This window comes from Saccharothrix sp. (genome assembly GCF_031180885.1).
Classification (GTDB): domain Bacteria; phylum Actinomycetota; class Actinomycetes; order Mycobacteriales; family Pseudonocardiaceae; genus Actinosynnema.
In genome coordinates this window covers 43,228-158,570 of sequence record NZ_JAPSLK010000007.1, presented here as the reverse complement: position 1 = coordinate 158,570, position 115,343 = coordinate 43,228, and the positions used below count along the sequence as shown (strand labels likewise).

The following is a 115,343-nucleotide window of genomic DNA, read 5'->3' as shown; positions in this document are numbered from 1 at the left end:
CGCTGAAGATCTTTCGGCTTTGCGGCTTTCGGCTTTTCGGTCGGGCGTCGGGGTTCCCGACGCGTCCACAACCCATCGTGAGGTTCCAGATGTCGCGAGCGCACTCAGTCCCCCAGCGCCGGAAACGCGTCATGGTCGTCGGTTTGGTCGGCGCGGGCGCGTTGAGCACCGCGATGGCCGTAGCGGCCCTTGCGGCCGGCTCAGGCGACTCCGCGCCGGCCCAGGCGATCCTGTGCCCCAGTCCGGTGAGCGCGGTCCAGGCCCTGACCATCCCCGACTCCGCCCGCGCCGAGGTCGACCGCGAGCTGGCCAACCTCGACAAGCAGATCGCCGAGGCCAACGAGCGGCTGAAGAACTCGGTGGGCCAGGGCGGCCCGAACTTCGTCCAGAACGCGATCCTCGGACCGTTGAAGAGCAAGCGGGTCGCGGCACTGGACCGCATCGCAATCGCCATCGGCCGCAAGGGCGTCGCACCGCAGGGCCTGGACCGGTTCGCGACCTGCTCGCTCGGGCAGCCCGGCGATCAAGCCCCCGGTCCGGCCCCCATCACCAGCGCCCCCGCCACGAGTGCCGCGGCCGGGCAGCCGCAAGGGCCGCAGCCGGTCGGGCGGATCGCCTGCCCGGACCCGGTGATCCCGGTCGCCGTCCCGGCGGCGGCGCGCGCCGAGGTCGACCGGGAACTGTCCAACTTGGACAAGCAGATCGCCGAGGCCAACGAGCGGCTGAAGAACTCGGTGGGCCAGGGCGGCCCGAACTTCGTCCAGAACGCGATCCTCGGACCGCTCAAGAGCAAGCGCGAGGCGGCGCTGAACCGGATCGAGACGGCCATCGGCCGGGTCGCGGCCAAACCGGAGGGACTGGAGCGGTTCGCCACCTGCTCGGTCAACTGACCGGACCGCCGGAAGCGGGAGCCCGGCACGGGGCGTTCTCCTGGTCCGACCACACCCGATCTGGTGTGATCAGCCCATGCGCGCGAGCTTCCGAGAGCGCCCGCCGTGGCTGGTGCGGATCGACCACGCGGGCGAGCCGGTCGGCGCCGGCGTGCTGGTCGCCCCCACCTGGTGCTGACCTGCACCCACGTGCTGCCCGCGGGCGACGTCCGGGTCACGGTGGTGCACCTCGGTGCCACCACCACGGCCGCGGTGGAGCTGTCCGTGCCGGTCGTCGAGGACGGGAGTGGTGACCTGACCGTGCTCCGGCTCGCCGAACCGGTCCCGCGGGCGGTCGTCGCGCCGCCGCGGTCGCCGATCGCGTTGAGCGACCACGACTTCGTCGTCCACGGCTTCACGCGCGGTTTCCTGGCCGAGGCGCGCGGCAGGCTCGGCGGCCGGGTCGGGCCGGGCTGGGTGCAGATGGACGACGTCCGCGGCTTCGGGCACGTCGTGGACCGCGGCTTCTCCGGCGCGCCGGTGTGGGACGACACCATCGGCGCCGTGGTCGGCATCGTCGTCGCGGCGCAGAAGTCGGCGCGCGCCGGCTACCTCATCCCGGTCGCCGAGATCGTCGGGATGTGGCCCGCCGCGAAGGAGTTCACCGGTTGGCGCCTCGACCTGGACGAGGCCGCGGGCACCGCGGCGCTGAGCATCGCGACCCTGCTGCACCGACTGGCCGCGGGCCCCGGCCGCCGCGTCGTCGTCGGCACCCCGGTCGGGGCGCGCGGGTCGGCGACCAACGTGCCGCTCAACCGGCTCGGCAACCTGAGTCTTTCCCGAGGACCATGCGGTTCATCCCGCGCCAGGACGGGCGTCTGCTGCTGGTCAGCGTGTCGACCGGCTTGCGTCTGAGCTACTCGTGCTGGTCACCCCACGCACGGGCGTAGCGGTTGGCGTCGGGCCGCTGCGGGTCGCGGCTGCGGTAAACGACATACGGCCGCACGAAGTAGCCGACAGGCGCGCTGAACACGTGCACCAGCCGGGTATAAGGCCAAATCCCCAACAACACCAACACGACCACGTTGTGCACCTGGAAGCTCAACGGCACGTCCGCCATCAACTCCGGCCGCGCCGAGAACAGGAACAACCCCCGGAACCACTCCGACACCGTCGACCGGTAGTCGTACCCACCACCGATCAGGTTCTCGCCCACGGTGTTGACCATCCCCGTGACGATCGCGGCCCCGAGCAACGCGTACATGACCTTGTCCCCGCGCGTGGTCGCCTTGCGCACCGCGGGCACCGTGAAACGGCGGTACAGCAGGATCGCCAAGCCGGCCACGGTCGCCGTGCCCGCCAAAGTCCCCGCCGACACGGAAACGAAGTGGTACATGCCCTCGGTGATCCCGAAGAACTCCGTCCAGCTCTTCGGCACCATCAACCCCAGGACATGCCCGCCGATCACGGCCAACAGTCCGAAGTGGAACAGCGGACTGCCCAGGCGCAGCAACCTGCTCTCGTGCATCTGCGAGGACCGGGTGGTCCAGCCGAACTGGTCGTGCCGGTACCGCCACACGTGCCCGACCAGGAACGAGGTCAGCGCGATGTACGGCAGCGCCAGCCACAGCAACGTGCTCATCGTCGTCCTCCCGATTCCGCGTGCAGCGCGGGGTCCATCGCGAACGGCTCCAGGCCCACGTCCTCCTCGGGCGGCCCCTCCGCGGCCAGTGCGGCGACCTTGCGCCGGTCGGCGGAGTTCAGCGCGGGCAGCGTGGCGCACACCGCGTCCAGCACGGCCAGGTACGGCGACCCGCTGTCGGCCAACGACAACCTGATCAGCTCCAGCACCGGGCGGTGCTCCACCAGCAGCCGCCGCCCACCCTGAAAGTCCACGGTCGCGGCGAACTCCAGCACGACCGCCAGGTGGTCGGGCAGTTCGTGCTCGCCCAACTCGACCCCGGCCACGCGGTACGCGTGCTTGAACCGCAGCAACGCCATGCCGCGCTTCCTGGTGTCGCCGTAGGCGTAGTACGACAGGTGCAGGCAGTTGCGCCGGCGCATGTCGAACGTCTCCACGTAGTGCTGCGTGAGCGTGCCACCACCAACCGAAAGGGCATGGTCGATGAAGGACACGAGAGCAGGAGACGGGAGGGACGCCGCCGCCGTGCGGAGATCGGGCAGCATCGCCATCACCGCCTCGGTCGGGTAGTCGATCAGGAGCGCGGCGATCCGCCACACCAGCCGGGTGTCCCGCTCGGACGAGTCGGCGACCGAGTTCCGCGCGGCCTTCACCCGATCGCCTCGGGCTCGTGCGCGGCGCCCTTAACCGCGGCGCCCTTGACCGCGGCGCCGTTGCCGTCGGTCGGGAACATGCCCTCGGTGCTGACCCCGTCCCAGTCCAGCAGGTTGATCCGCCGGCTCTTGTCGGCCGGGGCCGCGCCGTTGGTGTCGACGAGCTGGAACTTCTCGGCCATCACGTCGAACGCGGTCATGCCGGGACCGCCGTCGCCGTCCAGGCTGCACCCGGTGGCAATGGCCTCCAGCCGGTGCGCGTCAGAGGTCGCCCCGCCGGGGATCACGTACCGGTCCTCGTACTTCGCGATGGCCAGCAGCCGGTACATCGACTCGATCTCGCCGGGTGCCAAGCGAACCGACGCGGCGATCGAGTCGTCCACGTCCTCGCCGAGGTTGACCTTGCGCATGTGCGCGCGCATCGCGGCCAGCCGCTGCAACGAGGCCCGGACCGGTCCCACGTCACCGGCGGTGAACAGCTCCGCCAGGTACTCCACCGGGATGCGCAACGCGTCGATGGCGCCGAACAGGTTGCCCACCGCCTCGCCGTCGTGGCCGGTCTGGCTCAGCACGTCGACCACGGGCGACAGCGGCGGCACGTACCAGACCATGGGCATCGTGCGGTACTCCGGGTGCAGCGGCAGCGCGAGCTGGTAGTCCACGATCAGCCGGTACACCGGCGAGTTCTGCGCGGCCTCGATCCACTCGCCGGAGATGCCCGCCCGCTCGGCCTCGGCGACCACGCGCGGGTCGTGCGGGTTGAGGAACACGCCCAGCTGCGCGGGGTAGAGGTCCTTCTCGTCACGGACCGACGCGGCCTCGCCGACCTTGTCCGCGTCGTAGAGCAGCACGCCGATGTAGCGCAGCCGGCCGACGCACGTCTCCGAGCACACCGTGGGGATGCCCACCTCGACCCGCGGGTAGCAGAACGTGCACTTCTCCGCCTTGCCCGTCTTGTGGTTGAAGTAGATCTTCTTGTACGGGCAGCCCGTCACGCACTGCCGCCAGCCGCGGCACTTGTCCTGGTCCACCAGCACGATGCCGTCCTCGGCGCGTTTGTAGATCGCGCCCGAGGGGCAGGACGCCGCGCACGACGGGTTCAGGCAGTGCTCGCAGATGCGCGGCAGGTAGAACATGAAGGTCTGCTCGAACTCCAGCTTGACCTGCTCGGAGAGCTTGCCCAGCAACGGGTCCTTGCCGATCTGCTCCGGACCGCCGCCCAGGTCGTCGTCCCAGTTGGCGCCCCACGTGACCTTGGTGTCCTCGCCGGTGATCGACGACTTCGGCTTGGCGGTGGGGGTGGTGTCCGAGGGCGGTGCGGACAGCAGGTTCTGGTAGTCGTAGGTCCACGGCTCGTAGTAGTCGGCGACCGCGGGCAGGTCCGGGTTGGCGAAGATGTTCAGCAGCCGCCGCAACCGCGAGCCGCTGCGCAGGGTCAGCTTGCCGCGCTTGGTCAGCGCCCAGCCGCCCTTCCACTTCTCCTGGTCCTGGTACTGGCGCGGGTAGCCCTGGCCGGGTCGGGTCTCGACGTTGTTGAACCACGCGTACTCCACGCCGCCGCGGTTGGTCCACGCCTGCTTGCAGGTGACGCTGCACGTGTGGCAGCCGATGCACTTGTCCAGGTTCATCACCATGGCGAGCTGGGCCATCACGCGCATCAGTACTGCACCTCCTGGCTACGGCGGCGGATGGTCGTGACCTCGTCCCGCTGGTTGCCCGTGGGACCGTGGTAGTTGAGCGCGAAGGACTGCTGGGCGTAGCCGCCGATCAGGTGCGACGGCTTGATCATCAACCGGGTCAGCGCGTTGTGGATGCCGCCGCGCTTGCCGGTCGCCTCGGTGCGCGGCACGCCGACGGCCTTGTCCTGCGCGTGGTACATGAACACCGTGCCCTCGGGCATCCGGTGCGAGACGATCGCGCGGGCCACCACGATCCCGTTGCGGTTGACCGCCTCGATCCAGTCGTTGTCCTGCACCCCGATCTTCGCGGCGTCCCGGTCGGACATCCAGATCGCCTGACCGCCTCGCGACAGCGTGAGCATGTGCAGGTTGTCCTGGTACGCCGAGTGGATCGACCACTTCGAGTGCGGGGTCAGGTACCGCACGGTCACCCCGCCCTCCAACGCGCCCACGGCGGGCTCGTTGAACAACGCGGTCATGTCCAGCGGTGGTCGGAACACCGGAAGCTGCTCGCCCAGCTCGAACATCCAGTCGTGGTCGAGGAAGAAGTGCTGGCGGCCGGTGAGCGTGTGCCACGGCTTGAGCCGCTCGGTGTTGATGGTGAACGGGGAGTACCGCCGGCCGCCGGTCTCGCTGCCCGACCACTCCGGCGAGGTGATCACCGGCACCGGCCGGGCCTGCGTGTCGGGGAACGTGATCCGCTTGCCCTCGCTCTCCGCGGCCAGGTCGGCCAGCCGGGTGCCGGTGCGCCGTTCCAGGGCGCGGAACCCCTCGGTGGCCAGGCGGCCGTTGGTCGTGCCGGACAGCGCCAGGATCGCCTCGGCGGCGTGGGTGTCCTTGGCCAGCGACGGGCGGCCGGCCGCGACACCGGACGCGATGGTCCCGTTGGCGCCCTTGAGGTATTCCACTTCCTCGTCCGGGTGCACGGTGACGCCCTTGGTGGTCAGGCCCACCTTCTCCACCAGCGGCCCGAGCGCGGCCATCTTGTCGCCGATCGCCGGGTAGTCGCGTTCCACGACGACCAGGCGCGGCATGGTCTTGCCGGGGATCGGCTCGCACTCGCCGTTCTTCCAGTCCAGCACCCGCCCGCCCGGCTGGGCGGTGGCGTCCACGGTGTCGTGTGTGAGCGCGACCGCGACGATGTCCTTGCGCTTGCCCAAGTGCTTCTCGGCCAGCCACGAGAACCCGCGGGCGATGCGGTGGAACGCCTCGAAGTCCGTCTTGGTCTCCCACGGCGGCGAGATCGCGGGCGAGAAGGCGTGCACGTACGGGTGCATGTCGGTGGAGGACAGGTCGTGCTTCTCGTACCAGGTCGCCGCGGGCAGGACGACGTCGGAGAACAGCGTGGTCGACGTCATCCGGAAGTCCAGCGACAGCAACAGGTCCAGCTTGCCGACCGGCGCCTCCTCGCGCCACGTCACCTCCTGCGGGCGGACCCCGTCCGCGTCGCGGGCGCGCAGGTTGGTGTCGGTGCCCAGCAGGTGCTTGAGGAAGTACTCGTTGCCCTTGGCCGACGAGCCGAGCAGGTTGGCCCGCCACACGGTGAGCACGCGCGGGAAGTTCTCCGGGGCGTCCGGGTCCTCGCAGGCGAACCGCAGGTGCCCGGACTTCAGGCCGTCCACCACGTGGTCCGCGGCGGGTTTGCCCAGCCGCTCCGCCTCGTCGACCAGGTCCAGCGGGTTGCGGTTGAACGTCGGGTAGCTCGGCATCCAGCCCAGCCGCGACGCCAGCGCGATGTTGTCGGCCGCGGTGCGCCCGGCGAAGCGCCCGGTGGCCAGCGGCGAGGACATCACCTCGGCGGTGAACGGGTCGTAGCGCCACTGGTCGGTGGCCAGGTACCAGAAGATCGTGCCCTGCATCTGCCGGGGCGGGCGCTGCCAGTCCAGGCCGAACGCCAGCGTGGACCACCCGGTGATCGGGCGGCACTTCTCCTGGCCCACGTAGTGCGCCCAGCCGCCGCCGTTGACGCCCTGGCAGCCGGTGAGCATGGTGAGCGCCAGGAACGAGCGGTAGATCTGGTCGGAGTGGAACCAGTGGTTGGTGCCCGCGCCCATGAGGATCATGGACCGGCCCTTGGAGCGCTCGGCGTTGTCGGCGAACTCCCGGCCGATCTTCTCCGCCGCGCCGGCGGGCACCCCGGTGATCGCCTCCTGCCACGCGGGCGTGTAGGGCTGGGAGGCGTCGTCGTAGCCGGTGGGCCACTCGCCGGGCAGGTCGCCGCGGCGCACGCCGTACTGGGCCAGCAGCAGGTCGAACACCGTGGTCACCCGCCGGCCGGCGATGACCCGCGTCGGCACGCCCCGGCGCAGCACGCCCGCTTCGGCGGTGTCGAACCGGGGCAGCGCGACGGTGACCGGGTCGTCGCCGCCCACCGACAGCAGCGGGTCGACGTCGCCGAGGTCGAGGTTCCAGGAGCCCTGCCCGGAGTCGGTGAACCGGTGCCCGAGCGACCCCGGCGGCACCACCGGCGTGCCGTCCGCGTCGAGCAGGACCGTCTTGGACTCCGCGCCCTCGCCGGTGTCGCCGAGGTCCGCGGCGGTGAGGAACTTGCCCGGCACGAAGCCGACCTCGGTCTCGGTCAGGGTGACCAGGAAGGGAAGGTCGGTGTAGCGCTTGACGTAGTCGGTGAAGTACGGGGTGGTCTTCTCGACGAAGAACTCCCGCAGGATCACGTGCCCCATCGCCATCGCCAGCGCCGCGTCGGTGCCCGGGCGGGCGGGCAGCCACTCGTCGGCGAACTTGGTGTTGTCGGCGTAGTCCGGGGACACCACGACGACCTTCTGGCCCCGGTAACGCGCCTCCGTCATGTAGTGCGCGTCGGGGGTGCGGGTGACCGGGACGTTGGAGCCCCACATGATCAGGTAGCCGGCGTCGAACCAGTCCGCGGACTCGGGCACGTCGGTCTGGTCGCCGAACACCTGCGGGCTGGCCACCGGGAGGTCGGCGTACCAGTCGTAGAAGCTCAGCATCGACCCGCCGATCAGCGACACGAACCGCGCCCCGGCCGCGTGGCTGACCATCGACATCGCCGGGATGGGGGAGAAGCCCGCGACCCGGTCCGGCCCGTAGCGCTTGATCGTGTGCACGTGGGAGGCGGCGACCATCTCCGCCGCCTCCCACCACTCGGCGCGCACGAAGCCGCCCATGCCGCGCGCGGCCTTGTACCGGCGGGACTTCTCCGGGTCCTCGACGACGTCGGCCCACGCGAGCACCGGGTCCTTCAGCCGTTCCTTGGCCTCCCGGTAGTACTCCAGCAGGACACCGCGCACGTACGGGTAGCGCACCCGAGCGGGGGAGTAGGTGTACCAGGAGAACGACGCGCCACGCGGGCAGCCCCGGGGCTCGTACTCCGGCTTGTCCGGCCCGATCGACGGGTAGTCGGTCTGCTGCGACTCCCAGGTGATCACGCCGTCCTTGACGTAGACCTTCCAGGAGCACGAACCGGTGCAGTTCACGCCGTGGGTGGACCGCACCACCTTGTCGTAGGCCCACCGGTCCCGGTAGAACACGTCGGCGCCGCGTCCCCCGATCTGGTGCAGCGTGCGCCCGTCCGCGGAGGTCTCGCCGCGCTGGAAGTGCCTGGCGAGGCGCAGCAGCGAGTCGCCGACCCCGGAATCGGCGTCGGAATCGCGCGCCGTGCCGTCCGGACGAACGCCGCTCGCGGGGGATTTCGACACGGCGATCACCTCCGAGAGAATAGTGAATCGCTCAATCGACAGCCGTCGTCAATGACCCTGCGGGCTCACCCTAGGGCGGTGTGGTGGCCGTTACAAGAATCGACCCGAATTCGCACTTTATCGCGCCGAACCCCGTGCGTGGACCGTAACCCCACGTTTACAGCCCCCCCATTGCGCCCGCCCGCCCCTTGATCGACCCACCTCGCTCCACCTGGTACAACGCCCGCCGTCACGCCACAGCCTCTGGGGCCGGCTGGACGGGTTCACATCCATCTTTAACATCCGGGTCACATCACGGGGTTCGTGTTACCGACGGGTCGGCACGGCCACCGGGTATTTCCGCCCGTCGAATTCTTCGGCGGCGAGCGACCAGTCGTAATCCCGGGGAGAGGTCCACAGCGCGGGAGTGCCGAACGCGCCGTCGTGATCGACCCGAACCGCGAGCACCGGATGGCTGTCGGCCAGGCGCATCGGGACCAGCAGCATCCCGTCCGCGGAGAGCTGGTCCAGCCACGCCGGCGACACCCGGTCGACGGGGAAGGTGACGACCACCCGGTCGAACGGCGCCTGACTGGGGACACCGGCGTCGACGTCGCCGCACGCCACCGTCACGTCGGTCCGCCCCAGCCGCCGCATCGCCTGCTGGACGTCGTGCACCACGTCCAGTCGGGGGTCCAGCGAGAACACGCGGGTCCCGGTGATGGTCGCGATGAGCGCGGCCGTGTACCCGTTGCCCGACCCGATCTCCAGCACCCGGTGCCCGGGCAGGAGTTCCAACGCCTCCACCATCCGCGCCACCACACTGGGCCGCGCCGCCGAGCACAGGTCCGCGACCCCCGCCCCCGGCCGCCGGACGGGCAGTGGAACGTCCTGGTAGACAACGTCCAACACCGCGTCGGAGGCCCCACCCGGCAGGACGTCGACGCGCTCACCCGGCGCCGGGTAGAAGTGCGTCACGCACAGGTCCCGCCTGACCGACCGGAAGGCCCGCTCGACGACGTCCGTCCGGATCGCGCCGAGCCCCCGCAACGCCCTCGCGTACCCGGCCAAGCGCTCCGCCATCTCCACGACAGCCTCCTCCACCCCCGGCGCAGGCGCGCCCCGATGCGCGCGAAGTCGCCGGTACCGCACGGACTTCCCAGCTTGCCCTGTCCCGCAAGGGGAACACCGCGTCCCGAGGAAGGCACGAACTCCTCCGATCGCCGCAGCCGGCCGCGGTTCGACCAGGTAGCGCCTGGTGATCGAAGTCCTCAATGGAATCATCGGGCCCATGCGGGTGCTGCTGGTTGAGGACGACGAGCCCATCGCCGAATCGCTGATGCGCGGGCTGGGGCGGTACGGGTTCGACGTCGAGTGGGTGCGCACGGGGGCCGAGGCGCTGGCGGTCGAGGTCGCGGACGTGGTGCTGGTCGACCTGGGGCTGCCCGACATGGACGGGCTCGACGTGTGCCGCGACCTGCGCGCGCGGTCGGACGTGCCGATCATCGTGATCAGCGCGCGGGCCGACGAGGTCGACCGGGTCGTCGGGCTGGAGATCGGCGCGGACGACTACGTGACCAAGCCGTTCGGCGTGCGGGAGGTCATCGCGCGGATGCGGGCGGTGCTGCGGCGGGTCCGGCCGGCGGTGGCGCAGCCGGAGCCGGTCCGGTCGGACCGGCTGGCCCTGGACCGGCGGGCGCGGCGGGTGTTCGTGGACGGCGTCGAGATCTCCCTGACGCCCAAGGAGTACGACCTGCTCGCCTTCCTCGCCGAGGCGCCCGGCGCGGCGTTCACCCGCGAGCAGATCATGGAGGCGGTGTGGGACGCGAACTGGTTCGGGCCCACCAAGACGCTGGACGTGCACGTCGGCGCGCTGCGCCGCAAGCTCGGTGACGCCGCCGCGGTGGAGACCGTGCGCGGGGTCGGGTTCCGGTTGGTGCTGTCGTGATCCGGCAGCTCGTCGCGAGCTACGTGCTGCTGGTGGCCGTGGCCCTCGCCGCGTTCACGGTGCCGGTCGCCTTCACCCTGACCGGCCAGGTCTACGGCGACGCCGAGAGCGCCGCCCGCCGCGAGGCGCACACCGCCGCGCTGCTGCTGGCCACCGACGACGCCCCGTCGCGGCAGGCGCTGGCCCGGCTCGCCGAGGCGTACCAGGAGGAGACGCCGGGCCGGCTGGACGTGCTGTCGGCGGGGCGCACCGCGGTCGCGCCGCTGCCGCCGCCCGCCGACCCGGACGACCCGGCGTTCGCCGAAGCCCTGGCCGGGCGGGAGTTCCTGCGCTGGGACCACGTGTCCGCCCTCGGCGCGGACGGGCTGGTGCTGGCGGTGCCCGCCGAGTCGGCGGACGGCCGGGTGGTCGGCGCGGTGCGGATCGCCTACCCGTCGGCGCCGATCACGCAGCGGCTGTGGCAGATCTGGGGTTTCCGGGCCGGGCTGGCGGTCGCGGTGCTGGTGGTGGCGGCGCTGCTGGGCGTGTGGCTGGCGCGGCGGCTGACGCGTCCGCTGCGGGAGCTGAACCGCATGGCGAGCCGGTTGCGCGACGGCGACCTGACCGCGCGGGCGGAGGAGACCGGGCCGCCGGAGACCCGCACCCTGGCGGGCACGCTCAACACGGCGACGGAGACGATCGGCACCCTGCTCGGCTCGCAGCGCGCGTTCATCGGCGACGCGTCGCACCAGTTGCGCACGCCGCTGACCGCGTTGCGGCTGTCGCTGGACAACGTCGCCGACAGCGTGGACGACCCGTACGTGCGCGAGGACGTCGACCACGCCACCGCCGAGGTGGTGCGGATGAGCAGGCTGGTCAACGGGCTGCTGACGCTGGCGCGGGCCGAGTCGGCGGTGGCGGCGGCCGAGCCGGTGAAGGTGGCCGACGTGGTGTCGGACCGGTTCGGCGCGTGGCGGGCCGCCGCCGACGAGCGGGGCGTGGCGCTGCGGCACGAGGCGGCGGACCCGTCGTTGCGGGTGCTGGCCGGTCCGGGGCACCTGGAGCAGGTGCTGGACAACGTGCTGTCCAACGCGGTGGAGGTGTCGCCGGACGACGGCGTGATCGTCGTGCGGACGTTCCGCGAGGGGGACAAGGGGGTGGTCGAGGTGGTCGACCAGGGGCCGGGGATGTCGCCGGCGGACCAGTCGCGCGCGTTCGACCGGTTCTGGCGCGGTCCCGGGCTGACCGGCCGGTCCGGGACCGGGCTGGGGCTGGCGATCGTGAAGCAGCTGGTGTCGGACGACGGCGGGTCCGTGGGCCTGGACACGGCCGAGACCGGCGGGCTGCTGGTGCGCGTGGTGCTGCGGGCGTGCCCGTAGCCCCCGGATCGGGGCCACGGGCACGGCCGGGTCAGTTCTTCTCGGGCATCGCGGACGAGTGGTGGTGCTTGATCAGCCACTTGCCGTTGGTCCGCTCGTAGACGAACGTGTAGCGGGCGTCGACCGGGCCCGAGGCCGTGGTGAACCGGTAGGTGCCGGCGTCCAGGGCGGTGTCCGGGCCCAGGACCGAGACGCGCGAGTCGAGGATCTGCCCCTGCGGCTTGCCCTTGAGGAAGTGCTCGAAGTAGTCGGCGATCTCCGCGTGGCCGGCGCGCACCTTGTTCGACACGGTCGGCAGCAGGACCGCGTCGGTCGTGTAGCGGTCGGCGACCTTGGCCGGGTCGAGCGTCGCGAGGGCCCGGTTCCACTCGTCGAACAGCGCCTGCACCTCCTGGGTGGTGGGCCGGGCCGCCTGCGCGCCGCCCGCCGCCGTGCTGCTGCCGGTCGCCGCCGTGCCGCCGCCCGCCGCGGCGGTCCCGCTGCCGCACCCCGCGAGCGCGGCCACCGCGATGACCGCGCCGGCCGCCGCCGTGACCCGGACACGCAACCTGTTGCTCATCGTCAAACTCCTTGGTCCTGTTCGGGTGACACCCTCCACTTTGGAGGTACGTCAGCCAGGAACAGGCCAGGAAAGTGACAGCAGAGAGTAAGGAGTTGTCCAAGATCGCCGGGGCCGGCTGTTGCGGTCCGACACACCGCCGCCCTTGTGCGACCCGCGCCGGAATCCGGATGCCGCCCTGGTGCGGCCCGCGCCGGAATCCGGGTGCCGTCGTGGTGTGACCCACACCGGAACCCGGGTGCCGTCGTGGTGTGACCGACGCCGGAATCCGGGTGTCTCCGACTCCGGGCTCGGCTACCGTGGTGGACGTGATGCAGCAACTGCTGTTCCTCTGAGGGACGACGCCTCCACCGGTGCCGCGGACCGCGGTGCCGGACTCGTCCTTTCCGCGCATCACCTCTTGTCGGAGGCATTCCCCTCATGTCGTCCCAACCTCGGCTCGCCCCCGCGCGGGCCGCGCACGTGCGCCTGTCCGGCGTCCACGTCTCCTTCGGCGGGCGGCCCGTGCTCGCCGGGGTCGACCTCGTCGCCGCCGCCGGTGACCGGGTCGCCGTCGTCGGCGAGAACGGTCGCGGCAAGACCACCCTGCTCCGGGTGCTCGCCGGCGACCTGCCCGTCGACCGCGGCGAAGCGCACCGCTCGGGCTCGCTCGGCGTCGCCGACCAGCAGATCCCGCTCGGCCCCGACGACACCGTCGGCGCCCTGATCGACCTCGAACTGACCGCCGTGCGCCGTGCGCTGACGCGCCTGGACCGCGCGACCGAGGCGCTCGCCGAAGGCCGTTCCGGCGCGGACGACGCCTACGCCGCCGCACTCGCGGACGCGGAGGCGTTGGACGCGTGGGACGCCGACCGGCGCGTGGAACTCTCGCTGGCCGCGCTCGACGCCGTCGACGACCGCACCCGTCCGCTCGGCACGCTGTCGGTCGGGCAGCGCCACCGCGTGCGGCTGGCCTGCCTGCTCGGCGCCGGGCACCAGGTGCTGCTGCTCGACGAGCCGACCAACCACCTCGACGCGGCGGGCCTCGACCACCTCACCGAACGGCTCCGGGCCCACCCCGGCGTGGTCGTGCTGGTCAGCCACGACCGGGCGCTGCTCGCCGACGTCGCCACCTCGGTGATCGACCTCGACCCGTCCAGCGACGGCAAGCCGCGCGTGTACGGCGGCGGCTACGCCGGCTACGTGGCGGGCCGGCGAGCCGAACGCGCCCGCTGGGAGGCGCTGCACGCCGACCAGGTCGCGCAACGCCGACGACTGGCCGACGACCTGTCCGCGGCCCGGAACCGCCTGCGCGACAACTGGCGTCCCGACAAGGGACACGGCAAGCACACCCGCGCCACCCGTGCCCCCGCGCTCGTCCGGGCCGTGCACCGGCGGCAGGAGGAGCTGGCGGCGCACGTCGTGGACGTCCCGCCGCCCCCGACCCGGTTCGCCATGCCGGACCTGCCCGGGCACGGCGGCGCGACCCTGCTCCGGGCCGACGGCGTCACCGTCGCCGGGCGGCGGGCGCGCCCGGTCGACGTGGCCCTTGACCCCGGGGACCGCCTCGTGGTCACCGGACCCAACGGCGCGGGCAAGTCGACCCTGCTCGCGGTGCTGGCGGGCGACCTGGAGCCGAGCGCAGGCAGCGTCACGCGGGCCCGGGCGGCGCGGATCCGGCGGTTGGCCCAGGAGTCCGACCCACCCGGCCGGCGCACCGCGGCCGACCTCTACGACCTGCGCCTCGCCCGGTCGGGGGTGACCGGGCCGGGCCTGCACGAGCTGGGCCTGATCGACCGGCACGACACCCACCGGCCGGTGGCCGAACTGTCGGTGGGCGCACGGAGACGGCTGGACCTGGCCCTGGTCCTGGCCGACCGCCCGCACGTGCTGCTGCTCGACGAGCCGACCAACCACCTTTCGCCAACGCTCGTCGACGAACTGACCGCGGCACTCGCGTCCACGAAGGCGGCGGTCGTGATCGCCACCCACGACCGGCAACTCCTCCGCCACACCCGTTCGTGGCCGCGACTCGCCCTCTGAGCCGGCTGCCCGGGTCCTGCGAGCGCGGGACCCGGGCAGCCGCGGTTCAGGGTTTGCCCATGGCCCTGCCGATGCCGGGCATCCTGGTCGGAGCGGGTGGCGTTCGGTGGCGGGTGTCCGGCGGGGTGGCCGCGTGGTGGTGGTCGGCGAAGTCCTTGAAGCCCGCGAGGTCGGTGCCGGGGGTGGTCAGGTCGCTCGCGGCGAGGGCCTCCTCGTAGATCCCGTGCGGCTCGACGACCACCCGCACGTCCAGCCTCGTGGTGCCGCCGTCGAGCGGGCGGAAGAACGCCGTACCGATCCGCAGCGGCGCCGCCGGTGCCCGCCAGGCGATGAACTCGTGCGGTCGCTGTCCGGTGATCTCGGCACCGGGTTCGGCGACCCATTCCAGCCACAACCCGTAGGCGACGTCCGCCGACGCGGCCACGTCCACGGAACCCTCGAACGTCCTCATCGCCACACCTCCACTGTCCGCCTCCGGGTACCCGGCCGCCCGGCGGCCGATGCGTTGGTCGAAGTTCTTCGGGGACTTCTCGACCGCCGTGCGCGACAACCGGATGGATTCCAAGGTTTCCGGCGCACATTGGCGCGAGCGTTACCGCGCCGAATGTCCAAGTCCGATGAATCCGTTTTTCGCTGCGCCGGTCGGCGGAGTCTTCTACTCCAATGGCGGCTTGGCAGGTGTCGTGCGGCGACCGGAGGATTTCGGTGGGATTTGTCCGGTTCGGCTCGCTTCCGGGAGGCACTCATGAAGCGTTCGCCCCGTGCGGTTGCCGTGCTCGTCATCGCCCTGGTGACGGCGCTCATCCCCGGTGCGGTGGCGCGGGCGGCGACCGGGGATCTGACGTGCACCGGGAACTTCCAGTTCAACTTCGACCCGCCGTTGACCGCCACCAACACCACGGCGACGGCCGACGTGGGCGGTGGGCTTGTGGATTGCGTGTCGCCCAACGGTCGGTACACGCGCCTGAAGTCGGGTGTGCGGACCGGGGTCGGCACGGTGAGCAGGCCGTTGGGCACGGCGCCGTGCGCGCCGGTCATGACGATCCTCGAAGGCGCGGTGTTGACCTGGAACACGGGGGAGAAGAGCAAGTTCCGGATCACCGTCAACACCGACCCGTCCTCCGGGCGCCTGACGATCAGCGCCTACTTCACCAGTGGCCCGCTGGTGGGCGACACCGCGAACGCCTACCCGATCGTGTTGCACACCAACGCGGACTGCGCGGTGAACGGCCTGACCCAACTCACCTCCGACCTGCTCCAGGTGACCTGGGAGTGACCGGTTCACCGCCGGAGCCGGTGGGCCACGAACGACAGGGAGCCGTTGCACACCAAGTAGATCACCGTGACGACGAGGAACGTCTGCACCAGCAGGTGGTTGTAGGCCGACAGCACCTGCGCGCGGTGCAGCAGTTCGGTGAAGGCCACGACGTAGCCGAGGGAGGTGTCCTTCACCAGGCTCACCAACTGGCTCACCAACGACGGCGTCACGTGCCGGACCGCCTGCGGCAGCACCACGAACCGCATGGTCTGCGCCCGGGTCAACCCCAGCGACAGCGCGGCTTCCGGTTGCCCGCTGGGCAGGCTCAGCACGCCGGCGCGGAAGATCTCCGCGAACGCCGCCGAGTTCGCGACCGTCAACGGCAGCACCAGTTTCCACAGCAGCGGCAGGTTCACCCCGACGCCGGGCAGCGCGAACAGCGTCACGTAGATCATCAGCAGCACCGGCACCGTCCGCGCGACCTCGATGTAGCCGGTGGCGAGCCACCGCACCACCCGAACGCGCGAAAGCCGGCCCAACGCGAGGAACACCCCGGCCACCGCGCTCAGCACGGCCACGTGCGCCGCCGCCTCCAGCGTGCCGAGCAGGCCGACGAGCAGGTACTGCCAGATCGGCCACTGCGCGAACGGCGCCCACCGGGCCGCGTCGAGCTGCCCGTGGGCGGCGAACCGCGCGACCGCGAGCCCCAGCAGCCCGGCGAACACCAGCCCGCTGACCACCGACCAGACGAAGATCCGGCGCCGGGCGCGCGGCCCCGGGGTGTCGTGGAGGAGGGTCATCGCAGGATCGCCACCCGCCGCTCGACCCAGCCGGTGCCCAGACCGATCAGCAGCGCCAGACCCATGTACGTCAGCCCCGCGCCCACGAAGATCGGGATCGGTTGGGCGTGCACGAGGTTGGTCTTGTTGGCCGCCGCGGTGAGTTCGACGATGCCCACCGCCGCGAACAACGACGTGTTCATCACCAACGCGATCATGACGTTGCCGAGCGGTTGCACCACGGCCCGCAGCGCCTGCGGCAGGATCACCGAGCCCAGCGCCTGGCGGAAGGTCAGGCCCAACGCGCGGGCCGCCTCCGCTTGCCCCAGCACGACGGTGTTCACGCCGCTGCGCACGGCCTCGGCGACGTACGCGGCCTCGTAGACCACCAGCACGACCACGGCGGTGGCGGGCAACGGCATCAGCACGCCCGCGTCCGGCAACGCGAACACGAACAGCACCAGCAACGCCAGCAGCGGCACGTTCAGGAACAGCTGCACGTACCCGAACGCCACACCCCGCAGCACCGGCACCGGGCTGACCCGCATGGCCGTCACCACGACGCCCAGCACCAGCGCGCCCGCCGCCGACAGCGCCGCCATCCACAGCGTGGTCAGCAGGCCGTGCAGCAGCGGCGCGAGGTTGTCGAGCAGGGCCGCCATCAGGAGCCGGGCACCGACCCGATGGCCGGTGGGGTCGGTGGGTCGGCGTCCACGACCGTGCCCAGCGAGTTGCGCCACGCGGCGGCCCACTGGCCGTTGTCCTGGATCTTCTTGAGCCAGTCGTTGACGAACTGCTTGAAGTCGGTGTCGCCGTGCTTGAGCCCGATGCCGTAGGGCTCGGTGGTGAACGGGTTGCCGACGACGGTCAGTTGCGGGTTGGCCTTGGCGTTGCTCGCCAGCAGGGTGAGGTCCTGGACGTACGCGTCGCCCCGGCCCTGCAGCAGCGCGGTGACGGCTTGCGGGTCGGTGCCGAAGGAGATCACGGCGGCGGTGGGTTGCCGCTTGGGCACTTCGGTGACCGCCGGGGTGTTCGCGCCCACGATGACCTTCTTGCCGGCGAGGTCGTCGATGCCCTTGATCCCCGTGGTGCCGGTCTTGACGGCCACGGCGAGGCCGGACAGGAAGTAGGGGCCGGCGAAGGTGACTTGCTCGGACCGTTCCGGCGTGATCGTGTAGGTGTTGAACACGACGTCCACCGTGCCGTTGGCGAGCAGGGCCTCGCGGGTCTCGGTGGCCGGGGGGACGATCTCGACCTCGGGCTTGCCGAGGATGTACACGGCGAGCAGCTTGGCCAGGTCGGCGTCGAACCCGGTGACCTCGTCGGGATTGGTCGGGTTCTGCTGGGACAGCAGTGGCGCGTCGAGGGCCTCGGCGACGATCAGCTTGCCCCGCTTCTTGATCCGCTCCATCGTCGAGCCGGGCGGGATCGCGGCTGCGTCCGCGATGGGCGCGCCCGTTAAGAGGTCGGGGCTGGTGGCCGCAGGCGGTACGGCGGACCCGCCTCCGCCGCCGCACCCGGCGAGCGCCGTGGCGAGCAGGCCGCTGACTACAAGCACCGTGCGAAGGTTCATGGTCCCTCCCGCTTGCTGCGTCGATCAGCACGGTATGTGCGAAAATCGAAGCAAGTCAAGGTTCGGTCGCAGCAAGTAGGTGCCATGGCAGGTGTCGCTCCCGATTCACCGGGGGCCGTGCTCCAGCTCATCCGGGCCGGTGTGGCGGCGTCGCGGTCGGACGTGGCCAAGAGCATCGGGGTGTCCGCGTCGACCGCCGGGCTGCGCGTCCAGTCGCTGATCGACCACGGCTACCTGCACGAGGTGGGGGCCGGGCAGTCGCAGGGCGGTCGGCGCCCGCGGCGGCTCGCGCTGCGCCCGGACTTCGGCGTGGTGGCCGCGATCGACCTCGGCAGCCGGCACTGCTCGGTGGCGTTGTTCGACATGGGCGGCACGCTGCTGCGCACGCGGTCCCGGCCGTTGCGGATCGCGGACGGCCCGGAGTCGGTGCTGCGGCGGGTTCATGCGGACATCACGCGCGAGTCGGGCCCGACGGACCGGCTGCGGGGCATCACGGTCGGGGTGCCGGGGCCGGTGGACGCGCGGACCGGCCGGGTGGTGTCACCGTCGCGGATGCCGGGTTGGCACAACGCGGACGTGCGGGCCGAGATGGCGCGGATGACCCCGCTTCCCGTGCTCGTGGACAACGACGCCAACCTGATGGCGATCGGCGAGCACACCGTCGACCCGGTCGAGCACTTGGTGTTCGTGAAGGCGGGCACCGGCATCGGGTGCGGCGTGATCGCCTCCGGCCGGCCCCATCGCGGCTCGGTCGGCGCGGCCGGCGACATCAGCCACCTTCCCGTGGTGGGCAAGGAACACGTCCAGTGCTCCTGTGGCCGCAACGGTTGTCTGGACGCGGTGGCGAGCGGCGCGGCCTTGATCCGCGACCTCACCGCCGCCGGTGTGCCGGTCGAGGACCCCGCCGACGTGGTGGCGCTGGCCGGTGACGGGGACCCCACGGTGACCCGCGTGCTGCGCGAGGCGGGCCGGGCGACGGGCGAGGTCCTCGCGACGGTGGTGAACTTCTTCAACCCCGACGCCCTGGTGATCGGCGGCCGGCTCAGCGGCGCGGAGGCGTTCGTGGCCAGCGTGCGCGCCACGGTGTACGAACGGTGCCTGGCGATGGCCACCGAACACCTCCAGGTCCGCGTCACCAGGGCGAAGCACCTGGCGGGCGTGACCGGCGGGGCACACCTCATGCTCGAACACCTGCTCGCTCCCGAACGGGTGAACGAAGCGGTGGAGAAAGGCCTGTGATCCTTCGACCGGTCAAGACGGGACGGAGACCACCCCGAGATCGTCACGCCCCCGCGAAGCGCAATAATCCGGGCATGACTGCTTCGTCATTCAACGCGCACGAACTGATCGCGAAAAGCAATATCGGTGTTCTCGCGACACTCAAGCGGAACGGCTTCCCGCATCTGTCCCCCGTGTATCACTTCTACGACCGGGACGCCGGTGTCATCTTGGTGTCGACGAACGAAGGCTACGCCAAGACCACGAACCTGCGCCGGGACCCGCGCGCGGCGCTGGAGGTCACCAGCGCCGACGGGTGGTCGTGGGCGACCGCCGAGGGCACCGTCACCCTGACCGGCCCGGGGACCGACCCCAACGGGCCCGAGGTCGAGGCGTTAGTCGACTACTACCGCTTCGGCGCGGGCGAGCACCCGGACTGGGACGAGTACCGGGCGGTCATGGTGGCCGAGCGGCGCGTCCTCATCTCGCTCAAGGTCGAGCGCGTCTACGGCGAGAAGCTCAACTGAGCCGGTCGGCGCGGCGACGACCGCGCCGGCCGCGGGGAAGGACCGTGCACGTGGTCCTTTCCCGCGGCCTCGCCCCACCGACATCAAGGGGCACGGCTCAGCCGAGCAGGGCCTTGCCGTCCTCGGCCCGGATGTGGCCGATGAGCGCGCGCAGACCCACCTCGGCGCGGGCGATCTCCTCGTCGGTGATGTGGATGGACGGTTCGAAGCGCAGGGTGCTGGTGGCGCTGGCGGTCGGGAAGACCCGCATGTTGTGCTCGCGCAGCAGGTAGCCCGAGAACATGTACCCGATCAGGCCGCCCCGGGCCTGCTCGGCGAGGATGTCGGACTCCGAGTCGGACAGGTCGTGGAACTCCAGACCGGTCATCAAACCCTTGCCGCGCACGTCCTTGACGACGTCGCCGAACTCCTCGCGCAGCGAGTTCAGCATGGCGAGCAGCTTGTCGCCCCGCTCGGCCGCCTTCCGGTACGCCGCGCCGTCGTCGGCCTCCAGCATGTCCACGGCGCGCGCGGCGATGAGGGTGGAGAAGCTGTCCTTGGCGTAGGTGGAGGTGTGCAGCAGCTCGAAGTCGGTGCGGTAGATCGACGACCGGATCAGCGTGACCGCCGCCTTGGCGATGCCGCCGCCCAGGCTCTTGGCCAGGGTGATGTAGTCGCCGCGCAGCCCCAGGTGCGACGCGGCGAAGAACGCGCCCGAGCGGCCCATGCCGCTCTGCACCTCGTCCACGATGACGCGGATGCCGGCGGCGTCGAGGACTTCGCGCACGCGGGCGAGGGCGTCGGCGTCCAGGATCCGGATGCCCGCCTCGCCCTGGATGGGCTCCAGGACGAACGCGCTGATCACCGGCAGCGGGCGCTCGACCACCCGGATGACGTCGCCGTCCACGGCGAGGTCGAGCAGGGTCCGGCTCTCCGCGGCGATCGCGTCGGCGACGGCGTCGGGCTCCAGCGGCAGGAACCGGCACTGCGCGGCCATCGCGCTGAACGGCGTGCGGTAGCTGACGTTGTGGGTGAGCTGGATGCTGCCCGCGAGCTTGCCGTGGAAGGAACCGTTGGGGGCGAGGTAGACCGGCGGCGTGGCGGCGCGCTCGGTGTTGGCCGCGCGCAGGGCGGCGACGACCTCGTCGAGGGTCGAGCCCGGCAGGGGTGACGCGTCCACCGTGGCGCCGGCCGCCGCCGCTGCGATGGCGGCCTCGATGTGGGCCTCCACCTCGGCGAGCGCCTCGCCGATCTTGAGCACGCGGTCCATCTCGGCGTGCTTGATGGCGACCTCGTTGGCCTCGGCGCCGCTGTTGGCGAAGATCACCTGGTAGTGCTCGTCGGTGCCCAGCTCGCGGCGCACGATGGTGTTCAGCGTCCAGGCGAGGTCGTTCGCGTAGGGGTGCCGGGAGAACTGGGCGTGGATCGGGGTGCCGGCGTCCAGGAGCGATTTCGCGTACTCGACGAGCTCCGGGTTGTTGTGCCCGTGGATGGTCGACCCGTAGCCGCCGACGAGGTCGAGCACCTCGACCTCGGCGCCGTCGGCGTCGCGGTAGAACAGGGAGTCCTTCTTCGACCTGGTGTACTCGACCCCGAGCCCGTTGGCGGCCAGCCAGGCGAACATGTACGGCTCGGCCAGTTCGGGCTTGTCGACCACTGGGTTCATCTTCTTCCCCATTCCACGTCGGGTGCTGGCGGGGCCGACCGTAGCCAACGCCGGGTGAATCACCGTCTACCTCCGGTCTAGCCCCGGTAATGGCGCGCGGCGGGCGGCGATTCGGTGATCCTTCCCGGATTTTTACCGCGCTCAAATCGGAAGAAATCCGGTAACCGGGTGGTCGATCGCGCGGTTTTACCGGTCGGAGACCGCCGGTGGATCAACTGCCGGGGCGTTGTGCCTAGGGTCGAAGTGGTTTCGGTCTGGGAAAACCCATCACGGTTTCCGGCGGCAAGCGAAGGGCAGACACCTCATGTCGAGCAGTCAGCATTTCCACGGCACCCAGCACGAGGACGCGATCGCGGTCATCGGGATGTCCTGCCTGCTGCCCGGCGCGCCGGACGTGGCCGCGTTCTGGGACCTGCTGCGGTCCGGGCGCGAGGCGCTGACCGACATGCCCGCGCACCGCTGGGAACCGATCTCCGCCGACCCGGGCGATCCGGTGCGCCGAGGCGGTTTCCTGGACTCGATAGCCGACTTCGACGCCGCCTTCTTCGGCATCTCGCCGCGCGAGGCGCGGGTGATGGACCCGCAGCAGCGCCTGCTGCTGGAGCTGGCCTGGTCCGCGCTGGAGGACGCCGGGATCGTCGCCGCCGACCTGGAGGGCAGCCCGACCTCGGTCTTCGTCGGCACCGCGCGCGAGGACTACGCGGGCCTGGTCTACCGGCAGGGCTCGGCCGCGATCACCCAGCACACCAACGCGGGCGTGCACCGCGGCGTCATCGCCAACCGCGTCTCCTACGCCCTGGGCCTGCGCGGCGCCAGCCTCACCGTCGACACCAGCCAGTCGTCGTCGCTGGTCGCGGTGCACCTGGCGTGCGAGTCGCTGCGCTCGGGCGACTCCGCGCTGGCGCTGGCCGCGGGCGTGAACCTCAACATCCTCGCCGAGACCGTGCTGGGCGCCGAGCGGTTCGGCGGGCTGTCCCCCGACGGCCGCTGCCACACCTTCGACGCCCGCGCCAACGGCTACGCGCGCGGCGAGGGCGCCGCCGTGGTCGTGCTCAAGCCGCTGCGGGCCGCCCTCGCCGACGGTGACCGGGTGCACGGCGTGCTGCTGGGCAGCGCGGTCAACAACGACGGCGCGACCTCCGGGCTCACGGTGCCCAGCGCGTTCGCGCAGGAGCAGGTGGTGCGGACGGCGCACCGCCGGGCGGGCGTGTCGCCGGACGACGTGCAGTACGTCGAGCTGCACGGGACCGGCACCCCGGTGGGCGACCCGATCGAGGCCGCGGCGCTGGGCGCGTCGATCGGCACGCTCAAGCGGTCCGGCGACCCCCTGGTCGTCGGCTCGGTGAAGACCAACATCGGCCACCTGGAGGCCGCCGCCGGCATCACCGGCCTGGTGAAGACCGTGCTGGCGGTCGCCCACCGCGAACTGCCCGCGAGCCTCAACTTCGAGACGCCGAACCCGGCCATCCCGTTCGACGAGCTGAACCTCTCCGTGGTCACCAGCCGCTCGCCGTGGCCGCACCCGGACCGCCGGCTCGTCGCGGGCGTCAGCTCCTTCGGCATGGGCGGCACCAACTGCCACGTCGTCGTCGCGGAAGCGCCGACCGCGCAGCCCGCGCCGACCGCGCGGCGCGCCGAGCCCACCGGCGCCCGACAGCCCGACGTCACGGCACCGCTGCCGGTGGTCGTCACCGGCCGGAGCCCGGAAGCGCTGCGCGCGCAGGCCGAGCGGCTCTCGGACGCGGTCGAGGCGGGTGACGCCGACATCGCGTCCGTGGGCTGGTCCGCGCTGACCACGCGCACCCGGTTCCCCCACCGCGCCGCCGTCGTCGCCGCGGACCGCGCCGAACTGGTCGCCGGCCTGCGCGCGCTGGCCGCGGGCGCCCCGGCCGCCGGGCTCGTCACCGGCGTCGCGTCGGCGGGCGCGACCGCGGCCGTGTTCACCGGCCAGGGCGCGCAGCGGGTCGGCATGGGCATGGCGCTGCACGCCGAGTTCCCGGTCTACGCGCGGTCTTTCGACCAGGTCGTGGCGCTGCTCGACCCGCTCCTGGACCGGCCCTTGCGCGAGGTGGTCGAGAGCGGGGAAGACCTCGACCAGACCGGGTACACCCAGCCCGCGCTGTTCGCGGTCGAGGTGGCGTTGTTCCGGCTGTTCGAGTCGTGGGGCCTGCGACCGGACTTCGTGCTGGGCCACTCCATCGGCGAGGTCGCCGCCGCGCACGTCGCGGGCGTGCTGTCCCTGCCCGACGCCGTCGCGCTCGTCGCCGCACGGGGACGCCTGATGCAGGCGCTGCCCGAGGGCGGCGCCATGGTGGCCGTCGGCGCGACGGAGGCACAGGTCGCCGAGTACTTGTCCGACACCGTGGCCATCGCCGCCGTCAACGGCCCCGAAGCGGTGGTGCTCTCCGGTGACGAGGACGCCGTGCTCGACGCCGCCGCGCGGCTGAAGGAGGCCGGGCACAAGACCAAGCGGCTCGCGGTGAGCCACGCGTTCCACTCCCACCGCATGGAGCCCATGCTCGACGACTTCCGCGCCGTCGTGTCCGGTCTGGAGTTCCACCCGCCGCGGATCAGGGTGGTCTCCACGGTGACCGGACAGGTCGCCGCCCCCGAACTCCTGGCGTCCCCGGAGTACTGGGTGGAGCAGGTCCGCGCGACCGTCCGCTTCGCCGACGCCGCGCGTGCCGTGGAGGCGGCGGGGGTGCGCACGGTCGTCGAGTTCGGCCCGGACGGCGTGTGCTCGGCCATGGTCGCCGAAAGCGTCGTCGACCGGTCCGCGGTGCGCGCGGAATCGGTGCTGCGCAAGGACAAGCCGGAGCCCCGCACCGCGATGACGGCGGTGGCCCGGCTGGTCGTGTCCGGCGTCGAGCTGGAGTGGAGCCAGGTGTTCGCGGGCACCGGCGCGCGCCGCGTCGACCTGCCGACCTACGCCTTCCAGCGCGAGCGCTTCTGGGTCACCGAAGGCCCGGCCGAGCCCGCACCCGCGCCGCGCGCCACCCCCGCACCCGCGCCGCGCCCGGTCACCACCGGCCGACCCGCCCGCGCCGCCGACCTGGTGAACGCGCACGTCGCCGCCGTCCTCGGCCTGGCACCCGGCAAGGCGGTCGAGGTCGACCTGCCGTTCCGCGAGCTGGGCTTCACCTCGCTGATGACCGTGGAACTCGGTGACGCCCTCGCCGCGGCCACCGGGCTGGACCTGCCGTCGAGCACCCTCTACGACCACCCCACGCCGGCCGCGCTGGCCGCGCACCTCGACGCCCGGCTCGGCGGCGGTGCCGACGACGTCGACGAGGTCGCCGCGGTGGCGGACGACGAGCCCATCGCCATCATCGGGATGGCGTGCCGCTACCCCGGCGGGGTCGCCTCGCCGGAGGACCTGTGGGCGCTGGTCGCGGGCAACGGCGACGCCATCTCCGGGTTCCCCGCCGACCGCGGCTGGCCCGAGGACCTGTTCGACCCCGATCCCGGCGCGTCCGGCCGCAGTTCGGTGCGCGAGGGCGGTTTCCTGCACGACGCGGGCCGCTTCGACGCCGGCTTCTTCGGGATCTCCCCGCGCGAGGCGCAGGCGATGGACCCGCAGCAGCGGCTGCTGCTGGAGACCACGTGGGAGGCGCTGGAACGGGCCGGTCTCGTCCCCCGCGACCTGCGCGGCTCCCGCACCGGTGTCTTCATCGGCGCCACGACGTTCGACTACGGACCGCGGATGCACGACGCGCCGGCGAACGTCGAGGGGCACCTGCTCACCGGCGGCACGGCCAGCGTCATGTCCGGCCGCATCGCCTACCAGCTGGGCCTGCTCGGCCCCGCCCTCACCGTCGACACCGCGTGCTCGTCGTCCCTGGTGGCGCTGCACCTGGCCGTCCAGTCGCTGCGCCGGGGCGAGACGTCGCTGGCGATCGCGGGCGGCGTGGCGGTGATGTCGACGCCGGGCATGTTCCTGGAGTTCTCCCGCCAGCAGGGCCTCGCCCCCGACGCCCGCTGCAAGTCCTTCGCCGCCGCCGCCGACGGCACCGCGTGGGCCGAGGGCGTGGGCCTGCTCGTGGTCGAGCGGCTGTCCGACGCCCGCCGCAACGGGCACCCGGTGCTGGCCGTGGTGCGGGGCTCGGCGGTCAACTCCGACGGCGCGTCCAACGGCCTGACCGCGCCGAGCGGCCTGGCGCAGCGGCGGGTGATCCGCCAGGCCCTCGCCGACGCCGGGCTCACCGGCGCCGACGTCGACGTGGTCGAGGCGCACGGCACCGGCACCAGCCTGGGCGACCCGATCGAGGCGACGGCGCTGCTGTCCACCTACGGCGCCGACCGGGGCGACCGGGAGCCGGTGCTGCTCGGGTCGCTCAAGTCCAACATCGGCCACGCCCAGGCCGCGGCCGGGGTCGGTGGCGTGATCAAGCTGGTGCAGGCGATGCGCCACGGGGTCGTCCCGGCCACCCTGCACGTGGACGAGCCGACGCCGCACGTGGACTGGGCCTCGGGCGCGGTCTCGCTGGTCACCGAGAACCGCGCGTGGCCGGAGACCGGGCGGCCGCGCCGCGCGGCCGTGTCGTCGTTCGGGATCAGCGGCACCAACGCCCACGCCGTCATCGAGGTGGAGCCGCAGCCGGAGCGGTCCGGCGGCGGTGACCCGGCGCGGGCGCCGTGGGTGCTGTCCGCGCCGACCGGCGACGGCCTGCGCGCCCAGGCCGCGCGGCTGCGCGAGTTCGTGCTCGCCCGCGCGGACGCGCACCCGGCCGACATCGGCCTCGCCCTGGCGACCACCCGCACCCCGTTCGCCCACCGCGCGGTGGTGCTCGGCTCGACCGCGCAGGACCGGCTCGACGGGCTGGCCGCGCTCGCGGCCGGCGACGCCTCCCCGACCGTGGTGCGCGGGACGGCGTCGACCGGCAAGACCCTGCTGATGTTCACCGGGCAGGGCGCGCAGCGGGTCGGCATGGGCATGGCGCTGCACGCCGAGTTCCCGGTGTTCGCCGAGGCGTTCGACGAGATCGCCGCGCACCTCGACCCGCACCTGGACCGACCGCTGCGCGAGGTCGTCGAGAGCGGGCAGGACCTCGACCAGACCCGGTACACCCAGCCCGCGCTGTTCGCCGTCGAGGTGGCGCTGCACCGCCTGGCCGCGCACCACGGCGTGACGCCGGACCTGGTGGCCGGGCACTCGATCGGCGAACTGGCCGCCGCGCACGTGGCCGGGGTGCTCTCCGCCGAGGACGCCGCGACGCTGGTCGCCGCCCGCGGCAGGCTGATGCAGGCCGCGCGGTCGGACGGCGCGATGGTCGCGATCGAGGCCGAGCCCGACGCCGTCGCCGCCTCGATCGCCGAGCACGCCGGGCTGGTCGACATCGCCGCCGTGAACGGCCCGCGGGCGGTGGTGATCGCGGGTGACGCGGAGGTCGCGCACCGCGTGGCACAGCAGTGGAAGGACAAGGGCCACCGGGTGCGGGCGCTGCGCGTCAGCCACGCGTTCCACTCGCCGCACATGGACGACATCCTCGACGAGTTCCGCGCGGTCGCCGCAGGGCTGACCTTCCACGCGCCGGTCATCCCGGTCGTCTCCACCGTCACCGGCGCGGTCGTGGCCCCGGAGCGGATCACCACCGCCGACTACTGGGTCGACCAGATCCGCTCGGCGGTCCGGTTCCACGACGCCGTGGTGACCGCGACCGGCCTGGGCGCGACGGTGCTCGTGGAGATCGGCCCGGACGCGGTCCTGACCGCACAGGCGCGGGGGACCGTGGAGGCGGCCGGCGCGACCGCGACCGCCGTGCCGCTGGCCCGCGCGGACCGGCCGGAGGTCGACACCTTCGTGGCCGGCTTGGCGGCCGCGCACGCGGCCGGCGCCGAGGTCGACCTCAGGCCGTTCTTCCCGGACGCCGTCCCCGCCGACCTGCCGACGTACGCCTTCCAGCGCGAGCACTTCTGGCTGACCGCAAGCTCCCGTCCCGACGCGCGCGGCCTCGGCGTCGAACCGGCCGGGCACCCGCTGCTGGGCGGCGTGGTCGACGTGGCCGACGACGGGAGCGCGGTGCTGACCGGCGTGCTGTCGACCAGGACGCACCCGTGGCTGGCCGACCACGTCATCGAAGGCGTGGCGCTCCTGCCCGCCACCGCGTTCCTGGAACTGGCGTTCGCCGCCGGCGAGCACACGGGCGCCGAGCGGGTGGCGGAGCTGACGCTCCAGGCCCCGCTGCCGCTGCCCGCCGGGGAGTCGGTGCGGGTGCAGGTCAGGGTGGCCGCCGCGGACGACTCCGGCGCGCGCCGGTTCACCGTCCACTCCAGGCCGGCCGCCGACGACCCGGCCGCCGCGTGGACCGAGCACGCCGCGGGCCTGCTGGGCCCCGCCGGGGAACGCCCCGCCGCGGCGGTGACCCCGTGGCCGCCGGCGGGCGCGGTGGCCGAGCCGGTCGACGACGCCTACCCGGCGCTGGCCGGGCTCGGCTACGACTACGGCCCGGTGTTCCAGGGGCTGCGGTCGGTGTGGCGGGCGGGTTCGGACGTCCTGGCCGAGATCGCGCTGCCGGACGCCGACCACGACGACCGGTTCGGACTGCACCCCGCGCTGTTCGACGCGGCCCTGCACCCGCTGCTGCCCGACGCGGCACGCGACCGCGACGAGATCCGGCTGCCGTTCGCCTGGGAGGGCGTCACCCTGCACACCAGGGGAGCGACGGCCGCGCGGGTGCGAGTGTCGCCGACCGGGCGGGACGCGGTCCGGCTGGAGCTGACCGACACCACCGGCGCGCCGGTGCTCACCGTCGAGTCGCTGACCCTGCGCGGCGTCCCCCGCGCCGTGATCGGCAAGGCGGGCCAGGGCAGCTCGCTGTTCGCCGTCACCTGGCCCCCGATCGCGACCCCCGGCACCGGGGCGCTGACCCGGGCCGACCTGGCCGCCACCCTGGCCGACACCGAACGCGCCGACGTCGTGGTGGCCACGCTGACCGGCGGCGGCGACTCACCCGCCGACGCGCACGAGGCCACCGCTTCGGCCCTCGCGCTGGTGCGGGAGTGGCTGACCGACCAGCGGTTCGCCGACGCCACCCTGGTCCTGGTCACCAGCGGCGCGGTCGCCGCCCTGCCCGGCGACCGGGTCGACGACCTGGCGCACGCGCCCGTGTGGGGCCTGGTCCGGGTGGCGCAGGCCGAGCACCCCGGTCGCCTGGTGCTGGTCGACACGGACGGCTCGGACGACACCCTGGTCCTCGCGGCCGCCGCGAGCGGGGAACCGCAGGTCGCCATCCGCTCGGGCCGGCTGCACGCCGCCCGCCTGGCCCGGTCCGCGCCCGAGCCGACCGGTCGGGCGATCGACCCCGACGGCACCGTCGTGATCACCGGCGGCACCGGCGGCCTGGGCGCCGTGGTGGCCCGGCACCTGGTCGCCGCGCACGGCGTGCGGCACCTGCTGCTGGTCAGCCGGCGCGGGGCGGACAGCCCCGGCTGCGCCGCGCTGGTCGACGACCTGACGGCGGCGGGCGCGCAGGTCCTGGTCGCCGCGGCCGACGTCGCCGACCGGGACGCGCTCGCCGCCGCCCTGGCGCTGGTCCCCGCCGAGCACCCGTTGACCGCGGCCGTGCACACCGCGGGCGTCCTGGCCGACGCGACCATCACGGCGCTGACCGCCGACCAGGTCGCCACCGTGCTGCGGCCCAAGGTCGACGGCGCGTGGCACCTGCACGCCCTGACCGCCGACGACGACCTCGCCGCGTTCGTGCTGTTCTCGTCGGTCTCCGGCATCCTGGGCACGGCCGGGCAGGCCAACTACGCCGCGGCGAACACCTACCTCGACGCGCTGGCCGCCCACCGCGCCGCCCAAGGACTGGCCGCGACCTCGCTGGCGTGGGGCCTGTGGGGCGCGGAAGCCGAGGGCATGGGCGCGACCCTGTCCGAGGCGGACGTGCGGCGCTGGTCCCGCGCCGGCGTGACCCCGCTGACCCCGGCGCAGGGCCTGGCGATGTTCGACGAGGCGCTCGGCTCGGGCCACCCGCTGCTCGTGCCCGCCGCGCTGGACCTGGCGGCCGGCGGCGAGCGCCCGAGGCTGTGGCACGGCCTGGTCCGGCCCCGGCGGGCCGAACGCCGGGCGGTCCCGGACGGCTGGGCCGCGCGGATCAGCGCGCTGCCCGAGGCCGAGCGCGAGCCCGCCGTGCTGGAGCTGGTGCGCAACACGGCGGCACTCGCGCTGGGCCACACCTCCGGCGCGGCCGTGGAGCCCGCCCGGGCGTTCAAGGACCAGGGCTTCGACTCGCTGACCTCGGTCGAGCTGCGCAACCAGCTCGGCGCCACGACGGGGCTGACACTGCCGTCCACGGTGGTGTTCGACCACCCGAGCCCGCGGGCGCTGGCCGCGTACCTGCTGGGCAGGCTGGGTGGCGAGGCCGCCGCCGGCGCCGCGGTCAAGGCCACCGTCGCCGACGACGAGCCGATCGCGATCATCGGCATGGCCTGCCGCTACCCGGGCGGTGTCCGCTCGCCGGAGGACCTGTGGCGGCTGGTCGCCGAAGGCGGCGACGCCATCAGCGGGTTCCCGACCAACCGGGGCTGGGACCTCGACGGGCTCTACGACCCCGACCCGGAGGCCATCGGCACCTCCTACATCAGGGAGGGCGGCTTCCTGCACGACGCCGACCTGTTCGACCGGGACTTCTTCGGCATCTCCCCGCGCGAGGCCACCGCGACCGACCCGCAGCAGCGGCTGCTGCTGGAGACGGCGTGGCACACCTTCGAGAGCGCCGCGATCGACCCGGCCACCCTGCGCGGCAGCAACACCGGCGTGTTCGTCGGGGCGATGTACGACGACTACGCCGCGCACCTGAAGTCCGTGCCGCCGGAGTTCGAGGGGTTCCTGCTGGTGGGCAACACCTCCAGCGTGATCTCCGGGCGCCTGGCCTACACCTACGGGCTGGAGGGGCCCGCGGTCACCGTCGACACGGCGTGCTCGTCCTCGCTGGTGGCCCTGCACCTGGCCGGGCAGGCCCTGCGGTCGGGCGAGTCGGACCTGGTGCTGGCGGGCGGGGTGACCGTGATGGCCGGCCCCGGCTCGTTCATCGAGTTCAGCAGGCAGCGCGGGCTGTCGCCGTCCGGCCGCTGCAAGTCGTTCTCCGCCGACGCCGACGGCACGGTGTGGAGCGAGGGCGTCGGCCTGCTGCTGCTGGAACGGCTGTCCGACGCCCGGCGCAACGGGCACCGGGTGCTGGCGGTGCTGCGCGGCTCCGCGATCAACCAGGACGGCGCGTCCAACGGGCTCACCGCGCCCAACGGGCCGTCGCAGGAGCGCGTGATCCGGCAGGCGCTGGCGAACGCGGGCCTGAGCCCGGCCGACGTGGACGTCGTCGAGGCGCACGGCACCGGCACCCCGTTGGGCGACCCGATCGAGGCGCAGGCGCTGCTGGCCACCTACGGCGCCGCGCACGACGCCGATCGGCCGCTGTGGCTGGGCTCGCTGAAGTCCAACATCGGCCACTCCCAGGCGGCGGCCGGGGTCGGCGGCGTCATCAAGATGGTCGAGGCGATCCGGCACCGGACGCTGCCCCGCACCCTGCACGCGGAGACGCCGTCGCCGCACGTGGACTGGTCGTCCGGCGGGCTGGCGCTGCTGACCGGGGAACAACCGTGGGACCGGGGGAGCGAGCCCCGGCGGGCCGCGGTGTCGTCGTTCGGCATCAGCGGCACCAACGCGCACGTGATCATCGAGGAGGCGCCCGAGGCCCCGGCCGAGACCGACACCCCCGTCACCGCTGAGCTTCCGGTGGTGCCGTGGCTGCTCTCCGGCAGCTCGGTCGCGGGCCTGCGCGCCCACGCGGCCCGGATCGGCGAGCTGCTGGCCGAGGGCGATGTGGACCGGCTCGACGTCGCCCTGTCCCTGGCCACCACGAGGTCCGCGCTCGCGCACCGCGGCGTGGTCGTGGCCGCCGACCGCGACGAGCTGCTGCGCGGCCTGTCCGAGCTGGCCGCCGACGGCCCCGAAGCCGTGCGCGGCGTGCGCACCGAGGGCCTGACCGCGTTCATGTTCACCGGTGGCGGCGCGCAGCGCGTGGGCATGGCCAAGCAGCTGTGCGAAGCGTTCCCGGTGTTCCGGGACGCCTTCCACGAGGTGGCCGACGAACTGGACAAGGGCCTGCCGCGACCGCTGCGGGAGGTCATCGACACCGGCGAGGACCTGGACCGGATCGACAACCTGCTGGCCGGGCTGTTCGCGGTGGGGGTCGCGCTGTTCCGCCAGCTCGCCGCGTGGGGCGTGCACCCGGACTTCCTCATCGGCCACTCGACCGGCGAGCTGATCGCCGCGCACGTCGCCGGGGTGCTGTCCCTGCCGGACGCGGCCACGCTGGTCACCGCGCGCGGCCAGCTGATGAACGGGCTGCCCGACGGCGGCGCGATGATCGCGATCGAGGCGACCGAGCAGGAGGTCCTGGAGACGCTGCCGGCGTCCGGCCGGGTGGTCATCGGCACCATCAACGGCCCGCGGTCGGTCGTCGTCTCCGGCGACACCGACGCGGCGGAGGCCGTCGCCGCGCTCTGGAAGGAACGCGGGCGCCGGACCAGGCGCCTGGCCGTCAGCGTCGCGTCGCACTCGCCTCGGATGGAGCCGATGCTGGAGGAGTTCCGGGCGGTCGCGGAAGGGCTGACCTTCCACCGGCCGAAGATCAGGGTGGTGTCGACGGTGACCGGCGAGGTCGAGTCCGGCGACCGGTGGACCACCCCGGACTACTGGGTGGACCACGTGCGCCTGCCCGTCCGGTTCGTCGACGGCGTCCGCGAGCTGGAGGCGCAGGGCGTCGCCACGATGCTGGAGCTGGGCCCGGACGGGGTGCTGTCGGCGATGGCCGCGGCCTGCGTGGAGCGCGCGGTGCCGATCCCGGCCATGCGCAACGGCCAGGACGAGCCGCGCACCCTGGTCGGTGCGCTGGGCCTGCTGCACACCAGGGGCGTGCCGGTGGACTGGGCGGCGTTCTTCGCCGGCACCGGGGCGGAGGTCGTCGACCTGCCCCCGTACCCGTTCCAGCGCGAGCGGTACTGGCTGGAGTCGCCGGGCGTGCCGGTGGCGTTCGGCCCGAAGCCGGGTGACCACCCGGTGCTGGGCGGGACGGTGCGGTTGGCCGACACCGACGAGGCGTTGTTCACCGGCCTGGCGTCGCAGGCCGCGCACCCGTGGCTGGCCGAGCACACCGTGTCCGACACCGTGGTGCTGCCCGCGTCGGCGCTGGCCGAGGCGGCCGCCTGGGCCGGCCGCGAGGTCGGCTGCCCGGTCGTGGCCGAGCTGGCGGTGGCGGCCGAGCCGGCCGTGCCGGAGTCGGGTGCCACGTCCGTGCAGGCCCGCGTCGGCGAGGCGGACGAGAGCGGTCGGCGTGCGGTGTCCGTGCACGCCGAGGTCGCCGAGGGCGAGTGGGTCCGGGTGGCCACCGGCGTGCTGACCGCCGAGACCACGACCCCGGCACGACGTGGCGACGGGACCGCGGTCGACCTGCGGCTCGGCGACGGGCACACCCGGGACGCGGCCGGGTTCGGCCTGCACCCGACCCTGCTGCGCGAGGCCCTGGCGCTCGCGGGCGTCACCCGCGGCCACCTGGCCGAGGGGTGGCGCGGGCTGCGGCTGCACGCCACCGGCGTCTCGGCGGTGCGGGCGCTGGTCACGCCGACCGGCGAGAACACCGCGTCGGTGCTGCTGACCGACGCGGACGGCGGCCTGGTCGCCACCGTGGACTCGGTCACCTGGCGCGACCGGACCCCGGCCGACGTGGTCGGCGGCCCCGGCCCCACCCGGTCGCTGCACCGGCTGGAGTGGACGGCGCTGCCGCTGACCCCGGGCACGCCGCCGGCCCGCTGGGCCGCGATCGGCGGCACGCGGACCGACCTGCCGGTGTTCGACGACGTCACCGCCGTCACCGAGGCCGCCGAGGTGCTGCTGCTGAACGCCGACGTCGAGCCCGGCGACGACGCCGCGGCGCGAACCCGCACGGCCACCTCGGGCGTGCTGGCGTCACTGCGCGCGTGGCTGGCCGACCAGCGGTTGGCCGAGACCCGGCTGGTGGTGCTCACCAGGGGCGCCGTGGTCGCCGCCGAGACCGACGTGTGCGACCCGGCCGCCGCCGCGCTGTGGGGTCTGGTCCGCTCGGCGCAACTGGAGAACCCGGGCCGGATCGTCCTGGTCGACACCGACACCGTCGACCTGGCGCTGCTCGCCGCGCTGCTCGACACCGACGAGCCCGCCGCCGCCGTGCGCGGCGGAGAGGTCTTGGCGCCCCGGCTCGGCCGGGTCGGCGACTCCGTCCCGGACGCCGGGCCGGGCGGCTGGCCCACCTCGGGCACGGTCCTGATCACCGGGGGCACCGGGGCGTTGGGCGCGGAGGTCGCCCGCCACCTCGTGACCGCGCACGGCGTGCGGCGCCTGCTGCTGGTGAACCGGTCCGGTGCGGACGCCGAGCGCGCCGAGCCGCTGCGGCGGGAGCTGGCCGAGCACGGCGCGTCGGTGGAGATCGCCGCGTGCGACGTCGCGGACCGCGACGCGGTGGCCGCGCTGCTGGCCGGCGTCCCGGCCGAGCACCCGCTGACCGCCGTGGTGCACGCGGCCGGCGTGCTCGACGGCAACCCGGTGACCGAGCTGGAGCCCGCGCAGCTGGAGCGCGTGCTGCGGGCCAAGGTCGACGGCGCGTGGCACCTGCACGAGCTGACCGAGGGCGTGGCGCTGTCGGCGTTCGTCCTGTTCTCCGCGCTGCCGGGCGTCACCGGTGGTCCGGGGCAGGCCAACTACGCCGCGGCCAACGCGTTCCTGGACGGACTGGCCCGGCACCGGGCGTCCCGCGGCCTGCCCGCGACCGCGCTGGGCTGGGGCCTGTGGGAGGTCGACGGCGGCATCGGCGCCGGCGCGACCGACGCCGCCCTGGCCCGGTTGCGCCGCGACGGGTTCGCCCAGGTCGGCGTGGCCCACGGCCTGGCCGTGCTCGACGCCGCGCTCGGCCTGCCCGACGCCGCGCTGACCGCGACCCCGCTCGACCTGGACGCCGCGCGCGCCGGCGGCGAGGTCAACCCGCTGCTGCGCGGTCTGGTCCCGCCCGCCACGCGGCCCACCGAAGACGACGGCCTGCCCCTGGCGCAACGGCTCGCCGAGCTGCCCGCCGACCAGCACGAGGCGACCGTCCTGCGGCTGGTCGCGGGCCAGGTGGCGGCGGTGCTCGGTCTCCGCGACGCGGACGCCGTCGACCCCGAGCGGCCCTTCCAGGAGCTGGGCTTCGACTCGCTGACCGCGGTCGAGCTGCGCAACCGGCTCGGCGCGGCGGTGGGCGTGAAACTGGCCGCCACGCTGGTGTTCGACTACCCGACCCCGGCCGCCCTGACCGCGTTCCTGCTCCGGGAGATCGCCCCGGAGAGCGCCGCGCCGACCGCGTCACCGGTGCTGGCGGAGCTGGACAAGCTGGAGGACGTCCTGTCCGGCATCGGGGAGGACGACCGGAGCCGGGACACGATCACCGTCCGCCTCCAGACGATCCTCTCCCGCTGGATGGAGACCTGGCACGGCTCCGGGATCACCGCCGGCACGCCGGACGCGGCCATCGAGGAGGCGTCCACCGCGGAGCTGCTGGCGTTCATCGACAACCAACTCGGCCGAGCCGACAGCTGAGCCGTCCCGACGAGAGCCTGGGGGAAACCATGGCGGATGAGAAGACGCTCGCCGACTACCTGAAATGGGTCACGGCGGACCTGCAGAAGGCCCGACAGCGCATCACCGAGCTGGAGTCCGGGCGGCAGGAGCCCGTGGCGGTCGTGGGCATGGCCTGCCGCTACCCCGGCGGGGTCGCCTCGGCCGACGACCTGTGGCAGCTCGTGCTCGACGGCCGGGACGCGATCTCGGAGTTCCCCACCGACCGGGGCTGGGACCTGGACCGGCTGTTCGACGAGGACCCGGAGACGCCCGGCACGACCTACGCCCGCGCGGGCGGGTTCCTCGACGGCGCCACCGAGTTCGACGCGGAGTTCTTCGGGATCTCGCCGCGCGAGGCGGTGTCGATGGACCCGCAGCAGCGGGTGGTGCTGGAGGCCGCGTGGGAGACCTTCGAGGCGGCGGGCATCGACCCGACCCGGCTCAAGGGCGAGAACGTCGGCGTGTTCGTCGGCGCGGGCGAGCAGACCTACCTGGGTCTGCGCGGGCCGGCCGAGCTGGAGGGCTACCTGCTCACCGGCAAGCTCACCAGCGTGGTGTCCGGCCGGGTCGCGTACTCGTTCGGGTTCGAGGGGCCGGCGGTCACCATCGACACCGCGTGCTCGTCGTCGCTGGTCGCGCTGCACATCGCGGCGCAGTCCGTGCGCTCCGGCGAGTCGACGCTGGCGCTGGCGGGCGGCGTGACGATCAACGCGACCCCCGGCGGGTTCGTGGACTTCTCCCGCCAGCGCGGCCTCGCCGCCGACGGCCGGTGCAAGTCCTTCGCCGCGGCGGCCGACGGCACCATCTGGTCCGAGGGCGTCGGCCTGGTCCTGCTGGAGCGGCTGTCCGACGCCCGGCGCAACGGGCACCGGGTGCTGGCGGTGCTGCGCGGCTCCGCGGTCAACCAGGACGGCGCGTCCAACGGGCTCGCCGCGCCCAACGGGCCGTCGCAGGAGCGGGTCATCCGCCGGGCGCTGGCCGAGGCGCGGCTGAACCCGGCCGACGTCGACGCGGTGGAGGCGCACGGCACCGGCACCCGGCTGGGCGACCCGATCGAGGCGCAGGCGCTGCTGGCCACCTACGGCGCCGCGCATGACGCGAGCCGGCCGCTGTGGCTGGGCTCGCTGAAGTCCAACATCGGCCACGCGGTGGCGGCGTCGGGCGTCGGCGGCGTCATCAAGATGGTGCAGGCGATCCGCCACGGGGTGCTGCCCCGGACGTTGCACGTGGACCGGCCCACCCCGCTGGTCGACTGGGACCGCGGCGGCGTCGAGCTGCTCACCGAGCAGCGGCCGTGGCCGGAGACGGGCCGGCCGCGCCGGGCGGGGGTGTCGTCGTTCGGCGTCAGCGGCACCAACGCGCACGTGATCCTGGAGCAGGCGCCGGACGGTGGCGTGGCGACCCCGCCGGAGACGCCGCTGCCGGTGGTGCCGTGGCCGCTGTCGGCGAAGACACCGGGCGCCACCCGGGCGCAGGCGCGGCGGCTGCTGACGTTCGTCGAGCGCAACCCGGGGCTGTCGGCCGAGCGGATCGCGCAGTCGCTGGCCACGACCCGGGCCGAGCTGGACCACCGCGCGGTCGTGGTGGGCGCCGACCGCGAAGGCCTGCTCGCCGGGCTGAGCGCGCTCGCCGCGGACTCCGGCGACGGCCGGGTGGTGGCGGCCGGCCGGGGTGGGCTCGGGTTCCTGTTCACCGGCCAGGGGGCGCAGCGCGCCGGCATGGGATTGGGGCTGCGCGCGGCGTTCCCGGTGTTCGCCGAGGCGTTCGACGCGGTGTGCGCGGCCGTCGACCCGCACCTGGACCGGCCGTTGCGGCAGGTGATCGCCGAGGGCGACCGGCTCGCCGAGACCGGCTACGCCCAGCCGGCGCTGTTCGCGTTCGAGGTGGCGGCCGCGCGGTTGGCGCTGTCGTGGGGTGTGCGGCCGGACGTGCTGGTCGGCCACTCCGTCGGCGAACTCGCCGCCGCGCACGTGGCCGGTGTGCTGTCGCTGGCCGACGCCGCCGCCGTGGTCGCGGCGCGGGGCACCTTGATGCAGCGGCTGCCCGCAGGCGGGGCGATGGTCGCGCTGCGCGCCACCCCGGACGAGGTCCTGCCGCTGCTGGCGGGCCACGAGAACCGCGTCGACATCGCCGCGGTCAACGGGCCGTCGGCCGTGGTGGTCTCCGGCGACGAGGACGTGGTCACCGCCATCGCCGCCACCGTGGCGTCCTGGGGCCGCTCGACCAAGCGGCTCACCGTCAGCCACGCCTTCCACTCGCCCCGGGTGGAGCCGATGCTGGCCGAGTTCGGCGAGGTCGTGCGCGCGGCCACGTTCACCCCGCCGACCATCCCGATCGTCTCCACGGTCACCGGCGAGGTCGCCGACCCGGCCGCGCTGTGCACCCCCGAGTACTGGATCGACCAGGTCCGCCGGCCGGTGCGCTTCCTCGACGCGGTCCGCCGCCTGCCCGACCAGGGCGTCACGGCGACGCTGGAGGTCGGTCCGGGCGCCGTGCTGACCGCGCTGGTCGGCGACGGCCTCGACGGCCGGGCCGCGGTCACGGCGGTCGCGGGCACCCGGACCGGGGACGACGAGCCCGTGGAGTTCGTCGACGCGGTGGGCAGGCTGTGGTCGGCGGGGGTCGCGGTCGACTGGGCCGCCTACCTGGCGCCCTCCGGCGCGGTGGCGGGTCCGCTGCCCGGCTACGCCTTCCAGCGCAAGCGCTTCTGGCTGGAGCCCGCCGCGATGCAGGGCGACCAGCCGGCCGGGCCGGCGTCGGACCACCCGCTGCTCCACGCCCCGGTCGAGGTCGCCGGTCGGGACGAGGTGCTGTTCTCCGGCGTGCTGTCGGCGTCCACCGCGCCGTGGCTGGGCGAGCACCGCCTGTTCGGCCGCCGGGTCGTCCCGTCCTCGGTGCTGCTGGAGATGGCCGTGCGGGCGGGCGACGAGGTCGGCTGCCCCCACGTCGACGAGCTGGTGGTGGGGGAGCAGGTGGTGCTGCCGGAACGGGGCAGGCTGCGCGTGCAGCTCACCGTGGCGGCGCCGGACGACGCGGGCCGGCGGCGCATCAGCGTGCACACCGGCGCGGACGGCGACCGTCCAGTGTGGACAGAGGTTGCCGCCGGGGTGCTCAGCCCCCGCTTGACCACCGCGGCCGACCTGGCCGAGTGGCCGCCGTCCGGCGCCGAGCCGCTGGACGTCGACCTGCTGCTCAAGCACCGCGCCGACGCCGGGTTCGCGCTCGGCCCGACCTTCTCCGGCCTGACGGCCGCGTGGCGGCGCGACGGCGAGCTGTTCGCGGACGTGCGGCTGCCCGCCGACACCAACGCGGACGGGTTCGGCGTGCACCCCGCGTTGCTCGACGCCGCGCTGCACCCCGCCGCGCTGCACACCGGGCACCCCGGCGTCGTCGTGGAGTGGCGTGGCGTGGCCGTGCACGCGGTGGGCGCCACCGCCGCCCGGGTGCGGATCACCCCGGCCGGGGACGGCGCGGTGTCGGTGCTGCTGGCCGACGCGTCGGGCGCACCGCTCGCCCACGCCTCGGGCGTGGTCACCCGGCCCGCGAGCGAGGACGAGGTCGGCGCCGCGCTGGCCCGTCCCGGCGACGCGCTGTTCCGCGTGGCGTGGACCCCGGTCATCCCGGCGGAGCTGCCCGGCCCGGCCGGACTGGCCGTGGTGGAGACCGACGGCAACAGCCTGCCGTGGCCGCTGCGGTTCGCCGGGATCGGCGAGGCGCTGTCCGCCGCCGGGTCGTTCACCGGCCTGGTCGTGCCGATGGTGTCGGCCGCGCGGGACGACGCGGCGGGCACGGTCGCGGACCGGGCGCAGGCCGCCGTCGTGCGGGCGTTGGAACTCGTCCGCGCCTGGAACGACGACGAGCGCTCCGCGAACGTCCCGCTGGTCCTGCTGACCCGGCGCGCGATCGACGCCGACGACACCCCGGTCGACCTGGCCGCGGCCGGCGTCTGGGGCCTGCTGCGCTCCGCCCAGACCGAGATGCCCGGCCGGTTCCGGCTGATCGACATCGACGACGACCCGGCGTCGCTGTCCGCGCTGCCCGCGGCGATCGCCACGGGTGAGGCGCAGCTGGCCGTGCGCGCGGGCTCGGTGGCCGCGCCGAGGCTCGCCCGGCTCGCACCGGGGCGCGCGGCGTCGCCGTGGCGACCGGGCGGCACGGTCCTGATCACCGGCGGCACCGGCGCGCTGGGCGCGTTGTTCGCCCGGCACCTCGTCCGCGCCCACGGCGTGACCGACCTGCTGCTGCTCAGCCGCAGCGGCCCGGACGCGCCGGGCGCGGGCGAGCTGGCCGACGAACTGGCCGCGCTCGGCGCGCGGGTCACGATCACCTCGTGCGACGCCGCCGACCGGGACGCGCTGGCCTCGGTGCTGGCCGCCGTGCCCGCCGCGCACCCGCTCATCGGTGTCGTGCACATGGCCGGTGTGCTGGACGACGGCATGATCGACTCGCTGGACGCCGACCACGTCGCCAGGGTGTTGCGGCCCAAGGTGCACGCCGCGTGGAACCTGCACGAGCTGACCAAGGACGCGGACCTGTCGGCGTTCGTGCTGTTCTCCTCGGTCGCCGGCGTCATCGGCGGTTCCGGCCAGGGCGCCTACGCCGCGGCGAACACGTTCCTCGACGCGTTGGCCGCGCACCGGGCGGGCGCCGGGCTCGCGGCGACCTCGCTGGTGTGGGGCCTGTGGTCGGGGGTGGGCGGCATGGGCGGCACCCTCGGCGACGCCGACCTCAAGCGCATCGCCCGCACCGGGCTGGTGCCGATCACCCCCGACGAGGGCCTCGGCCTGTTCGACGCCGCACTGCGGTCGGGCCGGCCCGCGCCGGTGGTGACGCCGCTGGACCTGCGTGCGCCGGTCGTCCAACCCGCTTCGCTGCCGCTGCTGTTCACCGCCCTGGCCAGGATCAGGTCGAGGCGGGCCACCGGTGGAGCCGGCGAGGTCGAGCCGCTGGGCCGGCGGCTGGCCGGGCAGTCCGAACAGCGGCAGCGGGAGATCGTGGGCGAACTGGTCCGCGCCGAGGTCGCGTCGGTCCTGGGCCACGCCGACGCCTCCGCGATCGGCGCCGACCAGCCCTTCGCCGACCTCGGCTTCGACTCGCTGATCTCGGTGGAACTGCGCAACCGCCTGGCCGCCCACCTCGGCACGCGACTGCCCGCCTCGCTGGTGTTCGAGCACCCGACACCCGCCGCGCTCGCCGAGTTCCTGCGCACCACCGCGGGCGCGGCGACCGGCGGCGACGCCGTCGCGGGCGTGGACTTCACCGCCGAGGTGGCGCTCGACGACGACGTCGTCGCCGCCGACACCGTGGTCACCGCCGCCACCGATCCCGGCGAGGTCCTGCTGACCGGCGCCACCGGGTTCCTCGGGGCGTTCCTGCTGCGCGACATCGTCCGCCGCACCGACGCGGTCGTGCACTGCCTGGTGCGCGGCGCCGACCAGGCCGACGCGGAGCGCAGGCTGCGGGAGAACCTGGAGTGGTACGAGGTCGCGGAGGAGATCGACCCCGCCCGGGTCGTCGTCCACGTCGGCGACCTCACCGCCCACCGGCTGGGCCTGGGCGAGGAGGTGTTCGACGACCTGGCCCGCCGGGTCGACGCCGTCTTCCACGCCGGGGCCACGGTGAGCTGGGTGCGCCCGTACACCGACCTGAAGCGCTCGAACGTGACCGGCACCGTCGAGGTGCTGCGGCTGGCCGCCCGCCACCGCACGGTCCCGGTGCACTACGTGTCGACCACCGGGGTGTTCGCCGCCTCGGCGGACGACGAGCCGGTGGGCGTCACCGCCACCACCGGTCCCGCGCACCTGCTGCGCAACGGTTACCTGCAGAGCAAGTGGGTGGCGGAGGGCGTGCTCGGGATCGCCCGCGCCCGCGGCATCCCGGTGTCGGTCTACCGGGTCGACGTGGTGTGCGGCGACCGCGACAGCGGCGCGTGCCAGACCAAGGACTTCGTGTGGCTCAGCCTCAAGGGCCTGCTCCAGGCGGGCGCGGTCCCGGACCGGCTGACCGGCCGGGTGCACCTGGTCGCGGTCGACTACGTCAGCGGGGCCATCACCGCGCTGGCCGGCCGCGAGTCCACGGTGAACGGCACGTTCCACCTGTTCAACGAGCAGTCCCAGTCGTTCGGCGACCTCGTCGACCACCTGCGGGCGTTCGGGTACGACCTGCCCGAATCCGACTGGGACGCCTGGCGCGCGCGGATCGCCGCCGACCGCGACAACGCGGTCACCCCGCTGTTCGACTCGTTCGAGGAACTCAACTCCCCGGGCGCGCGGCCGACCTACCCGCCCATGGACGTGTCGGACACGGAGAAGGCGCTGGCGGGCAGCGGGATCACGTGCCCGCCGATCGACCGGGCGCTGTTCGGCAGGTACGTGGACTTCTTCGTCCGCAAGGGCTACTTCCCCGCTCCGGGGAAGTGACCGCTGATCCGGCCGGAAAGCGCCGGCCGGATCTCCAATTGGTGTCAACCGGGTAATCGCCGCCGGTCGCCACGCCGTCGCGGCGGCGATTACCCGACTGCGGCGGCGATTACCCGACTGCGGTCGGAATGCGTTCGACCGCCGGTAGCGTCCATCTCGGCGTTGCCCGAACGTCACGCCGAGCACGATCCGACGAACGAGAACCGAGAACGGGAGTGGGCTGACCATGGCCTCCAAAAAAGACCACCTGGCCACCGACATCGACACGCACCAGGAAATGTTCAACGTGGCGTTCAACGCGGGCGACGTGGACGCGGTCAACGCCCTGTACGTCGACGACGCCGTGGGCATGTGGGAACCCGGCAAGCCGGTCCAGGGCCAGGCGCGCCGGGACTACGTCGAGCACTTCATCAAGACCCGCAACGCGACCGTCGAGGCGACCGTGCTCCAGCAGATGGTCAACGGCGACACCGCCATGGTGGTGGTCGAGTGGGAGATGGACACCACCCGGGACGGCAAGCCGGAGAAGCTCAGCGGCCTGGCGGTCGACGTGCTCCAGCGCGGCGAGGACGGCGGCTGGCGCTACGTGATCGACAACGCCTACGCGGGCAACGGCCCTTGGCCGGCGGAGAGCTCTTTCCCGGTGCCGCCGAAGCCCTGACGGGGCGCGGGCGCCGACCACCGCGTGACCGGGTCGGCGCCCCGCTCGGCCGCCCGGCGGGCGCGGAAGCCGAGCGCGTGCCGGTAGTCGGTGGGCGTCACGCCGACCTGCGCGGTGAAGTGCCGGCGCAGGTTGGTCGCGGTGCCCATCCCGCTGGCCTCGCTGATCCGCTCGATCGGCAGGTCGGTGGTCTCCAGCAGGCTCTGCGCGCGGGACAGGCGCTGGTTGAGCAGCCACTTCAACGGGGTGAGCCCGGTGGTCGCCTGGAACTTGCGGAAGAACGTGCGGGGGCTCATGCCGGCCCGCTTGGCCATCGCGTCCACGGTGAGCGGCTGGTCGAGGTTGCCCGAGGCCCAGTCCATCGCCATGGCCAGGGTGTCGTCGTCGTCCTCGGGCACGGACAGGTCGACGAACTGCGCCTGCCCGCCGGGGCGGTGCCCCGCCACGACCATCCGGCGGGCCAGCTGGCCGGCGACGTGGGCGCCCAGGTCGCGGCGCACCAGGTGCAGGCACAGGTCCAGGCCCGCGGTCATGCCCGCGCTGGTGAGGACGTCGCCGTCGTCGACGTAGAGCACCGCGTCCTCGACCTGGACCCGCGGGTAGCGCTTGGCGAGGTCGGCGGTGTGCATCCAGTGCGTGGTGGCCCGGCGGCCGTCGAGCAGGCCCGCCTCGGCGAGGGCGAACGCCCCGCTGCACAACGACACCATGCGCGCGCCCGCCGCGGCCGCGTCGCGCAGCGCCGCCACGAACTCCGGCGCCAGCGGAGCGCGGCCCTGGAGCACGTCGTCCGGGACCGACGGGACTATGACGGTGTCGGCGACCACCAGGTCGTCGAGCCCGTGCTTGCTGCGCAAGGAGAAACCGTGCGGCGTGGGCTCGTCCCGCGATCCCGTGCAGAGCTTCACCTCGTACCAGGGATCGGCCAGATCCGGTTGCGGATCACCGAAGACCGCGTTCGCGATGGCGGTCTCGTACACCTCGCAGACCTGCATGTCGGTTCCGTTGAGCACAGCGATCGCGACGACACCCGGCCCCATGGTCGCGAGTGTACGGCAGGAAACGTTCGAAGAAGGTCACGTTCGCCGCTGGTCCGGTCGCGAGGGCGGTGAAACCGTTGCAGGACGCCGACAACACGCCGCGCCGGGTGAACCGGCGCGGGCTGAACAGGAGTGAATGTGATGTCCAACCCCAATGCCGCCCAGGCGCCGGTCACCGTGATCGGCCTGGGCCTGATGGGTCAGGCATTGGCCGCCGCGTTCCTCGGGAACGGGCACCCGACCACCGTGTGGAACCGGTCGGCGAGCAAGGCCGACGAACTCGTCGCCAAGGGCGCGGTCCTGGCGCCGTCGGTCAAGGACGCCGTCGAGGCGAGCCCGCTGGTCGTCATCTGCGTCTCGGACTACGACGCGGTCCACGACCTGCTGGACCCGGTGGTGGGTTCGTTCGAGGGCCGCACCCTGGTCAACATGACCAGCGCCAGCTCGTCGCAGTCGCGGGGCATGGCGAAGTGGGCGGCGGAGCACAACGTCGGCGCGTACATCGACAGCGCGATCATGGCCATCCCGCCGGGGATCGCCACCGACGAGGCGATCCTGCTGCACTGCGGTCCGAAGTCGGCGTTCGACGAGCACGTGGAGACCCTCAAGGCGGTGGCCCCCGCGGGGACCACGTACCTGGGCGAGGACCACGGTCTCGCCGCGCTGCACGACGTCTCGCTGCTGACCATGATGTGGGGCGTCGAGAACAGCTTCCTGCACGGTGTGGCGCTGCTGGGCACCGCGGGCGTGAAGGCCACCGAGTACCTGCCGCTGGCGAAGGCGCTCGCCGAGATGACGCTGGGCTTCATCGAGGCCTACGCCGCGCAGATCGACGCGGGTGACTGGCCCGCCGAGGACTCCACCATCGACACGCACGTCGACGCGATGGACCACCTGCTCGACGAGAGCCGGGAACTGGGCGTCAACACCGAGTGGCCGGCGCTCATCACGGCGCTGGGCAAGCGCGCGATCGCCGAAGGCCACGGGCCCGCCAGCTACGCCGCGATGGTGGAGGTGTTCCGCAAGCCCTCCGCCTGACCCTTTCCCCGCGGCGCGCCCCAGGGCGTGCCGCGGGGGCGTTGCCCGCACTTGAAGCGGTCGACCCGTACACGCCTCCAGAATGGGGGAAAACGGGTCGACCGCTATTCGGCGTTGGTCGCGTCGTGGACCGCGGTCCTGCTTTCGGCGAAAATTCCCGCAAATGGACCGACCGGTGTAACGGTTCGATCACGGCCGCGTTCGACCCGACGTCGAATGCGCTCTGTGCGCTAACCTGGCCGCAATCACTCGAATGCGGTACGACTTCTGGGGGTTACCGCCACCCGCTGTAGTCACCACAGTGACGGCGTTGCCGATGGGCGCTCGGGTATCACCCTGCGCCCATCGCGAATGGACGTCGGCACACCACCCCGTCAATCGGTGGGGCGGTGGTCGCGTCACGCGCCGTGTCCGTTCGATTACGTCCCACTATCGCACGCGTGGCAGCACTGCGTCCATAGGTGGCGACCAATCATCCGCTGATTCCGCAACAAGTTCCCGAAAGGCGACGAGGTTCAGTGACCAACGACGTGGAATCCACTCGACCCGAGAGTCGGGAGCTGTCACGGCGCAGCCTGCTCAAGGCCGGTGTCGCGCTCACCGGGGCGGCGGTGGCGACCTCGGCGACGACCGCCGTGGCCCGCGCCGACGACACCCAGGACCCGACCTTACGGTCCCACTACGACGTGATCGTCGTGGGCGCCGGCATGGCCGGCGTCACCGCCGCGCGCGAGCTGCGCCTCAAGGGCAAGCGCGTCCTGCTGCTGGAGGCGCGCAACCGGGTCGGCGGCCGCACGTGGACCGACACCTGGAACGGCCACATGATCGAGCGCGGCGGCACCTGGGTCGACCGGTTGCAGCCGCACGTGTGGCGCGAGCTCAACCGCTACAAGCTGCCGATCATGGCCGACGCCGGGCCGACGAGAGCGTTCATGCCCGTCATCGGCGGGTTCGAGGAACTGGACCCGTCCGTGGCCTACGTCCGGCAGAAGGAGCTCTTCACCAAGTTCTTCGACCGGTCGACCGAGGTCTTCCCGGAGCCCTTCAAGCCGCTGGCCAACCGGGAGCTGGCCGCCGAGTTCGACGTGTTCTCGCTGCGCGACCGGCTGGACCAGATGGCCCTGCCGCCCGAGGACGAGATCCTGCTGACCAGTTGGACCTCGCTGTACGGCGGGACGAGCGAGCGCGGCGGGCTGACCCTGATCCAGCAGTGGTGGGCGTTGTCCGGTGGCACGTTCGAGGGCTTCCACGGCGTGAACACCTACCGCCCGCAGCTGGGGACGGTGTCGATCCTGAACGCCATGCTCGCCGAGTCCAAGCCGGTGCTCAAGCTCAACTCGCCGGTCAAGTCGGTGGTCCAGGACGCCTACAAGGTGACCGTGACCACCCGGTCGGGCGCGGCGTTCACCGCGCCCGAGGTGATCGTGGCCACGCCGGTGAACGTGTGGAAGACGATCTCGTTCAGCCCGGCGCTGCCCGCCGCCCACGTGGAGGCGACGACGACCGGCGTGGGCGTGCCGCACGAGAAGAAGCTGTGGATCGACCTGTCCAACCCGACGGACCGGTTCGTGGCCGAGGCCCCGGAGGGCATGGGCTACCCGCTGTGCTTCATGGGCCGGTTCAACGACGGCCAGCCGGTGGTCGCCTTCAGCGTCGACAGCACCTTCGACACCACCGACGGCGCCGCCGTGGAGCGGGCCGTGCAGCGGGTGATCCCCGGGGCGACGATGCGCGACTACGTGGCGACCAACTGGCACGTGGACCCGTTCTCCCTCGGCGCCGGCGCGTACCGCCGGCCCAACCAGCTGGTCAGGTTGCACGAGAAGCTCCAGGCGCCGCACGGCCGGGTCAAGTTCGCGGGCGCCGACATCGCGAACGGGTGGAACGGCTACATCGACGGCGCGATCGAGGACGGCCTGCGGGTCGCGGGCTCGCCGACGCTGTCCGGTCCGGCGGCCGCGGCGGCCAGCGCCGAGGAACGCATCTTCGTGCCGAAGGTGAACCGCGCGTTGTACCGCGGTCTCGGCATCCGGTAACCACGCCGTGTACCGCGGTCTCGGCATCCGGTGACCGCACCGTGCGGGGGCCGTCCGATCTCGGGACGGTCTCCGCACGGTCTACGCGGGACCGCCGGGACAAAATTCCCCATGGGCCGCGATCCTCGAATGTGATTCGGTGTCACCCGGACCACCGCGCACAGGTCGCCGGCGGTCGCGAAACCCGTTTCGACATCGGCGCGCAGCCCGATCGACCGCACTCGCTGATCGCACGCGCACGAATCGTTAATCCACCGGCGACCGATCGCGCGCTTTTTCCGCTACCAGTTCTCAGGGAAGGGAACGAGGCACAGTGACCCACGAAAGGGAATCCGGTCGACCCGAGGAACGGGGTCTGTCGCGGCGCAGCCTGCTCAAGGCCGGTGTCGCGCTCACCGGGGCGGCGGTGGCGACCTCGGCGACGACCGCCGTGGCCGTCGCCGACGAAGCCCAGGACCCGAACCGGCGGAAGTTCGACGTGATCGTCGTGGGCGCCGGCGTCGCCGGTGTCACCGCCACGCGTGAGCTGCGCGCCAAGGGCAAGCGCGTCCTGCTGCTGGAGGCGCGGGACCGGGTCGGCGGCCGGACGTGGACCGACACCTGGCGGGGCCACATGATCGAGCGCGGCGGCACCTGGGTCGACCGGTTGCAGCCGCACGTGTGGCGCGAGCTCAACCGCTACGAGCTGCCGATCATGGCCGACGCCGGGGTGACCAGGGCGTTCATGCCCACGCTCACCGGGTTCGAGGAGTTGGACCCGTCGGTGGCCTACGTCCGGCAGAACGCGCTGTTCACCAGGTTCTTCGAGGACTCGACCAGGATCTACCCCGAGCCCTTCAAGCCGTTCGCCAACCGGGACCTGGTCGCGAAGTTCGACCGGTTCTCGTTGCGGGACCGGCTGGACCAGATGGCCCTGGCCCCGGAGGACGAGATCCTGCTGACCAGCTGGACCTCGCTGTACGGCGGGAGCAGCAAGCGCGGCGCGCTGACCCACATCCAGCAGTGGTGGGCGCTGGCCGGCGGCACGTTCGAGGCGTTCCACGGCGTCAACACCTACCGCCCCGCCCTGGGCACGGTCTCGATCCTGAACGCCATGCTCGCCGAGGCCAAGCCGGTCCTCAAGCTCAACTCACCGGTCAAGTCCGTGGTCCAGAACCCCGGCAAGGTCACCGTCACCACCCGCGCGGGCGAGGTCTACACCGCGCCCGAGGTGATCATGGCGGTGCCGGTGAACGTGTGGAAGACGATCTCGTTCAGCCCGGCGCTGCCCGCCGCCCACCGCGAGGCCACGACGGCCGGGATGGGCGTGACGGAAGAGCGGAAGCTGTGGATCGACCTGGAGCACCCCACGGACCGGTTCGTGGCCGAGTCGCCGGAGGGCAGCGGTCACCCGTTCTGCTACATCGGCCGGTTCAACGACGACCAGCCGGTGGTCGCGTTCACCGTCGACACGAGCTTCGACGCGTACGACCGGGGCGCGGTGGAGCGGGCCATCCGGAAGATCATCCCGGACGCCAGGGTGCGCGACCACATCGTCACCAACTTCGCCACGGACGAGTTCGCCCTGGGCACCGGCGGGTACCGCCAGCCGTACCAGCTGATCAGGTTGCACGAGAAGCTCCAGCAGCCGCACGGCCGGGTCAAGTTCGCGGGCAGCGACATCGCGAACGGGTGGAACGGCTACATCGACGGCGCCATCGAGGACGGCCTGCGGGTCGCGGGCTCGCCGACGCTGTCCGGTCCGGCGGCCCTGGCCGCGAGCGCCGAGGAACGCATCTTCGTGCCGAAGGTGAATCGCGAGGCCTACCGCGGGCTCAGCGTGCGGTGACCGTGCCCGGGTCGGGGCCGCCCGTTCTCGGGGTGGTCTCGGCGCGGTCTATGCGAGGTCTACGGGAATAGCGGTGGCCGGAATTCCGGTCACCGCTTTCCACGTTTCCTCCTCGGCATTCTCACGGTGGCAAGAAATAGGCACGGATAAGGCGCTTCGCGGCTAGGCTCCTGGGCATGAGCGCACCCTCGGACACAACCATGCAACCAGTCGATTCGCTGTTCTCGTGGTTCCGCGAAATGCTCGACACGAAACCGGTCAGCCACGGCGGCGCGCACGGGGTGGAGGTGTTCGGTTACGCCGACATCGCCCGGATCCTCGCCGACACCAAGACGTTCTCCTCGGAGACGGCGCGGAAGTTCAACGAGCCGCACTTCGAGCTCGACCGCTTCGACGAGGGCAACCTGGTCACCACGGACCCGCCCCGGCACCGCAAGCTGCGCACCGTCATCAGCCAGGTGTTCACCCCGCGCGCCGTCGCGAACCTGTCCGAGCGCATCGAGCGGGTCACCGCCACCCTGCTGGACCAGGTCGCCGACCGGGACTCGTTCGACCTGGTGGAGGCGCTGGCGTTCCCGCTGCCGATCACCGTGATCGCCGACGTGCTCGGCCTGCCCATCGAGGACGAGCCGATGTTCCGGGTGTGGGGCGACGCGATCGGCGCGCTCGACGCCGCCACCGTGCCGGCCGACCTGCTGGAGAACGAGGTCGGGCCCGCGCTGCACGAGATGGGCGAGTACTTCCTGCGGCACGTGCGCGACCGCCGGGAGAACCCGCGCGACGACGTGATGAGCAGGCTGGCCAACGCCACCATCGACGGCGAGCCGCTGACCGACGGCGAGATGATCGGGGTCACCGGCCTGACCATGTTCGCCGGGCACGCCACCACGATGTCGTTGATCTGCACCGCGGTCATCCTCCTGGACCGGCACCCAGAGGCGCTGGCCGAGATCCGCGCGGACCGCGAGCTGGTGCCCAACGCGCTGGAGGAGGTGCTGCGGATGTACCCGCCGTTCCCGCGCCTGGTGCGGGTCACGACCACCGAGACCGAGATCGGCGGGCACCGGGTGGCCGCGGACCAGCTCGTGACGCCGTGGATCGGCGCGGCCAACCGGGACGCCGCCAAGTTCCCCGACCCCGACCGCTTCGACATCCACCGCAACACCGGCGGACACCTGGTGTTCGGCCAGGGCATCCACTTCTGCCTCGGCGCGCCGCTCGCGCGGCTGGAGGGCAGGATCGCGCTGAACATGCTGCTCGACCGCTACTCGAAGATCAGCGTCGACCCCGCCGCAGGCGGCGTGGAGTGGGAGAACCCCCACCAGATCATCTGCCCGCGGCGCCTGCCGGTGCGGGTATCTCGGTGATCTCGCAGTACACCACGCGGGCGGCGGACTGATCACAGGCGACGCCGCCCGCGTGCCGTTCCCGCCGCAGGAACGCCGAACCCGACGCCAGCACCCGCCGGACGTGCCGGCGCCGGGCGTCCGAGTCGTCACCCAGGTCGACGAGCAGGCTCTCGGCCGGTCCCTTGATCCCGCTGTCCCTGGTGGAGCGCAGGAACTCCAGCAGCCGGTCGATCGCGGTGTCGGAGATGGGTTCCAGGTTCATCGTCAGCGCGTGCCGCAGCCGCGCACCCCACATCGGGCGGCGCGCGACCAGGTCCGGCCCGGCCGTGACGACGACCAGCACGGGCAGGCCGGTCAGCGACCTCGGCAGGTCCTCCACGAAGTCGACCAGGTCGTCGTCCGCGACGTGCAGGTCCTCCACGACCACGACGACCGGGCCGCACCGGGCGATCTGGCCGAGCAGGAACCGCCACGCGCGCAGCACCTCGGCGACCGGCACCTCCGGGTGGTCCCGGTCCGGGTCGACCAGGCACGCGAGGCAGGCCAGCACCCTGCGCCGCTCGTCCTCCGACTGCACGAGCCGCTCCACCACGCCGACGAGTCCGGCCCGCACCGACTCGGCGGGGCCGTCCGGGTCGATGCCGCAGTACGAGCACAGCAGGTCGTTGAGCACGTCGACGACGGTGTCCGCGACGAACTGCCGCGCCCGGCCGACCAGGAACCGCACCGGCTCGGCGGCCGCGGCGACCCTGCGCTCGAACTCCAGCACGAACCGGGTCTTGCCGACACCCGGGTCGCCGAGCACGGTCACCAGGTGCGGCGCGCCGAGGTGCTTGGTCCGCTGGAGGAGCCCGCGCAGCACCTCCAGGTCGTGCTCGCGGTCCACCACCGGCATGTCCTGCACCGCCAGGTACTCCTGCCGGAGCCCGCCGACCTGCCAGCCGAACGACGACCCGACTTTGGCGTAGCTGATCGCGCGTTCCGTGGCCCGCCTGGTGTTCTCGCACACCCGGATCTCGCCGACCGGGGTCCGCGAGAGCAGTTCGTGGCACTCGTCGATCAGCACGCCGCTCACCGACGGCGCGTTGCCGTTGTCGGAGTCGTAGCGCACCAGCACCTCGCCGGTGGCCACCGCGACGTGGACGTCGATGGGCGGCTCGTCGCAGGAGGCGTCCGGGAAGCCCAGGCGGTCGCGGATGGTCAACGCGGCGAGCACGGCGCGTTCGGCGTCGTCGTCGGCGGTGTCGGGCACGCCGAACAACGCCAGCCAGATCGACCCGATGGAGGCCGCGACGGTGCCGCCCAGCGACTCGACCTCGTGGCGGATCGCGGTCGCCGCCTCCTCCAGCGCCGTGTTGCCCATGCCCTGGCAGCGCACGATGAGCACGCTGACGTCCCGGCGCTCGGAGAAGATGCTGCGCATCGTGCGCACGGGCGGAACCGACACGATCCCGGTCTCCTCGGGCCGGTCCGGTTCCGGCGCGGAGGGCGGCGTGTGCTGCGCCGGCCTCGGCGGTTCGTCGGCCTGGTCGCGGGGCGAACCGGTCATCCGCAGCTCGATCTGCTGCTGCATCCCGGCCGGGATCAGCCCCGGGTCGTGGGAGAGGATCGCCTGCTGCAGCGCGCGCAGCGCGGGACTCGGCTCCAGGCCGACCTTCTCGACCAGGGTGGTGCGCACGGTGTGGTAGGCGTTCAGGGCGTCGGTCTGCCGGCCGCTGCGGTACAGCGCCAGCATCAGCTGCCCGCACAGGCGCTCGCGCAGCGGCTCGGTGGCGACCGTGCGCTGGAGTTCGGCCAGGACCTGCTGGTGGTGCCCCCTGGTGAGCTCGACCTCGAAGTAGTCCTCCAGCGCGTCCAGCCGGGCGTTCTGCACCGGGGTCAGCTCCGGCCAGTGGATGCCGGACTCGACCAGGTCGGCCAGCGCGGGCCCGCGCCACAGCTCCAGCGCCTGCTTCAGCAGGTGCGACGCCGCCGCCAGGTCGCCCTCGGCGAACCTGGCCCGGCCCTGTTCGACCTTGTGGTGGAAGTCCTGCACGTCGGTCTGCCCGGGTCCGACGCGCAGCATGTACCCGGGCGGCTGGCTGAGCAGCACCGCGGACCCGCCGCCGTTGGCCGACAGCGCCCGGCGCAGCCGCCAGACCGAGTTCTGCACGATCTTCCGGGCGGACAGCGGCACCTTGTCCTTGGGCCACAACGAGTCCACCATCTGGCTGCTCGCCACGACGCGGTTGCGGTTGAGCAGCAGGAGCCCGAGGGCGGCCCGTTGCCGGGTGCCGCCGAGGTCGACCAGTTCGTCGCCGTGCACGACCTCTAGAGGTCCCAGGATCTTGAAGTACGTCACGGCTGATCTACGCCACTCTGCCGTTGACCGCCGCCGAGCACGCGGCAGGCGCGAGTGGCACAACGTTCTCGTTCACAATTTCCCCCAGATCGCGGTCATCGCCAAGCAGGACGCTTCGCCGGGCTCCGGCGCCCGTGCCGAAGAGACGCTCGGACACGTGGCCGAGGCGTGCCGGTAACCGGTGGTGTTCCCCGAGATCGATCAAGCCGGTTGCGGACGTAACCCCCCAGTCACCCGCGCGCCGCCGTGTGCCATTGTCGTCACCGAACTGCCCGGTCGACACCCCCGAACGGCCGATCAGGGGCCGGTGGGGCCACGTTTCTGCGGAATACCGCAATCACGCGGCCGGGTGACGTTGGTGGAAGTCGTCGGGAGTGTTGTTCCCCATACTCTTGAATGCTCGATCGACGTATCCATTGCTCATTGGTAAAATCTGCGCGGAAAACGACACGGGTCGAGACCGCGTCGAACCGGACTTCGTACCTCGCGCCTCGTTCGTTCGGCATGAAGCGATGAAGCGCCTACCGGTCCCGGTGCGTTGTCGAAAATCGGTTGACCGGCGGTCGGCGGGCTGAAGATCATGGCCGACGTGCAGCAGTGACCAGTGGCGTCCGGATCGGGTCGACGGCGGGTTCGAGCAACACACCGCCGTCCTCCGCCGTGCCGCTCGAAGCCCGCGCCGCGTGACCGGTGCGGGCCCCACACCCACTGGTCCCGAGGCGACGCACCCCGCCTCCCTGCAGGAGCACTGGAGTCCACCGAAACCATGAGCGAACTCCGCCGCACCGCCCTGCCCGCCGAACGCGCCTGGTCCGGCATCGACCGCGAAGCGCTCTGGGTGGTCGCCGACCTCGGCCTGCCCACCGCCCACACGCCGAGGACGCCCATCCGCGAACGCATCCACGTCCCGCTGGTCGAACGCGATCGGCGGCGGTTGTTCGAGGGCGGCGAGCACGTCCACGGCCCGTCGTCCGGCCGCGGCCGCCACGCCACGCCACGCGGCAAGGCCGAGTGCGAGCCCGGCGGGAGCGGCGGATGGGCGCAGGCACCCGGTATGCGGTGCTCCGCGCCCGCCTGCGGGGCCGAGGCCGCCGTCAGCTGTGAACGCCGGTCACCGGCGCGCCGCACCACGCCGCGCGCCGGTGAAGTGACGTGCGGCGGGGAGTTCAGGCGGCGGTGGTGCAGGCGGGTGCCGCGGCTGGGGCGGCTGCCGCCGTGGTCGCCACGGGCGGGCCGTAGCTCGCCGGGCGGGTGCCGCAGCACGGTGGCGGTGCTCCGCCGGCGCCTCGGCCGGCGCTCCGGCGGGCATTCGCCCGATCGCCACCTCGCCCACGTTGCCGCGCGTCGGCGGCACCACAACCCGATCACAAGCCTGCTGCCCTACAACCATCGGCGAACCGGGAAGCCCGGGCACGCAGGAGTGGGGGAGAGGTATGCGAGGCAGGACACGAGGGGGCGTGGTCGTCGCGGCGGTTGTGGCGATCACGGCGGGGACGATCACGGGTGCGAGCGCGGAGGCCGACACCTACGGCGGGCAGGTGTACCGGGTGGGGAACACCATCCACTTCGTCGCCTACCAGGACTCCGTGAACATCGTGGACGCGCAAAAGGAAGGGGAGATGCTGATCGTGGATCGCAACAACCCGATCGAGTTGGGGATCAACAGCGGTTGCTGGGCGAGCCCGTTCGCCGAGAACGCCGTGACGTGCGGAGACGGGGTCACGGCGGTCCACATCGACCTGGGCGACGAGAACGACGAGCTTTACGTGCGAGAGCCGATGTCGACCGTCCTGGGCGGCCCCGGGGACGATGTGATCAAGATCGGGATGTCGGACGACACGGTGTTCGCGGGACCCGGCTACGACAAGATCCTCACCTGGCAAGAGGGCAGTGGCAGCGACACGATCAAGGGCGACGACGACTACGACACGGTCGAATACCTTTCCGGGTCCGGCACGCCCCCGGGCGACTTCGTCTACAACGACGTCGAGAGCATCACCGGCGACCCGGGCCCGTACACGGTGCTCTGGGTCGTCGAGGCGGCGGCCCACGTCAAGGTCCACGACGCGGAACTCCGGCACACCGCCGCGCCGGACAAGGCGAACTCCGTCCTGGTCTCGCCGCTGCCCGGCGGTGGGCGCCACCTCGTGCGCGACGTGGCGCCGATCATGGCCGGCGTCGGTTGTCGGCACCTCGATCCGTCCGACCTGTCGGTGGTCGCCTGCGACGGGGGCCGGCGCGTCACCCACGTCGGCGAGGGCGGCAACGATCGGCTCACCAACGGCACCGACCTGCCCGCCACGCTGCTCGGCGGTCCGGGGGACGACGTCCTGGAAGGCGGATCGGGCGCAGACGTCCTGGACGGCGGCGCCGGCACGGACACGTGCACGAATGGCGAGCGCGTGACCGCCTGCGAGCAGTGACCGCTCACGAGTGATCGCCGAGGCCCGGATCGCCGGCCGCCCGAAAGGCGGTGGTGCCCGATCCGGGCCTCGTGGTCTGCTGGTCGCGAGATGACCGCGGAGGCCGACATCAGGTTGCTGGGCAACCTGGAGTTGATCGGGCCGGCGGGCCCGGTCGGGCTCGGCGGCCCGCGGCCCCGCACCATGTTCGGCCTGCTCGCCCTGCGGGCGCCCCGCGTGGTGTCGCAGGAGGCGCTGCTCGACGGGGTCTGGGGCGAGGACCCGCCGCCGTCGGGCACGCGGAACCTGCACGCCCACATGGCCTACCTGCGGCGCTCGCTCGCCCGCGCCGACCTGGGCGACCTGATCGTCACCCGCGCCCCCGGCTACGCCCTCGACGTGCGGCCGGAGGCGGTCGACAGCAGGCGGTTCGAGGAACTCGTCCGCCGCGCTCGCGGCGCCGGGACGCCCGGCGAGATCGCAACCCACTTGCGCGAAGGGCTGGCGCTGTGGCGCGGGGACGCGCTGGCCGACTGCCCGGTCCACGAATGGGGACACGCCGAGGTGGCGCGGTTGCGCGAGGTCCGGCTCTCGGCGGTGGAGGAGCTGCTGGCGGCCGAGATCGAGCTCGGCCGCGGCGCGCACGTCGTCGCCGAACTCGAAGGGCTGGTCGCCGACCACCCGCTGCGGGAGCGGTTCTGGGAGCTGTTGATGCTCGCGCTCGCCGAGGGCGGGCGCCGCAGCGACGCGCTGAACACCTATCGCCGGGCCCGGGCCACCCTGGTCGACCAGCTCGGCCTGGAACCGGGCGCCCGGCTGCGCCGGCTGGAGGCCACCGTGCTGGCCGCGGGCGTCGAGGAGGCGCCGCGACCGGCGGAACGCGACTTCCCCGCCCCGGTGACGCCCCTGGTCGGCCGGGCCGAGGAGGTCGCCGAGCTGGCCGCGCTGCTCGAAGACCACCGCCTGGTCACCCTGGTGGGCATGGGCGGGGTCGGCAAGACCAGGCTCGCCCTCGCGGTCTGCGCGAACCGGCCGGAGGCGGTCTTCGTCGACCTCGCGCCGCTGTCCGACCCGCACCGGCTGCCGCAGGTGCTGTGCGACGGGCTCGGCGTCCGCGAGGACCCGGGCGTCGACCCGGTCGACACGGCGGTCCGCCACCTGAGGGCACGACCCGTCACGCTGGTGCTCGACAACTGCGAGCACGTGCTCGACTCCTGCGCGCCGGTGGTCGACCGCCTGCTGCGCTCCTGCCCCCGGTTGCGGGTGCTGGCGACCAGCAGGGAGGCCTTCGGCCTGCTCGGCGAGGCGATCCGGCCGGTGGCGGGCCTGGCGACGCCGCCCATCGAGGCGGCCGGTCTGGACGAGGTGCGCGGGTACGCCGCCGTCCGGCTGTTCCTCGCCCGCGCGGCGCCGCCCGCCGTGCGCGCCCTCACCGACGACGACGCCGCCGCGCTGGCCCGCCTCTGCCGACGGCTGGACGGCCTGCCGCTGGCGCTCGAACTGGCCGCCGCGCGCACGAACGTGCTCTCCATCGCCCAGATCGCCGACCGGGTCCACGACCCCGCGCTGCTGCACACCGCCCAACCCGGCGGGCGGTCCCACCACCAGGCGATGGACGCGACCATCTCCTTCAGCTACGACCTGCTCGACGACGCCGCCAGGACCAGGTTGCGCCGCTTGGGCGTGTTCCACGGCGGGTTCGACCTCGACGCCGCGCAAGCGGTGTGGGAGGAGGACGGGCCGAGCACCCTGGACGCCCTCGCCGGCCTCGCGGCGAAGTCGCTGGTCGTGGTCGACCACCGCCCGGCGGGCGTCCGGTACCGGCTGCTGGAGGTGATCCGGCACTTCGCGGTCGGCGAGCTGGCCGGGCGGCCCGCCGAGGCCGACCGGGTGCGCGACCTGCACGCCCGGTTCCACCTCGCCGCGGCCGAGGACGCGGACGCCGGCCTGCGCGGACCCCGGCAGGTCGAGTCGATGCGCCGGTTCGCGGCGGAGGCCGAGAACCTCTGGGCGGCCAAGGAGTGGTTCGCCGCCCGCGGCGACGACGTGGCGGGGCTGCGCCTGGCCGTCGCCACGGCCAGGTACCACCGGCTCAGCGGCCACTACCGGCGCGGCCGGCGCTGGCTCGACGACGCGCTCGCCGGCACGAGCGACGGCACGCCGGTCCCCCTGGTGACCTCGGCCCGGGTCGCCGCCGCGTTCCTCGCCTACTTCCAGCTGGCCTACGCCGATTCGGCGGCGCACGCGACCAGGGCGCTGGCCGGGTGCCGCGCGCTCGGCGACCGGACGGGCGAGGCGAGGGCGCTGCGGCTGCTCGGTTCCATCGCCCGGGAACGAGGTCACTACGACGAGGCCCGCGCGCACTACGACCAGGCCCTGGTCGCGCGGGCCGACGACCCGGCCGCCGTCGCGGACATCCGCCAGATGGCGGGCTTCACCGCGTGGGCGGCGGGCGAGCTGGACGAGGCCGAGGCGCTGCTGGGCGAGGCGCTGCGCCACTACCGGTTCGCGCGGGACGAAGAAGGCGTCGCGTCCACGCGCATCCAGCTCGCGCTGACCGCCGTCCACAAAGGACACAACGCGCGGGCCCGCAGGCTGGCGGAGCAGGCGCTGAACACCTTCCGGGAACTGGGGTTCCGGGAAGGGCTCGGCTACGCCCACGACGTGCTCGGGCTGGTGGACCTCCGGACGGGCAGCGCGGAGGAGGCCATCGCGCGGCTGCGCGCGGGCCTGGAGATCCACGGCGCGGTCGGCGACCGCTGGCGGCAGGCGAGCGTGGCCGACACCCTGGCCGCCGCCCACCTGGCCACCGGGCAGCCGTCCACCGCGGCGCGGCTCCTCGGCTTCGCCGACTCCCTGCGCGAGCCGCACGGCATCCCCGTCCCGGCGCAGGAACGCGCCGACCGCGAGCAGACCGTCGCCCGCACGCGCTCGACGCTCGGTGAGGACGCGTACCACGTGGCGTACGGCGAAGGCGGCGAGACGCCGTTGACGCTGGACGACGAGCCTCGACCGCTGCGCGCCACCTGACACCCGCGAAGGCGGCCGGGAGGCGACGCGGCGCCGTGGCCGGCCGCCGAGGCCGACCACCGCGCTGTGCTGTCACAGGCGGGCACGGCCGGCGCCTGCGCGGGCACGCCGCGACGGCCGCGCCGGCCGGCCCGGCGACCGCGTGCGCGGGCACGGCCGGCGGCGCAGACCCGGAAAGCCGGTGCGCGGTGGTGTCTTCATCCGAGGGACCTCTCTGTCGTGGACGATCGGGCGATCGTCTTCGGGGAAAGGTCCACGGACGGCGGGTTGCGACCGGCCTGTGCTCCGGTCGTGGTGCGGTTCCCGGGCGCACCCGGGTGAGTGGGATCACTGCCCGGTGGTAGCACCGCGACGACGATTCCCGTCCGAGGGGCGGAAGGGACGGACCCGCTGGCACCGTTCGGTCGCTATCCCGGGCCACCCCGAGGCGTGATGCTGGCTGGATCCGTGTCGGACAACATCATCCGAGGGGATCCCATCCGTGCGAAGACTGTTACACGCCTCCGTGGCGATCGTGAGCGCTCTGTTCCTGGTCCTCCTGCCCCCGACCGCCCAAGCGGCAACCGCGCCGGCCACCGACTCCGGGGTCGGCGTCATGGTCGGAGGTGGCTTGGAGTGCACCGTCTACCCGTACTGGACCTATCCGCCGGTCTACAGCAACTCCTGTAGCTCGCCGCGGCCGTCGTACACCTCCACCATCGAGTTCCGAGTGCAGGCGCCGTCGCCCGGCTACACCTACTCGTGGTCGATGAGCGGTGCGCCGTTGCCGTCGAGTTGCACCACGACGGCGTCCACGTGCAGCGTCACGGTGAACACCACGCGGTCGGACCGCTTCGTCACCGCCGTCGTCCAGGTCTCGGGCGGCGGGCAGACCAGTCGGTTCACGTCCGACGCCTGGGCGTTGGCGGCCTGCCCCGGACCGACCGGCGTCGAGTTCTGCTGATTCACGCCCGCCGGCCGCGGCGACGAACGCCGCCGCGGCTGGCGCGGGACCGGCGGGCTACTCCTCGACGGTGATCGCCAGCGCCGGGCACATCACCGCGGCCTGCCGCACGTCCGCCAGCCGCTCGGCGGGCGGCGCGGCGTCCAGCAGCACCACGATGCCGTCCTCGTCCCGCTGGTCGAAGACGTCGTCCGCGGTCAGCGCGCACTGCCCGGAGCCGACGCACCTGTCCTGGTCGACGATCACCCTCACGACGTCCTCCTCCACGTCCGAGACGAACAAGGCCCCGACGGCCGGTCGACCCGCCGCCGGGGTCCGGGAACCCTCACCACGTCACGGGAAGTTCGGTCACGCCACCGGTGATGGTGGTGCGGACCTCCAGGTCCTCGACCCGCTTGACCAGCCGCAGACCGGGCACGCGGCGGGCGAGGGCGGCGAACACGACGCGCAACTCGGTGCGGGCCAGGCTCGCGCCGATGCAGAAGTGCCCGCCGTGCCCGAAGCCCAGGTGGGTGCGTTCCGGGCGGTCGGGGTTGAACACCTCGGCGTCGCTGTAGACCGACGCGTCGCGGTTGGCGGCGTTGATCGACAGGACCACGGCGTCGCCGCGCTTGATGGTGACACCGGCGACGTCGACGTCGACGTGCGCGTACCGCAGCAGCCCGAGGTCGCCGGGCGCGCCCAACCGCATGATCTCCTCGACGGTGGCGTTGACCCGGCCGTCGGGGTCGGCGGTCAGCGCCTCCCACTGGTCGCGGTGGGTGAGCAGGAACAGCGTGCCCAGGCCGATGCGGTTGACCGTGGTCTCGTGGCCGGCGAACAGCAGCCCGACGCAGAGCTTGACCATCTCCAGGTAGTCGAACGACGCGTCGGCGCTCTGGGCGGCCACCAGGTCGGAGATCACGTCCTCGCCCGGTCGCGCGCGCTTGGCCTCGACGAGCCCGATCATGTACTGGCTGAACTCCCCGAACGCCCGGTGGGCGTCCTCGCCGATGGCGAGGTTGGACATGCGCTCGGACAGCGAGTGGAAGTACTCGCGGTCGCTCTCCGGCGCGCCGAGCAGTCGGCAGATGACCGCGACCGGCAGCGGGAACGCCAACCCGGCGTGCAGGTCGACCACCCCGTCGGGGGAGGCGGCGTGCTCGGCCACCAGCTGGTCGATGTAGCCGTCGACCAGTTCGTGCATGTATCCGGACAGCAGGTTCATCCGCTTGGCGGAGAACGCGGGGGTCAGCAGCCGACGCATGCGGGCGTGGTCGGCTTCCTCGGTCTCGTAGTTGCCGGTGGGCCCGTCCAGGATCGCGGCGGTCGACAGGCGCGCGGCCCGTTCCGGCTCGGGGTGGGACCGGCCGAGCCGCTTGTCGCCGAGCAGGTCGCGGACCTCTTCGTAGCGGGTGACCAGCCAGGCGGGGTCCCCGGTCGGCGTGGTGACCCGCGCGACGGGCGCCTCCCGGCGCAACGTGTCGTACAGCGGCGCGAGGTCGAGGACGTTCGGCCTGGCGAACGGTAATTGCGGGCGCTCCGCGGCAATGCTCATGGCTCTCCTCCCGTGATCCTCAAGCACTCCCGACCGTAGCAGCTTTATTGGCAGTGGCTGCCGGTAAAGTTGGCCGGCCCGGGTGGACGTGTTTGAATCGCCCGGTGGACGACGTCGCGATCGACCGGGAGCAGGCGGTGCGGCCCCGCCGGGGCCGGCCGCCGGTGAGCGACCGGCAGCGGCAGCGGCAGCGCCTCGACATCTCCCGCCACGCGGTCCGCCTGTTCGCCGAGCACGGCGTGGCCGCCACCTCGGGCGAGCAGATCGCCCGCGCCGCCGGCGTCTCCGAACGCACGCTGTGGCGCTACTTCCGCAGCAAGGAGAGCTGCGTGGAACCCTTGCTGGCCAACGCGATCGACGCCTTCCGCGCGGTCCTGCGCGCTTGGCCCGCCGAACTGGAACTGACCGAGCACCTGCGGGCGGCGTACACGCCCGTCCTGGACTCGGCGTCGGACGCGGACCTGGAGGCGGTGCTCGCCGTGGTCCGGATGACCCGTGACGAGCCGGCCCTGCGCGCCGCCTACCTCATGCTCCGCGAACGCTCGGAGGACACCTTCGCCGAAGTGCTCGCCGAACGCTCAGGCGCCGCACCCGACTCCGTCGAGATCCGCGTGCAGGCGGCGGCGATGAGCGCGGTGCTGAAGGTGGCGACCGACCACCTGGCCCACGTCACGGCGGCGGGCATCACCTCGGAAACCCTGCGCCGGCACCGTGAAGACGTCGCCGCGGCGGTCGAACTGGTCATCCGGGGCCTGTCCGACAACACGTGACCCACGCTGAGGACTGCCGGCACGCCTGGGAGATGGCGCAAGACGCCGAAGGGCGGCAACCGGAGCGTCCGGTTCGCCTCCCGCCGCAGCGGGCACTCGGTCGGTTCGCGCAACGGTAACTCGAATGGCGGATGCCGAAGGGGTGTCGTGAACGGACACTGACAGCGGCCTGGGAGCGCTCCCAGAAATCTGGTGATGCGCCCGACCGGACCCCTGTCGTCGATCAACGAGGATTTGGCGGTACACATGCCCCGCTTCACGGAGAACCCCGCCCACCGACCGGAAGCCACGCGCCCGCCCGCGTCACCCCGCGCCCGGGTCTGGCGGGTGTCGGCGGTCTTCGGCGCCTGCCTGTCGCTGCTGACGACCCTGCTGGTGGTGACCTTCGGCGCGGGCAACGCCGCGGCCCACGGCGCCGTCAGCGACCCGCCGTCGCGCCACTACGGCTGCTACCACCGCTGGCCCAACGGCCCGTCGCCGCAGATGGCCAGCGAAGACCCCATGTGCTACCAGGCGTGGCAGGCCGACCCCTCGGCTATGTACAACTGGAACGGCCTGCTGCGCGAAGGCGTCGCCGGCAACCACCAGGCGGCCGTTCCCGACGGGCAGCTGTGCAGCGGCGGCCTGACCTTCAACGGCCGCTACGCCGCGATGGACAAGGTCGGCGCGTGGATCGCACCGAACAAGCCCAGCCGGTTCACGCTCAACCTCAACGACACCTCCTCGCACGGCGCCGACTACATCCGCGTCTACGCCACCAAGCAGGGCTTCGACCCCAAGACGCAGGCCCTGAAGTGGAGCGACCTGGAACTGGTCGGCCAGACCGGCAGGATCCCCACCGGCAACCGGACGCCCGTCGAGATCAACGCGCCCGGCCGCAGCGGCCACCACGTCCTGTTCACCGTGTGGCAGGCCAGCCACCTCGACCAGAGCTACTACGCGTGCAGCGACGTGACCTTCACCGACGGCGGCACCACGACCACCACCACGACCACCACCACGCTGCCCAGCACCACAAGGACCACGACCACCACGACCACCACGACGACCACCACGACCACGACGACCAACCCGTCGGCGGGCTGCTCGGCCGCGTTCCGGGTCGTCTCCCAGTGGAACGGCGGCTTCCAGGCCGAGGTGCGCGTCACCGCGGGCGCCGCGCCGATCAACGGCTGGACGGTGAACTGGACGTTCACCAACGGTGAGCAGATCAACTCCTCGTGGAGCGCGACGCTGACCACCAGCGGGTCCACCGTCACCGCCCGCAACGCCGCCTACAACGGCTCGCTGGGCGCGGGAGCCGGCACGGCCTTCGGCTTCGTCGCCTCGGGGACCGCCGGCACACCCACCCCCACCTGCACCCCGGCCTGATCACCCGCGGGTCCGCCCACCACCGTTCACCGTGGTGGGCGGACCCGGGTCCACTGTGGACACGGTCGCGCGGTCCGCGCGCGAGCGTCAGGCCCTCGGGGAGCGTGGAGCGGGCTCACGGGCGAGGTCGTCGATGGTCCGGGCCTCGTCCAGCGGCAGGTCGAACACCGTCCGGAGCACCTTCAGCCGGTCGATCAGGTCGACGTCCGCGCCGTGGAGGATGCGGGCGACCAGGACCGCGTCGCCGCCGGCCGCCGCGATGCGCCGGTACTCGTCAAGGCCCAGTCCGGCTGGGGGAGACGGGGCCTCAGGGGGCGTGGCCGGCGCAACCGGCTCGGCGGACTCGGAGCCGGATTCGTAGTAGGCGCAGGCGAGTTGAAGTGAGCGGGCGAGGGCTTGGACGCGTTCGAGGGCCGGCGCGTCGGGTGGGATGTCGTGGGCGGTCGCCAGGTCGGCCACCGCCCGGAGCAGGGCGGCGCCGGCGGCGTCGGCGAACGGGGTCACCGGCGTGCGAGGGCGTCGCGGGCCTCGTCGAGTTCCCGTTGGACGGTGTCGAGGTAGGGCTCGTACCCGGGCATGATCCGGGGCATCAGCTCCAGGAACCTCGTCCCCGCGGCCACGAAGCCGTCGAGCAGCCCGGCCCGGGGGCACACGACGGGGTGAACGCCCTGCCCGGACACCAGAACCGTGTCGCCGTCGACGACGAGCCGCACCTCGGCCAGCGAGTCGAAGCAGCGGTAGGTGTGGGAGCCGCCGGCCACGAGGATCGGGACCGATCGCAGGCACAGCCCGGACACGGCGTAGCGCAACGCGTCCTGGATCCGGGCCTGCTGCCCGGTGCCCGGGTCGATGACCACGGCACCGGCTTCGAACCCGAGGTCGCGTCCCGTGGGCTGATCGGGCTGCCCCGCGGCCAGGTCGTCCAGCGGGACGTAGGTCAGGTCGTCGGCGTCCGGGTCCGGCTCGAACCCCAGTTCCAGCGCCACCCGCATCACTGCACCCCCGTGATCAGCGCCCGGAACGCACGCATCTCGTCCAGCACGAAGTTTACGACGCCCGGCCCGCGGACCGGGTGGAACGACACGACGGACAGGTTGCCGCCGACCGAGTCGACCATGACCCGCGCGGTGACCCCGTTCCCGAGGGTGACTTCCAAGAACTGCCCCAGGTTCGACGCGGTCAGCCGTCCCTGCGCCTGCAGCAGCCCGAGCGCCTCGTCCAGGAACGTGGCGACGTCGCCCGCGCTGGTGCCCGGCGGCCACAGCGTGTTGTCGACGTTCATGTTCCCCGCGGTGAAGCGGAAGAACAGGTCGACGTGGCGTTCGAGGTAGTGCGACATCCGGTGCATGACGATCCGGGCGGCGCCGATGGAGAACCGGCCGGTGGCGATGGACGTGGGCACGGGCGCGTTCGGGGCCGCCCCGGGCATGGGGAACGGGAAGCGGTTGAGCGCCTGGGCCAGCCGGCGGAACTCGGCCGGCACCCCGTTCGCCAGGGCGAGCATCCGTTCGATCCGTTCGACCGGAAAACCACGTGCCACGGCCAGGTCCATCAGGTCCGCCAACGCCCCCGCGTTGCCCGCGCCGGCCTGCTCCATGTAGCGCACCAGCCGTGCCAGGTCCGGCACGTGCCCGCGCAGCCGGGCCAGCGCCGCGGTGTCCCGGGCGGCGAGTTCCAGCAGGCGTGCGATGTCGTCGACGGTCGCCGCGCCGGGCTGGGTGAGCAGGTCCATCAGCAGAGCGGGGTCGTCACCGGCGTTGCGCAGCATGGTCTCCAGGCGGACCACGTCGTCCCCGACCGCCCGCCGCAGGGCGCGGAAGTCTTCGGCGCTGCGGCAGCCGTCGACGAGCCGGCGCAGGCGGGCGGCGTCGTCACCGAGGGCGCGGACGTCGCGCAGGAACGCGGGGGCGCCGCCGACGTCGTTGACCAGACCGGCCAGGCGGGCGGCGTCGTCGCCCAGGGCGCGGACGTAGCGGGTGAAGGCGGGGGCGCCGCCCACGTCGTTGACCAGCGCGGCGAGCCGGCCCACGTCGTCCCCGAGCTGACCGAGGTACCGGGCGAAGCGATCCGCGCCGCCGACCGCCCGCATCACCTCCGCGAGCCGGGCCGCGCCGCCGAACGCGGTGGCACACGCTTCCAGCCGGGCGCCGGAGCCCAGGGCGTCGAGAGCCGCCAGCAACGCCCTGGCACTGCCGAAGTTCCCGATCAGCTCCAGCACCCGGGCGGCGGTGCCCAGCTCGTCCAGGAGCCGGACGATGTCCTCGAACCGGCGGACCGAGTTGATGAGCCGCATCGCCAAGCCCGCGTCGCCGACCCGGTCCAGGATCAGCAGGGCCCGTTCGACGCTGCCGAGGACCCGGATCGCCCGGACCGCCTCACCCAGCCCGCCCAGCCGTCGGGCCAGCTGCGCGACCAGCCCGAGCTTCGTGATCGACGTCAGCCCGCGCAGCTCGGCCGCGCTCAGCGCGGCGAGCGCGAACTCGAACAGCGCCCGCCCGACCAGGCGGCCCCGCTCCCGCCACGTCAGGTTCGGCTGGGTGATGGCGAGGTAGACGTAGTAGGCCCCCATCGACAGGCCGACCACCAGCCCGATCACGAGCAGGCCGACGAGCAGCGCCTCCCAGCCGAAGAGCACGACGACGACCACCGCGACGATCACGACGACGGCGATGATCACCCAGCCGACCACGGTGGTGACCAGCGTCCACAGGCCCTTCAGCAGGTCGAGCACGGCCAGCCCGACGCCTTCGAGGACGCCGAGCAGGAAGTCGCCGAGGTTGCTGAAGAACGAGCCGACGGAGCTGAGGAAACCGCCCTCGCTGCTGCTGGTCCTGGCCTCCCGCAGTGCCCCGTCGAGGTCGGCGCCGAACTTGGTCAGCTGGGTGTCCTGCCGGGCCAGGCCGTCGTCGACCTGCCCCGCCATCCGGCCGCGCTCGTCCTCGACCCGGCGCGCCCAGCCCGCGGCGGTGTCCCGCACCGCCGTGGCCGAGGCCGTGTCCGCCTCCCGGCGCGGCGCGCGCATCTGGGCGGTGCCCTCGCCGAGGACCCGGTCCATCTCCCGGCGGGCCGTGTCGACGGACTGCGTCAACCGGCCGCCCAGCTCCTGGCGGACGGTCGCGAGCCCGCTCGTGACCTGGGCCGCGCGGGTCGCGACCTGGGTGTCGGCCTCGGTCGCCGCCTGGTCGACGGACGTCGCGAACTGCTCCGCGGTCGACTGGTGCTCGCCGTCCGCTCGGTCGATCTCCGCGGCGATGTCGGAGACCGCCTGGTTCGTGCTGTCCGGGTCCCCGCCGCCCTCGTGCACCCGTTCGATCGCCCAGTCGAGTTCGGCCAGGTCTCTTCGCGTGGCCTGGTCGAACCGGCCGAGCGTGTCGGTGACCTGCTGGTCGATCGCGGACGCCATCGCGGCCTCGCCGGACCGCAGCTCCCGGACCTTGGCGTCCCGGTCCCGGGCGAGCCGGGTGGTGACCGCCCGCACCGCGTCCTGCAGGCTCGTCACGGCGGCGGTCGCCGCTTCCCGGATCGCCCGGGTCGTCTCGGTGTGGCTGTCGCCGACCGCGTTCGTGGCCCGGACGAAGAAGCCGGTCAACTCCCGGCGCCCGTCCACGGCCTCGCCGGTGATGTGCCCGGCCACGTCGGCGCCCTGCTGCCGCACGCCGGTGGCGACCTCCTGGGCCGAGGTGCGCAGGCGTTGCTGGACCTGGGGGAGCCGGCGACCGCGGACCTCGCGGATGAACTGCGCGGTGCCCTCGTTGCCGGCGGCCGGCCCGGCCCGCTCGTCGACCATCTCGGCCGCCCGGCGGGCCCGTTCCTCGCCCCCGGCCACCGCCCGGGTCGCCTCGCTCGCGGCGGTGTCGCGGACCTGGCCGGCGTTGGTGCGGGCGGAGTCGTCCAGACTCGCGGTGCGCGCGCGGGTGAGCCCGCTCAACTCGTCCCGCTCGGTGCCCGCGTCGGCCGCCGCCTGGGCGAGGTGTTCGGTCTCCGCCGAGCGGACCTGCTGGATGCGGTCGGCGAGTTCCCGGTTGATCTGCTCGATGGTGGCGTCGTACTCGCGTCCGACGTTCTGGGCCTGCGTGGTGAAACTGCGGCCGACCGACTCCCGGTAGGCACGCGCGACCTGCTCGATCCGAGCCCGCCGCCGCGCCGCACCCTCGACCACACCGGCCCGCTTCCGGTGGAGCGTGGCCAGGGCGCCGGCCAGGACACCCGTGGCGTCGCTTTCACCTCCGGCGGCTCCAGGGGCATCCGACTGCGGTCCGGCATCACCGCGCACGGTGCCAGGAGCGCTCGCCAGTTCCCCGCCGGTCTGCTCGGCCGCGGGGACGACGGCCGGCCCGGGTGCAGGACCGTTGGAACCGGTTTCCGCTCCCGCTGTTCTTGTGCCGACCGGCCCGTCGCCGCGCGGCCCGGACTCCGGAGGCGCGGCAACGGCCAGGCTCCTCGTTCCGCCCGGCCCGGTTCCTCCCGCTCGACCGGCCGTCCGATCGCCCGTCGGCGCGTCCTGCTCACGCCCGTCGGGGCGGGGTCCGGCGTCCTGGTCTGTCTGGCGGAGCAGGGTGGCGACCGCCCGGTTGCCGGCCGACCGCTGCAACCGCCGGGTCACGCCGGGCGTGATCACGGCCCGCGGCTGCTCCGGGTTTCCGGTCTGTGGCAAGGTTTCCGGCTGCCGCGCGGGTTCGAGGGGCCTTCGCGCCGGAGACTCGTTCTCCGCCGCCTCGAGGACGTCCGGTCGCTGCTGCTCGGGCACCCCGCCCTCCCGCTGCTTGTGCGCATCGACCGCGCCCGGGCTCTTACCGCACGCTATCCACCAGGGGCAGCGAAGTCACTGGTTTGCCCACATGGGCGCACCTTCGGGCAGGGGACAGGTCGAAACGGCCGAACCGGGGTGCGCCTCGTGCGCCCTGACCCGCGTTCCGGCGCGTGACCGGAGCCGGCCCGCCATGAGCGTGCGCCGGCCGGTCAGTCGATCGTGCTCAGCAGTCGGCTGATCTCGGCCACGGCGTCGCGCGCGCCGTCGCCGTGGGCGCGGACGGTGACGGTGGTGCCGGCGGTCGCGCCCAGGCCCATCACGGCGAGGATGCCGGTCGCGTCGACCGTCCTGCCCTCGTGGGAGATTTCGAGCCCGCACCCCAGTCGGGCCGCTGCCCTGGCCAGCCGGCCCGCGGGGCGCGCGTGCAGGTGCGCGGGAAGCACGACTTCGGTCTCGGCGGTGTGCCGAGAGGTGTCAGAACTTGGTGGCATGGCGGGCCTCCCGGGCCGAGGTGGTGACGGTGGCGAGGTCGGCGCCGCTCGCGGCCGTGACGGCGGCGGCGACGGCGCCCTCGACGAACGGGGCGTCCACGAGCACCACGTCGTCCTGGGCGTGGTCCTCCAGCACCGCGCGGGCGGTGATGACCGAGCTGCCGAGGTCGGGCAGGACGACGACACCGCGGCCGTGGTCGGCGTCCTTCACGGCCGCGGCGATCGCGTCGTAGCTGGTGCCGATCCGGCCGTCGGCGGTGCCCCCGGCGGCGATCACCGAACCCGGCTGGACACCGAGCTGGTCGAGCAGGGCGCGCAGTCCGGAGGCCAGCTCCGCGCTGTGCGACACGAGTACGATCCCGACAGGCTTCATGAACGGGATACTGTCATGCTGAACAACGGTCAGCAATACTGAATCGAGGTCTGTGGTGGTCCAGTCGGTGCAGCGGGCGGTCCAGATCCTGCGGCTGCTGAGCGCGGGAGGGCCGCGGCTGGGACTGGCGGAACTGGCCGAGCGGGTCGGGGTCGCCAAGCCCACGGTGCACGCGCTGTTGCGCACGCTGGAGGCGGAAGGGCTGGTCGCGCAGGACCGGCAGACCGGCAGGTACGTGCTGGGGCCGGGCGTGCTCGCGCTCGGCAACGCGTTCCTGGAGACGCACGAGCTGCGGATGAGGTCGCTGACCTGGGCCGATCTCCTGGCCGCGCGCGTGGGCGAGGCGGTCTGGGTCGCCGTGCTGACCGGTGACCACGTCCTGGTCGTGCACCACGCCTTCCGCCCGGAGGGCGCGGTGCAGATCCTCGAGGTCGGCGCGAGCATCCCGTGGCACACGTGTGCGCTGGGCAAGGCGATCGCGGCGTTCCTGCCGGAGCAGCGGCAGGCGGAACTGCTCGCCGCGCCGCTGCCGCCCCTGACCGGCCAGAGCCTGACCGACCCGGACGCCCTCGACGCCCAGTTGGCGCAGGTCCGAACCACCGGCTACGCGGTCGAGGACCAGGAGTCCACGCTCGGCGACGCGGGGATCGCCGCGCCGGTGTTCGACCGGTCCGGCCTGGCCGGCGCCATCGGCGTGGTCGGACCGGTCGAGCGGCTGCTGGCCGACGGGCGGAGCCGGGACCTGGCCGTCCAGGTGCGGGAAGTGGCCCGCCAGCTGTCCCGTGAACTGGGCGCGGGCCGTGCCGCGGTGGGTCGCGCGCCGGCCTGACGGCGGGCGGACCCCTTGACAGTGACCTGGGCCACGCCTATCTTTCCTCGCGTTCAGCAATAACGACCGCCGTTCAGTATTCTGGACACTGGTTCCCGCCGAGGAGGTGACGCCCGCACTGTCGCGGGCGGTCCCGCATGGCCGACAACCCATCCCCCCAGGCATTGACCGCCGAGGCGCTCGGCACCGCGGCGCTGGTGTTCATCGGCGTCGGATCGGTCCCCGCCACCCTGATCGTGGGTGGCGACGCACCGTTCACCATGGCCCAGTTGGGCATGATCTCCCTGGCCTTCGCGACCGCCGTGGTCGCGATGGTCCACACGATCGGGCACGTCTCCGGCTGCCAGATCAACCCGGCCGTCACGCTCGCGCTGGCCGCGAGCGGGCGGATGCCGTGGCGGCACGTGCCCGGCTACCTCGCCGCGCAACTCGCCGGCGCGACGCTGGGGGCGCTCGCCATCGTCGCCGTGCTCGGTCGCAAGGCCGTCGACGTCGGGCTCGGCATCGCCTCCTACAGCGCCGACGTCGGCGCGGGCCAGGCGTTCACCGCCGAGGCGATCGGCACGTTCCTGCTCGTGCTGGTGGTGCTCGGCGCGATCGACCGGCGCGCGCCGCAGGGCTTCGCGGGCGTGGCCATCGGACTGGCGGTCTTCGCGATCATCATCCCGATCGCCCCGGCCACCGGCGCGTCGATCAACCCGGCCCGCACGTTCGGGCCGATGCTGACCGGGCAGCTGTTCGGCGGGACCGTCCACTGGGGACAGTTGCCGGTGTACCTGGCCGCCGAGATCGCCGGCGGGCTCGTCGCCGCCGCCGTCTACCACCTCATCGCCACCACCCGGCGCGTCGCCGGGCAGCCGGCGCCGGTCCGGGCCGAAGGAGTCCTGTCGTGAAGAAGCTCATCAACTCGCCCGAGTCGGTGCTGACCGACGCGCTGGCCGGCATCGCCGCGGTGCACCCCGAACTGAGGGTCGACCACGACCGGCGGATCATCGTCCGGGCCGACGCGCCGAGAACGGGGAAGGTCGCGCTGGTCTCCGGCGGCGGTTCCGGCCACGAGCCGCTGCACGGCGGGTTCGTCGGGCCGGGCATGCTCGACGCCGCCTGCCCCGGCGAGGTCTTCACCTCCCCGGTGCCCGACCAGGTCCTGGCCGCGGCCAAGGCCGTCGACGGCGGCGCGGGCGTGCTGTTCGTGGTCAAGAACTACACCGGCGACGTGATGAACTTCCGGCTCGCCGCCGAACTGGCCGCCGACGAGGGCATCGCGGTGCGCACCGTGCTGGTCGACGACGACGTCGCCGTGCAGGACTCCACGTGGACGGCGGGCAGGCGCGGCACCGGCGCCACCGTGTTCGTGGAGAAGATCGCCGGCGCGCTCGCCGACCGGGGCGCGGACCTGGACAAGGTCGCCGAGATGGCGGAGAAGGTCAACGCGGCGTCGCGGTCGTTCGCCGTCGCGCTCACCGCCTGCACCACGCCGGCGGCCGGGCGGCCCGGCTTCGACCTGCCCGCGGACGAGATCGAGATCGGCGTGGGCATCCACGGCGAACCCGGCCGCAGCCGCGGCAAGCTCGCGCCGGCCCGGGAACTCGTCGGCCTCGCCATGGACGCGATCCTCACCGACCAGCCGCTGGACGCCGGCGACAAGGTCATCGTGCTGGTCAACGGCCTCGGCGGCACCCCGCTCATCGAACTCTACGTGGCGGCGGCCGAGGTCGCCGCCGTGCTCGCCGCGCGCGGGGTGCGCATCGGCGCGAGCCTGGTCGGCAACTACGTGACCAGCCTCGACATGGCCGGGGTCTCGATCACCGTCTGCCGCGCCGACGACGAGATGCTCGACCTGTGGGCTGCGCCGGTGACGACGCCGGGGCTGCGGTGGGGGAACTGATGACGCACCATTCGCGCACCGGGCACGATGGCGGCATCGCCGTTCGCAACGAGGAGGATCCGGTGGACGTCACCATGGTCAACGCGTGGATCCGGGCGGTCGCCGCGGCGGTCGAGGAGCACCGCGACCAGCTCACCCAGCTCGACGCCGCGATCGGGGACGCCGACCACGGCGCCAACATGTCCCGCGGCTTCACCGCCGTCGTCGCCACGCTCGACGACTTCCAGCCGAAGACCGTCGGCGATGTGCTGGTCAAGACCGGCAGCACGCTGATGTCCACTGTGGGCGGAGCGTCCGGTCCGCTGTACGGCGCGGCGTTCCGCGCCGCGGGCAAGGCGCTGACCGGACCGACGGCCTCCCCGGACCAGCTCGTCGCCGCCCTGCACGCGGCCACGGCCGCGGTGACCCAGCTCGGCGCGGCCACCCCCGGTGACAAGACCATGCTCGACGCCCTCGCGCCGGCGGTGACCGCGCTGGAGGAAACCCTCTTCCACGGCGCCGACCTGGCCGCCGCGACCGAGGCCGCCGCCAAGGCGGCGCAGGACGGGGCGCACTCCACCACCCCGCTGCAAGCCCGCAAGGGTCGCGCGTCCTACCTGGGACCGCGCAGCATCGGTCACCAGGACCCGGGCGCGACCTCCACCGCGTTGATCTTCACCGCGCTGGCCGCCGTGGTGGCAGCCGGATGAGCCGCCGGCGCTTCACCGGACGCGCGGCCAGCCCCGGCACCGCCGTCGGCGTGCTCCGCCGCACCGACCGACCCCTGCCCACCGCACTGCCCTGGAACGTGATCGGCAACCCCGTCACCCGGATCACCGAGGCCTTCCAAGCCGTTGCCGCCGACCTGCTGTCCACATCGGAGCGACTGCGCGCCGAAGACCGCGCCGAGGACGCCGACATCCTGGAGGTCATCAGCTACCTGGCGATGGACACCGAGCTGCGCGCGCTGGCCGTCCAGCACGCCAAGAGCGGCCTGCCGCTCGCGACGGCCGTGCAGCAGGCCGTGGACCACCACGCCTCGGCGCTCGCGGCCCTGTCCGACCCCACCCTCGCCGAACGCGCGGCCGACGTCCGCCAGGTCGGCAAGCGCGTGATCGCCCGGCTGCACGACCACGACCGCGGGCACGACCCCGACGGCCCGGTGGTCCTGGTGGCCCACGAGATCGGCGCGGCCGACCTGCTCGAACCGGCCACCGCGGTCGCCGCGGCGGTCTCGGTCACCGGCGGCTTCAGCTCCCACGCCGCGATCGTGGCGCGCTCACTGGGCATCCCGCTGCTCGTCGGCGTCCACCCCGCGGTGCTGGAGCACGCCGACGGCGCACCCGTCGCGGTCGACGGCGTCCAGGGCAAGATCGTCGTCAACCCCGGTTCGGCCGAGCAGGCCGCCGCGCTCGGGGCGATGCGCGCCGCCCAGCGGCACCGGGAAGCCCTTGCCGCGGAACGACATCTGCCCGCGCAGACCCGTGACGGCCACACGATCACGTTGCGCGCCAACATCGCCACCACCGTCGAGGCCCGCGCCGCGGTCAAGGCCAACGCGGACGGGGTGGGCCTGCTGCGCACCGAACTGCCCTTCCTCGACGCCCGCGAGTGGCCGAGCGAGGCGCAGCACAGCAGCGTCCTGCGGCCCGTGCTGCGCGTGCTGGCCGGGCACCCGGTCACCGTGCGCACGCTCGACTACGCCGACGACAAGCTGCCGCCCTTCCTGTCCGGGGGCCGGACCGGCCGGTTGGGGCGGGGCCTGCCGCTCATGCTGGCCGAGCCCGACGCGTTCGCCCGCCAGTTCCGGGCGATCCTGGCGAGCGCGGGGGAGAGCCACGTCCGCATCATGATCCCGATGGTGGCGACAGCCGGCGAACTGGACGCCTGCCGCGACATGCTCACCCGCGTCGCCCGTGAACTCGGCACCCCGGCGCCCCCGCTGGGGGCGATGATCGAACTGCCCGAGGCCGTCGCCGCGGTCGAGGACATCGCCGCCCGCGCCGACTTCCTGTCCATCGGCAGCAACGACCTCACCGGCCAGGTCCTCGGCCTGGACCGCCGCGACCCCGCGTTGACACCGCAACTCGCCGCGCACCCGGCCGTGCTGCGCGCCATCGCCGACACCATCGCCGCCGCCCACCGCCACCGCCAACGCGTTTCGATCTGCGGCGACGCCGCCGCGCACCCGCTGGTCGTGCCCTTGCTGACCGGCCTCGACTGCGACGTCCTGTCCACCGCGCCGGCCCACCTCGACCAGGTCCGCGCCACCATCCGCCGCCTCGACCACACGACCTGCGCCGAGGTGGCCCGCCACGCCCTCACCCTCTCCACGGCGGAGGAGGTCTGGGACCTCGTCCGCGACCAGTGCGGCCCGCGACTTCCCTGATCCGCCTCGCCCGGCATCGACAGTCCACAATGGAGGGAGCTGCTGCGGCGGCCGGGCCATCGCACCCCGGCCCTGTCGTTGCCCAGTAGCGCAATCCGCCCCGGACGAGCACGCTCCTCTGGCAAAATCCGCGCAACGAGGGCGCAGCGGCGCGCGTTGTCGACGACCGCGGTTGCGTGCGACGAACGGGTCAAGGGGGTAGTGCGCCATGAACGGTCACACACGAAGAATCCGGTCGAGATCGGTGGCAGTCGGCCTGCTCGCGGTCGCGGCTCTGGTCGCGTCGACGCCGGCCGTGGCGGTGGCCGCCGACCGGCCGGCGTACCTCAGCGTCGGCAGGTACCCGGTCGCGGTCGAGGTCAGCCCGAACGGGTTCTTCGCGTACGCCACCAGCGCGGAGGACCGGACGGTCACGGTCATCGACACCGCGAGCAGGACGATCAGCGGCGTCATCAACGTCGGCGCGCGGGCCGGCAACATCGCGTTCACCCCGGACAGTCGCACCGCGTACCTCACCGACGGGGGAGACCTCAACACCGACAAGGGCACGGTGCTGGCGATCGACACCGCGACCAGGGCGGTCACCAGGATCTCGGTGCAGCCGCTGGTCAGCCCGAACGCCGTCGCCGTCACCCCGGACGGGAAGAAGGCCTACGTCACCGGCGCCAACCACCTGTCGGTGATCGACACCGCGACCAACGTCCCCCGCGCGCTCGACATCGGCTACGTCACCTTGACGGACGTGGCGGTCACGCCCGACGGCTCACGCGTCTACCTCACGGACTACCGCACCCGCAGCATCGTGGTGCTCAGCACCGCGACCGACAGCGTGATCGCCACGGTGCAGCTGCCCACCACCCCCAGCCGACTCGCCATCATGCCGGACGGCCGACGTGTGTACGTCACCAGCTACATGGACAACAAGGTGTACATGATCGCCACGGCGGGCAACTACGTCGGAGCCACCATCGACGTGGCCGGGTCGCCCAGGGGTCTCGCCGCCGCGCCGAACGGTCGCCAGGTCCTCGTCACCAGCCACTACGGGCACACCCTGCTGGCGATCGACGTGGCCACCAACACGATCGCCTCCACCGAACCGGTCGGCGTCCACCCGTCGCACGTGGCCTTCACGCCGGACGGCACGGAGTACTACCTGATCCAGGACGCGGGCCAGTACATCTCGGTCCACGACGCGAACGGCGCGCCCGCACCCGGCAGCGACCGCGTGGTGCGCGGCGAGCGCCTGACCGCCGGCCAGTACCGGACGTCGCGGGACGGCAGGTTCCGGCTGGTCATGCAGTCGGACGGCAACCTGGTGCTCTACACCGCGACCGGCGAGGCGCTGTGGCACACCCACACCCACGGCTCCGGCGCCACTTACGCGGTCCTCCAACCCGACGGCAACTTCGTCCTCTACACACCCGCAGGCGTCGCCAAGTGGCACACCAACACGTGGAACACCACGTCCGACCGCCTGGTCGTGCAGAACGACTCCAACGTGGTGCTCTACCAGTCCGACGCCCTCGCCCAGTGGCACCGCTGGAAGTAACCAGGCCGGGGTCGTTGCCACGGGCATTCCGCATTCCTGCGGAAACGCGGGGTCACCGGGCAATACGTCCGGGTCATTCCGGCTCACTCGATGGGTGGGTTTCGCGGACTCGATCCAAGGGAACGTGCTTCCGTCGAATCGGCTGATCCCCCATTTCACGGAAACGGAGCCGACGATGGCAGCCCCCACCACCACGACCTCGAACTCGGCGGCGGCACAGGCGATGAACACCCTCACCGCGCAGTGGTACAACGCCGTGACCGCCGGCTGCGGCCTGGACCCGCAGACCTTCCAGCTGGCGCAAGGGTTCATGCAGCTCGGCACGACGTCCCAAGCGCTGTGGCAGACGTTCGACGCCGTGCCGCCCGTCTCCCTCACCCACTACTGGAACCCCACGCAGTACAACAGCTTCGCCGCGACCTACGGCGGGGTGATCAACAACCTGATCCCCCAGGACTCGGGCCAGTTCCAGAGAACCATGGGCGACTACTACCCCCAGTGGGTGGAGTACCTGCACTCGACACCGCCACCGGTCATCCCCAACCCCGGCGGCATCCTCGAGCTGTTCCACCAGTGGGAGCAGCTGAACATGCCGCCCGGGCAGGGCCAGGCCGCGTACACCGAGTACCAGCAGGTGTCGCAGGGCGTCGTGCCCGTCGCGGTGCAGATGTGGCTGAACGCGGGCGGCGGCACCGGCGGCGTCAAGGCGTACAGCAACACGATCGAGGACCTGAACAACCAGCTCAACAACACGCCGTTGAGCAAGCAGGTCACCATGGACAGCGCCACGGAGTCCAGCGACGTCAACCACACGTGGGCGAGCGGCGAGGTCGGCGGCGCCGTCGACTTCTTCCTCGGCCACTCGGCGGGCGACTGGGACAAGCTCACCACGACGGTGGCGCAGGCGGGCGTCGAGATCCAGGCGAAGTTCAACCACTTCGTCACCTTCGTCACCGGGCCCCTGGCGCAGCCCAGCACCAACCCGCTGCTGTCGAAGTACCAGCCGTGGTACGACAGCGAGGCCATCAGCCTGGCCTACCAGAACGACAACTACTACGTCTGGAACCAGAACCCGCCCACCTGGCAGGGCACCTTCGGGCCCAGCGGCAACCTCCAGTACGTGACCACGGCGCTCGTGGTGGTCAGCGGCGTGACGGTGACCATCGAGTCGGCGGCCACGTTCGACTCCAGCCAGCAGGAGTCGATCAAGTCGTCCGCGGAGGTCGGGTTCTTCCCGTTCTTCGAAGCCGAGTCCTCGGGCGGCTGGCAGCACGACTTCACGTTCAACGACGAGGGGCAGATGAGCGTGACCTCCACGGTGCCCGACGGCGTCGAAGTCGTGCTCGGTGTGATCGTCACACCCTCGTCGGCCCAGTTCGGGTGATCGTCATGCCGATCACCATCGCCCGGGGCGAGAAGATGAGGAACCGGACCGCGCCCAACAAAAGGCAGATCCGCGACATGGACTCCGCGCTGGAGCTGGCCCAGTACGCCGACCTGTGGCGCCAACGGACGACGATCTCCCAGTACGGCGTCGTCCGCATCGACAACCAGGGACCGTGGAGCGCGGGCCCGGGCCAGAACATCCAGGCGCAGATGGGCAACACCAGCATCGCCGGCGTTCTCCTGGCCAACACGCTCGGCAACGCCGTGAACCCGATCGACCAGGCCGCCGTGGTCGCCGCCGTGCGCCAGGCCATGGACCAGTCGGCGCAGGACGGGTACTTCTACGAGGTGACGGGAACCGTGCCCGAAGCCCCGGCCGAACCCGAACCGGGCGTCCCCGACCAGGCCGTCACGGCCGAGACCACCTCGGGATAGCCCCGATTTCGTCGGCGGGTTCGGGCGCGACCGCCGGCCCGAGCCCCGCCGACCGGCCGCCCGATCGTTCCGAGGGCCGCTCGCCGCCGCCGAGCGGGACGTGACCGTGGTGGTCATCGTGGTGTTCCTGCCATGTCCCGCAGGCCGGTGCCGAAGTCGACGAGCGCCCGGGTCGCGTGGCCGTTGCAGGCTCCGCCGTGGTGGATCGCCAGGGTCGCGGGTTCGAGCGCGACGAGCCGGTCGAGGGCGGCGAAGGTGTGGCCGCCGATCGGGATGACGTCCGGGAACGCCCGCATCAGCGACAGAGCGGGTTCCACCACGTCACTGTCGGTGACCGGTGGTCGGTGTCCGAGCTGGGCGAGCAGGTCGCTGGTGAACAGCGTCGCGGTGGTCGTCTCGAACGCCATGACGGCGTCCCAGCAGTGCGGCACGTGCGGCGTGGCGAGCAGGCGCAGCCGGTGCCGGCCGAGGTCCACCGCTCCACCGTCCGGCACGGTGCGGGTCGGCTTGACGGCGAAGTCGTCGGCGTTGAGCGCGGCCCCGAATTCGGTGTGCACCGGCAGCGCGTGGGGCGCGAACTCCAGGAACTCGTTGAGCGCCCCGGTCTCGTCGGCCTCGAAATGGGACCACGAGACCCACCGCAGCCGCTCCGGGTCGAGCACGCGCGCGATGCCGTCGAGGGTTTCCCGGAACATCGCCCTCGGGCCGGTGTGGAACAGCAGCGGCTCGTCGTCGAGGATCAGGAACTGGTTCAGGCTCAGGTCGTCGTCCTCGACGAACGTGGCGATGCGGTAGACACCGTCGGCTATTTCGTCCACCTCGGGCATGACGCCTCCTTCAGCAGTCGTGCGTCACGCTAGGAGCCCCGGACGCCGGAGGTCGATCCCACGACTCTGGGATCCTTGCCGGAAACTGGCCGACCGGGCGGGACGGACCTACCCTCCCCCTGTGCGGGCAGACGTGGCGGACCGCGCGGTCGACGGGCTGGACCGCCTGGCGGGCTCCGGCCTGGCACTCACGTCGTTCTGGCAGGCGGCCACGACGTGGGTCCGGCGTGTCGTGCCGTTCGACTTCTTCCCGTGCTGGTACACGCTGGACACGGTGTCGCTGCTGCTCACCGGGCACTACAACGCGCAACTGCCCGTCGCCGACCACGAGGTTCCGGTCATCACCGACTACCTCGAGGACCGGTACGACCCGGCCACGATCCACCACCTCCCGACCGTGAGCACCACCGAGCAGGCCGCACCGGGCGATCCGCGTCGCTGGTCGACCTACCGGAGCCTGCTCGCCGCCGAGGACGCCGAGCACGAGCTGACCGCCTTGCTGCGGGAGAACTCGACCTGCTGGGGCGCCGTCACCCTGCACCGGGCGACGGCCAACCGGCCGTTCGACGGGGAGGAGGTCGACTTCCTCGCCCGGATCGCACCCCTGCTCGCGCGGGGCACCAGGCGAGCGCTCCGCACCGCCCCGGCCTCCTGTTCGCCCCGCGATGAGGCACCGGGGGTGGTGCTGCTGGACGAACACCTCGACGTGGTGTCGGCGACCGCGGAAGCCGAGCGCTGGATGTCCGGACTGCCCGGCGGTGTCGACGCGTCCACCGGTCGGCTGCCCTGGTCGGTGTTGGCGGTGGCCGCGCGGGCGCGCCGCGCGGCCCACGGGGAGAAGCCGGCGGACACCCGGACCGCGAGTGCCCGCGTACCGTCCCGCTCCCACGGCTGGGTGGCCCTGCACGGCTCCCCGCTGCACGGCTCACCCGAGCTGCGCATCTCGGTGGTCCTGGACTCGGCGTCACCCGGTTCGCGCAGGGAACTCCTGCTCAGGGCGAGCGGCCTGTCCGACCGCGAGCACGAGGTGGCCGGCCTCGTGACCCGCGGCTACTCCACCCGGGAGATCGCGCGGATGCTGTGCCTCTCCCCGTACACCGTCCAGGACCACCTCAAGGCCGTGTTCGCCAAGACCGGCGTCCACAGCCGCCGCGAGCTGATCTCCGCCGGCGCCCTCGCACCCTGACCGGAGCGCCTGGGCGCGTTGGGCTCAGGCGGTGGCCCACTTCGCCGCGCACGCCTTCAGGTCGGCCTTGACCTGCTGGCCGCGCTCGACCACGACCGACGCGGTTTCCAGCACCTTGCCGTTCTTCTCGCAGGTCAACGTCCAGTTCTCGACCAGGCCGCCGGTGGTCGCGGTGTCGGCGTCGAACAGCGACGCGGTCAGCGTCCAGTTCGGCGCGACCGAGGAGGCGTTGACGACCTTGAGCACGTAGGTGCCCTGCGCCGGGTTCTGCAGCAGGACCCGGTCCTTCACGCCGAGGAACGCCGTGGACTTGCCGACCTCGGTGAGCGACCCGTCCGCGTTCTTCAGGTACGCGTACAGGTCCAGGTCGTCCGGGGTCGCCCAGTCCAGCTCGGCTTCGAACAGGTCGGCCGGGCGGTCGACGGTGAATTCCCGCGTGGTCTCCATGAGCGGGAGCGTGCTGCCGGTGAGCACCTCTTGCTTGAGCGGCTCGGAGTTGACCACCTGGTACTGCTTGGACCGCACCACCGGCCGCGTCGAGGGGTTGACGTGCCAGGTGTAGCGGCCGGCCGGGCCGACGACCATGCTGGTGTTCAGCTCGTCCCGGATCGCGCCCGACCACGTGGGCGTGGCGAAGTCCTTGCGCAGCCGCAGCGTCGCGCCCGCGGGGGCCTTGCCGGCGATCACCGAGTGCGTCGCGGTGTCCACCGCGTTCTCCAGGGCGACCAGGTACGCCTCGCGGTTGCCCTTGCCCGCGTGCTGCCCGGCGCCCAGGTACTCGTCGACGACCTTCGGGAACGGCGGGTGGAACTCGTCCGGGCCGATCTCGAAGGTGTAGCCGAAGCCGCCGGTGGCGTTGTAGGACCAGTCCTCGGTGGTGCCCGTGGTGTCGTACAGCTCCCAGCCGTGCTGGTTGCGGTAGCCGTTCTGCGCGGTCATCCGCTCGCCGAGCGCCTTGAGCGCCTCCTCGTCCGGGGCGTCGCCGACCGGCAGCCCGTCGGGGCCGATGGTCGTCGGGTGGACGCCGTTGGGGCGCAGCACCAGGTTGGAGAAGGTGTGGTTGGTGATCAGCGTGGTCACCTGCCGCGTGCTGACCAGCTCGCGGATGTTCTGCGTCTCCGGCTCGCTGAACGGGCCCGCGCCGCGGTAGGTCGGGTCGGCGAAGGTGGCCGACGCCCCGGGACCGCCCCAGAAGCCGCCGTAGTTGCGGTTCGGGTCGACGCCGACGCCGAAGCCGCCGGGGCTGGTGGCGCCCGCGACCGCGCACGTGCCGTCCGGGGTGTCCTGGCCGTCGACGAGGCGGCAGTTCTTGCGCTTGTAGGCGTTGCCCGGCGTGCCCAGGATCGACGCCGTGCCGCCGTCGTCGACCTCGCGCAGGTCGATCAGCGCGCCGTCGGTGCGGGAGCGGTCGAACCCGTCGACGTTGACCACCGGCACCACCAGCACGCGCGCCTTGTCCAGCAGACCGGTGATGCGCGGGTCGCTGCCGTAGTTCTGCACCAGGTCGTAGGCGAACTCGATGGTGTGTTCGCCCGAGGGCCACTCACGGGCGTGGTGCAGACCCATGATGGCGAACACCGGGCGGCCGTCCTCGGCGGACCGGACGTCGCGGCCCAGTTCGACGCCGTGGACGGTGTTGCCGTCGAGGGACTTGTGCGGCAGGGCGAACACCCTGGCGATGTCGGGTTTCATCGCTTCGATCTGGCGCAGGTCGTTGTCGTAGTCGGCGAGCGTGCGGTAGGTGTCGCGGCCGCTGGGCAGCGGCGAGCGCTCCGTGGCGTCGGCGTAGGCCTTGTTCGCGGCGTTGATCTGCGCTTCGCGGGCGACCATGTCGGGGATGCGGACGGTCCAGGTCAGTCCGGCTCGGCGCAGCACGTCGGCGTCGGCGGCGGTGTGCAGGACGACCTCGACGTAGTCGTGGCCCGCGTGCTCGGTCAGGTCCAGGCCCAGCCCGGTGAGCAGGTCCTTGTGGGATCGGGTCGGGGTGTCCACGGTGACCAGCTGGACCGGGAACGCCTCGGTGGTGGTGTCGCCTTGCGCCGGGCTGACGGTGACGGCGAGGGCGGTCGCGGCTGCCGCTGTCAACGTCAGCCTGGTGAACGCGGAGCGGTGGTTCACGGTGGCTCCTCCTGGGCAGGGGTGTGGACGGCTCAACGATCGGTTCGCCGTGCCGTTACGCCCCACCTCCACGCCGCCATTCACGCTAACGGGTGTTACTCGACAGGGCGTATCCATTACTCGGTGTTGGTCGTTACCGGTGCGCACACGACGAACAGGAGGCGGCCTTGAGATCCAGACCGGTAGTGGTGGCGCCATTCGTGCTGGCCGCCCTGGTGGCGTCCGGGGTCCCGGCCACGGCGACCGCCGGCGGTGTCGAGATCAGCACGGTGGGCGGTCAACAGGTCAAGGACGGAGCGGTCGGCGGACCGCTGTCCGGCCGCGTTGAGGTGACCGGCACGGCCTCACCAGGCGGGACGGCACCGCAACCCGACCGGCTCGTCGCCGACGCGGGTGACAGCCCCCTGGCCGGTCCCGGCGAGAAGGCGACCCTGCTCGGCTCCGGCTTCGGCGGCGCGGCGCCGTACACGTTCGCGTGGCGCACGTCGGCGGGCACGCTGGAGGGAGCCGACGCGCCGACCGCGCAGCTCGACACCACGGGCCTGCCCGACGGCGACCACGAGGTGTCGCTCCAGGTCACGGACTCGACCGGCGCCACCGCCACGGACACCGTCAAGGTCGCCGTCCGCACCGCGCGGACCCTGGAGCTGCTCAAGACCACCCAGCAGGACACCACGCCGGGCGCGCTGGGCAGCGACTCGCTGCGCTTCGACGTCGACGTGCCCGTCGACGTGACCGGCCTGAAGGTCGACGTGTCGTGGACCGCGGGCGTGAACGACTACGACCTGCGCGTCCTGGACCCCGACGGCACGCAGCGCGCGAGCAGCGGCGGCGCGGCCCCGGGCACCACCGAGAGCGCCGCGGTGGCGGGCGGGATCGACGCGGGCCGGTGGACCGTGGCCGTCGACAAGTTCTCCACCGTCGCCGACACGGTGACCGTCGTGGTCACCGGCACCCAGCGGCCCGACCCCCGGCCCTCGGTGTCGGCGGGCGGCCCCTACACCTTCCAGCTCGGGCAGCGGCAGCTGCTGCGCGCCACCGTCAGCGGCGGCACCGGCCCGGTGAGCACCGGCTGGGACACCGACTCCGACGGCGTCCTCGACGCGCCGGGCGCCGAGGCCGTGGTCACGCTGCCCGAAGGCCGGCACCTGGTCACGGCGAAGGCCGCCGACGGCGCGGGCCTCGAACGCCGGCAGACGACGTCCGTGCTGGTCGCCGACCCGGCCCGGCTGCCGCAGAACACCACGCCGGTCACCGTCGTCGCGATCAACGACACCGGCATCAACCCGTACCACCTGGAGTTCTCCGCCCAGACCTACCCCGACCCGGACGTCCTGGCGCTGACCGCGAACTTCACCCGCCACCCGGCCGAGTACATCCCCGGCTACCCGGCCGACGCCAAGGCGCTGCCCATCACGCACGGCAAGGGCTACCTGCCCGCCGAGGACAAGCCGCTGTGGGACGGCAACACCACCATCGAGGCCGGCAAGCTGCACTGGATCCCCGGCACCAAGATCGTCGGCGCCGTGGACGCGGGCGGCTCGACCGGCGTGACCTCCGGCGACGACCCGCACCCGATCCTCGACGACAACGGGCACGGCAGCGGTTCGGCGTCGGTGTCGGTGGGCAACCGCTACGGCTACTGCCCGACCTGCCTGCTGGTCGTGGTGGAGGCGCTGGACGAGACCCCCGCCGCGGCGATGCCGTGGGTGGACATCAGCTCCAACAGCTTCGGCTACGTCGGCGGCCTGCCGCTGGGACCGGTCGTCGGGCCCAACGCGGACACCAGGACGGCGGCCGAGCGCGGCCAGACCACGCTGTTCGCCGCGGGCAACGGCGTGGGCAACGCGTTCGACGTGCCGATCAGCACGTACGGCTCCGACCAGACCGGCCCGGACTGGAACATCACCGTCGGCGCGCTGCGCCGCGACAACCAGCGCGCTGTGGTCGGTGACGGCATCCCCGTGCACCTGTCGTCGTGGGGCGACGGGAACCTGCCGTCGGCCTGCCGCACCGGCACGGTCGGCCAGTGCGCGTTCGGCGGCACGTCCGCCGCGACGCCGTACACCGCGGGCGTCTTCGGCACCGTGCTGACCGAGGTCCGCCGCGCGGTGGGCGACGGCCAGGCCGGGCAGAAGGCGGGACAGGTCGTCGCGCAGGGCGTGCCGGTCGAGCACAGCGACCAGCTCGCCGACGGCAAGCTCACCCGCGCCGAGTTGCGGGAAGCGGTGCTCAAGACCGCCTACCCGCTCAACACCGACAACACGCCGTCGACGTACCCGTACCCGCTCACCGCCCCCTACGCGGGCGAGTCGAACGTGCTGTTCGAGGGCTACGGCGCGGCGACCCCGGAGAGCGCTCGGCGGGCGGTGGACGTGCTGCTGGGCCGCCGCACCATGCCGGACCGGTCGTTCGAGGACGAGTTCTTCGCGCTCGACCGCGCCGTCCGCGACGGCGTGTACGGCGGCTACGACCGCGACGGCGACGGCACGCGGGACAGCGCGGCCACCACGGCGCTGACCACGGCCGAAGTGTCCACTGTGGAGGGATCGCTGGCCGCGCTGCGCAAGGTCGCGCCCGAAGCGCCCGCGCAGGTCCTGGGCTCGGACAACCCGCTGACGCTGTACCTGCACCGGCGGGACACCGCGGCCGACCCGAGCGCCGCGTGCGGCACGACCGACAACGAGCACTACCTCGACACCACCGACCGCACCGGCGACCTGGAACCGTGCTTCGACTCCAGGGTGACCAGCGTGGTCGCCGCCTACCGGCCCCTGGGCATCTTCCCGTCCGCCGAGACGCTGTCCGCGCCGCTGCCCCGGGGCTCGAAGGTGGAGGTCGAGCTGTACCTGGCGGGCGAGACGCCGTCCGCGGTCCGTCCCACCGGCGTCCTGATGGCCACCGACCGGGAGATCGGCACCGGCGTCGGCCCCATCCGGCCCGTGACGGCAGGCGGTCCCGGCGGCGCGGTGTGCGCCACGCTCGGCGAGGGGTGTTGGACCAGGTACGTGTTCTCCTTCGAGACCACCCGTCCCGCGTTCACCGGGGAGCACCTGACCTTCCAGGTCCAGTTGCTCGGCGCGCGTTCGTGGGCGTTCGGCTTCGAGGGCGCGCACGCGTCGAAGGTGCGCATCCGACCCGCCGCGCTGCCGCCCACGGGCTTGGAGTTCGGCGTGACGATCACCGAACCGGCGGCCGGCTCGTCGGTGGCCGAGGGCGACAAGGTCGTCGCGGGCGGCGGCTACGCCTTCCCCGACCTCGGCGACGACCCGACCGGCGCGGGCGACCACCCGACCCTGCGACGCGTCGAGGTGTCCGTGGACGACCCGGACTTCGGCTCGCCGATCGAGGCCACCCTGGACGGCAGGACGGGCACGTGGACCGCGCCGCTGGGCACCCTGACACCGGGCAGGCACACGCTGTACGCGCGCGCCACACAGGACCGCACGACCTCGCAGGCGGCGTCGAGCGAGTTCACCGTGACACCCCGGGCCCAGGTGCAATGGCAAATCGTCGACCGCAACCGGACACCGGTCCCGGACGCCTGGCGCCCGGCCGAGGGCGTGTCGACCTGGCGGTTCACCTTCGACACCGCGACCTACGGGTCGGGTGCCAAGACCATCGTCACGCGCTTGGTGGACGGTGACCGGGAAGTCGCCCGCCACTCGGTGCGCGCCAGGTTCCGCTGAGTCGGTGCGGGTGGGCCGTCCTGTGCGGCCCACCCGCCACCGGTGGCTTCCGTGCCCCCCGGGGCGATCGCCCAGCGCGGGGTGACAGCGCCGTCAGCGGGAGCCGACCGGCTCGGTGCTCCGGTCGGCCGTGATGACGTTGAGGAAGGGGAACGCGATGAGCAGCGCCACCGCGACGAGGAGTCCGCTTGCCCAGAGCGGGCCGAGGTTTCCGGCTTCGGTGCCGAGGGTGGCGGCGGCGATGACGGGGCCGGCGGTGGCGCCCGCGTTGAGCGCGGCGGTCGCGTACGAGCCGGACATGGTGGGGGCTTGCGCGGCCTCGTAGAGGACCCGCGTGATCAGCGTGCTGCCCAGCGCGAACGACAGCGCGCCCTGCACGAACACGAGGATGAGCAGTGCGACCGGCTCTTTGGACAGCATCGCGAGGGTCGGCCAGCCGATGAGCAGCAACGGACCGCCGACCGCGACGACCGCACCGGGACGCCGGTCGGACAGCAGGCCGGCGACGGTGACGCCCAGGAAGGAGCCGACGCCGAAGAGCACCAGGGCGACGGGGATCCACAACTCGCCCAGTCCGGCGCCGGTCACGACGGGGGCGAGGAAGGTGAGGCTCGCGAAGGTGGCCGCGTTCACCAGCGCGCCGAGCAGCATCACCAGGACCAACCGCGGCCGGGTGAGCTGACCGAGTTCCGCTCGCAGCGCCGGACGGCCGGTCGCGGGGTTGTCCTCACGTCCCGCCGGAATCCCTTTCAGGATGCCGAGTGCCGCCGGCAGGCAGAGAGCGGCCACCGCCCAGAACGTCGCCCGCCAGCCGAACACCGCGCCGAGGACCGACCCGCCGGGGACACCCGCGACCGTGGCCGCGGTCGTGCCCGACAGCAGCACGGCCAGCGCCCGTCCCTTCCGGTCGGGCGGGACCAGCGTGGCCGCAGCGGTCAGGGCAACGGCGAGGAAACCGGCGTTCGCGAGCGCGGCGACGACCCGGGTGGCGAACAGGACGGGGAAGCTCGTGGTGATGGCACCCACGGCGTGAGCCGCCGCGAAAGCGACGATGAACCCGAGAAGGCTGGAGCGCCGGGGCCAGTTGCGGGCGAGCGCCGCCACCAGCGGGGCGCCGACGACCATGCCGATGGCGAAGGCCGAGGTGAGGACGCCTGCTGTCCCGACTGTGACGTCGAGGTCGGAGGCGATGTCCGGCAGGAGGCCGGCGAGCATGAACTCCGAGGTGCACATGGCGAAGACCGCCAGGGCGAGCAGGTACAGGGGGAGAGGCATCGAGTGCTCCGAGGTGAGGAGATGAGGAGAAGGTCTTCTCGTCACCGCGGCCAGCCCTGAGCGCACACCCGTTCCACCGCGGAAAGCGGTGCGGGGCTAGGGGTTCAGCGGTTCAGGGGGCTGACGGCGTGACCGAAAGCCCCCACCTCGTCCGACTCGGGACTCGACATGCCCCGCACGCTACCCGACCCGCGCCGGTCGAAGCACCCGGGTTTCACCGACACCGGCCTGTGGTGCTGGTCAGGTGAGCAAGTTCGAATCGCCGGTGCGGCAGGAGGTTGGTCCATGAGAGGCTCCTCCACCGACCCGCGCTTGGAGGCGGTTGACCGACTATGGCATGGATGAGCACCGAGGCCGCGCGGATCGCGGGCCGGACCATGTTCGACACCCTGACTCGCGCGGACTTGCCCCCTGTCCTCGGCCCGGTCGCCGAACGCGGCTGGATGGTCGTCGACGACGCGGTCCTCCTCAGAGCCTGGTACGAGAGCTACTTCGGCGAGCGGTCCACGTTCAGCGAGACACTGGACTACGAGATCGCCGTCAACGGGCGCGGCATCCCGGATCTCGACCTGACGTACGAGGGCGAGGCACGCGCGGCGGCCTTGCTGCGGCGAGGTGCGGCCTTCGCGTGGGCTGCCCTCCACCAAGCCAACCGTGAAATGCCGAGCACGCGCTTGGCCGCATACGTCTCTGTGGCACCGATCCTCATGGACCCTCATCGCTTCACCGGAAACGTGACGTTCTGCGCCCTGCGGCCGGGGCAGCCCGCGTACATCGATCCTGTCCACGCAACCGATGACGTCGTTCTCGCCGCCTTCAGCGAGGACTGCACCAAGCCGCTGCCGTCCAGTGACCCCTGACCCCGGCAGGCAGCCCTATTGAGCCCTCAGCAGGACGCGGCAACGGACACGAGCACCGCCCGCGCTCTGACGGCCCAACGGCAGGACTGGTGGTCGGCGGTCGGCGGTCGGCGTGGACCCGTCCCGGTCGGGTGGCCCGGCCACCCGCACGGTGTCCAAAGTGGACGCTGTCCGGTACGCCTACGACGACAAGGGCCGACTGCGCGAGGTCTGGGACCCGCGCCTGGCCCAGCCGCTGAAGACCTCCTAAAGCGACGACGCCGGCCACGTCACCGAGATCGGCCAGCCCGGCGACCTGCCGTGGAAGTTCGACTTCGGCACCGCCGGCAGCGGCGACCCCAACACCTGCGGGCGACGTGGCTGGACAGCCGCAGCACGTACAGCGCCGACGGCCTGGACGTCCTCGAAACGCTCGGGCCGCTGCACCGCATCGCGCTGGCGAACGACGCGAGCCGCCTGGTCAACGCCCGCGCGGTGACGACGACGACCTACGACGAGGGCAAGCCCGACGGCGTCGCCTACCGCCTGCCGACGACCACCCGCACCGGCGCGCGCGTCGTGGGCGTGGACGGCGACCAGGACGTCCGCGTGGACCGCGACGAGTACGGCCCGGTCAACGGCGGCGTGTCCGGCTGGGTGCTGCGCAAGCCCACCAAGGTGATCACCGCCGCCGAGACCGCGGCACCGCTGGAGGCCGCGACCAAGTACGACGACCAGGGCCGGGCCCGCGAGTCCCGCGAGATCGACTCCACCGGCTCGGACGCCGGCACGGTGCGCTCGGTCTTCTACACGGCGGGCGCCAACCCCGACGACCCCGCGTGCGGCAACCGCCCCGAATGGGCCGGCCAGGCGTGCGTCGTGCGCGCGGCCGGGGCGATCACCGGCCACGACGCCGCCCGCATGGTCGGCGAGGTCCCGGTGCGCCGCGTCGAGTCCTACACCCGGTTCGGCGAGCCGGACCGCATCACGGAGACCGTCGCGGGCAAGACCCGCACCACGGTCAACACCTACGACGCGGCCGATCGGCTGACCGGCACCCGCATCACCGGCGACCTCGGCGAGGCGATCGGGGAGGTCGGCACCGACTACGACCCGGTGTCCGGCGACGCGACGACCACGAAGTTCGCCGACGGCACGAAGCTGACCCGCGAGTTCGACCGCCTCGGCCGCCTGACCCGCTACACCGCTGGGCGGCAAGCAGCGCTCGGCCGAAGCCCTCGGCGGGGTCGTCCTCATGGGCGTCCGGCTGTACCACCCGGGCACGGGCCGGTTCTGGCAGCCCGACCCCGAGGAGGGCGGCAACGCCTCGGCCTACGACTACCGCGCGGGCGACCCGGTCAACTGCGCCGACCTCGACGGCCGGTGGGGTTGGCTGAAGAAGATCGCCAACGTGGTGGCCAAGGTCGCCGAGGTCGTCTCCTACATCCCGGGCCCGATCGGGGCGGTGGCGGGCGCGGTGTCCGCCGTGGCCTACGCGGCGACCGGGAACTACGCCAAGGCCGTCTACAACCTCAACGTCGCCGACGAGATATGCGCACGCGGATGGTCGGGCGGTCTATTTGGACGGGCCGTTGGACGTCGTGGCCGATTGCGTCGCGGACGCACGCCGGGAAGCCGGATCCGACCGCCATCGCCGATCAGGAACTGTTCCGCGGACTCGCCGAGCGTCTCCGCCATCGCCTCTGGCTGTCGTCCTTCGTGCCCACGCCGCTGCCGGCGAAGGACTGCGGTGGCGACGCCCCTGGTCGACTTGACGTGGAATCGAACTTGTGTTCGAGTGGAATCGGCGGCTCTCCCCGGCCGCCGCGGACGCTCGGCCACGGCGCGTCCGACGCTGACGGAAGGGGAACGATCATGGACTGGCGGGAACGGCGCGAGTACGAGGACATGGTCGACCGGTTGCGTCGTGTGGTCGGCTCGCTGCCGTACTGGACGGTGGACGAGCACGACGGCCGGCCCGTACTGGTCGACGTCGAGGGCGACGAGGTGCTGTTGCGGTTGAACAGCCAGTGGAACCCGAACCTTGCGGCGTTCTTCTCGGCGTTCGACCGGTACCGGCTGCTCGAACTCGTCGCGTTGCTGGAGGTGGTGCCGGAGGGGCGGGCGCAGCGGGCCGCCGCCGACCTGCTCCGCGCCGTGACCAAGGACCTCCCGGCCGGCCGCCGGTCGGACACCGCTGGTGAACTGGCAGAGAAGTGAAACGGACCCGGTCGGAGACCGGGTTCGCGTCCGGAGGTCGGCGTGTGGGACCGTCAGTCGTCGGTGTCTTTGGTCATCTCTTCCACGACCAGGTCGATGATCTTGTCCAGGTCGGCCGGCGGCAGGTCGTCGGAGTTCAGCTCGGCCCGGACCAGTTCGGCGATGGTGTCCCGTGGCGGTTGCGGTGTCTTCTTGCGCAGGTCGGTGTAGACGGTCCACGCCAGCGTGGCGACGCTGACGATCAGGGAACCGAGCGCGATCGGGTCGAAGTACTGCTTGGTGCTTCGGGCGTAGAGGGCGGCTTCGACCTGGGCCTCCACTTCGGGGCCGTGGTTGGTGGCGAGTCGCCGGGCTGCGGCTCGTGCGCTGCGGCCGATCGTGCTGCCGTTCAACGGTTCCTGCTGACTCAACTGTCCTCCTTGGACCAATGACTCCAGAAAGTCCTGTACTCGCCCCGGTAGTGGGCTGCCGACGATCTCCGTCCAGCGTCGGGCCAGCGCGGGCCTGCCGAGCCGTCGGTCCAGGTGCGCCAATTGGTGGTGTGCCGGGGTGATCCTCTGGTGCGGCAACTGGTTGAACAGCGCGATGCTGCGGATGCTCCACTCCAGCGCGCCGTCCAGGTCGCCCCGGTCGCCGGCGATCCGGCCCAGCATTCCGTAGGCGGCGGCCATGGGCACGTGGTCGTTCAGCTTCTCTTGGACCGCGATGGCCTGGCGGATGTACCGCTCAGCCTCGTCCCAGCGCCCGTGCTCCTGCATCGCCTGTCCCAGGAGGAGGTTCGAGCTGGCTATGTTGCGCTGATCGCCTTGCTCCTCCCAGATGGTGACCGCTTGTCGCATGTGCGACACGACGTTGTCGAGCTGCTTGCGTTGCATCGCCAGGGTTGCGAGTGCCTGGTAGTACGTGGCCGTGCCGGGCCGGTCGCCGAGTTGCTGCTTGAGTTCGAAGGATTGGTGGTACCACTGCTCGGCGGCGTCGAACTGGCCGCGCACCTGGGCCACCATGCCGAGCTGGTGGTACGCGGCTGCCCGTGCGCGTCGGTCGTTCAGCTGCTCGGCGATCTCAAGGGCTTGGTGGAACCACTGCGCGGCCACGTCGAACCGCATGCGCCGGATCGCGACCATGCCGAGGTGGTGGTACGCGCGGCCGCGGCCGTCGAGGTCGCCCAGTTCGGCCATGGCGTCGAGAGCCTTGCGATAGCGGTCCTCGGCGTCGTCCCAGTGTCCCAGGGCCTGGGCCACATCGCCGAGTTTGTCGAGGGTGAGGGCCATGCCGCGCCGGTCGCCCAACTCCTCCCGCAAGGCGAGGGACCTGGTGAGGTGGTGCTCCGCTTCGTCCCAGCGCGCCCATTGCCTTGCGATACCGCCGAGTTCGGTCAGCGCCATGGCCATGCCGAGCCGGTCGCCGGTCGCTTCGTGGATGGCTAGGGCTTCGCGGTGCCACCGTTCCGCCGACTCCCGATGCCCGCGCTGCTGCGCCAACTGGCCGAGGCGGTAGTAGATGCCGGTGAGGCCGTCGCCTTTCACGGCGTCCCGGTCGCCGGTGGTGAGCAGGTCGAGCGCTTCGGCGCACAGGGCTTCGGCGGCGTCGAGTTGGCCGGTGCGGGTCAGGTCGTCGGCTCGGGCATCGACCAGGAGCAGCCACACCTTCCCGGAGAACTCGTCGAGCGGTGGTGGCGGCTCGTCCGGTGGCCTCAGCGCGAGCATCATGCGCTCGGTCCAGGCGCGGGTCTCCGCGGTCAGACCGCGGCGGTCCCAGAACTGCTTGAGGGCGGAGAAGATCGTTCCCGCGTGCGACCACAGGCGGTGGTCGACGGCGTAGCCGAGCAGGTGGCGCAGCATCCTGCTGTGCAGCCGGATGACCTGGTAGCTCTCGGCGGCCGTGCGAGACCGGACCTCCTTGCCCATCAACGCGCACAAGGCGGTGTAGGCGTCGAGCAGCGCGCGTTCCGCGGCGGCGCGTTGTTCCGGGTAGCCGTCGGGGTCCTCGGCGCGCCACTGTTCGGCGAGGTAGGCGGGCAACGCCGGGTGGACGCCGTACGCGCCGACACCGAGCGTGGTCAGCAGCCCGACGTGGGCGGCCCGGTCCAGTGTCGCGGTCCACCCGCCGCCGTCGACGCCGCGGAACCGCTGCGGGGTCGTGCGGATCTTGGAGAACGCGGCGAGCATGTCCGAGACGACCAGGCTGTCGAACAGCCCGACCGCGACCAGCAGGCGGCGGTCGACGGCGTCGAGGTGGTTGATCGAGTACGCGATGCCGGCCGGCAACCGCCCCTCGGTGCCCGGCACTTCGGGCAGGGGGACGGTCCCGCGCAGGCCGGACAGCAGGGTCGCGGCGTCGGCGACCTCCAGGTGCGGCAGGGTCAGGCGCATGCTCAGCGGGTGGCCGTGCAGCCACTCCAGCAGATCGCCGAACGCGGGGTCGGCGCGCCGGAGCGTGGCGGCGGGCAGGGGCGCGAGCAGTTGGTCGGCGTACTCGACGGCCTCGTCCCGGGTCAGCCCGCCGACCTTGATCCGGCGCAGGTCTCCCAACCAGTCCTCCGCGGTCCGGCTGGTGATCAGCACGGTGCTGCGACCGTCGGCGACCTGCTCCAGGAAGGTCTTCAGCTCGGTGGCGTCAACCGGGGGAGCGGCGGGGTCGGCCATGGAGCGGACCGACTCGAAGTTGTCCAGGATCAGCAGGAAACGGTTGGTGCGCAACAGGTCGTGGACCAACTCGCGGCGCCGGTCCGGGTCGTGGACGGCGAAGTCGGGGCCCGCGGCGCGCAACCCGATCGCGGAGATCAGGCCCGCCAGGCCGAAGGACCCGGCGCCGGGCTCGAAGGAGTGCCACAGCACCCACTCCGGCCGGTCGACGCCGCCGGTGTCGCGCCACCAGCGGCCGAAAGCCTTGGCCAGCTCGGTCTTCCCGGTGCCGGCCGGGCCGTGCAGCAGGATCACCCGACTCGTGCCCGCGGCCGTCTCCAGCGCGTGGAACAGGCTGTCCCGGCCGACGAACTGCTCGGCGGGGTCCAGCGGGTCGTCCTGCCGGTCGGGGTGCCGGGTGCGGAGGCGGTCCAGGGCGTCCGGCAACGACGGTCCCGCCTCGACCTCGGGCCGCGCGCGCAGGTGCGGGAACCGGACGTCACAGCGCGCGTAGAGCACCGGGACGGTCCAGTCCTCCAGCGGCAGCTCGCCCTTCGGGCTGGGGCGCCCCGGCCGCTGCGCCAGGCGCGCCCGGCCCGCGCGCACGGCGTCGCCGATCGTGCCGCCGGTGAACAGCCGCTCGTAGAAGGCCGTCATGAATTCGGCCGCGGCCACCGCGTACACGTTGTAGGCCATGGCGACCACGGCCATCGCGCCGCCGGCGAGGAGTTGGGTGGCCACGGCCGCTTCCAGGTGCTTGCCGAGCGCCCCGGACTGGCACGCGTTGAGCACGACGACCGGCACGTTCGCCTCGTTGAGCACCTCGGCGACCCGCTGAGCGGGTTCGCTGCGCTTTTCGAAGTGCAGCACCCCGGTTTCGCCGGTCAGCGCGCCGTGCCCGTCGAAGTGCACGACCTGGAAGGGCCTGCCGGCCCGCTGGGCGGCGTGCAACGCCGAACGCAACGCTTCCAGCGTCGGCGGGCGCAGCACCTCCAACTCCACCGGGCCGCGCACCACCGCCAGCCGGCGCAGCAACGGGCGGGCGATCATCTGGTAGCCCACGTCCGAGGCCCCGCGCGGGCGGGCGATCACCATCAGCACCCGCAGGCTCTGCCCCTGGACGACGAACGGGTCGCCCCGGTGCTGCCCCGGAAGCGTCCGCGTGAACCGCACCCCGTCCAACGCCAACGGCCTGGGCAGGTGCGGGTCGCGGAGCAACTCCCACGGCATCCCCAACCGCCGCGGCGCCCCCGAGCACAACACGATCTCCAACTCGCCCACGGCCCGCGTCCGAAACCCCAGATACGCCTCCCGCCCCGCACCGGACCCGAACAGGGCGGTGAACATGTTCTCGCCCCATGCGGGGAGCAGATCGGCGATCCGAGCACCCATGGTTTCGTACACCCCGTACGGCGCCCGCAGGTAGTCCTCGAGGTACCAGCGCAAATCCTCGAGCTCGGCTCCACTCAACGGCCGATCCGACTCAACGGCGTCAAGATCCACAAAGAGCCGATCCGCCACCCCCCGATCACCCCGCCCCCTCGAACGCGTTCAGGTCATCACAGTATCGAGACGCGTGACGTTCCGTGTGACTGTGGGTCGATCACGACATTGCCTGGTGTCACCGCGGCTACGGCAGCACCTACTTCGCCGCCTACGCACTGGAAGTCCTCGGCCACCTCCACTCCGCCCTCGGCCATCGAGTTCCCCGAGGGCTGACGCATCCGAGTCGTCGGCCGGGGAGCCGGCGGCGACTTTTGAGGGTCGCGGTGTGCCGAATGCGTCCGCGCCGGCGTGACGCTGCCCAGGACTTCGCCCACCGGGCGCGTCTGCGCCGCCTGCGTCCACCGCCTGATCCGCGCCATCATCGGCCGCTACCTCGACCCGCCCGCCAGGGCGGCAAGAGGCACTTCACCGAGGCATTGGTTCAAGCACCTGCGGCAGATGGTCGGGCGTGGTGGTACCGGCAGTGTGAAGCCCGGTGCCGCCGTGGGTGCGGCGGAGCGGGTGACGTCGCCCTCCGGACGGCGGCGATCGAAATTTTCGAAAATCGCATCTTCGAAGGTGTGCGACCCCCATTCGTGCTGTCATCGTGGAATTATGCCCATGATTCCGGGCACTCCGATGGACGCTTCCTCCAGAAAGGTCGGGATAGTGGCAGTCGATGTTGGTGTCGCCTTGTCGGCGGGCGATCAGAGTGCCGTCGCAGCAGTTATGAATCGAGTTGTGGCGGCGTGGGAAAAGCATGACCACGTCGCCTTTTCCGAGGTGTTCACCGATAATGGTACGATGATTCTCCCCGGTGTGTTCAAGAAGGGTAGGGGTGAGATTTCCTCCTTCATGCAGGACGCGTTCGCCGGCGCCTACCGCGGCACCAGGGTGACCGGCGAACCGATCCACGTGCGCTTCTTCGCCCCGGACTGGGGAGTGGTGATCACGTCGGGTGGTGTGCTCGCCCCCGGCGAGACGAAGCCCTCCCCGGAACGAGCGGTGCATGCCTCGTGGGTGGTGGTCAAGCGGGACGGACGGTGGCTGCTCGCCGCCTATCAGAACAGCCCCGCCGAACCACGTCGGTGAGATCCTGATCAGTGCAGGTAGGCGATCGGTGATCGGGTGACGGATCGGCCGGTGGCCTGCTTGTCCCGGGTGGCGTTGGTCACGGCGAGCAGGTGCCGCGCGGCGACGCCCTCGATGGTGCGGTCACCGCGCTGTTCCAGATCGAGCCGGGCCGGGCGCGGGGTGTGGTCGCCGGACGCGGTGGCCGTACTCCGTGCCCGGTCGGCGTCGAGGTTGGCGGGTGGCCACCTGCTCGGTGCGATCGCATGGCTCGGCCGGGCGACGTCGTGGTGACGCGCCGCCCGACCGATACCGCACCCACTGGGACTTGCCGACCTAGTCGGCCCGCGACGTGCGGGCCAACCACCACTGCGCCAGCACGAGGTTGATCACAGTGCCCATCCAGCCCGCCATCTCGGCGACCACCACCAGGTCGAGGCCCATGCCCCCGAGCACGCCGCCCAGCCCGATCCCGATGACGCGGCCCCACACGATGCTGGCGGTCAGCGCGAAGCTGTAGATCATCCACCGGCGGTGCTCGGCGAAGCGGCGTTGTCTGGCGCGCACGAACCCCGCGGCGGTGGTGACCAGCCACAGCACGGCGGTCACCGCCGCTCCCACGGCGCCGGGCAGCACCGCGGTGTAGGGCAGTATCACCAGGGCGATCACCGCGCTGGGCAGCACGCCTGCGAAGACGTACAGCCGTCCGCTGACGCGGTGCACGCGCGGATGTCGGGCGCGCAGCCACGGCCACACTTGAAGCACGACGGTGAGCATCGCGATCGTGCCGGTGGCGATGTGGAGGACCAGCAACGGGTAGTGCGCGGCGAAACCCTCGTTGAGCACGGTTCGCGCGGTGGCGGGGTCCAGGGTCGAGTACGGCGGCAGCGAATAGACCAGGAAACCCAGCAGCACCAGCGCCAGTGGCACGACCCACGGCCTTCGCCACGGCGCGCGTGGTCGGCGGGGAGGATGCGTGGTCGGCTCGTGCGTTGTCGGTCGGGACATCGTCCACCCCTTTCAGCGGCCGTTGGCGCGCGTGCCGCTCAATTTCGGAACATCGACCGGACCGTGTGCCGGAAGTCGTCGAACGACGACAGGTCGCCGCGTGTCCACCCGTCCAGGTCGTACTCGGCCAGGCATTCGTCGACGAACGCCTTGTACTCGTCGAGCCGGCCCGTCGCGAGTTCGCCGTACATCATTTCGAGTCGGGTGTTCTCGTGGTTTCCCGCGTAATTGCGCTCGTACAGCTCGTGGCGCGCGCCAAATTCGGAACCCACGGCGTCCCACAGCAGTTTCATGACCTTCACCCGCTGTTCGGCGTCGACCCCGTTCGAGCCGCGCAGGTACTTGTCCAGGTAACGCCGGGTCTCCGGGTCGGCGAAGTCGTCGATGCCCGAGTTGACGTAGATCAGACCGCTGGCGACGTCCTGGAGGACGACCTCCCGCACCCGGGGGTAACCCACCTGCATGAACCAGCGGTACGCGCCCATGTACTGCGGATTGGGCAGCAGCGCTCCGTCGTGCCACGGCACGGGGTTGCGTGCGGCGGCGTCAGCCAGTGCCTGGAACAGGCCCCGCCAGGCGAGCACCTCGCCGAGCCTGGTCTGCACGCCGCGGAAGTCGGAGGTGCCGGTGATCTCCAGGGCCTTCGCGAGCAACCCCGCGATGAACTCCAGCTTGACGCCCAGGCGCACGCAACCGTGGAAGGTGAACCGCTCGGTGAACCCCGACCGCGCGGCGAACATCTGGACCTTGCCCAGGTCGCCGTAGACGAAGACGTTCTCCCAGGGGATCAGGACCTTGTCCAGCACCAGGATCGTGTCGTTCTCGTCCATCCTGGACGACAGCGGGTAGTCGAACGGGCTGCCCGTGACCGCGGCCGTGGCGGCGTAGGACGGGCGGCACAACAACTTCACGCCCGCCGCACCCATCGGCACGGTCGCGACCAGGGCGAACTCGCGCCGCTTCACCGGCAGCCCGTAGTGGGCGATGAAGTTGTAGTGCGACAACGCCGAGCCGGTCGCGACGACCTTCGCGCCGCTGACGACCAGACCGGCGTCGGTTTCCTTCTCCACGTGGACGAAGACGTCGGAAACGCTGTCGGGCCGGCGGTTGCGGTCCACCGGCGGGTGCACGATCGCGTGGTTCCAGTACAGGACCTTCTCCTGCGACTCCCGGTACCAGCGGCGGGCGTTGTCGGCGAACGGTTCGTAGAACTCGGCGTTGGCGCCGAGCGTCCCGAGGAACGACGCCTTGTAGTCGGGGCTGCGCCCCATCCAGCCGTAGGTCATGCGCGACCACTCGGCGATGGCCCGCTGGTCGGCGACCAGGTCGTCGACGCTGCGGGACGTGGTGAAGAACTTGTGCGTGTAGCCGCCGCTGCCGGTGTCGGTCGGAGCGGTCAGCGTGCCCTTGCGCTCGGGTTCGTGCAACGCGTCGTAGAGGCGCGCGGTCATGCGCACCGCGTTGCGGAACGCCGGGTGCCGCGTCACGTCGGCGACCCGGTCGCCGTAGAGGTGCACGGCGCGGTCGTCCCGCAGGCTCTCGATGTACTCGGCGCCGGTCAGCGGCCGGGGCTCGGGGAGGTGTCCGGTGGTCATCGCAGTCCTCACACGACCTCGAACTGGCCCATCATCCCGAACTGCGAGTGTTCGAGGATGTGGCAGTGGTGGACGTACCGGCCGCGGTAGCCGCGGAACGTCGCCTGGACGCGCACCGACTCGCCGGGCGGCACGACGACGGTGTCCTTCCAGCCCTCCTCACCGGGCCGCGGTGGCCGACCGTCGCGGTCGAGCACGCGGAACTGGACGAGGTGGATGTGGAAGTTGTGGTCGACGTGGCCCGCGACCGGATCGGTGTCGGCGTTGGAGATCCGCCACGTCTCCGTGGCGCCGTGCCGGATCCGGAAGTCGACCCGGTCGGCGTCGAAGACCCGGCCGTTGATCAGCGACCGGACCTCGGCCAGGTCGGTGCTCAGGACCAGGTGCCGTTCCACCGACGAGCGCAGCGGGGCGGGCGCGGGCCGCAGCTCGTCGGGGACGCGGCTGTCGTCGCGCGCGTGCCGCTCGACGTCGAACCGCAGCACCGGCCCGGAGACGTCGGACAGCACCAGTCGCGTGCCGGGGCGGTGGCGGCCGAAGTCGACGATCACCTCGGCGCGTTCGCCGGGGGAGAGGACCAGCTCGGTGAGCGCGACCGGCCGCGGCAGCAGCCCGCCGTCGGACGCGATCTGCACCATCTGCTCCCCGTCGAGGTCGAGCCGGAAGTGCCGGTGGGTGGCGGCGTTGAGCAGCCGGAACCGGTAGCGGCGCGCCTCGACCGGGAAGTACGGCTGGGGCCGCCCGTTGGCCAGCAGCGTGGTGCGCTCGAACCAGCCGCCGAACGGGTTCCACACCAGCGCCCCGGACGCGTCCAGGTGCGCGTCGGACAGCATCACCGGCACGTCGTAGGGGCCGCCGGGCAGGCGCAGCGCGCGCTCGTCCTCGTCCTCCAGCAGGTAGAACCCGTGCAGACCCCGGTAGACGTGCTCGGCCTCGCGGTGGTGGGTGTGGTCGTGGTACCACAGCGTCGCGCCTTGCTGCGAGTTCGGGTAGTGGTACACCCGCTGCCCGCCGTGCGGGATGACGTCGGTGGGGTAGCCGTCGCTGTGCGGCGGCACGTGACCGCCGTGCAGGTGCACGTTGGCGTCCGCGCCCATCGTGTTGCGGAAGCGCACGAGCGCGTGTCGTCCCCGCCGCGCGCGGATCGTGGGGCCGACGAACGTGCCGCCGTAGGTCAGCACGGGCGTGCGCAGGCCGGGCACGATCTCCACCTCCGCCGGGCGGATGTCGAGCTCGTACAGGTCACCGCCGTGGTTCGAGCGCTTGGGGCGCAGCACCTCGGGCACGGGCATCCGCACCGCGAACGGTTCCGTGCGCAGCGGAGGACCGGACGCCGGCGCGGTGCCGTGGTGGTGCGCGGGACGGGCGCTCGCGCCGTCCATGCGGGCGATCATCGTCAGCAGTGCGCCGGCGCCGGTCACGCCGCCCGCGCCGAGCAGCGCTCGTCGGTTCAACATGTGCCCTCCACTTCGGTGTGGCGACGGGCGCGGCCGAGCCCGGTCCGGCGGTCGGCCGCGCCCGCGACCGTCAGCCCAGCGGGTAGATGCGGAAGCAGTTCGCGTGGCGCTGGCCCCCCGAGGCGCACCAGGCGTTGTAGGTCGACAGGTGCCGTTGGGCCTCGTGGTCGGCCTGCCGCAACCTGGTCGCCGGGTCGGCGCCGCCGACGAGCACGTCGTGCACGGCGGAGGTCAGGGCGGTCTGCACACCGTGGAAGTCACCGAGGACGGGCCCGAGCGCGGCGGGTGTCCCGGTGTTCGCGTTCACCTGGTCGATCGCGATGCGGTCGGCCGGGTTGGCCGTGAACCACCCCTCCGCTTCCAGCCGCCGCACCGCGGTGCGCGTCATGGGCAGGTAGTGGTTGCTCTTGTGCCACGCCACGGCGTTGTCGGGGTTGTTGAGGAACAGCATGAACGCCAGCGCGCCGTCCTCGGTGGCCTTGTCGAGGCCGTCGGCCAGCCACAGCGAGTCGCCGGTGACCAGGTTGCCCGACAGGGGTACGGCGTCGTTGTACGGCATCCGGCCGGCGGCGGTCTGGAACCCGCCCTGCTGCCCCATCGAGGCGAACAGCCCGGCGGTGTTGGCCGAACTGAGCGCGAACGCGACCTGCTGCGAGCCGAAGGCCTGGAAGACGCCTTCCCAGGTCTGGTCGGCGTTGGTGGTGTAGAGGAAGTGGCCCTTGTCGTGCAGGCCGTCGAGCCAGCTCACGTACGAGCGCAGGGCGGCCGAGTCGAGGTCGACCCGGGTGGCCCGGCCGAACCTGCCGTTGCCGTGGTTGGCCAGCGGCGCGTCCTGTTGCAGCACCGCCTGCTGCGGGAACCAGTTGTGGTTGGCCCAGGTCGCGCAGTGCGGCGGCCCGTCGGGCAGCTTCGCGATGGCGTCGCAGGCGGCCTCCAGCGCGGCCCAGGTGCGCGGCACCTCGGTGATGCCGGCCGCCGCCAGGACCGTCGTGTTGGCGAACAGCAGGCTCGTCATGGCGGTCGTGGGCATGGACGTGAGGTCGCCGCGACGGGTGTAGTAGGACCGGTAGGCGGGAACGAGGTCGGGCAGGACGTTCTGCTGCCCCAGTACGTGGTCGCGCTTGCCGATGGCCTTCTCGACGGACTTGAACAGCGGCTTCCCGCGCCGGTCCCCGGTGTCCAGCGCCACCTGGACGGCGTTGGAGTAGTAGTTCGCGATCGTCGGGTGCTTGCCCTCCTTCGCCGCCTTCGAAAGGTCTGCGGGCAGCTTGGTGTAGTCGTAGGGCACGACGTTGACGTGGTAGCGCGGGTAGAGCCGGTTGAAGTCCTCGGCGGCCTTGACCCGGGCGGCCAGGTAACCGGGGATCGGGTAGTCGTTGAGCCAGACGTTGATGGTGATCTTGTCCCGGGTGTCCGCGGTGACCTGGGTGGACCCGGTGAGCGTGGTCGCGATCGCCAGTGACGCGACCGCGAGCGCGCGGAGTCGACGCATGGTGTGCCTCCGACGGTGAGCGGTGTGGGCGTGCGGGTTGTCGTTGGGGTGTCAGCGAACCGGGGTGTCCGGCCTGGTCGACAGCTCCTCCAGCGCGGCACCGAACCCGGTGATGGCGCGGGTCACGGTGGCCTCGGTGAACAGGTGCCTGCTGTACCCGAGCAGGCCCGCGATGTCGTCGGACGGTCCGAAGTGGAACGACCAGATCATCCCGTCGGGGGCCTCCGATCCGATCTCCTGGGACATCCTGCGGTCCCAGATGGACGTGTACTCCAGGCCGCCGACGCGCTCGCGTTCCATCGTGAACGGCGACTGCACCACCTGGAACACGAACGGCACCTGGCCCTCGCGCGCCGTGGACGCCATCAGACCCGGGGCCTCGCCCAGGACCAGGCTCAGCGGGAGTTCGTTGGCGTAGCTCTCCAGGCAGGTGGTGCGGGCCCGCGCGAGCGCGTCCGAGAACGACGCGCAGTCGCGCAGGTCCACCCGCAGCGGGACGAAGTTGAAGTAGGACCCGACCGAATCATGGGTCCGCGCGTCCTCGCGGCCGGGCGTGAAGGTCGGCACGACCACGTCGGCCACCCCGGTCGTGCGCAGGCAGTGCACGGCGAACGCCGCGGTCAGCACCATGAACGGCGTCGCCCGGTGGGTGCGCGCCGTGCGCTCCACGGCGGCGCGGGTGGCGGCGTCGTAGGCGAAGCGCCGCCACGAGGTGACCGGTCGCTCGTGCGGATCGGGCTTCCGGTCGACGGCCACCGTGAGCAGTTCCGCGCCGGCCAGCTTGCGGCCCCAGTACGCGCGCCGCGCGCGGACCTCCGGGGTGTCGGCGCTCGTCCGCTGGCGCACGGCGTGCTCGCGGTACTGCTCCACCGGCGGCAGGTCCGCGACGGCGTGGCCGGTTCGTCTCGCGTAGAACACGGCCACGTCCCGCATGATCACCTGCATCGACCAGGCGTCCACCGCCGCGTGGTGGGAGTTCAGCACCAGCACGGCGTCCTGGTCGTCGAAGCGCCCGAGAGCCGCGCGCAGCAACGGCCTGCGGCCCAGCTCGAACACACCGGCCTCGATGTCGTTCATGAACTCCTCGGCCCGGTGGGCGCGCTGCTCCGCCGGGACTCCCGGCAGGTCGTGCGTGGTCAGCACCGGCTCGCTCGGCGGGTGGACCACCTGGCCGCGGGCGCCGTCGCCGCGGACCACCTCGGTGCGCAGCGACTCGTGCCGCTCCACCACGTCGGCCAGCGCCGCGCGCAACGCGGGCACGTCCACGTGCCCGGTCAGCCGCCACCCGTCCACGACGTGGTAGCGCGGCCCGAACGGTCCGGCCTCGTCGCCCCGGTCGAACAGGCACAGGAACTCCTGTTGCAGCGACAGGGGGTGGAGGACCAGTTCCCCTGTGCTGGGTGGTGCTCCGGCGGTCGTCATCGGTGGCGTCCTCACCGCAGCTCGACGCCCGCCGCCCGCACGGCCTCGAGCAGCCGTCCGGAGGCCAGCGCGTCCGAGACCAGTTCGAGCTCGTCGCTCATGTAGCGGTCGCGGTCGAGCGTGGGCACCAGCGACCGGACGAGGTCGTACGCGGCGCGCCCGGCCGGGCCCAGGCCCGCCTGCCGGCCGGAGAGGTCCACCGCCTGGGCGGCGGCGAGCAGCTCCACGGCCAGGATGTGGTTGTTGTTGGTCAGCACGCGGCGCGCGTTGCGGGCGGCGATGAGGCCCATGCTGACGACGTCCTGGTTGTCCCCGTTGGACGGCACGCTCTGCGTGCTGGCGGGCCCGATCGTCCGGTTCTCCGCGACCAGCGCGGTGCCCGGGTACTGGGCGCCGGCGAAGCCGCTGTTGAGACCGGGGTCGCCGGCCACCAGGAACTCCGGCAGGCCGTCGCTGAGGTGCCGGTTGAGCAGCCGGTTGGTCCGGCGCTCGGAGAACACGCCGAGCTGGGTGAGCGCGATCGTGGTGTAGTCCATCGCGAAGGCGATCGGCTGCCCGTGGAAGTTGGCGCCGTGGAACACCTCGTGGCCTTCGAAGAACAGCGGGTTGTCGTTGGCGGAGTTGAGCTCCACCGACAACTTCTCGTGCGCGTGGCGCAGCGCGTCGCGCACGGCGCCGACGACCTGGGGGATCGCCCGCAGGGTGTACGCCTTCTGCAAGTAGACGTCCGTGCGCGCGACCTGGTCGCCGGTCAGCTTGCCCGCCTGCTTCTCGGCCATCGCCCGCAGGTCCTCGTGCCGCATCGCCAGCAGGCTGTCGTTCAGCAGCGCGCGCATGTTCGCGGCGGTGTCGATCTGGCCCTGGTGCGGCCGGGCCACGTCGTGCCCTTCCGGCATGAACGGGCTGGTCGAGCCGCGCAGCGCCTCCAGGACGAGACCGGTGATGATCTCCGCCTGCCGGACCTGGTCGAGCGCGCGCTCGACCACCAGGCAGCCCAGGCCGGTCATCGCGGAGGTGCCGTTGATCAGCGCGAGGCCTTCCTTGAACCGCAGCGTCAACGGCTCGATCCCGTGGTGGCGCAACACGTCGCCGGTCGGCACGCGGACGCCGTCGCGCAGCAGGTAGCCCTCGCCGATGAGCGTGACGGCGATGTGCGAGAGCGGGGCCAGGTCGCCGCTGGCGCCCAGCGACCCGATCTCCGGGATCGCGGGCGTCAGGCCCAGGTTCAGGTAGAGGGCCAGGCGTTCCAGGATCTCCGGCCGCACGGCCGAGTAGCCCTTCGCGAGCGCGTTGAGCCGGGCCGCGACGATCGCCCTGGCCTCCTCGTCGGAGAACAGCGGGCCCACGCCCGCGCTGTGGCTGCGGACCAGGTTCGTCTGCAGTTCGACCTCGTTCGCGATGCCCACCTGCATGTAGATCATCTCGCCGTAGCCGGTCGTCACGCCGTACACCGGCACGCCCTCGCCGACGATGTCCTCGAACAGCTTCCGCGACTTGGCTGTCTTGGCCAACACCTCGGTGCCGACCTCGCAGCGCGCCCGGCGTTCGGCCACCGCTCGCACGTCGGAGGTGCGCACGGTGCCGCCGTCGAAGTTGACCGGTGTTGCCTGCTCAAGAGTGGTCAAGGTTCCTCACCCCGTCGTTGTCGTCGGTGTCGTTGCTCCCGAGCGGCGCGAGCCGCTCGACCAGGGCGGCCAGGTCGGCCAGCACCGGATGCGCCAGGAGGTCGCGCGGGTGCAGCCGCACGCCACACCGTTCGCGGATCCGTTGGGTCACGCGGGGCAGCAGCAGCGAATGGCCGCCCAGTCGGAAGAAGTCGTCGTCGCGGCCGATCCGGTCCAGTCCCAGCACGGACGACCACGCGTCCGCGACGGCCCGTTCCCCGGCGGTCGCGGGTTCCCGGTGCACGCCGCGTGTCACGCGGCCGGGATCGGCCAGGGCACGTCGGTCGACCTTGCCCCCGGTGTTGCGCGGCAACCGTTGCAGCGGCTTGACCGAGACGGCGAGGGTCGAGGACCCGAACCACCGCCGGATCCGGTCGCGCCAGACGGCGGCCGAGCCGAGCGGGAGGCCGTCCGGCCCGGCGCGCGGCACCACGAACGCGGCCAGCCGCGTGACGAGGCCTTGCGCGTCGGTGACGGGCACGACGGCGCACTCCGCGACCGAGGCGTCGGCGGCCAGCGCAGCCTCGACCTCGGCGAGTTCCAGCCGCTTGCCCGCGACCTTGACCTGCTGGTCGCGACGACCTCGGAACTCCAGCGCGCCGTCCCACCGCTCACGCGCGAGGTCGCCGGTCCGGTAGGTGCTGCCCGCAACCGCGGGGACCCCGTCGATGGGGCGGAACGCGTCGGTCGATCCGGCGCCGACGTAGCCTGCGGTGACATGTGGTCCACGGACCACGACCTCGCCCGTCACCCCCGGTGCGCACGGCTCGTCCCTGCCGTCGACCACCAGCACCTGCCGCCCGGGGATGGGCCGGCCGATCGGCGCCGTCCCCGCCACCGGGTCGGCGACCGGCTGCCAGGTCGCGAGGATGGTCTCCGTGGGCCCGTAGAGGTTGACCAGCCTCGTGCCCGGCAGGGCCGCGTGGACGCGGGCGACGAGGTCACCCGGCAGCGGCTCGCCCGCGAGCAGCAGATGCGTCAGCGCGGGCAGCCGCCGCCCGCTGAGGGCGCGCAGCACTTCGCGGGCGAAGCTGGGCACCGTCTGGAAATGCGAGATGCGTTCGGCGGCCAGCCAGTCGACGAGGCGGTCCGGGTTCATGCGGGCCGCCAGGGGCGCCGGGTGCACGGTCGCGCCGGCGACGAGCGCGGCGAAGATCTCACCCAGGCTGGCGTCGTAGGCGGGGTTGGACCAGTGCGCGATCCGGTCGCCGGGGCCGATGCGGAACTCGTCGGCGAACCAGCGTGTGAACTGGGCCAAGGTGGCGTGGTGGTGCGGGATCGCCTTGGGCGTGCCGGTTGATCCGGAGGTGTGGGCGATGTAGGCGAGGTCGGTGTGGTCGACCGTGTGGCCGGGGTGGCCCGGCGCCGGGTCGTCCGCCGAAGGGGCGATGAGCCGGCCGCCGACCGCGTCGGCGTACCAGCGGGTCAGCGCGTCCTCGTCCGCGCACACCAGGTCCTCCGGGCGCAGTTCGGCGAGCACGGCACGGGATCGTTCGCCGCGGTCCTCGGTCTCCAGGCAGACCACGTGCCGTCCGGCGGCCCACGCACCGAGGAGTGAGGCGACCAGGGCGGGTCCCGGTGGCAGCCGCACTGCGACCGGCCCGCCGGTCGGTGTCGCCAAGACGTGCGCCATGCGCGCCGCGCGCCCGGCCAACTCGTCGTAGGTCACCGCGGCGCCCTCCCATCGCACCGCGACGGCGGAGGGCGCGCTCGACGCGTGGCGCAGCACCGACTCGTGGACCAGGGGTGTCGACGGCGTGTCCAGGTGCCCGTAGCGCTGCCGGTCGGGCCGGTGCAGGGGTAGCCGGTCCACCGCGGTGTCCGGGTCCTCCAGCGCGGCGGTCAGCAGGGTGTGGAGCTGGTCAAGCAGCCGGCGGGCCGACGAGGGGTGCAGGGTGCCCGCCTCGTGGTGCAGCGCGCCGTGCAGGTAGTCGGGGTCGTCGACGACGACCGCCAGCAACGCCCAACGGGAGCCGTCGTGGACCGACACCGGCCGGGCGGTGGCGGTCCGCAGGTCCAGCCGTGCGGCGGGGTCTTCGACGGCGACGAGCGCGTCGTGCCACGGCGGGCGTGCCGGGTCGCGCGGCGGCGCGAGTTCGCGCACGAGCACGTCGTAGGGCACCCGGTGGCGCTCGGCCTCCCGGCGCAGCGTCGCGGTGCGGTCGACCAGCGTGCGGAAGGTCGGGCGTCCGCCCAGGTCGGCGGGGAGGGGCAGGAGGTCGCCGAACGGCCCCACCGCCCGCTCGAACCCCGCCGGCCGTGTGCCGGGCACTCCGACGACGACGTGCTCCGCCGCGGCGTGGCGGGCGATCAGGCACTGCACCGCCGCCGCCAGGACGTCGACCAGGGCACCCCCGGCCTCGGCCGCGATCCGCGCGGCCTGCGCGGCGACCCGCGCACCCCAGGCGAAGCGGACGACGCCGTCGCGGGCGCGGGGGACCGGTGGTGCCGCGTCGACCACGAGGTCCGGTGGCGGGACGGTGTGCGGCATCGTGTGGCGCCACCAGCGCAGCGCGGCACCGTGGTCGAGGTCGCGTTCGGCTCGGGTGTGGGTCTCGTACTGCGGTGGGTCGTTTGGCAGTGCGGTCGGCCCGGTGCGGTACACGAGGCTCACCTCGTCGAGCAGCACCGCCACCGACGTGCGGTCCGCCACCGCCCCGTGCGTAATGAGGACGAGCCGGTGCTCGTCCTTGGCCACCCGGACCGCGCGCAGCCACGCCACCGGCAGCGCGGACAGGTCCACGGGCTCCGCCGTCCACGCGTGGCACAGCGCATCCGCCCGCTCGCGCGCCAGGTCACCGGGCAGCGACGACAGGTCGACCCAGGTGAAGGATTCCGGCGCGGACCGCTCGACCTTCCGCACCGGCGACCCGTCCCGCTCGACCAGCGTGGTGCGCAGGACGCGGTGCCGGTCCACGACGACCGCCCAGGCGGCACGCAGCGCGGCCGGGTCGAGCGCACCGTCCACTTCGTACACCCGGGCCACCGCGCCCGCGGGCGAGTGGTCGTGCAGGCGGTCGAGGAACCACAGTCCGGCTTGGGCGCTGCCGGCGGGCGCTTCGTCGTCGTCGACCACCGCCACCGCTCTCACGCGGCAGGCCTGGTGGACCGAGCGGTGACCAGCCGCACGAAGCCGGCGAGGTCCGGGTCCTCGAACAGGTCGGCTATGTCGACCTCGATCCCGAGCCGGTCTTTGATCAGCGCGGTGATCCGCACCGCCGAGATCGACTGGCCGTCCAGGTCGAAGAAGGTCTGGCCGTCCTGTTCTTCCGTGACACCCAGCACCTCCCGCCAGATCTCGGCCACCCGCGCGGCGACGGTGCCGCCCGGCGCGGCGCGGTCGAGCGGGCGCGGCGCGCGGTGGCGGCGGACGAAGCGCCGCAGGTCGTCGACGAACGACACGGGCTGCTCCAGCGCGGGGAAGTGGCCGCCGCGCTCGAACTCGCTCCAGTGCTCCAGCGTGGGGAGGATCCGTTCGGCGAACGCGCGGATCGGCCGCACGACGTCCGCGGGGAACGCCGCGACGCCGACGGGCATGCGCAGCGGCCACGGACCGCCCCATGTGCGCAGGAACGCTTCGCGGGTGCGGTTGGACTCGTAGTAGATCTGCGCGCTGGACCAGGCGCTGGCGGTCAGCCAGTAGATCGAGGCGGTGGCCAGCAGCAGGTCCCGGTCGATCCCGTCGGGCAGGCCCGCCGCCGGGTCGCTCCACTCGACGAACTTCTCCGCCATCCAGGCGAGCTGCCCGGCGGGGGAGTCGGTCAGCGCGTAGGCCGGGGTCTGCGGGCGGGTCGACTGGAGCAGCCGCCAGCCGGCGCCGTCCTGTTCGAACGCCGCCGCGAACGCCAGCCGCCGCCGGTCGGCCTCGTCGAGCGAGGCCAGCAGTTCGGGGTCCTCGGGCGGGAAGGTGACGAGCATGCTGGTGTGCACCGCCGCGACGTGGTCCGGGTCGACCAGGCCCAGGTGCAGCGAGATCGCCGAACCCCAGTCGCCGCCCTGCGCCACGTAGCGGTCGTAGCCCAGCCGCCGCATCAGCTCCGCCCACGCCCGGGCGACCCGCACCGTGTCCCACCCGGGTTCGGCCGGCGGGTCGGAGAACGCGTAGCCGGGCAGGGACGGGATCACGAGGTGGAAGGCGTCGGCGGGGTCGCCGCCGTGCGCCGCCGGGTCGGTCAGCGGCCCGATCACGTCCAGGAACTCCAGGAAGGAGCTGGGCCAACCGTGCGTGAGCACCAGCGGTACCGCGTCGGGCTCGAGGGAGCGGACGTGCAGGAAGTGGATGAGCGTCCCGTCGATCTCGGTGGTGAACTGGGGCAGGAGGTTCAGCCGCGCCTCGACCTCGCGCCACCGGAACCGGGTGCGCCAGTGCTCGACGAGGTCCCGGAGGTGCCCCACCGGTACGCCGCGGCTCCACCCCTGGCCGCGCAACTCGTCGGGCCACCGGGTGGCCGCCAGCCGCCGGTGCAGGTCGTCCAGGTCGGCCTGCGGGATGTCAATGCGGAACGGGCGCATGATGTCCTCCAAGTGGGCCGTGGGGTCAGTGGTGCACGCCGGTCTGCGCGGGGGCGGGGGCGGTGGCCGACCCGCGGCGCGAGTGCCAGAGGACGCGGGCGACGGTGCCGGGCCGCAGCAGGCGCGCCGGCGGGTCCACCAAACCCGCGGTGCGGATGAAGGCGGTGCTCAGCGCGGCGTCGTGCGCGGCGGCTGCCTGCAGGCGCGGCAGGTAGGCGTTCACCACCCGGGTCCGCAGCGTCCGGGTGCCCTCGACGCCGGCGTAGCCGAGGTCGGCGGTGGCGGAGAACTGCCACGGCATGTCGACGTCGCGCGCGATGTCGCGGAAGAATTCCAGCGGTTCCGGCACGGTGCCGCGGGAAAGGTGGCGGCGCAGGGTCAGCGCGCCCAGTGCCGCGACTGTCATGCCTTGCGCGTAAAGCGGGTTGAAACTGCACACGGCGTCAGCCGCGACGAGGAGCCGCTGGGGGAACCGATCCAGCTTCTCGTATTTGCGACGCACGCTCGCGGGAAATTTGAACTGTACCGGGTCGTCGATCGGCTCACCGCGCCGGACGGCGTCGTATATGGTGTTGACGGGCAGCGAACGGGTGTATTCGAGGAATCCGTCCTGGTCGACCGGCGGGTGGTCGCCGAGCATTCCGGTCAGGGACAGCTCGATGCGGCCGTCGCCGCCGGGCAACCGGTAGAAGAACGCGCCGCGGGGGTTGGCGGGCGTGGCCGCCGGGATGATCGCCACGTCCCGGCCGAGCGGGTCGTGCGGGATCCGGAAGTGCTGGGTGGTGTAGGCGAGGTCGATCTTCACCCGGTCCTGCTCGGGCGGCCGGTAGCCGAGCTGTTCCAGCCACACCGGGGTGCGCGAGCCGCGTCCGCTGGTGTCGAGGACGAGGTCGGCGTCCAGTTCGACCTCCCGCCCGCCCTCGGCGCGCAGCACGACGCCGGTGACCCGGCGGTGGTCCGGCGTCGTGGCCAGACCCGCGATGTCGTGCTCCTCCAGGAGCCGGACGTTGGGCAAGTCGAGCACCCGCAGCCGGACGTGGTGCTCCAGCACCGGGCGGGTGGCGGGGATGGAGAGCAGGCCCGTGCGCACCGGGCGCAGGCGCACGCCGTTGAAGTACCACCGGATGTCGCCGTTGAGGTCACCGGGCTCGATGCCCGCGCCGATCAACTGGTCGGTGAGGCCGGGGAACAGCGACTCCAGGATCTGGTGGCCGCGGGCGACCAGGCCGTGGGCGTGCCTGCCCTGGGGCACACCGCGCCGAGCGCTCGTCACCCCGACCAGCCGGTCCCGGTCGACCAGCACGACCTCGGCGAAGAACTCGGTGAGCACTCTGGTGGCGAGCAGGCCGCCCATGCCGCCACCGAGCACGACGGCGCGATCTCCGACATGTTTTCGCATCGTGGCGCACTCCTGGAATCGTCTGGAAAGGCCGCGGACCGCGCCGGGCATCGCCCGCGTGCGGGAGAAGATGCGCGCGGAGCCGGCAGGTCGACTGTGGTGGCGTGCAATTCGACGATGCCAGGTGAGGTGGCCTCGACGCATCTTCCAGGATGCGCTGGTCGATTAGCCGGCTTCCCGATGTCGCGGAAAGCGGGCAAAAGAGTGGCCCGCAGGACCGAATGGTTCCTGCGGGCCGTTGGCTAACTGGCGGGGAATATCGTGGGTTATTCTCGCGATTCGAGCGGGGTGAGGCCGGGCTCGGTCGCCCGATCGCCCTCCGGGGCTTCCTCCGTCTGGCTCGCGCCACTCGGGGGGACGTGCCGCAGCAGCGTGATCGCGATCAGCGCGCACAAGGCGAACATGACCGCGCCGAACACCGCTCCCGCGTTGAGCGCCGTGTCGAACGCGTCGCGCGCGCTGCCCAGCAGTTGGGCACCGACGTCCGGGGGCAGGTCGTCCGCGACGGCGGACGCCCCGCTGATGCTGTCCTTCGCCTGCTGCGCCTGGTCCCCGGTGACGCCGGACGGCACCTCGACCGCCTCGCGGTACACGGCCGTGCCGAGGCTGCCCACCAGGGCGATGCCCAGCGCCACGCCCAACTCGGTGCTGGTCTCCGAGGTCGCCGACGCCGAGCCGGCCTTCTCGGGCGGTGCGGAGCCCACGACCATGTCGACGCCCAGCGCCATCGACGGCCCGACGCCGAGGTAGACCAGGAGCATGGCGATGAGGATCACCACCGTCGCCGTGGTGCTGTCGGCCTGCGTCAGCAGCAGGAAGCCGATGACCGAGCCGACGAAGCCGACCGCGATGACGTAGGCGGGCCGCACCTTCTGCGCGATGGCGGGCGCCACGCTCGCGCCCACGGCGATCACCAGGCCGACCGGGGCCAGCCACAGGCCGGCCTGCGTGGGCGGCAGGTCCTTGACCGTCTGCAGGTGGATGCTGGCGAGCAGGAAGATCCCCGCGAGCGGGATGCCGCCCAGGATGATGATGGACAGCGCGGCGCTGAACGCGCGGACGCGGAACAGCCGCAGGTCCAGGAGTGGACTGTCCAAACGCAACTGGCGCACGGCGAAGACCGCGGCGAACGCCAGACCGACCAGCACGGTGACGATCGCCGTGACGCCGATGCCGTCCTTCGCCGCGTCCTTCAACCCGTAGATGACGGGCAGGATCGCGGCCAGCGACAGCAGCACGCTGAGCAGGTCGACCCGGCCGGCGGCGGCGTCCTTGTACTCGGGCAGCAGGGCGGGGCCGGTCGCGAGCAGCAGCAGCATCACGGGCACGCCCATCAGGAACACCGAGCCCCACCACCACAGTTCGAGCATCACGCCACCGATCACCGGGCCCAGCGCCGCGCCCACCATCATGCAGCTGGCCCACACGCCGATCGCCGCGCCGCGCTGTTTCGGGTTGGCGAACATGTTCGTGATCAGGGCGAGCGTCGACGGCATCAGCGTCGCGCCGGAAACGCCCATCAGGGCACGGGCGACGATCAGCATCTCCGTGCTGGTCGAGAACGCTGCCACCACCGACGCCAGGCCGAACACCGCGGCGCCGATGAGCAGGAGCTTCCGGCGGCCGATGCGGTCGCCGAGCGTGCCCATTGTGATGAGGAAGCCGGCGAGCAGGAACGTGTAGATGTCCATGATCCACAGCTGTTCCGCGCTGTCGGCGCCCAGTTGCGCGCTCAGGTGCGGCAATGCGAGGTACAACACGCTGATGTCCAGCGACAGCAACAAAGTCGGGAGTGCGAGTACCGCGAGCCCGATCCACTCGCGGCGGCCCGCCAGTGGCTCGGCTCCGGTCCCGATCCGGTCTTCCATCGGCTATCCTTCCGCCTCATACGGCTCTACCCGTGCAGACCGGTCACGGAGGGTGGAATCATCGGGTCAACGGTCGCGAGTGCCGCGATTCACTCGAACGGGCGAGTCGAGTGGCTATGGCGAAAGGGCGGGACGTGACGGAGGCAGTGGACCAGCGGCGCGAGACCGACTTCCTGCGGGGTGCGGAGGGTCTGCGGCGGGAGCTACTGGCCTTCTGCTACCGGATGGTCGGCTCGGCGCACGAGGCCGAGGACCTGGTCCAGGAGACCTACCTGCGCGCGTGGCGAGCCTTCGACCGGTTCGAGAACCGCTCGTCGGTGCGCACCTGGATGTACCGGATCGCCACCTCCGCCTGCCTCAACGCCCTGGAGGGCCGCAGCAGGCGGCCCCTGCCGATGGGTCTCGGGCCGAACTCCGACCCGAGCGAGGACGTCGTGGAACGGCCGGAAGTGCCGTGGCTGGAACCGCTCCCGGACGACTCGCCGCAGTCCGACAGCGCCGACCCCGCTGTCCTGGTGGCGGCGCGTGAGACGGTTCGGCTGGCCTTCGTCGCCACGTTGCAGCACCTCACGCCGCGCCAGCGGGCCGTGCTCGTCCTGCGCGAGGTGCTGATGTGGCCCGCCGCGGACACGGCCGCGGCGTTGGGTACCACGACCGCCGCGGTCAACAGCATGCTGCAACGAGCCCGCGCCCACCTGGATCGGTTGAGCCCGCGCAGCGGGGACGTCATGGAGCCGACCACGGCGGCCCACCGCAGGCTGCTCGACGAGTACGTCGCGGCCTGGGAGCAGAAGAACGTGCCGGCCATTGTGGACCTGCTGACCCAGGACGCGGCGTGGGAGATGCCGCCGCTGCTGGAGTGGTACCTCGGGCGCGAGCACATCGCACACCACCTGACGCACCGCTGCTCCGTGCGCCCCGGCCAGGCGCGGTTGGTGCGCGCCGACGCCAACGGCCAGCCCGCGTTCGCCACCTACACCCTGGAGCCCGACGGCCGCTACCACGCCGCATTCCTCCAGGTGCTCACGCTCACGGACGCGGGTATCAGTCACGTGTACGCCTTCCTGGACGTGAACCTGTTCGAGTCCTTCAACCTTCCGGCGGTCGTGGACTGAGCGTCCGATGTGGACGATCGGGACCCTTCGTCAAGACCAAAGCAATCAGGAAGTAGCGGTATTCCGAGCGAGGCCGGCAGCGTCGGAACGGGGCGCGAGCCGACCACACGGAAGGGCACCCGCCCCCTTGTCATCGCCCCTTTGATGCGGGAGATACGCATGAGTACCGTCGAGATGCCCACGCCTTCCGCGCTGGCCGAGCGCACCGCGCACATCATCCCCGTGTTGCGCGAGCACGCCGTCTGGGGAGAGGAACACCGCCGGTTGCACGACGAGGTCGTCGACGCCATGGCGGACGCCGGTGTGTTGAAGCTCCGCCTGCCCGAACGGTTCGGCGGCTACGCCGCCGACGCGCGAACCACCCATTCAGTGCTCGCCGAGCTCGGCAAGGGCGACGGCTCCGCCGCGTGGGTGGCGACCGTGTGGGCGATGGGGACCTGGATGATGGGTTTCTTCCCCGACGAGACCCAGGAGGAGGTCTTCTCCACGCCGGATGTCCGGATCGGCGGCATCATCAGCCCCACGGCGATGGCCGTGCCGGTCGACGGAGGCGTCGTCGTCAACGGGCAGTGGCGCTTCAACTCGGGCGCGTTGCAGAGCCACTGGAACACCAACGCCGCGGTGGTGGCACGGCCGGACGGCACGCACGAGCCGGTCATGCTCGCGGTACCCATGCCGGACGTGGAGGTGATCGACGACTGGCACACGACGGGTCTGCGCGCCAGCGGCAGCGTGACCACCGTCGCGCGCGACCTGTTCGTCCCCGACCACCGGGTGCTGCCACTCGGGCCCGTGCTCGCGGGTGTGCACCCGAAGCAGGTGGGTGCGGCGTCGCCGGCCCATCGCGTCCCGTTCATGCCGGTCGCGTGCGCGACCGTCGGCGCGCCCGCGATCGGGCTCGCCGAGGCGGCCCTCAGCTTGTTCCTCGAACGCCTGCCCGGACGCAAGATCACCTACACCGACTACGAGGAGCAGCGCGAGGCGCCGATCACCCACCTCCAACTCGGCGAGGCCCGCACCCTGGCCGACGAGGCCGCGTTCCACCTGGACCGGAACGCCGAGATCGTCGACCGGAAGTCCGTCGCCGGCGAGCAGTGGACCGTCGAGGAGCGCGCCCGCGTCCGGCTCGGCCTCGGCGCGGGGGCGCTGCGCGCCAAGCAGGCGGTCGAGTTGCTGAAGACCGCGAGCGGTGGCTCGTCGATCTACCACGACGCACCCATCCAGCGGGTCGAGCGGGACATGCACGCCATGCACCTGCACGCGATCCTGCACCCGAACACCAACTTCGAGCTGTACGGGCGGGTGTTGTCGGGCCTCGGCCCCAACACCGTCTACCTGTGAGAGCGTGGTGGACGACCACGCGGCCGAGATCGGCCGGCACTACGACGAGGGCGCGGCCATCGGCGACGCGTTGCGCGACGGTCGGCTGCACATGTGGTACTGGTACGACGACGAGGACGGGGCGTCCCTGGTCGACGCCCTGTTGCGGATCACCACCAAGGTGACCGACACGCTGGGCTTGCGGACGGGACAGCACCTGCTCGACGCCGGGTGCGGTCCCGGTGAGACGGCGATACACGTGGCCCGCGCCCACGGCGTGCGCGTCACCGGGGTGACGGTCAGCCGGGCCGAGATCGACGCGGCGGGGGAGCGGATCCGGGCGGCCGGCGCGGGTGATCTCGTCGAGGTCCGGTACGGCGACTACATGGCCCTGCCGTTCCCGGACGACACCTTCGATGCCGTGCTCGCCCTGGAGTCGCTGCAGAACGCCCCGGACGTGGACGCGGCGTTGCGCGAGTTCCACCGGGTGCTCAAGCCGGGCGGTCGCTTGTCCTTCTCGGACTTCAGCCTCGAACGCGCCGACGAGACCGATCGGGTGCGGCAGTTCATGGACAGCCTGAAGCTGAAGGAACTGCCCACGACGTCGGAGTGGCTCGACCACACCCGCGCCGCCGGGTTCGCGGTGGAGGAGTACACCCAGTGCGGGCCGCGGGTGTTCGGGATGAAGGGGAAGTTCCTCAGGGAGGCGATGCGCGTGCGCGACCGCTTCTCCGCGCGGTTCGGGGAGGCGGCGCTGGACGGGTTCACCAGGATGCACCGCGGCTTCTTCCTGCCGAGGAAGGACCAGATCGGGTACGTGATCGTCGCGGCACGCAAATCGAGGTGATACACGATGGTGTGAGGACACCGCGTCGCGCGGACGAGCTGTCGTAACCTCCGCCCTGCTGGTACCGCCGTTCGGCGGAGGGGTGGTTGGTGTGCACGGAGCCGAGGCGGTGGTGCGTCGGCGGTGGTTCGGGTGCTGCGCGGTCGCGGTGGTCGTGGTCGGCGTCGTCGGTGGATGGGCGTTGCGCACCACGGCGCCGGGGCTGTCGTTCGTGTGGATGGCGGACTTCGCGGTGTACCGGGCGGGCGGCGCGGCGGTCCTCGACGGCCGACCGCTCTACGCCGTGGAGGTCGACGCGGCCGACATCGCGTCCGGCCTGCCGTTCACCTATCCGCCGTTCGCCGCGCTGCTGTTCACCGTGCCGGCGCTGCTCGGTGCGGCGGTGGCGCAGGCGGCGTGGCTGGTGCTCGACCTCGTCGCCCTGGCCGGGGTCGTGCGGGTCTCGCTGTCGATGGCGGGCCTGCGCCCGAGGCTGCCCTGGGCCGTCTCGGCGGTCGTGGCGGTGGCCGCGCACGCGCTGGACCCGGTGCTGTCGAACACGGTGCTCGGGCAGGTCAACGTGTTGCTCGTGCTGCTGGTCCTGGTCGGCCTGCACCCGGCGGTGCCGGCCCGGTGGAGCGGCGTCGCGATCGGGCTCGCCGCGGCGGTCAAGCTCACCCCGCTGCTGTTCGTCGGGTATCTGTGGTTCACCGGGCGCCGGGTGGCCGCGGCGTGGGCCGTCGGCACGGTGGTCGCCACGATCGGCCTCGGCTTCGCCGTCCTGCCCGGCGACTCGGCGCGCTACTGGCTGGACGGGCTGTTCCTCGATTCCGGACGGGTCCTGGTCGACGAGGTCGGCGTGAACCACTCGTTGTTCGGCCTGTTCGCCCGGCTGACGGGGGACCCGGGGTCGGCGTGGCCCGCGTTGCCGGTGTGCGCGGCGGTCGCCGGGGTAGGCCTGGTGGTCGCGGCGGCCGCCCGGCAGCGGGGTGACGAGTTGGCAGGCGCGGTGCTGGTGGGATGCACCGCGGCGCTGGTCTCGCCCGTCACCTGGCCACCGCACCTGGTGTGGGTGGTGCCCGCGCTGGTGTGGCTGGTGGCGGCGGACTCGACCCGCGCGGCGGTGGCCGCACTCGTCGTGGCGTTGTGGTGCGGCCTGCCCGTGTACTGGGCGGCCCAGCGCCTGCCCGACGGCTCGGGACTGTGGTACCAGGCCACGCCGGTCGGCAACTTGCTCGCGACCTTCGGCAGCCCGCTGCCCTTGGTGGTAGCGGCGGTGCTGGTCGCGGCGTTGCGCCTGCCGATCGCGACACGCGGCAGGGCGCGCGGCTGACACCGCGCCACCTGCCGGCTCCTGCACACCCACCACCGAGCTTCGATGGCGACCCGAGGGCGGCGCTTACGCAAGCCGAGGTGGACCTGCTCGCCGTAGGCCCTGCCACCACACCGGTTCCTGAGCGGGTGGGCGCAACCGACGTCCACCAAGTGCGTGCCCTGACAGCGGCACTGCGTTCCTACGACGCCGAGCACCGCGACGCGCGGCCGAACCCACCGACTACTGGCTGTCCACCCTGCCCGACGGCATCCGCCTGCGGGACCTGGTGAAACTGGCCAAGATGCGGTGGCGCATCGAGCAGGACTACCGCGAACTCAAGGACGGCCCGGGCCTGGACCACTTCGAAGGCCGTTCCCGGGTCGGTTGGCACCGCCACGTCACGCTGGCCTCGGTCGCCCAGGCCGTCTGCACGAAGCTGCGCCGCACCCCGAAAGCCCCTGCGCAAACCTCCTTTCGGTTCGGCGCTGTGGCTCCGGTTCCGGTTCTCAGGCGGCTGACGGCGCGGTGAGGGCGAGTCGGGCCAGCAGGTCGCGGCCCTTCTCGGCGTGGCGGGGTTCGCACAGCACGTCGTAGCGGCCGGCGACGAGTTGGGTGGTGGAGGCGAAGTCGCGTTGGCCCCTCAGCGACGCGTAGCCGGCGGCGGCGAACGTCGTGCCGAAGACGATGCCGGTGAGCAAGCCGGTCAGGAGCGGCGCGGACAGCGGTCCGGTGCTGAACACGCCGAGCAGCAGGCCGACGAACAAGCCGAACCAGGCACCGGACGCCGCACCGCCGGCCAGGACGCGGCGCCAGGTCAGCCGTGCGGTGACCCGTTCGACGACCATCGGCTCGACGCCGACGATGGTGACGTCGTGCACGGGGAAGTCGTGGTCGGCCAGGTGGTCCACGGCGCGTTGGGCTTCGGCGTAGGTGGCGTAGGAGCCGATCGGCCATCCCGTGGGCGGTGTCGGCAGGTCCTCCGGCCGAGCAGGCAGGAACGGGGTGGTTGTCGTCATGGGGGGTTCCTCCATCGGTCGGTTGTGATCGACGGTGGCCGGGGAGCGCGCGCGACGCGTGCCGGCGTCCGGCCGGCGACCCCTGGGCCCAGGGGCGCATCGATCGCCTGTCGCAATCGATCTTCGAGAACGAGAAGAAGGGCACGCGCCGCACCGCAT

The 115,343-nt window shown here is 72.5% G+C and carries 71 protein-coding genes and 2 pseudogenes; 38 read left to right on the top strand and 35 right to left on the bottom strand.

Annotated features, from left to right (window positions below):
• Positions 1–131: 131 nt before the first annotated feature.
• Both RIN75_RS12670 and RIN75_RS12665 read left to right on the top strand, forming a co-directional pair.
• Positions 132–890, top strand: a complete 759-nt coding sequence (locus RIN75_RS12670; RefSeq protein ID WP_309112059.1) for a hypothetical protein — start codon at positions 132–134, stop codon at positions 888–890.
• Positions 891–1,061: 171 nt separating this feature from the next.
• Positions 1,062–1,784 carry a serine protease gene (locus RIN75_RS12665; protein WP_309112058.1) on the top strand — a complete coding sequence of 241 codons (723 nt, stop codon included), beginning with the start codon at positions 1,062–1,064 and terminating at the stop codon, positions 1,782–1,784.
• A 1-nt stretch (position 1,785) separates the two neighbouring features.
• Here the strand turns inward: RIN75_RS12665 and narI are convergent, their stop codons facing one another.
• The 5 genes from narI to RIN75_RS12640 all read right to left on the bottom strand — a co-directional run bounded on the left by narI (position 1,786) and on the right by RIN75_RS12640 (position 9,582).
• On the bottom strand, positions 1,786–2,511 hold the full coding sequence (narI, locus tag RIN75_RS12660; RefSeq protein ID WP_309112057.1) for a respiratory nitrate reductase subunit gamma: 726 nt from the start codon (positions 2,509–2,511) through the stop codon (positions 1,786–1,788).
• Complete coding sequence (gene narJ, locus RIN75_RS12655) at positions 2,508–3,164, bottom strand: nitrate reductase molybdenum cofactor assembly chaperone (RefSeq protein ID WP_309112056.1); 657 nt, start codon at positions 3,162–3,164, stop codon at positions 2,508–2,510. Before narJ ends, narI begins: the two co-directional genes overlap by 4 nt.
• On the bottom strand, positions 3,161–4,822 hold the full coding sequence (gene narH / locus RIN75_RS12650; protein ID WP_309112055.1) for a nitrate reductase subunit beta: 1,662 nt from the start codon (positions 4,820–4,822) through the stop codon (positions 3,161–3,163). Before narH ends, narJ begins: the two co-directional genes overlap by 4 nt.
• On the bottom strand, positions 4,822–8,439 hold the full coding sequence (locus tag RIN75_RS12645; RefSeq protein ID WP_309112119.1) for a nitrate reductase subunit alpha: 3,618 nt from the start codon (positions 8,437–8,439) through the stop codon (positions 4,822–4,824). Before RIN75_RS12645 ends, narH begins: the two co-directional genes overlap by 1 nt.
• Positions 8,440–8,826: 387 nt before the next feature.
• On the bottom strand, positions 8,827–9,582 hold the full coding sequence (locus tag RIN75_RS12640; RefSeq protein ID WP_309112118.1) for a methyltransferase domain-containing protein: 756 nt from the start codon (positions 9,580–9,582) through the stop codon (positions 8,827–8,829).
• Between the two features lie 208 nt (positions 9,583–9,790).
• Between RIN75_RS12640 and RIN75_RS12635 the strand changes: the two genes are divergently transcribed.
• Entirely contained in the window at positions 9,791–10,447 is a 657-nt protein-coding gene (locus RIN75_RS12635; protein WP_309112054.1) for a response regulator transcription factor, read from the top strand.
• Positions 10,444–11,805 carry a HAMP domain-containing sensor histidine kinase gene (locus RIN75_RS12630; protein ID WP_309112053.1) on the top strand — a complete coding sequence of 454 codons (1,362 nt, stop codon included), beginning with the start codon at positions 10,444–10,446 and terminating at the stop codon, positions 11,803–11,805. Before RIN75_RS12635 ends, RIN75_RS12630 begins: the two co-directional genes overlap by 4 nt.
• 31 nt (positions 11,806–11,836) lie before the next feature.
• Here the strand turns inward: RIN75_RS12630 and RIN75_RS12625 are convergent, their stop codons facing one another.
• A complete protein-coding gene (locus RIN75_RS12625) occupies positions 11,837–12,364 on the bottom strand; it encodes an SgcJ/EcaC family oxidoreductase (protein ID WP_309112052.1) in 528 nt (175 codons plus the stop codon).
• A gap of 420 nt (positions 12,365–12,784) precedes the next feature.
• Between RIN75_RS12625 and RIN75_RS12620 the strand changes: the two genes are divergently transcribed.
• The gene (locus tag RIN75_RS12620) at positions 12,785–14,386 is read left to right on the top strand and encodes an ATP-binding cassette domain-containing protein (protein ID WP_309112051.1); all 1,602 of its coding nucleotides are present in this window, start codon (positions 12,785–12,787) and stop codon (positions 14,384–14,386) included.
• Positions 14,387–14,432: 46 nt separating this feature from the next.
• Here RIN75_RS12620 and RIN75_RS12615 read toward each other — a convergent pair whose 3' ends face one another.
• Entirely contained in the window at positions 14,433–14,951 is a 519-nt protein-coding gene (locus tag RIN75_RS12615; protein ID WP_309112050.1) for a hypothetical protein, read from the bottom strand.
• Between the two features lie 180 nt (positions 14,952–15,131).
• On the opposite strand from RIN75_RS12615, the gene RIN75_RS12610 reads away from it, so the two are divergent.
• A complete protein-coding gene (locus tag RIN75_RS12610) occupies positions 15,132–15,662 on the top strand; it encodes a hypothetical protein (protein ID WP_309112049.1) in 531 nt (176 codons plus the stop codon).
• 5 nt (positions 15,663–15,667) lie between these two features.
• Here the strand turns inward: RIN75_RS12610 and RIN75_RS12605 are convergent, their stop codons facing one another.
• From RIN75_RS12605 to RIN75_RS12595, 3 genes are read right to left on the bottom strand one after another with little or no spacing between them, the layout of a single operon-like run.
• Entirely contained in the window at positions 15,668–16,444 is a 777-nt protein-coding gene (locus RIN75_RS12605; RefSeq protein WP_309112048.1) for an amino acid ABC transporter permease, read from the bottom strand.
• Positions 16,441–17,085 carry an amino acid ABC transporter permease gene (locus tag RIN75_RS12600; protein ID WP_309112047.1) on the bottom strand — a complete coding sequence of 215 codons (645 nt, stop codon included), beginning with the start codon at positions 17,083–17,085 and terminating at the stop codon, positions 16,441–16,443. Before RIN75_RS12600 ends, RIN75_RS12605 begins: the two co-directional genes overlap by 4 nt.
• On the bottom strand, positions 17,085–17,996 hold the full coding sequence (locus RIN75_RS12595) for a glutamate ABC transporter substrate-binding protein (RefSeq protein WP_309112046.1): 912 nt from the start codon (positions 17,994–17,996) through the stop codon (positions 17,085–17,087). The genes RIN75_RS12600 and RIN75_RS12595 overlap by 1 nt, the downstream gene beginning before the upstream one ends.
• 84 nt (positions 17,997–18,080) lie before the next feature.
• On the opposite strand from RIN75_RS12595, the gene RIN75_RS12590 reads away from it, so the two are divergent.
• Both RIN75_RS12590 and RIN75_RS12585 read left to right on the top strand, forming a co-directional pair.
• The gene (locus RIN75_RS12590; protein WP_309112045.1) at positions 18,081–19,235 is read left to right on the top strand and encodes an ROK family protein; all 1,155 of its coding nucleotides are present in this window, start codon (positions 18,081–18,083) and stop codon (positions 19,233–19,235) included.
• Between the two features lie 74 nt (positions 19,236–19,309).
• Positions 19,310–19,741, top strand: a complete 432-nt coding sequence (locus tag RIN75_RS12585; protein ID WP_309112044.1) for a PPOX class F420-dependent oxidoreductase — start codon at positions 19,310–19,312, stop codon at positions 19,739–19,741.
• Between the two features lie 97 nt (positions 19,742–19,838).
• Here RIN75_RS12585 and RIN75_RS12580 read toward each other — a convergent pair whose 3' ends face one another.
• The gene (locus RIN75_RS12580) at positions 19,839–21,386 is read right to left on the bottom strand and encodes an aminotransferase class III-fold pyridoxal phosphate-dependent enzyme (protein ID WP_309112043.1); all 1,548 of its coding nucleotides are present in this window, start codon (positions 21,384–21,386) and stop codon (positions 19,839–19,841) included.
• Positions 21,387–21,690: 304 nt separating this feature from the next.
• On the opposite strand from RIN75_RS12580, the gene RIN75_RS12575 reads away from it, so the two are divergent.
• From RIN75_RS12575 to RIN75_RS12565, 3 genes and pseudogenes are all read left to right on the top strand, one after another.
• Entirely contained in the window at positions 21,691–34,989 is a 13,299-nt protein-coding gene (locus tag RIN75_RS12575) for an SDR family NAD(P)-dependent oxidoreductase (RefSeq protein ID WP_309112042.1), read from the top strand.
• Between the two features lie 29 nt (positions 34,990–35,018).
• Positions 35,019–41,429, top strand: a pseudogene (locus RIN75_RS12570) (polyketide synthase); the annotation flags it as partial.
• Positions 41,430–41,655: 226 nt separating this feature from the next.
• Positions 41,656–42,090: a DUF4440 domain-containing protein gene (locus RIN75_RS12565; RefSeq protein ID WP_309112040.1), complete on the top strand. Its 435-nt coding sequence runs from the start codon at positions 41,656–41,658 to the stop codon at positions 42,088–42,090.
• Here the strand turns inward: RIN75_RS12565 and RIN75_RS12560 are convergent.
• On the bottom strand, positions 42,030–43,127 hold the full coding sequence (locus RIN75_RS12560) for a helix-turn-helix domain-containing protein (protein ID WP_309112039.1): 1,098 nt from the start codon (positions 43,125–43,127) through the stop codon (positions 42,030–42,032). The two genes, RIN75_RS12565 and RIN75_RS12560, sit on opposite strands and share 61 nt — an antisense overlap.
• Positions 43,128–43,268: 141 nt before the next feature.
• On the opposite strand from RIN75_RS12560, the gene RIN75_RS12555 reads away from it, so the two are divergent.
• From RIN75_RS12555 to RIN75_RS12540, 4 genes are all read left to right on the top strand, one after another.
• Positions 43,269–44,165, top strand: a complete 897-nt coding sequence (locus tag RIN75_RS12555) for an NAD(P)-binding domain-containing protein (RefSeq protein ID WP_309112038.1) — start codon at positions 43,269–43,271, stop codon at positions 44,163–44,165.
• Between the two features lie 518 nt (positions 44,166–44,683).
• Positions 44,684–46,201, top strand: coding sequence for an NAD(P)/FAD-dependent oxidoreductase (locus tag RIN75_RS12550; RefSeq protein ID WP_309112037.1), 1,518 nt, complete (start codon positions 44,684–44,686; stop codon positions 46,199–46,201).
• A gap of 313 nt (positions 46,202–46,514) precedes the next feature.
• On the top strand, positions 46,515–48,029 hold the full coding sequence (locus RIN75_RS12545) for an NAD(P)/FAD-dependent oxidoreductase (RefSeq protein ID WP_309112036.1): 1,515 nt from the start codon (positions 46,515–46,517) through the stop codon (positions 48,027–48,029).
• A 176-nt stretch (positions 48,030–48,205) separates the two neighbouring features.
• Entirely contained in the window at positions 48,206–49,396 is a 1,191-nt protein-coding gene (locus RIN75_RS12540; RefSeq protein ID WP_309112035.1) for a cytochrome P450, read from the top strand.
• Here the strand turns inward: RIN75_RS12540 and RIN75_RS12535 are convergent.
• Entirely contained in the window at positions 49,356–51,719 is a 2,364-nt protein-coding gene (locus RIN75_RS12535; RefSeq protein WP_309112034.1) for a BTAD domain-containing putative transcriptional regulator, read from the bottom strand. The genes RIN75_RS12540 and RIN75_RS12535 overlap by 41 nt on opposite strands.
• A 1,433-nt stretch (positions 51,720–53,152) precedes the next feature.
• On the opposite strand from RIN75_RS12535, the gene RIN75_RS12530 reads away from it, so the two are divergent.
• From RIN75_RS12530 to RIN75_RS12520, 3 genes are all read left to right on the top strand, one after another.
• Positions 53,153–54,142 carry a hypothetical protein gene (locus tag RIN75_RS12530; protein ID WP_309112033.1) on the top strand — a complete coding sequence of 330 codons (990 nt, stop codon included), beginning with the start codon at positions 53,153–53,155 and terminating at the stop codon, positions 54,140–54,142.
• Positions 54,143–54,232: 90 nt separating this feature from the next.
• Entirely contained in the window at positions 54,233–57,151 is a 2,919-nt protein-coding gene (locus tag RIN75_RS12525; protein WP_309112032.1) for a BTAD domain-containing putative transcriptional regulator, read from the top strand.
• Positions 57,152–57,632: 481 nt separating this feature from the next.
• Positions 57,633–58,094 (top strand): hypothetical protein, encoded by a 462-nt coding sequence (locus RIN75_RS12520; RefSeq protein WP_309112031.1) that lies wholly within the window; start codon positions 57,633–57,635, stop codon positions 58,092–58,094.
• A gap of 57 nt (positions 58,095–58,151) precedes the next feature.
• Here RIN75_RS12520 and RIN75_RS12515 read toward each other — a convergent pair whose 3' ends face one another.
• Positions 58,152–58,346 (bottom strand): ferredoxin, encoded by a 195-nt coding sequence (locus RIN75_RS12515; RefSeq protein WP_309112030.1) that lies wholly within the window; start codon positions 58,344–58,346, stop codon positions 58,152–58,154.
• A 73-nt stretch (positions 58,347–58,419) separates the two neighbouring features.
• Positions 58,420–59,631 (bottom strand): cytochrome P450, encoded by a 1,212-nt coding sequence (locus RIN75_RS12510; RefSeq protein ID WP_309112029.1) that lies wholly within the window; start codon positions 59,629–59,631, stop codon positions 58,420–58,422.
• Positions 59,632–59,735: 104 nt separating this feature from the next.
• Here RIN75_RS12510 and RIN75_RS12505 point away from each other — a divergent pair, with 104 nt between their 5' ends.
• Together RIN75_RS12505 and RIN75_RS12500 are read left to right on the top strand one after the other, a co-directional pair.
• Positions 59,736–60,401: a helix-turn-helix domain-containing protein gene (locus RIN75_RS12505; RefSeq protein WP_309112028.1), complete on the top strand. Its 666-nt coding sequence runs from the start codon at positions 59,736–59,738 to the stop codon at positions 60,399–60,401.
• 246 nt (positions 60,402–60,647) lie between these two features.
• Positions 60,648–61,772 (top strand): lytic polysaccharide monooxygenase, encoded by a 1,125-nt coding sequence (locus tag RIN75_RS12500; RefSeq protein ID WP_309112027.1) that lies wholly within the window; start codon positions 60,648–60,650, stop codon positions 61,770–61,772.
• 87 nt (positions 61,773–61,859) lie between these two features.
• Here the strand turns inward: RIN75_RS12500 and RIN75_RS12495 are convergent, their stop codons facing one another.
• The 5 genes from RIN75_RS12495 to dhaM form a co-directional block, all read right to left on the bottom strand.
• Positions 61,860–62,276 (bottom strand): hypothetical protein, encoded by a 417-nt coding sequence (locus RIN75_RS12495; protein ID WP_309112026.1) that lies wholly within the window; start codon positions 62,274–62,276, stop codon positions 61,860–61,862.
• Positions 62,273–62,764, bottom strand: a complete 492-nt coding sequence (locus RIN75_RS12490) for a hypothetical protein (RefSeq protein ID WP_309112025.1) — start codon at positions 62,762–62,764, stop codon at positions 62,273–62,275. Before RIN75_RS12490 ends, RIN75_RS12495 begins: the two co-directional genes overlap by 4 nt.
• Positions 62,764–65,931: a hypothetical protein gene (locus RIN75_RS12485; RefSeq protein WP_309112024.1), complete on the bottom strand. Its 3,168-nt coding sequence runs from the start codon at positions 65,929–65,931 to the stop codon at positions 62,764–62,766. Before RIN75_RS12485 ends, RIN75_RS12490 begins: the two co-directional genes overlap by 1 nt.
• 800 nt (positions 65,932–66,731) lie before the next feature.
• A complete protein-coding gene (locus tag RIN75_RS12480; protein WP_309112023.1) occupies positions 66,732–67,013 on the bottom strand; it encodes an HPr family phosphocarrier protein in 282 nt (93 codons plus the stop codon).
• On the bottom strand, positions 66,997–67,386 hold the full coding sequence (gene dhaM / locus RIN75_RS12475) for a dihydroxyacetone kinase phosphoryl donor subunit DhaM (protein WP_309112022.1): 390 nt from the start codon (positions 67,384–67,386) through the stop codon (positions 66,997–66,999). The genes RIN75_RS12480 and dhaM overlap by 17 nt, the downstream gene beginning before the upstream one ends.
• A 55-nt stretch (positions 67,387–67,441) precedes the next feature.
• Between dhaM and RIN75_RS12470 the strand changes: the two genes are divergently transcribed.
• The 8 genes from RIN75_RS12470 (at position 67,442) to RIN75_RS12435 (ending at position 75,841) form a co-directional block, all read left to right on the top strand.
• Positions 67,442–68,215: an IclR family transcriptional regulator gene (locus tag RIN75_RS12470; RefSeq protein WP_309112021.1), complete on the top strand. Its 774-nt coding sequence runs from the start codon at positions 67,442–67,444 to the stop codon at positions 68,213–68,215.
• A 137-nt stretch (positions 68,216–68,352) separates the two neighbouring features.
• Positions 68,353–69,108, top strand: coding sequence for an aquaporin (locus tag RIN75_RS12465; protein ID WP_309112020.1), 756 nt, complete (start codon positions 68,353–68,355; stop codon positions 69,106–69,108).
• A complete protein-coding gene (gene dhaK, locus RIN75_RS12460; RefSeq protein WP_309112019.1) occupies positions 69,105–70,103 on the top strand; it encodes a dihydroxyacetone kinase subunit DhaK in 999 nt (332 codons plus the stop codon). Before RIN75_RS12465 ends, dhaK begins: the two co-directional genes overlap by 4 nt.
• Complete coding sequence (gene dhaL / locus RIN75_RS12455) at positions 70,103–70,792, top strand: dihydroxyacetone kinase subunit DhaL (protein ID WP_375295945.1); 690 nt, start codon at positions 70,103–70,105, stop codon at positions 70,790–70,792. Before dhaK ends, dhaL begins: the two co-directional genes overlap by 1 nt.
• Entirely contained in the window at positions 70,789–72,471 is a 1,683-nt protein-coding gene (locus RIN75_RS12450) for a putative PEP-binding protein (RefSeq protein WP_309112018.1), read from the top strand. The genes dhaL and RIN75_RS12450 overlap by 4 nt, the downstream gene beginning before the upstream one ends.
• A gap of 244 nt (positions 72,472–72,715) precedes the next feature.
• Complete coding sequence (locus tag RIN75_RS12445; RefSeq protein WP_309112017.1) at positions 72,716–74,020, top strand: hypothetical protein; 1,305 nt, start codon at positions 72,716–72,718, stop codon at positions 74,018–74,020.
• A 175-nt stretch (positions 74,021–74,195) separates the two neighbouring features.
• Positions 74,196–75,404 (top strand): hypothetical protein, encoded by a 1,209-nt coding sequence (locus RIN75_RS12440; protein WP_309112016.1) that lies wholly within the window; start codon positions 74,196–74,198, stop codon positions 75,402–75,404.
• A gap of 5 nt (positions 75,405–75,409) precedes the next feature.
• Positions 75,410–75,841, top strand: a complete 432-nt coding sequence (locus RIN75_RS12435; protein WP_309112015.1) for a hypothetical protein — start codon at positions 75,410–75,412, stop codon at positions 75,839–75,841.
• A gap of 113 nt (positions 75,842–75,954) precedes the next feature.
• Here RIN75_RS12435 and RIN75_RS12430 read toward each other — a convergent pair whose 3' ends face one another.
• On the bottom strand, positions 75,955–76,668 hold the full coding sequence (locus RIN75_RS12430; RefSeq protein ID WP_309112014.1) for a hypothetical protein: 714 nt from the start codon (positions 76,666–76,668) through the stop codon (positions 75,955–75,957).
• Between the two features lie 121 nt (positions 76,669–76,789).
• On the opposite strand from RIN75_RS12430, the gene RIN75_RS12425 reads away from it, so the two are divergent.
• Positions 76,790–77,854, top strand: a complete 1,065-nt coding sequence (locus RIN75_RS12425) for a helix-turn-helix transcriptional regulator (RefSeq protein WP_309112013.1) — start codon at positions 76,790–76,792, stop codon at positions 77,852–77,854.
• A 24-nt stretch (positions 77,855–77,878) separates the two neighbouring features.
• Here the strand turns inward: RIN75_RS12425 and RIN75_RS12420 are convergent, their stop codons facing one another.
• Positions 77,879–79,972 (bottom strand): M14 family zinc carboxypeptidase, encoded by a 2,094-nt coding sequence (locus RIN75_RS12420; RefSeq protein ID WP_309112012.1) that lies wholly within the window; start codon positions 79,970–79,972, stop codon positions 77,879–77,881.
• A gap of 167 nt (positions 79,973–80,139) precedes the next feature.
• On the opposite strand from RIN75_RS12420, the gene RIN75_RS12415 reads away from it, so the two are divergent.
• On the top strand, positions 80,140–83,661 hold the full coding sequence (locus tag RIN75_RS12415; protein ID WP_309112011.1) for a S8 family serine peptidase: 3,522 nt from the start codon (positions 80,140–80,142) through the stop codon (positions 83,659–83,661).
• A 93-nt stretch (positions 83,662–83,754) separates the two neighbouring features.
• Here RIN75_RS12415 and RIN75_RS12410 read toward each other — a convergent pair whose 3' ends face one another.
• Positions 83,755–84,936, bottom strand: a complete 1,182-nt coding sequence (locus tag RIN75_RS12410) for a Cmx/CmrA family chloramphenicol efflux MFS transporter (RefSeq protein ID WP_309112010.1) — start codon at positions 84,934–84,936, stop codon at positions 83,755–83,757.
• 341 nt (positions 84,937–85,277) lie between these two features.
• Here RIN75_RS12410 and RIN75_RS12405 point away from each other — a divergent pair, with 341 nt between their 5' ends.
• Positions 85,278–85,796, top strand: coding sequence for a hypothetical protein (locus RIN75_RS12405; RefSeq protein WP_309112009.1), 519 nt, complete (start codon positions 85,278–85,280; stop codon positions 85,794–85,796).
• Positions 85,797–87,030: 1,234 nt separating this feature from the next.
• A complete protein-coding gene (locus RIN75_RS12400) occupies positions 87,031–87,798 on the top strand; it encodes an RHS repeat-associated core domain-containing protein (protein WP_309112116.1) in 768 nt (255 codons plus the stop codon).
• Positions 87,799–88,048: 250 nt separating this feature from the next.
• Here the strand turns inward: RIN75_RS12400 and RIN75_RS12395 are convergent, their stop codons facing one another.
• On the bottom strand, positions 88,049–92,089 hold the full coding sequence (locus RIN75_RS12395) for a tetratricopeptide repeat protein (RefSeq protein WP_309112008.1): 4,041 nt from the start codon (positions 92,087–92,089) through the stop codon (positions 88,049–88,051).
• Between the two features lie 684 nt (positions 92,090–92,773).
• On the opposite strand from RIN75_RS12395, the gene RIN75_RS12390 reads away from it, so the two are divergent.
• Entirely contained in the window at positions 92,774–93,196 is a 423-nt protein-coding gene (locus RIN75_RS12390) for an SgcJ/EcaC family oxidoreductase (protein ID WP_309112007.1), read from the top strand.
• Positions 93,197–93,511: 315 nt separating this feature from the next.
• Here the strand turns inward: RIN75_RS12390 and RIN75_RS12385 are convergent, their stop codons facing one another.
• From RIN75_RS12385 to RIN75_RS12340, 10 genes are all read right to left on the bottom strand, one after another.
• The gene (locus tag RIN75_RS12385; RefSeq protein WP_309112006.1) at positions 93,512–94,105 is read right to left on the bottom strand and encodes a DUF2306 domain-containing protein; all 594 of its coding nucleotides are present in this window, start codon (positions 94,103–94,105) and stop codon (positions 93,512–93,514) included.
• A 116-nt stretch (positions 94,106–94,221) separates the two neighbouring features.
• Positions 94,222–95,778, bottom strand: a complete 1,557-nt coding sequence (locus RIN75_RS12380) for a 4-hydroxyphenylacetate 3-hydroxylase N-terminal domain-containing protein (protein ID WP_309112005.1) — start codon at positions 95,776–95,778, stop codon at positions 94,222–94,224.
• A gap of 8 nt (positions 95,779–95,786) precedes the next feature.
• Entirely contained in the window at positions 95,787–97,235 is a 1,449-nt protein-coding gene (locus RIN75_RS12375; RefSeq protein WP_309112004.1) for a multicopper oxidase domain-containing protein, read from the bottom strand.
• Between the two features lie 70 nt (positions 97,236–97,305).
• Positions 97,306–98,727, bottom strand: coding sequence for an extracellular solute-binding protein (locus RIN75_RS12370; RefSeq protein ID WP_309112003.1), 1,422 nt, complete (start codon positions 98,725–98,727; stop codon positions 97,306–97,308).
• Positions 98,728–98,778: 51 nt separating this feature from the next.
• The gene (locus RIN75_RS12365) at positions 98,779–100,149 is read right to left on the bottom strand and encodes a condensation domain-containing protein (protein ID WP_309112002.1); all 1,371 of its coding nucleotides are present in this window, start codon (positions 100,147–100,149) and stop codon (positions 98,779–98,781) included.
• 11 nt (positions 100,150–100,160) lie between these two features.
• Positions 100,161–101,774 (bottom strand): tyrosine 2,3-aminomutase, encoded by a 1,614-nt coding sequence (gene cmdF / locus RIN75_RS12360; RefSeq protein WP_309112001.1) that lies wholly within the window; start codon positions 101,772–101,774, stop codon positions 100,161–100,163.
• Complete coding sequence (locus RIN75_RS12355) at positions 101,761–104,904, bottom strand: AMP-binding protein (RefSeq protein ID WP_309112000.1); 3,144 nt, start codon at positions 104,902–104,904, stop codon at positions 101,761–101,763. Before RIN75_RS12355 ends, cmdF begins: the two co-directional genes overlap by 14 nt.
• A complete protein-coding gene (locus RIN75_RS12350) occupies positions 104,901–106,325 on the bottom strand; it encodes an alpha/beta fold hydrolase (RefSeq protein WP_309111999.1) in 1,425 nt (474 codons plus the stop codon). The genes RIN75_RS12355 and RIN75_RS12350 overlap by 4 nt, the downstream gene beginning before the upstream one ends.
• 25 nt (positions 106,326–106,350) lie before the next feature.
• Entirely contained in the window at positions 106,351–107,724 is a 1,374-nt protein-coding gene (locus RIN75_RS12345; RefSeq protein ID WP_309111998.1) for an FAD-dependent oxidoreductase, read from the bottom strand.
• Between the two features lie 266 nt (positions 107,725–107,990).
• Positions 107,991–109,592 carry an MFS transporter gene (locus RIN75_RS12340; RefSeq protein WP_309111997.1) on the bottom strand — a complete coding sequence of 534 codons (1,602 nt, stop codon included), beginning with the start codon at positions 109,590–109,592 and terminating at the stop codon, positions 107,991–107,993.
• Between the two features lie 116 nt (positions 109,593–109,708).
• Between RIN75_RS12340 and RIN75_RS12335 the strand changes: the two genes are divergently transcribed.
• The 5 genes and pseudogenes from RIN75_RS12335 to RIN75_RS12315 form a co-directional block, all read left to right on the top strand.
• On the top strand, positions 109,709–110,707 hold the full coding sequence (locus RIN75_RS12335) for a sigma-70 family RNA polymerase sigma factor (protein ID WP_375295944.1): 999 nt from the start codon (positions 109,709–109,711) through the stop codon (positions 110,705–110,707).
• A gap of 159 nt (positions 110,708–110,866) precedes the next feature.
• On the top strand, positions 110,867–112,048 hold the full coding sequence (locus RIN75_RS12330) for an acyl-CoA dehydrogenase family protein (protein ID WP_309111995.1): 1,182 nt from the start codon (positions 110,867–110,869) through the stop codon (positions 112,046–112,048).
• Between the two features lie 4 nt (positions 112,049–112,052).
• Positions 112,053–112,874 (top strand): methyltransferase domain-containing protein, encoded by an 822-nt coding sequence (locus RIN75_RS12325; protein WP_309111994.1) that lies wholly within the window; start codon positions 112,053–112,055, stop codon positions 112,872–112,874.
• Positions 112,875–112,965: 91 nt separating this feature from the next.
• On the top strand, positions 112,966–114,186 hold the full coding sequence (locus RIN75_RS12320) for a glycosyltransferase 87 family protein (protein WP_309111993.1): 1,221 nt from the start codon (positions 112,966–112,968) through the stop codon (positions 114,184–114,186).
• Between the two features lie 196 nt (positions 114,187–114,382).
• Positions 114,383–114,697: pseudogene (locus tag RIN75_RS12315) on the top strand (hypothetical protein); the annotation flags it as partial.
• Here the strand turns inward: RIN75_RS12315 and RIN75_RS12310 are convergent.
• Complete coding sequence (locus RIN75_RS12310; protein WP_309111992.1) at positions 114,675–115,184, bottom strand: general stress protein; 510 nt, start codon at positions 115,182–115,184, stop codon at positions 114,675–114,677. The pseudogene RIN75_RS12315 and the gene RIN75_RS12310 overlap by 23 nt on opposite strands.
• Positions 115,185–115,343: the final 159 nt, after the last annotated feature.

What these genes read in the sequence shown, in the direction of transcription:
- RIN75_RS12670 (WP_309112059.1), top strand. Translation starts at nt 132, where the DNA reads ATGGTCGTCGGTTTGGTCGGCGCGGGCGCGTTGAGCACCGCGATGGCC.
- narI (WP_309112057.1), bottom strand. Translation starts at nt 2,511, where the DNA reads ATGAGCACGTTGCTGTGGCTGGCGCTGCCGTACATCGCGCTGACCTCG.
- narH (WP_309112055.1), bottom strand. Translation starts at nt 4,822, where the DNA reads ATGCGCGTGATGGCCCAGCTCGCCATGGTGATGAACCTGGACAAGTGC.
- RIN75_RS12640 (WP_309112118.1), bottom strand. Translation starts at nt 9,582, where the DNA reads ATGGCGGAGCGCTTGGCCGGGTACGCGAGGGCGTTGCGGGGGCTCGGC.
- RIN75_RS12635 (WP_309112054.1), top strand. Translation starts at nt 9,791, where the DNA reads ATGCGGGTGCTGCTGGTTGAGGACGACGAGCCCATCGCCGAATCGCTG.
- RIN75_RS12625 (WP_309112052.1), bottom strand. Translation starts at nt 12,364, where the DNA reads ATGAGCAACAGGTTGCGTGTCCGGGTCACGGCGGCGGCCGGCGCGGTC.
- RIN75_RS12620 (WP_309112051.1), top strand. Translation starts at nt 12,785, where the DNA reads ATGTCGTCCCAACCTCGGCTCGCCCCCGCGCGGGCCGCGCACGTGCGC.
- RIN75_RS12610 (WP_309112049.1), top strand. Translation starts at nt 15,132, where the DNA reads ATGAAGCGTTCGCCCCGTGCGGTTGCCGTGCTCGTCATCGCCCTGGTG.
- RIN75_RS12605 (WP_309112048.1), bottom strand. Translation starts at nt 16,444, where the DNA reads ATGACCCTCCTCCACGACACCCCGGGGCCGCGCGCCCGGCGCCGGATC.
- RIN75_RS12600 (WP_309112047.1), bottom strand. Translation starts at nt 17,085, where the DNA reads ATGGCGGCCCTGCTCGACAACCTCGCGCCGCTGCTGCACGGCCTGCTG.
- RIN75_RS12595 (WP_309112046.1), bottom strand. Translation starts at nt 17,996, where the DNA reads ATGAACCTTCGCACGGTGCTTGTAGTCAGCGGCCTGCTCGCCACGGCG.
- RIN75_RS12590 (WP_309112045.1), top strand. Translation starts at nt 18,081, where the DNA reads ATGGCAGGTGTCGCTCCCGATTCACCGGGGGCCGTGCTCCAGCTCATC.
- RIN75_RS12585 (WP_309112044.1), top strand. Translation starts at nt 19,310, where the DNA reads ATGACTGCTTCGTCATTCAACGCGCACGAACTGATCGCGAAAAGCAAT.
- RIN75_RS12580 (WP_309112043.1), bottom strand. Translation starts at nt 21,386, where the DNA reads ATGAACCCAGTGGTCGACAAGCCCGAACTGGCCGAGCCGTACATGTTC.
- RIN75_RS12575 (WP_309112042.1), top strand. Translation starts at nt 21,691, where the DNA reads ATGTCGAGCAGTCAGCATTTCCACGGCACCCAGCACGAGGACGCGATC.
- RIN75_RS12565 (WP_309112040.1), top strand. Translation starts at nt 41,656, where the DNA reads ATGGCCTCCAAAAAAGACCACCTGGCCACCGACATCGACACGCACCAG.
- RIN75_RS12560 (WP_309112039.1), bottom strand. Translation starts at nt 43,127, where the DNA reads ATGGGGCCGGGTGTCGTCGCGATCGCTGTGCTCAACGGAACCGACATG.
- RIN75_RS12555 (WP_309112038.1), top strand. Translation starts at nt 43,269, where the DNA reads ATGTCCAACCCCAATGCCGCCCAGGCGCCGGTCACCGTGATCGGCCTG.
- RIN75_RS12540 (WP_309112035.1), top strand. Translation starts at nt 48,206, where the DNA reads ATGAGCGCACCCTCGGACACAACCATGCAACCAGTCGATTCGCTGTTC.
- RIN75_RS12530 (WP_309112033.1), top strand. Translation starts at nt 53,153, where the DNA reads ATGCGAGGCAGGACACGAGGGGGCGTGGTCGTCGCGGCGGTTGTGGCG.
- RIN75_RS12525 (WP_309112032.1), top strand. Translation starts at nt 54,233, where the DNA reads ATGACCGCGGAGGCCGACATCAGGTTGCTGGGCAACCTGGAGTTGATC.
- RIN75_RS12510 (WP_309112029.1), bottom strand. Translation starts at nt 59,631, where the DNA reads ATGAGCATTGCCGCGGAGCGCCCGCAATTACCGTTCGCCAGGCCGAAC.
- RIN75_RS12500 (WP_309112027.1), top strand. Translation starts at nt 60,648, where the DNA reads ATGCCCCGCTTCACGGAGAACCCCGCCCACCGACCGGAAGCCACGCGC.
- RIN75_RS12490 (WP_309112025.1), bottom strand. Translation starts at nt 62,764, where the DNA reads ATGCGGGTGGCGCTGGAACTGGGGTTCGAGCCGGACCCGGACGCCGAC.
- RIN75_RS12480 (WP_309112023.1), bottom strand. Translation starts at nt 67,013, where the DNA reads ATGCCACCAAGTTCTGACACCTCTCGGCACACCGCCGAGACCGAAGTC.
- dhaM (WP_309112022.1), bottom strand. Translation starts at nt 67,386, where the DNA reads ATGAAGCCTGTCGGGATCGTACTCGTGTCGCACAGCGCGGAGCTGGCC.
- RIN75_RS12465 (WP_309112020.1), top strand. Translation starts at nt 68,353, where the DNA reads ATGGCCGACAACCCATCCCCCCAGGCATTGACCGCCGAGGCGCTCGGC.
- dhaL (WP_375295945.1), top strand. Translation starts at nt 70,103, where the DNA reads ATGACGCACCATTCGCGCACCGGGCACGATGGCGGCATCGCCGTTCGC.
- RIN75_RS12450 (WP_309112018.1), top strand. Translation starts at nt 70,789, where the DNA reads ATGAGCCGCCGGCGCTTCACCGGACGCGCGGCCAGCCCCGGCACCGCC.
- RIN75_RS12440 (WP_309112016.1), top strand. Translation starts at nt 74,196, where the DNA reads ATGGCAGCCCCCACCACCACGACCTCGAACTCGGCGGCGGCACAGGCG.
- RIN75_RS12435 (WP_309112015.1), top strand. Translation starts at nt 75,410, where the DNA reads ATGCCGATCACCATCGCCCGGGGCGAGAAGATGAGGAACCGGACCGCG.
- RIN75_RS12430 (WP_309112014.1), bottom strand. Translation starts at nt 76,668, where the DNA reads ATGCCCGAGGTGGACGAAATAGCCGACGGTGTCTACCGCATCGCCACG.
- RIN75_RS12410 (WP_309112010.1), bottom strand. Translation starts at nt 84,936, where the DNA reads ATGCCTCTCCCCCTGTACCTGCTCGCCCTGGCGGTCTTCGCCATGTGC.
- RIN75_RS12405 (WP_309112009.1), top strand. Translation starts at nt 85,278, where the DNA reads ATGAGCACCGAGGCCGCGCGGATCGCGGGCCGGACCATGTTCGACACC.
- RIN75_RS12400 (WP_309112116.1), top strand. Translation starts at nt 87,031, where the DNA reads ATGGGCGTCCGGCTGTACCACCCGGGCACGGGCCGGTTCTGGCAGCCC.
- RIN75_RS12380 (WP_309112005.1), bottom strand. Translation starts at nt 95,778, where the DNA reads ATGACCACCGGACACCTCCCCGAGCCCCGGCCGCTGACCGGCGCCGAG.
- RIN75_RS12375 (WP_309112004.1), bottom strand. Translation starts at nt 97,235, where the DNA reads ATGTTGAACCGACGAGCGCTGCTCGGCGCGGGCGGCGTGACCGGCGCC.
- RIN75_RS12370 (WP_309112003.1), bottom strand. Translation starts at nt 98,727, where the DNA reads ATGCGTCGACTCCGCGCGCTCGCGGTCGCGTCACTGGCGATCGCGACC.
- RIN75_RS12365 (WP_309112002.1), bottom strand. Translation starts at nt 100,149, where the DNA reads ATGACGACCGCCGGAGCACCACCCAGCACAGGGGAACTGGTCCTCCAC.
- RIN75_RS12350 (WP_309111999.1), bottom strand. Translation starts at nt 106,325, where the DNA reads ATGCGCCCGTTCCGCATTGACATCCCGCAGGCCGACCTGGACGACCTG.
- RIN75_RS12345 (WP_309111998.1), bottom strand. Translation starts at nt 107,724, where the DNA reads ATGCGAAAACATGTCGGAGATCGCGCCGTCGTGCTCGGTGGCGGCATG.
- RIN75_RS12340 (WP_309111997.1), bottom strand. Translation starts at nt 109,592, where the DNA reads ATGGAAGACCGGATCGGGACCGGAGCCGAGCCACTGGCGGGCCGCCGC.
- RIN75_RS12335 (WP_375295944.1), top strand. Translation starts at nt 109,709, where the DNA reads ATGGCGAAAGGGCGGGACGTGACGGAGGCAGTGGACCAGCGGCGCGAG.
- RIN75_RS12330 (WP_309111995.1), top strand. Translation starts at nt 110,867, where the DNA reads ATGAGTACCGTCGAGATGCCCACGCCTTCCGCGCTGGCCGAGCGCACC.
- RIN75_RS12310 (WP_309111992.1), bottom strand. Translation starts at nt 115,184, where the DNA reads ATGACGACAACCACCCCGTTCCTGCCTGCTCGGCCGGAGGACCTGCCG.